The organism is Steroidobacter sp. (genome assembly GCF_036402275.1).
Lineage (GTDB): Bacteria > Pseudomonadota > Gammaproteobacteria > Steroidobacterales > Steroidobacteraceae > Steroidobacter.
On the sequence record NZ_DASWTF010000017.1, the window covers coordinates 1 to 114,098 of the forward strand.

102 protein-coding genes and 2 riboswitches are annotated in these 114,098 nt (G+C 62.5%); of the genes, 48 read left to right on the plus strand and 54 right to left on the minus strand.

Translation table 11 applies throughout. The features are described from left to right. From VGD45_RS08790 to VGD45_RS08800, 3 genes are all read right to left on the minus strand, one after another. Positions 1–1,033 (minus strand): adenosylhomocysteinase (locus tag VGD45_RS08790; protein ID WP_331154913.1); only part of this gene is annotated, 1,033 nt, incomplete at its 3' end. 14 nt (positions 1,034–1,047) lie between these two features. Further along, a riboswitch (S-adenosyl-L-homocysteine riboswitch) is annotated at positions 1,048–1,140 on the minus strand. A 105-nt stretch (positions 1,141–1,245) separates the two neighbouring features. Continuing rightward, positions 1,246–2,433 (minus strand): methionine adenosyltransferase, encoded by a 1,188-nt coding sequence (gene metK / locus VGD45_RS08795; protein ID WP_331154914.1) that lies wholly within the window; start codon positions 2,431–2,433, stop codon positions 1,246–1,248. Between the two features lie 31 nt (positions 2,434–2,464). Beyond that, complete coding sequence (locus VGD45_RS08800) at positions 2,465–3,379, minus strand: carbohydrate kinase family protein (RefSeq protein WP_349263242.1); 915 nt, start codon at positions 3,377–3,379, stop codon at positions 2,465–2,467. A gap of 252 nt (positions 3,380–3,631) precedes the next feature. Between VGD45_RS08800 and VGD45_RS08805 the strand changes: the two genes are divergently transcribed. The 3 genes from VGD45_RS08805 to folD are packed head-to-tail and all read left to right on the plus strand — an operon-like array spanning position 3,632 to position 7,158. Further along, the gene (locus VGD45_RS08805; RefSeq protein ID WP_331155102.1) at positions 3,632–4,651 is read left to right on the plus strand and encodes a diguanylate cyclase domain-containing protein; all 1,020 of its coding nucleotides are present in this window, start codon (positions 3,632–3,634) and stop codon (positions 4,649–4,651) included. A 50-nt stretch (positions 4,652–4,701) separates the two neighbouring features. Next, positions 4,702–6,234, plus strand: coding sequence for a malonyl-CoA synthase (locus VGD45_RS08810; RefSeq protein ID WP_331154916.1), 1,533 nt, complete (start codon positions 4,702–4,704; stop codon positions 6,232–6,234). Positions 6,235–6,264: 30 nt separating this feature from the next. After that, positions 6,265–7,158 (plus strand): bifunctional methylenetetrahydrofolate dehydrogenase/methenyltetrahydrofolate cyclohydrolase FolD, encoded by an 894-nt coding sequence (gene folD / locus VGD45_RS08815; RefSeq protein WP_331154917.1) that lies wholly within the window; start codon positions 6,265–6,267, stop codon positions 7,156–7,158. A 136-nt stretch (positions 7,159–7,294) separates the two neighbouring features. Here the strand turns inward: folD and VGD45_RS08820 are convergent, their stop codons facing one another. Next, entirely contained in the window at positions 7,295–7,852 is a 558-nt protein-coding gene (locus VGD45_RS08820) for a MarR family winged helix-turn-helix transcriptional regulator (RefSeq protein ID WP_331154918.1), read from the minus strand. A 380-nt stretch (positions 7,853–8,232) separates the two neighbouring features. On the opposite strand from VGD45_RS08820, the gene VGD45_RS08825 reads away from it, so the two are divergent. Next, positions 8,233–8,445 carry a hypothetical protein gene (locus tag VGD45_RS08825; RefSeq protein ID WP_331154919.1) on the plus strand — a complete coding sequence of 71 codons (213 nt, stop codon included), beginning with the start codon at positions 8,233–8,235 and terminating at the stop codon, positions 8,443–8,445. A gap of 18 nt (positions 8,446–8,463) precedes the next feature. Here VGD45_RS08825 and VGD45_RS08830 read toward each other — a convergent pair whose 3' ends face one another. Further along, positions 8,464–11,178, minus strand: coding sequence for a phosphoenolpyruvate carboxylase (locus VGD45_RS08830; protein WP_331154920.1), 2,715 nt, complete (start codon positions 11,176–11,178; stop codon positions 8,464–8,466). Between the two features lie 55 nt (positions 11,179–11,233). Then, complete coding sequence (locus VGD45_RS08835; protein ID WP_331154921.1) at positions 11,234–11,806, minus strand: hypothetical protein; 573 nt, start codon at positions 11,804–11,806, stop codon at positions 11,234–11,236. Positions 11,807–12,023: 217 nt separating this feature from the next. Between VGD45_RS08835 and VGD45_RS08840 the strand changes: the two genes are divergently transcribed. Further along, complete coding sequence (locus VGD45_RS08840) at positions 12,024–13,841, plus strand: monovalent cation:proton antiporter-2 (CPA2) family protein (RefSeq protein ID WP_331154922.1); 1,818 nt, start codon at positions 12,024–12,026, stop codon at positions 13,839–13,841. On the opposite strand, the gene VGD45_RS08845 is transcribed toward VGD45_RS08840, so the two are convergent. Continuing rightward, positions 13,826–14,155: a hypothetical protein gene (locus tag VGD45_RS08845; protein ID WP_331154923.1), complete on the minus strand. Its 330-nt coding sequence runs from the start codon at positions 14,153–14,155 to the stop codon at positions 13,826–13,828. The genes VGD45_RS08840 and VGD45_RS08845 overlap by 16 nt on opposite strands. Positions 14,156–14,341: 186 nt before the next feature. Further along, positions 14,342–14,827, minus strand: a complete 486-nt coding sequence (locus VGD45_RS08850) for a ClpX C4-type zinc finger protein (protein ID WP_331154924.1) — start codon at positions 14,825–14,827, stop codon at positions 14,342–14,344. Positions 14,828–15,051: 224 nt separating this feature from the next. Between VGD45_RS08850 and VGD45_RS08855 the strand changes: the two genes are divergently transcribed. After that, positions 15,052–15,561 (plus strand): GNAT family N-acetyltransferase, encoded by a 510-nt coding sequence (locus tag VGD45_RS08855; protein ID WP_331154925.1) that lies wholly within the window; start codon positions 15,052–15,054, stop codon positions 15,559–15,561. On the opposite strand, the gene VGD45_RS08860 is transcribed toward VGD45_RS08855, so the two are convergent. The 13 genes from VGD45_RS08860 to VGD45_RS08920 all read right to left on the minus strand — a co-directional run bounded on the left by VGD45_RS08860 (position 15,530) and on the right by VGD45_RS08920 (position 27,209). Then, positions 15,530–15,850, minus strand: coding sequence for a hypothetical protein (locus tag VGD45_RS08860; RefSeq protein WP_331154926.1), 321 nt, complete (start codon positions 15,848–15,850; stop codon positions 15,530–15,532). The two genes, VGD45_RS08855 and VGD45_RS08860, sit on opposite strands and share 32 nt — an antisense overlap. A gap of 4 nt (positions 15,851–15,854) precedes the next feature. Next, on the minus strand, positions 15,855–16,772 hold the full coding sequence (locus VGD45_RS08865; RefSeq protein WP_331154927.1) for an AgmX/PglI C-terminal domain-containing protein: 918 nt from the start codon (positions 16,770–16,772) through the stop codon (positions 15,855–15,857). A 15-nt stretch (positions 16,773–16,787) separates the two neighbouring features. Continuing rightward, the gene (locus tag VGD45_RS08870; protein ID WP_331154928.1) at positions 16,788–17,357 is read right to left on the minus strand and encodes an ExbD/TolR family protein; all 570 of its coding nucleotides are present in this window, start codon (positions 17,355–17,357) and stop codon (positions 16,788–16,790) included. Then, on the minus strand, positions 17,354–17,860 hold the full coding sequence (locus VGD45_RS08875) for a biopolymer transporter ExbD (protein WP_331154929.1): 507 nt from the start codon (positions 17,858–17,860) through the stop codon (positions 17,354–17,356). Before VGD45_RS08875 ends, VGD45_RS08870 begins: the two co-directional genes overlap by 4 nt. 46 nt (positions 17,861–17,906) lie before the next feature. After that, a complete protein-coding gene (locus VGD45_RS08880) occupies positions 17,907–18,614 on the minus strand; it encodes a MotA/TolQ/ExbB proton channel family protein (protein ID WP_331154930.1) in 708 nt (235 codons plus the stop codon). A 146-nt stretch (positions 18,615–18,760) separates the two neighbouring features. Continuing rightward, the gene (locus VGD45_RS08885) at positions 18,761–19,183 is read right to left on the minus strand and encodes a hypothetical protein (protein ID WP_331154931.1); all 423 of its coding nucleotides are present in this window, start codon (positions 19,181–19,183) and stop codon (positions 18,761–18,763) included. Between the two features lie 4 nt (positions 19,184–19,187). Beyond that, positions 19,188–19,826: a tetratricopeptide repeat protein gene (locus tag VGD45_RS08890; RefSeq protein ID WP_331154932.1), complete on the minus strand. Its 639-nt coding sequence runs from the start codon at positions 19,824–19,826 to the stop codon at positions 19,188–19,190. Positions 19,827–19,869: 43 nt separating this feature from the next. After that, complete coding sequence (locus tag VGD45_RS08895) at positions 19,870–22,722, minus strand: tetratricopeptide repeat protein (protein ID WP_331154933.1); 2,853 nt, start codon at positions 22,720–22,722, stop codon at positions 19,870–19,872. Beyond that, complete coding sequence (locus VGD45_RS08900) at positions 22,719–24,647, minus strand: tetratricopeptide repeat protein (protein ID WP_331154934.1); 1,929 nt, start codon at positions 24,645–24,647, stop codon at positions 22,719–22,721. The genes VGD45_RS08895 and VGD45_RS08900 overlap by 4 nt, the downstream gene beginning before the upstream one ends. 3 nt (positions 24,648–24,650) lie before the next feature. Beyond that, complete coding sequence (locus tag VGD45_RS08905) at positions 24,651–25,304, minus strand: hypothetical protein (RefSeq protein ID WP_331154935.1); 654 nt, start codon at positions 25,302–25,304, stop codon at positions 24,651–24,653. Between the two features lie 113 nt (positions 25,305–25,417). Beyond that, positions 25,418–25,960 carry a TlpA disulfide reductase family protein gene (locus VGD45_RS08910; protein ID WP_331154936.1) on the minus strand — a complete coding sequence of 181 codons (543 nt, stop codon included), beginning with the start codon at positions 25,958–25,960 and terminating at the stop codon, positions 25,418–25,420. A gap of 71 nt (positions 25,961–26,031) precedes the next feature. Then, a riboswitch (cyclic di-GMP riboswitch) is annotated at positions 26,032–26,116 on the minus strand. 274 nt (positions 26,117–26,390) lie between these two features. Next, positions 26,391–26,612: a hypothetical protein gene (locus VGD45_RS08915; RefSeq protein WP_331154937.1), complete on the minus strand. Its 222-nt coding sequence runs from the start codon at positions 26,610–26,612 to the stop codon at positions 26,391–26,393. 57 nt (positions 26,613–26,669) lie between these two features. Beyond that, positions 26,670–27,209, minus strand: coding sequence for a hypothetical protein (locus tag VGD45_RS08920; protein ID WP_331154938.1), 540 nt, complete (start codon positions 27,207–27,209; stop codon positions 26,670–26,672). A 406-nt stretch (positions 27,210–27,615) separates the two neighbouring features. On the opposite strand from VGD45_RS08920, the gene VGD45_RS08925 reads away from it, so the two are divergent. The 6 genes from VGD45_RS08925 (at position 27,616) to VGD45_RS08950 (ending at position 34,635) form a co-directional block, all read left to right on the plus strand. Then, on the plus strand, positions 27,616–28,191 hold the full coding sequence (locus VGD45_RS08925; RefSeq protein ID WP_293865250.1) for an ECF-type sigma factor: 576 nt from the start codon (positions 27,616–27,618) through the stop codon (positions 28,189–28,191). Beyond that, positions 28,188–30,974 carry a serine/threonine-protein kinase gene (locus VGD45_RS08930; RefSeq protein ID WP_331154939.1) on the plus strand — a complete coding sequence of 929 codons (2,787 nt, stop codon included), beginning with the start codon at positions 28,188–28,190 and terminating at the stop codon, positions 30,972–30,974. The genes VGD45_RS08925 and VGD45_RS08930 overlap by 4 nt, the downstream gene beginning before the upstream one ends. Before the next feature lie 195 nt (positions 30,975–31,169). Beyond that, entirely contained in the window at positions 31,170–32,015 is an 846-nt protein-coding gene (locus tag VGD45_RS08935) for a lipid-binding SYLF domain-containing protein (RefSeq protein WP_331154940.1), read from the plus strand. Between the two features lie 187 nt (positions 32,016–32,202). Then, positions 32,203–32,679, plus strand: coding sequence for a type II secretion system major pseudopilin GspG (gspG, locus tag VGD45_RS08940; RefSeq protein WP_331154941.1), 477 nt, complete (start codon positions 32,203–32,205; stop codon positions 32,677–32,679). A gap of 58 nt (positions 32,680–32,737) precedes the next feature. Further along, positions 32,738–33,079 (plus strand): thioredoxin family protein, encoded by a 342-nt coding sequence (locus tag VGD45_RS08945; protein ID WP_414717567.1) that lies wholly within the window; start codon positions 32,738–32,740, stop codon positions 33,077–33,079. A 107-nt stretch (positions 33,080–33,186) separates the two neighbouring features. Then, a complete protein-coding gene (locus VGD45_RS08950) occupies positions 33,187–34,635 on the plus strand; it encodes a DHA2 family efflux MFS transporter permease subunit (protein ID WP_331154943.1) in 1,449 nt (482 codons plus the stop codon). 7 nt (positions 34,636–34,642) lie between these two features. On the opposite strand, the gene VGD45_RS08955 is transcribed toward VGD45_RS08950, so the two are convergent. Together VGD45_RS08955 and VGD45_RS08960 are read right to left on the minus strand one after the other, a co-directional pair. Continuing rightward, positions 34,643–36,061 (minus strand): M20/M25/M40 family metallo-hydrolase, encoded by a 1,419-nt coding sequence (locus tag VGD45_RS08955; RefSeq protein WP_331154944.1) that lies wholly within the window; start codon positions 36,059–36,061, stop codon positions 34,643–34,645. Between the two features lie 106 nt (positions 36,062–36,167). Continuing rightward, positions 36,168–37,064, minus strand: a complete 897-nt coding sequence (locus VGD45_RS08960; RefSeq protein WP_331154945.1) for a LysR family transcriptional regulator — start codon at positions 37,062–37,064, stop codon at positions 36,168–36,170. A 147-nt stretch (positions 37,065–37,211) separates the two neighbouring features. Between VGD45_RS08960 and VGD45_RS08965 the strand changes: the two genes are divergently transcribed. Further along, on the plus strand, positions 37,212–38,375 hold the full coding sequence (locus tag VGD45_RS08965; RefSeq protein WP_331154946.1) for an MFS transporter: 1,164 nt from the start codon (positions 37,212–37,214) through the stop codon (positions 38,373–38,375). On the opposite strand, the gene VGD45_RS08970 is transcribed toward VGD45_RS08965, so the two are convergent. Together VGD45_RS08970 and VGD45_RS08975 are read right to left on the minus strand one after the other, a co-directional pair. Further along, on the minus strand, positions 38,376–39,236 hold the full coding sequence (locus tag VGD45_RS08970; RefSeq protein ID WP_331154947.1) for a DMT family transporter: 861 nt from the start codon (positions 39,234–39,236) through the stop codon (positions 38,376–38,378). Between the two features lie 31 nt (positions 39,237–39,267). Further along, complete coding sequence (locus tag VGD45_RS08975) at positions 39,268–40,221, minus strand: MBL fold metallo-hydrolase (RefSeq protein ID WP_331154948.1); 954 nt, start codon at positions 40,219–40,221, stop codon at positions 39,268–39,270. A gap of 126 nt (positions 40,222–40,347) precedes the next feature. Between VGD45_RS08975 and VGD45_RS08980 the strand changes: the two genes are divergently transcribed. Further along, positions 40,348–40,815, plus strand: coding sequence for a DUF1203 domain-containing protein (locus tag VGD45_RS08980; RefSeq protein WP_331154949.1), 468 nt, complete (start codon positions 40,348–40,350; stop codon positions 40,813–40,815). Between the two features lie 15 nt (positions 40,816–40,830). Here the strand turns inward: VGD45_RS08980 and VGD45_RS08985 are convergent, their stop codons facing one another. From VGD45_RS08985 to VGD45_RS09015, 7 genes are all read right to left on the minus strand, one after another. After that, a complete protein-coding gene (locus tag VGD45_RS08985) occupies positions 40,831–42,663 on the minus strand; it encodes an ABC transporter ATP-binding protein (RefSeq protein WP_331154950.1) in 1,833 nt (610 codons plus the stop codon). Positions 42,664–43,012: 349 nt separating this feature from the next. Continuing rightward, on the minus strand, positions 43,013–43,780 hold the full coding sequence (locus tag VGD45_RS08990; RefSeq protein ID WP_331154951.1) for an alpha/beta hydrolase: 768 nt from the start codon (positions 43,778–43,780) through the stop codon (positions 43,013–43,015). 3 nt (positions 43,781–43,783) lie between these two features. Next, positions 43,784–44,365, minus strand: coding sequence for an NnrU family protein (locus tag VGD45_RS08995; protein ID WP_331154952.1), 582 nt, complete (start codon positions 44,363–44,365; stop codon positions 43,784–43,786). Next, positions 44,362–46,053: a thiamine pyrophosphate-binding protein gene (locus VGD45_RS09000; RefSeq protein WP_331154953.1), complete on the minus strand. Its 1,692-nt coding sequence runs from the start codon at positions 46,051–46,053 to the stop codon at positions 44,362–44,364. Before VGD45_RS09000 ends, VGD45_RS08995 begins: the two co-directional genes overlap by 4 nt. A 26-nt stretch (positions 46,054–46,079) precedes the next feature. Continuing rightward, a complete protein-coding gene (locus VGD45_RS09005; RefSeq protein WP_331154954.1) occupies positions 46,080–46,871 on the minus strand; it encodes a Cof-type HAD-IIB family hydrolase in 792 nt (263 codons plus the stop codon). 84 nt (positions 46,872–46,955) lie between these two features. Continuing rightward, positions 46,956–47,972 (minus strand): DUF6454 family protein, encoded by a 1,017-nt coding sequence (locus VGD45_RS09010; protein ID WP_331154955.1) that lies wholly within the window; start codon positions 47,970–47,972, stop codon positions 46,956–46,958. A gap of 86 nt (positions 47,973–48,058) precedes the next feature. After that, positions 48,059–49,333: an Hsp70 family protein gene (locus VGD45_RS09015; RefSeq protein ID WP_331154956.1), complete on the minus strand. Its 1,275-nt coding sequence runs from the start codon at positions 49,331–49,333 to the stop codon at positions 48,059–48,061. Positions 49,334–49,441: 108 nt separating this feature from the next. Between VGD45_RS09015 and VGD45_RS09020 the strand changes: the two genes are divergently transcribed. Further along, entirely contained in the window at positions 49,442–50,047 is a 606-nt protein-coding gene (locus VGD45_RS09020) for a DUF2946 family protein (RefSeq protein ID WP_331154957.1), read from the plus strand. On the opposite strand, the gene VGD45_RS09025 is transcribed toward VGD45_RS09020, so the two are convergent. Beyond that, complete coding sequence (locus VGD45_RS09025) at positions 50,044–50,508, minus strand: GFA family protein (protein ID WP_331154958.1); 465 nt, start codon at positions 50,506–50,508, stop codon at positions 50,044–50,046. The two genes, VGD45_RS09020 and VGD45_RS09025, sit on opposite strands and share 4 nt — an antisense overlap. A 164-nt stretch (positions 50,509–50,672) precedes the next feature. Here VGD45_RS09025 and VGD45_RS09030 point away from each other — a divergent pair, with 164 nt between their 5' ends. Then, positions 50,673–52,358 (plus strand): tetratricopeptide repeat protein, encoded by a 1,686-nt coding sequence (locus tag VGD45_RS09030; RefSeq protein ID WP_331154959.1) that lies wholly within the window; start codon positions 50,673–50,675, stop codon positions 52,356–52,358. Between the two features lie 10 nt (positions 52,359–52,368). Further along, the gene (locus VGD45_RS09035) at positions 52,369–53,025 is read left to right on the plus strand and encodes a tetratricopeptide repeat protein (RefSeq protein WP_331154960.1); all 657 of its coding nucleotides are present in this window, start codon (positions 52,369–52,371) and stop codon (positions 53,023–53,025) included. A gap of 6 nt (positions 53,026–53,031) precedes the next feature. Here VGD45_RS09035 and VGD45_RS09040 read toward each other — a convergent pair whose 3' ends face one another. Continuing rightward, complete coding sequence (locus VGD45_RS09040; RefSeq protein WP_331154961.1) at positions 53,032–53,421, minus strand: VOC family protein; 390 nt, start codon at positions 53,419–53,421, stop codon at positions 53,032–53,034. 269 nt (positions 53,422–53,690) lie between these two features. Here VGD45_RS09040 and VGD45_RS09045 point away from each other — a divergent pair, with 269 nt between their 5' ends. After that, positions 53,691–57,218 (plus strand): LysM peptidoglycan-binding domain-containing protein, encoded by a 3,528-nt coding sequence (locus tag VGD45_RS09045; protein WP_331154962.1) that lies wholly within the window; start codon positions 53,691–53,693, stop codon positions 57,216–57,218. An 82-nt stretch (positions 57,219–57,300) separates the two neighbouring features. On the opposite strand, the gene VGD45_RS09050 is transcribed toward VGD45_RS09045, so the two are convergent. Further along, complete coding sequence (locus VGD45_RS09050) at positions 57,301–58,131, minus strand: AraC family transcriptional regulator (RefSeq protein WP_331154963.1); 831 nt, start codon at positions 58,129–58,131, stop codon at positions 57,301–57,303. A 104-nt stretch (positions 58,132–58,235) separates the two neighbouring features. On the opposite strand from VGD45_RS09050, the gene VGD45_RS09055 reads away from it, so the two are divergent. After that, the gene (locus tag VGD45_RS09055) at positions 58,236–58,664 is read left to right on the plus strand and encodes an organic hydroperoxide resistance protein (protein WP_331154964.1); all 429 of its coding nucleotides are present in this window, start codon (positions 58,236–58,238) and stop codon (positions 58,662–58,664) included. Between the two features lie 319 nt (positions 58,665–58,983). Here the strand turns inward: VGD45_RS09055 and VGD45_RS09060 are convergent, their stop codons facing one another. Together VGD45_RS09060 and VGD45_RS09065 are read right to left on the minus strand one after the other, a co-directional pair. Further along, positions 58,984–59,457 (minus strand): VOC family protein, encoded by a 474-nt coding sequence (locus VGD45_RS09060; RefSeq protein WP_331154965.1) that lies wholly within the window; start codon positions 59,455–59,457, stop codon positions 58,984–58,986. Positions 59,458–59,486: 29 nt separating this feature from the next. Next, the gene (locus VGD45_RS09065; RefSeq protein WP_331154966.1) at positions 59,487–60,344 is read right to left on the minus strand and encodes a helix-turn-helix transcriptional regulator; all 858 of its coding nucleotides are present in this window, start codon (positions 60,342–60,344) and stop codon (positions 59,487–59,489) included. A gap of 167 nt (positions 60,345–60,511) precedes the next feature. Here VGD45_RS09065 and VGD45_RS09070 point away from each other — a divergent pair, with 167 nt between their 5' ends. After that, positions 60,512–61,723, plus strand: a complete 1,212-nt coding sequence (locus tag VGD45_RS09070) for a multidrug effflux MFS transporter (protein ID WP_331154967.1) — start codon at positions 60,512–60,514, stop codon at positions 61,721–61,723. Between the two features lie 63 nt (positions 61,724–61,786). Further along, complete coding sequence (locus VGD45_RS09075) at positions 61,787–63,811, plus strand: alpha-amylase family glycosyl hydrolase (RefSeq protein ID WP_331154968.1); 2,025 nt, start codon at positions 61,787–61,789, stop codon at positions 63,809–63,811. A 542-nt stretch (positions 63,812–64,353) separates the two neighbouring features. Here VGD45_RS09075 and VGD45_RS09080 read toward each other — a convergent pair. Both VGD45_RS09080 and VGD45_RS09085 read right to left on the minus strand, forming a co-directional pair. Then, the gene (locus tag VGD45_RS09080) at positions 64,354–65,094 is read right to left on the minus strand and encodes a hypothetical protein (protein WP_331154969.1); all 741 of its coding nucleotides are present in this window, start codon (positions 65,092–65,094) and stop codon (positions 64,354–64,356) included. Positions 65,095–65,194: 100 nt separating this feature from the next. Then, positions 65,195–65,827, minus strand: coding sequence for a hypothetical protein (locus VGD45_RS09085; protein ID WP_331154970.1), 633 nt, complete (start codon positions 65,825–65,827; stop codon positions 65,195–65,197). Between the two features lie 144 nt (positions 65,828–65,971). Between VGD45_RS09085 and VGD45_RS09090 the strand changes: the two genes are divergently transcribed. The 6 genes from VGD45_RS09090 (at position 65,972) to VGD45_RS09115 (ending at position 71,819) form a co-directional block, all read left to right on the plus strand. Then, complete coding sequence (locus VGD45_RS09090) at positions 65,972–66,430, plus strand: putative toxin-antitoxin system toxin component, PIN family (protein ID WP_331154971.1); 459 nt, start codon at positions 65,972–65,974, stop codon at positions 66,428–66,430. Positions 66,431–66,465: 35 nt separating this feature from the next. After that, positions 66,466–67,464, plus strand: coding sequence for a hypothetical protein (locus tag VGD45_RS09095; RefSeq protein WP_331154972.1), 999 nt, complete (start codon positions 66,466–66,468; stop codon positions 67,462–67,464). An 86-nt stretch (positions 67,465–67,550) separates the two neighbouring features. Next, the gene (locus VGD45_RS09100) at positions 67,551–68,966 is read left to right on the plus strand and encodes a hypothetical protein (RefSeq protein ID WP_331154973.1); all 1,416 of its coding nucleotides are present in this window, start codon (positions 67,551–67,553) and stop codon (positions 68,964–68,966) included. 183 nt (positions 68,967–69,149) lie between these two features. Next, positions 69,150–70,577 carry a hypothetical protein gene (locus VGD45_RS09105; protein ID WP_331154974.1) on the plus strand — a complete coding sequence of 476 codons (1,428 nt, stop codon included), beginning with the start codon at positions 69,150–69,152 and terminating at the stop codon, positions 70,575–70,577. Beyond that, complete coding sequence (locus tag VGD45_RS09110; RefSeq protein ID WP_331154975.1) at positions 70,574–71,212, plus strand: hypothetical protein; 639 nt, start codon at positions 70,574–70,576, stop codon at positions 71,210–71,212. Before VGD45_RS09105 ends, VGD45_RS09110 begins: the two co-directional genes overlap by 4 nt. Positions 71,213–71,216: 4 nt before the next feature. Further along, positions 71,217–71,819: a cell wall hydrolase gene (locus VGD45_RS09115; protein WP_331154976.1), complete on the plus strand. Its 603-nt coding sequence runs from the start codon at positions 71,217–71,219 to the stop codon at positions 71,817–71,819. Positions 71,820–71,869: 50 nt separating this feature from the next. Here the strand turns inward: VGD45_RS09115 and VGD45_RS09120 are convergent, their stop codons facing one another. Further along, complete coding sequence (locus VGD45_RS09120; protein ID WP_331154977.1) at positions 71,870–72,415, minus strand: mechanosensitive ion channel family protein; 546 nt, start codon at positions 72,413–72,415, stop codon at positions 71,870–71,872. 162 nt (positions 72,416–72,577) lie between these two features. Here VGD45_RS09120 and VGD45_RS09125 point away from each other — a divergent pair, with 162 nt between their 5' ends. Both VGD45_RS09125 and VGD45_RS09130 read left to right on the plus strand, forming a co-directional pair. Next, entirely contained in the window at positions 72,578–73,387 is an 810-nt protein-coding gene (locus VGD45_RS09125; protein ID WP_331154978.1) for a type 1 glutamine amidotransferase domain-containing protein, read from the plus strand. 176 nt (positions 73,388–73,563) lie between these two features. After that, positions 73,564–75,582, plus strand: a complete 2,019-nt coding sequence (locus VGD45_RS09130; protein ID WP_331154979.1) for an LTA synthase family protein — start codon at positions 73,564–73,566, stop codon at positions 75,580–75,582. Positions 75,583–75,682: 100 nt separating this feature from the next. Here the strand turns inward: VGD45_RS09130 and VGD45_RS09135 are convergent, their stop codons facing one another. Then, positions 75,683–77,368, minus strand: a complete 1,686-nt coding sequence (locus tag VGD45_RS09135) for a protein kinase domain-containing protein (protein WP_331154980.1) — start codon at positions 77,366–77,368, stop codon at positions 75,683–75,685. Between the two features lie 130 nt (positions 77,369–77,498). Between VGD45_RS09135 and VGD45_RS09140 the strand changes: the two genes are divergently transcribed. The 3 genes from VGD45_RS09140 (at position 77,499) to VGD45_RS09150 (ending at position 80,014) form a co-directional block, all read left to right on the plus strand. Next, positions 77,499–78,713, plus strand: a complete 1,215-nt coding sequence (locus VGD45_RS09140) for a nitrate/nitrite transporter (protein ID WP_331154981.1) — start codon at positions 77,499–77,501, stop codon at positions 78,711–78,713. Between the two features lie 17 nt (positions 78,714–78,730). Next, positions 78,731–79,198: a hypothetical protein gene (locus VGD45_RS09145; protein ID WP_331154982.1), complete on the plus strand. Its 468-nt coding sequence runs from the start codon at positions 78,731–78,733 to the stop codon at positions 79,196–79,198. A gap of 243 nt (positions 79,199–79,441) precedes the next feature. Beyond that, positions 79,442–80,014 (plus strand): hypothetical protein, encoded by a 573-nt coding sequence (locus tag VGD45_RS09150; RefSeq protein ID WP_331154983.1) that lies wholly within the window; start codon positions 79,442–79,444, stop codon positions 80,012–80,014. A gap of 60 nt (positions 80,015–80,074) precedes the next feature. Here VGD45_RS09150 and VGD45_RS09155 read toward each other — a convergent pair whose 3' ends face one another. Then, positions 80,075–80,737, minus strand: a complete 663-nt coding sequence (locus tag VGD45_RS09155) for a peroxiredoxin (protein ID WP_331154984.1) — start codon at positions 80,735–80,737, stop codon at positions 80,075–80,077. A 158-nt stretch (positions 80,738–80,895) separates the two neighbouring features. On the opposite strand from VGD45_RS09155, the gene VGD45_RS09160 reads away from it, so the two are divergent. Further along, on the plus strand, positions 80,896–81,375 hold the full coding sequence (locus VGD45_RS09160) for a YbhB/YbcL family Raf kinase inhibitor-like protein (protein WP_331154985.1): 480 nt from the start codon (positions 80,896–80,898) through the stop codon (positions 81,373–81,375). Positions 81,376–81,440: 65 nt separating this feature from the next. Here the strand turns inward: VGD45_RS09160 and VGD45_RS09165 are convergent, their stop codons facing one another. Then, complete coding sequence (locus tag VGD45_RS09165) at positions 81,441–82,316, minus strand: TIGR02452 family protein (RefSeq protein ID WP_331154986.1); 876 nt, start codon at positions 82,314–82,316, stop codon at positions 81,441–81,443. A 48-nt stretch (positions 82,317–82,364) separates the two neighbouring features. Then, complete coding sequence (locus tag VGD45_RS09170; protein ID WP_331154987.1) at positions 82,365–83,009, minus strand: DUF1326 domain-containing protein; 645 nt, start codon at positions 83,007–83,009, stop codon at positions 82,365–82,367. Positions 83,010–83,228: 219 nt separating this feature from the next. Between VGD45_RS09170 and VGD45_RS09175 the strand changes: the two genes are divergently transcribed. The 3 genes from VGD45_RS09175 to VGD45_RS09185 all read left to right on the plus strand — a co-directional run bounded on the left by VGD45_RS09175 (position 83,229) and on the right by VGD45_RS09185 (position 85,466). Beyond that, positions 83,229–83,840, plus strand: coding sequence for a hypothetical protein (locus VGD45_RS09175; protein ID WP_331154988.1), 612 nt, complete (start codon positions 83,229–83,231; stop codon positions 83,838–83,840). A 118-nt stretch (positions 83,841–83,958) separates the two neighbouring features. After that, positions 83,959–85,182, plus strand: a complete 1,224-nt coding sequence (locus VGD45_RS09180; RefSeq protein ID WP_331154989.1) for a GNAT family N-acetyltransferase — start codon at positions 83,959–83,961, stop codon at positions 85,180–85,182. Positions 85,183–85,199: 17 nt separating this feature from the next. Beyond that, positions 85,200–85,466, plus strand: a complete 267-nt coding sequence (locus tag VGD45_RS09185; protein ID WP_331154990.1) for a hypothetical protein — start codon at positions 85,200–85,202, stop codon at positions 85,464–85,466. A gap of 87 nt (positions 85,467–85,553) precedes the next feature. On the opposite strand, the gene VGD45_RS09190 is transcribed toward VGD45_RS09185, so the two are convergent. After that, a complete protein-coding gene (locus VGD45_RS09190) occupies positions 85,554–86,276 on the minus strand; it encodes a helix-turn-helix transcriptional regulator (protein ID WP_331154991.1) in 723 nt (240 codons plus the stop codon). Between the two features lie 133 nt (positions 86,277–86,409). Here VGD45_RS09190 and VGD45_RS09195 point away from each other — a divergent pair, with 133 nt between their 5' ends. The 4 genes from VGD45_RS09195 (at position 86,410) to VGD45_RS09210 (ending at position 88,640) form a co-directional block, all read left to right on the plus strand. Beyond that, on the plus strand, positions 86,410–87,252 hold the full coding sequence (locus tag VGD45_RS09195; protein WP_331154992.1) for an NAD(P)-dependent oxidoreductase: 843 nt from the start codon (positions 86,410–86,412) through the stop codon (positions 87,250–87,252). A 118-nt stretch (positions 87,253–87,370) separates the two neighbouring features. Next, complete coding sequence (locus tag VGD45_RS09200; protein WP_331154993.1) at positions 87,371–87,892, plus strand: type VI secretion system amidase effector protein Tae4; 522 nt, start codon at positions 87,371–87,373, stop codon at positions 87,890–87,892. Beyond that, on the plus strand, positions 87,892–88,299 hold the full coding sequence (locus tag VGD45_RS09205) for a hypothetical protein (protein ID WP_349263243.1): 408 nt from the start codon (positions 87,892–87,894) through the stop codon (positions 88,297–88,299). Before VGD45_RS09200 ends, VGD45_RS09205 begins: the two co-directional genes overlap by 1 nt. Before the next feature lie 68 nt (positions 88,300–88,367). Then, the gene (locus VGD45_RS09210; protein WP_331154995.1) at positions 88,368–88,640 is read left to right on the plus strand and encodes a hypothetical protein; all 273 of its coding nucleotides are present in this window, start codon (positions 88,368–88,370) and stop codon (positions 88,638–88,640) included. A 71-nt stretch (positions 88,641–88,711) separates the two neighbouring features. Here VGD45_RS09210 and VGD45_RS09215 read toward each other — a convergent pair whose 3' ends face one another. Continuing rightward, a complete protein-coding gene (locus VGD45_RS09215) occupies positions 88,712–91,453 on the minus strand; it encodes a rhomboid family intramembrane serine protease (protein WP_331154996.1) in 2,742 nt (913 codons plus the stop codon). A 263-nt stretch (positions 91,454–91,716) separates the two neighbouring features. Here VGD45_RS09215 and VGD45_RS09220 point away from each other — a divergent pair, with 263 nt between their 5' ends. Then, positions 91,717–92,223: a hypothetical protein gene (locus VGD45_RS09220; RefSeq protein WP_331154997.1), complete on the plus strand. Its 507-nt coding sequence runs from the start codon at positions 91,717–91,719 to the stop codon at positions 92,221–92,223. A 166-nt stretch (positions 92,224–92,389) separates the two neighbouring features. Here the strand turns inward: VGD45_RS09220 and msrA are convergent, their stop codons facing one another. Further along, positions 92,390–93,025: a peptide-methionine (S)-S-oxide reductase MsrA gene (msrA, locus tag VGD45_RS09225; protein ID WP_331154998.1), complete on the minus strand. Its 636-nt coding sequence runs from the start codon at positions 93,023–93,025 to the stop codon at positions 92,390–92,392. Between the two features lie 105 nt (positions 93,026–93,130). Next, complete coding sequence (locus tag VGD45_RS09230; protein WP_331154999.1) at positions 93,131–93,649, minus strand: Rid family hydrolase; 519 nt, start codon at positions 93,647–93,649, stop codon at positions 93,131–93,133. Between the two features lie 199 nt (positions 93,650–93,848). Here VGD45_RS09230 and VGD45_RS09235 point away from each other — a divergent pair, with 199 nt between their 5' ends. Beyond that, complete coding sequence (locus VGD45_RS09235; RefSeq protein WP_331155000.1) at positions 93,849–94,889, plus strand: NADP-dependent oxidoreductase; 1,041 nt, start codon at positions 93,849–93,851, stop codon at positions 94,887–94,889. Between the two features lie 53 nt (positions 94,890–94,942). On the opposite strand, the gene VGD45_RS09240 is transcribed toward VGD45_RS09235, so the two are convergent. Beyond that, positions 94,943–95,890, minus strand: a complete 948-nt coding sequence (locus VGD45_RS09240) for an AraC family transcriptional regulator (RefSeq protein WP_331155001.1) — start codon at positions 95,888–95,890, stop codon at positions 94,943–94,945. 553 nt (positions 95,891–96,443) lie between these two features. Between VGD45_RS09240 and VGD45_RS09245 the strand changes: the two genes are divergently transcribed. Then, on the plus strand, positions 96,444–96,686 hold the full coding sequence (locus VGD45_RS09245; protein ID WP_331155002.1) for a hypothetical protein: 243 nt from the start codon (positions 96,444–96,446) through the stop codon (positions 96,684–96,686). A gap of 11 nt (positions 96,687–96,697) precedes the next feature. Here VGD45_RS09245 and VGD45_RS09250 read toward each other — a convergent pair whose 3' ends face one another. Then, positions 96,698–98,977, minus strand: a complete 2,280-nt coding sequence (locus VGD45_RS09250; RefSeq protein ID WP_331155003.1) for a patatin-like phospholipase family protein — start codon at positions 98,975–98,977, stop codon at positions 96,698–96,700. A 26-nt stretch (positions 98,978–99,003) separates the two neighbouring features. Between VGD45_RS09250 and VGD45_RS09255 the strand changes: the two genes are divergently transcribed. Together VGD45_RS09255 and VGD45_RS09260 are read left to right on the plus strand one after the other, a co-directional pair. Beyond that, positions 99,004–100,989, plus strand: a complete 1,986-nt coding sequence (locus tag VGD45_RS09255) for a pyrroloquinoline quinone-dependent dehydrogenase (protein ID WP_331155004.1) — start codon at positions 99,004–99,006, stop codon at positions 100,987–100,989. A gap of 28 nt (positions 100,990–101,017) precedes the next feature. Then, a complete protein-coding gene (locus VGD45_RS09260; protein WP_331155005.1) occupies positions 101,018–103,114 on the plus strand; it encodes a TonB-dependent receptor in 2,097 nt (698 codons plus the stop codon). Here VGD45_RS09260 and VGD45_RS09265 read toward each other — a convergent pair. The 4 genes from VGD45_RS09265 to VGD45_RS09280 form a co-directional block, all read right to left on the minus strand. Then, a complete protein-coding gene (locus tag VGD45_RS09265) occupies positions 103,099–103,695 on the minus strand; it encodes a Uma2 family endonuclease (protein WP_331155006.1) in 597 nt (198 codons plus the stop codon). The genes VGD45_RS09260 and VGD45_RS09265 overlap by 16 nt on opposite strands. A gap of 209 nt (positions 103,696–103,904) precedes the next feature. Continuing rightward, positions 103,905–105,476: a hypothetical protein gene (locus VGD45_RS09270; protein WP_331155007.1), complete on the minus strand. Its 1,572-nt coding sequence runs from the start codon at positions 105,474–105,476 to the stop codon at positions 103,905–103,907. An 11-nt stretch (positions 105,477–105,487) separates the two neighbouring features. Continuing rightward, complete coding sequence (locus VGD45_RS09275) at positions 105,488–108,061, minus strand: LamG domain-containing protein (RefSeq protein ID WP_331155008.1); 2,574 nt, start codon at positions 108,059–108,061, stop codon at positions 105,488–105,490. A gap of 15 nt (positions 108,062–108,076) precedes the next feature. Beyond that, positions 108,077–109,291 carry a hypothetical protein gene (locus VGD45_RS09280; protein WP_331155009.1) on the minus strand — a complete coding sequence of 405 codons (1,215 nt, stop codon included), beginning with the start codon at positions 109,289–109,291 and terminating at the stop codon, positions 108,077–108,079. A gap of 491 nt (positions 109,292–109,782) precedes the next feature. Between VGD45_RS09280 and VGD45_RS09285 the strand changes: the two genes are divergently transcribed. From VGD45_RS09285 to VGD45_RS09295, 3 genes are read left to right on the plus strand one after another with little or no spacing between them, the layout of a single operon-like run. Further along, positions 109,783–112,572 (plus strand): hypothetical protein, encoded by a 2,790-nt coding sequence (locus VGD45_RS09285; protein ID WP_331155010.1) that lies wholly within the window; start codon positions 109,783–109,785, stop codon positions 112,570–112,572. Continuing rightward, the gene (locus VGD45_RS09290) at positions 112,572–113,360 is read left to right on the plus strand and encodes an SH3 domain-containing protein (protein WP_331155011.1); all 789 of its coding nucleotides are present in this window, start codon (positions 112,572–112,574) and stop codon (positions 113,358–113,360) included. Before VGD45_RS09285 ends, VGD45_RS09290 begins: the two co-directional genes overlap by 1 nt. Further along, positions 113,327–114,034, plus strand: coding sequence for an outer membrane beta-barrel domain-containing protein (locus VGD45_RS09295; RefSeq protein ID WP_331155012.1), 708 nt, complete (start codon positions 113,327–113,329; stop codon positions 114,032–114,034). The genes VGD45_RS09290 and VGD45_RS09295 overlap by 34 nt, the downstream gene beginning before the upstream one ends. Positions 114,035–114,098 lie beyond the last annotated feature (64 nt).

Consider the following 114,098-nt stretch of genomic DNA (forward strand, 5'->3'; position numbering starts at 1 on the left):
CGAAGTGGCCGATGTTGCACACGATGGACTGGTCCTTCATGGCGGCCATGTGCTCGTAGCGGATCACGTCGCGGTTGCCGGTGGTCGTGACGAAGATGTCGGCCTTGTCGGCGGCGTACTCCATCGTGACCACGCGGTAGCCTTCCATGGCGGCCTGCAGGGCGTTGATCGGATCGATCTCGGTGACCCACACCTGCGCGGACAGCGCGCGCAGGGCCTGGGCCGAGCCCTTGCCCACGTCGCCGTAGCCGGCGACCACGGCGACCTTGCCGGCGATCATCACGTCGGTGGCGCGCTTGATGCCGTCGACCAGCGACTCGCGACAGCCGTACAGATTGTCGAACTTGCTCTTGGTGACCGAGTCGTTGACGTTGATGGCCGGGAACGCGAGCTTGCCTTCCTTCGCCATCTGATACAGACGCTTCACGCCGGTGGTGGTCTCCTCGGTCACGCCCTTCACCTGCTTCAGGCGTGTCGAATACCACTTCGGATCGACCTTGAGCTTGGCCTTGATGGAATTGAACAGGCAGGTCTCTTCTTCGCTGCCCGGGTTGTTCAGCACGCCGATATCGCTTTCGGCGCGCGTACCCAGATGCAACAGCAGCGTCGCGTCGCCGCCGTCGTCGAGGATCATGTTGGAGTAGCCACCGTCCGGCCACTCGAAAATGCGATGGGTGTAATCCCAATATTCGTCCAGCGTCTCGCCCTTGTACGCGAACACCGGCGTGCCCTTGGCGGCGATCGCGGCGGCGGCGTGATCCTGGGTCGAGAACACATTGCACGACGCCCAGCGGACCTGCGCGCCGAGCGCTTGCAGCGTCTCGATCAGCACGGCGGTCTGAATGGTCATGTGCAGGGAGCCGGTGATGCGGGCTCCTTTCAAGGGCTGCGACTTCGCGAACTCTTCACGAATCGCCATCAGACCGGGCATTTCGGTCTCGGCGATCAGGATTTCCTTGCGGCCCCAATCGGCCAGCTTCAGGTCGGCAACGTGAAAATCACCAGTGGATGCAGGCTTGGCGACTGCGCTCATATGTATCTCCGTCAAGTTGGAGGGCGCCGTTGCCTATGAGGCCGTGCGAATCGAGCCTGGCAGGTCCGAGGCAGAACGCCTGAGCTGCTGCAGCGCCCCTCGATTCGTGGGAGAGCCATTCTAACAGAAAGGCTAACAGAAACGCCGGGCTGGACGAATCCGTCCACCCGGCGTTCGGAACAAATAGAGTCTATTTGCTTACGACCGTTGCATCAGGCATTCGCGGCGCGCTTGATGCCCGCCTCCGACGCCAGCAACTCGGCCTTGTCGGTCTTTTCCCAGGAGAACTCCGGCTCGCTGCGGCCGAAATGGCCGTAGGCGGCGGTCTTCTGATAGATCGGACGCAGCAGGTCGAGCATTTGGATGATGCCTTTCGGACGCAGGTCGAAGTGCTTGGCGACCAGCTCTTCGAGCCGCTCGTCGGACACTTTGCCGGTGCCGAAGGTGGTCACCATGATGCTGGTGGGCTTGGCGACGCCGATGGCGTACGACACCTGCACCTGCGCCTTGGTGGCCAGACCCGAGGCCACGATGTTCTTGGCGACATAACGCGCGGCATAAGCCGCCGAGCGGTCGACCTTCGAAGGATCCTTGCCGGAGAACGCGCCACCGCCGTGCGGCGCCGAGCCGCCGTAGGTGTCGACGATGATCTTGCGTCCGGTGAGGCCAGCGTCGCCCTGCGGACCGCCGACCACGAACCGGCCGGTGGGATTGATCAGATAGTTCACCTTCTTGCCGATCATTTCCTTCGGCAGCACCGGCTTCACGATTTCTTCGATCACGGCCTCGGACAGCTGCTTGTGCTCGATGTCCGGATGATGCTGGGTGGACAGCACCACGGTGTCGATTTCCTTCGGCTTGCCGTCGATATAACGGATCGTGACTTGCGACTTCGCGTCCGGACGCAGCCAGGGCAGCTTGCCCTGCTTGCGCAACAGCGCCTGGCGCTCGACCAGACGATGCGACAGATAAATCGCCAGCGGCATGTGAGTCGGCGTTTCATCGCAGGCGTAACCGAACATCAGGCCCTGGTCGCCCGCGCCCTGATCCAGATCGATGCCGCGGCCTTCGTCGACGCCTTGCGCGATGTCCTGCGACTGCTTGCCGTATGCGACCAGCACCGAGCAACCCTTGTAGTCGATGCCGTAGTCGCTGTTGTCGTAACCGATGCGCTTGATGGTATCGCGCACCACGGTCTGGTAGTCGATCACGGCGTTGGAAGTGATCTCGCCGGCCAGCACCACCAGGCCGGTGGTGCACAGAGTCTCGGCGGCGACGCGCGAGTACTTGTCCTGCGCCAGGATAGCGTCCAGCACGGCGTCGGAGATCTGATCGGCGACTTTGTCCGGATGGCCTTCGGACACCGATTCGGACGTAAACAAAAAGCTGTTGCTGCTCATTAAAAAAGTCCTATAGCCCTGAAACTGAATGCTAACCCGCGACAGGTAACAATGGAGTACCGAAATTGTCCCGATAGCGACTGGCGAATTCGTCGCTGGTGAACCGATGGTTCTGGGTGCCGCGGGATTCGATTTTGATAGCCCCCAGCAGCGAGGCGATCCGGCCGGTGGTCTCCCAATCCCGACCATGCAGCAGTCCGTGCAGCAGCCCCGCCCGGTAAGCGTCGCCGCAGCCGGTGGGATCCACGACGGCCTTGGGTCTGGCCGCCGGAATGACGATTTTGCCCTCGCGCGTATGAATCTCCGAACCCTCGGCGCCGCGAGTCACTATCAGGGCCTGCACGTGCTTGAGTATTTGGGATTCATTCCAGCCGGTGCGCTGCTGGACCACCTGCCACTCGTAGTCGTTGAGCGCGAGATAAGTGGCCTGGGTGATGAAGGTTTTCAAGTGCTCGCCGTCGAACAGCGGCATTGCCTGACCCAGATCGAAAATAAAAGGAATGCCCGCGGCCGCGAACTGCGCGGCGTGACGGATCATGCCTTCGCGGCCGTCGGGGGCCACGATGCCGACCTTGATGCGCTGACTCCGTGCGGCCTGCGACACCTCGTTGACATGCGACTGTTGCATGGCGCCGGGATGGAACGCCCAGATCTGATTGTCGTCCAGGTCGGTGGTGACGAATCCTTGCGCCGTATGCTCGGACTCGATGACGCGCACGAAATCGGTGGGAATGCCGTTATCGCTCATCCACTGCAGGTATAAGCCGGCATCGCGGCCGACCGTGGCCATGAGGTATCCGGTGTCGCCCAGCAGCTTGAGGTTGTAGGCGATGTTGCCGCCGCAGCCGCCGTATTCGCGCCGCATCTGCGGCACCAGGAACGACACGTTCAGCATGTGGATCTTGTCCGGCAGGATGTGATTCCGGAACCGGTCCTCGAACACCATGATGGTGTCGAAGGCCACTGAGCCACAGATCAGGGCGTGCTGACTCAAAACGTCGTTCTCCTCGGGATCGTCGGAATGGGCGCGATTGTAGGCCAAGACGCCGGCCCGCGAGGCGAATTCCATCTCCGCGACCCGTTCGTCTTTTTGCGGCCCCCGGAGCTTGCCGTGGTGAACCTGTAGGACGGTTCAAGCGTTAACGGAGCTATCCAAGGCGGGGTCCCCCGCCCCCGAGGGGAGAACGGATTGATCAACGTGGAGCCTCGCAACCGCTTCCATCGCTCGGCATCCGCCGAAACGTCGCCAGCTGACGACGCTTCGGCCGAGCTGCTGGCCAATAATTTGACGCGCACCGAGCCTCATCCAGCGTCCATCCTCATCGTCGAGGACGAGGGCATCGTGGCGCAGGACCTCATGGAAGCGTTGACCCGCCTGGGGTATCGCATCAGTGGCGTGGCGAGCGAAGGCACGCAGGCCGTGGCCATGGCGACGCAACTGCAGCCGGAGCTGGTGGTCATGGACGTGAGCCTGCGCGGCGAAATCGACGGCATCCAGGCGGCGCGTATGATGCAGGAGCATTCCCACGTGCCGATCATCTTTCTCACGGGTCACCGCGACAGCGAAACGCTGCAGCGGGCGGTGTTGACCGGACCGCTGGGCTACTTGATCAAGCCGTTCCAGGAAGACGAGCTGCGCTGTGCGATCGAAGTCGCCATCCACAAACATCGGGCAGAGCTCGCGGTGCGCGAGCGCGAAGAGGCGCTGCGCCGGAACGCTGAGCTGCTCCAGAACCTGTCGCTGATCGACGAGCTCACCCAGCTGCGCAACCGGCGCGGCTTTTTCGAGCTGGCCCAGCAGGCGTTGAAAGTCGCTCAGCGCGAACACTACGCCATGGGCGTGTTCTTCATGGATCTGAACGGGTTGAAGCGCATCAACGACACGCTCGGCCATCAAGCCGGCGACCAGGCGCTGCGCGATACGGCCGAAGTCCTGCGCGACACATTCCGCAGCTCCGACATCCTGGCTCGAATCGGCGGCGACGAATTCGTCGCCATGGCCCACGTGCATTCGACTCAGGATCTGCACGCCTTGAGCGGCCGACTCCAGGAGCACCTGCAGGCGTTCAACCAGACCCATCGGCGGCCGTATCCGCTGAACATCAGCGTCGGCATGACGCTGGTCGATATTCCCACCGAAGAAGATCTCGAAGCGCTGCTGGCGCGCGCCGACGCCGCCATGTACGAAGAGAAGCGCGCCGCCGCCAGTCGCCGCTGACCCGCCCGAGCTATCATGAGGCCCTGATCCGCGCCTCATGAGACCCGCCGATGTCGAATGCCGCCGCCACCGACGATCCCGCACGGTGGCTCGAATCCGTTGCCGCTGAAGAACCCGGGCGTCCGCTGTTGGAAACCGCCGAACGCGGCGTGCTGAGTTACGGTCAAGCGCTGACGCTCTCGCGCCGGCTAGCTGCGTCGCTCGCGTCGTTACAGGTCGCACCCGGCGATCGGGTCGTGGCGCAGGTCGAGAAATCTCCGGAAGCGATCGCGTTGTATCTCGCCTGCCTGCACTTGGGCGCGATCTTCGTTCCTCTCAATACCGCCTATACCTTCGCCGAGCTCGAATACTTCCTCGGCGACGCCGCGCCGACGGTCGCGGTGGTGCGACCCGCCGATCGCGAGCAGGTCCGGCAGATCGCGGCCCGATGTAGCGTGAGGCACGTGGAAACATTGGACGAGCGCGGCGGCGGCTCGCTGCTCCAGATCGAAGCGTCATCCGCGCCGACGAACAAGCGAAGTCACGATCCTTCGGCGCTGGCGGCATTGCTCTATACGTCGGGAACCACCGGCCGCTCCAAAGGCGCCATGCTGACCCGGGCCAATCTCGCTTCCAACGCGCTGACCCTGGCCCGGGCCTGGCGGTTCACGTCCAAGGACGTGTTGTTACATGCCCTGCCCATCTTTCACGTGCACGGACTGTTCGTCGCCATCAACACCGTGCTGGCCTCGGGCAGCTCCATGCTGTTCCTGCCCAAGTTCGACGCCGACGAAGTCGTTCGATTGCTCCCGCGCGCCAGCGTGATGATGGGCGTGCCGACCTTCTATACAAGGCTGTTACAACATCCGGGGTTGAGCCGCGAGCGGCTCGGGAACATCCGCTTGTTTGTTTCGGGCTCGGCGCCGCTGCTGGCGGAGACCCATCGCGAATTCCAGGCGCGCACCGGGCACGCCATCCTGGAACGGTACGGCATGAGCGAGACGCTCATGAACACATCTAATCCTTACGAGGGCGATCGGATTCCTGGGTCGGTCGGGCCGGCGCTGCCCGGCGTGGAAGTTCGCATCGCCGATCCGGAAACGGGTACGCCGCTCTCCGAGCCGGACGTCATCGGCATGATCGAAGTCCGTGGACCGAACGTATTCTCCGGTTACTGGCGCATGCCGGAGAAAACCGCGGCCGAGTTTCGTCAGGACGGCTTCTTCATCACGGGCGACCTGGGCAAACGCGACGCTCGCGGCTATGTCTACATCGTCGGCCGCGGCAAGGATTTGATCATCACCGGCGGCTACAACGTCTATCCCATCGAAGTGGAGCTGGAAATCGACGCGCTGCCCGGCGTGGTGGAAAGCGCCGTCATCGGCGTCCCGCATCCGGATTTCGGCGAAGGCGTGACCGCCGTAGTGGTCGCGAAGCAAGGCGCCGCCCTGGACGAAACATCCATCCGCGGCGCGCTCGAACGACGCCTGGCCAGGTTCAAGCTGCCCAAGCGCATCGTGGTGGTCGACGAGTTGCCTCGTAACACCATGGGCAAGGTGCAAAAGAGCGCGCTCCGCGATCGCTATCGCGACCTTTACAGATAAGTCTTGTTTGCCAACTCGGGAGATCCGCCAATGACCGCCACCCTTATCGACGGCCGCGCCGTCGCCGAACGACTGCGCGAGCGCGTCGCCGCCCGCACGGCCGAGCTGGCCAGGCACGGCCTGACGCCTGGTCTCGCGGTGGTGCTGGTCGGCGAGGATCCGGCCAGCCAGGTGTACGTCGGCAGCAAGACCAAGCAGGCGGCCGCGGCCGGCTTGAGACATTTCGATCATCGCCTGCCGGCGACCGCCGGCACGGCCGAGCTGATTGCTCTGGTTGAAAAGTTGAATGCACAACCAGACGTGCACGGCATCCTGGTGCAGTTACCGTTGCCCGCCGGCGTGGACAGCGCAGCGGTGCTCGCGGCCATCGATCCCGCCAAAGACGTCGATGGCTTTCACGCCGTGAACGCAGGACGCCTCGCGCTCGGCCAGGACGCCACCGTGCCGTGCACGCCGCTGGGCTGCTTGATCCTGATTCGGGAAGTGACGCGCGAGCTGGCCGGCAAGCGCGCGGTCGTCGTCGGCCGCTCCAACATCGTCGGCAAGCCGATGGCTCAGCTGCTGTTACAAAACGATTGCACTGTAACGATTGCGCACTCGCGGACCCGCGATCTGCCGCAGCTGTGCCGGGAGGCCGAGATCCTGGTGGCCGCCATCGGTCGGCCCAAGGCCATCGCCGGCGACTGGGTCCGTCCTGGCGCGATCGTGATCGACGTCGGCATCAATCGGATCGTCGGCGCGGACGGCAAGAACAAACTGGTGGGCGACGTGGACTTCGACGCCGCGCTGGCGCACGCAGGAGCGATTACGCCGGTGCCGGGCGGCGTGGGGCCCATGACCATCGCCTGTCTGTTGATGAATACGGTGAACGCCGCGATTCGTTCGCGCGCTGGCGCGGTCGGCCCGCCGATCAGCTTGTCTTAATCGATCGCTAATAAAATGCGCAGCGGTTGGCTGCGCATTTACCGACGCGTCGGTAGCAAACGTTTACTCAGCGTCTGCTTTACTCTCACCAATATCGCTACTCTCCCCTCTGGGGAGAGTAGCGATTAACAACAAGCTACTCAGCGTCGGCTTCACTCTCGGCGTTGCCGATCGTTTCCGACAGCTTATCGATGATGGAATAGAGCGTGACGCGCTCCGACTGACTCAACGTCAGCAGCATGTCCGCCTGGCGCTTGCGGGCCACCGGCAGCACCGCTTTGTACAAAGAGGCGCCTTTGGGCGTGATGGAAACCATCACCGGCGCAGCCAGCGCTTCCGTGGAGCGCGAGCCACTGCCCTTGATCGTCTTGGTTTTGGTGAGGCCGCGCGTCGCCATGACCCGCAGGGTGCGGCTCACCTGCCCTTTGTCCATGCCACTGCGCGCCGTGACCTCGGAGAAGCGCATCGGCGCGAAGCGCGCCACCAGCGCCAGCAACCGCCACTCCGGCAAGCTCAAATCGAACGATTCGAGATAGGGCTTGGTGAGGTTGGTGCGCAGGGCGTTCGAGAGGCGCGTCAATCGAAACGTGAGGAAGTCCTCCACGTTCAAATGCGTGCCGCTGCTCGACACCGTCGACCAGGGAGAGATTGTCTTCGTCGACCGCTGACGCGGCTTCTTCTGCGGAGCTTTCACTTACGTGCCGATTCGGCCATGGCCGAAGAACTTAGGAGGACGCGGATTCTGCCGTAAGCAATCGCGCTTGAATAGAACATTGCATCGATCCTTGCGCGAAGCGCGCGTTATGCAAACAAACTTGCAACGCTGAACGAAGCAGAAATGTTTCTGCGCGAGAATTTGCCGTGTTTTCTTGATTTACCGCCGGCTCGCGCGGCGCCCGGGCCCTGACAAATTTTGTCCATTTGTTACATGCCACACGCCATTTGCCTGTTTGCCCGCTCCGAAACGCAAGTGACGTTTCGTGACCACGTATCCGACACTCGATCTCGCGAAAAAAACTGGTGCGGCCCCATGAACGGGCTGCTATGTTCCGCCGCGCTCCGTGGAGCGCCCGAATGCCACAATTAGAAGCCCAAGCCCGCGTTCTCGAAGAATGGTTCCGGTTGCCGGAATCGCGACGTTTGCACGCCACCGACGCCGTCGCGTTCGCGTTCAGGCTGCTGCAGGACCGGCCGGAAATGTTCGCGCGCCACCGCGGGCGCGCGCAGGTCGATCACGAACTGATCGTCGATTGGTTGTTGCCGTATCTGAACAGGCAAGCCAACTAGCCACCCCGCCGGCGCCCGTCAGGCGCCTTGCAGAGCCTGGCCGATGCCGCTCACCGTGGCCAGCAGGGCTGCCAGCAATTCGCGATCTTCGCGCCTGCCGGCGCGCCAGCGCCGTAGCAGATCCACTTGCACCAGATGCATGGGATCGATGTACGGGTTACGCAGCAGGATCGAGCGTTGCACGGTCGAGGCGCCGTCCAGCAGCTGCGGGCAACCGCGAATTTTCAAAACCTGCTGTTTGGTCAGCTCGTACTCGGCGCGCAGCGCCGGAATGAAGCGTCGATATCTTTCGTCCACCAGCTGTTCGTAAACGCGGGCGATCTCCAGATCGGCGCGCGCCAGCGACAGCTCGACGTCGTCGACAAGATTGGTGAAGAAGAACCAGTTCTCGTACATGTCGCGCAGGGCCGCCTCGCCCAGCGTGCGCTCCGCCAGCGCCAGCGCCGAGCCGGCGCCGAACCAGCCCGGCATCATGTAACGACACTGCGACCACGCATGCCACCAGGGAATGGAGCGTAGCGCGGCGATTCCGACGCGCTCGAGGCGGGACACCGGCCGGGAGCCGATCTGCATGCGCTCCACCACGTCGATGGGCGTGAGCTGGCAGAAGAACTCGTGAAATTCGGCATCGTCGAACACCAGCCCGCGATAGACGCGCGAGCTTTCGTTGGCCAGCAGGTCCATGGCCTCGCGCCAGCCCGGCTCGACACGCTCCGGCGGCATGACCCCCGCGCGTGACAGCGACAACGCGTTGAACGCCTGCTCGAACACTCGCAGCGCTATGGGACGCAGGCCGTATTTCTCGTTGATCAACTCGCCCTGCTCGGTGATGCGCAACCGGCCGCGACGCGCGCCGTCCGGGCCGCTTCTGACCAGCACTTCGGTGCGGCCGCCGCCCCGATCGATGCCTTCGGCCTGACCGTGAAAAAGTGTCAAGTCGATGCCGGCCGCGTCGGCGGCGGCAAACAACGATTCCTGCGCCTGGCGAATCAGCCAGCGCGAACGCACGATGCCGCTCTCTTTATTGCTGGCGGAGTAGCCGATCATCACGTACTGGTGATTGGCGCGCCCTTTGAGGTGACGTTTGTAAACCGGCTCCTCGAACAGCTGGCGCATCACCTCGCCGCAACGTTGCAGCGACTCGGCCGATTCGAACATGGGCGCTACATCGGTAGGCACGTCGCCCGTACGCCGGTCGGCGGTATCGGCCCAGCGGGCCAGCAGCAGCACCGAGAGCACGTCGTCGACGCCTTGCGTCTGGCTGACCACGTACGCGCCGATCGCCTCGTCGCCATAGCGGTGACGGTTGTGCGCCAACGCTTCCAGGACCCATAGGCTGCGCTTGCCGCTGGCATCCAGCACGTTGGTGGGACCCTCGTCGCGCTCCAACGCACCTCGCAGGCGGTCGGCACGCTCGGCGCTGTCGCGCTTCGACCAGTCGGGATCGTTGAAGCCCTGCCCGATGACGGCGCGATGCGCGGCCGCGTTCTGGCGAATATCCAGCGTCGCCAAATGAAAACCGAAGGTGCGCACCCGGCGGATCAGCCGGCGCACCTGGAACAGGCCCGCGTGCTCGCCCTTGTTGGCGCGCAGGCTGTCGGCGATCAGATTGATGTCGCCCAGGAACTCGTTGGCGTTTTCATAATGATTGGCGCGACCTTCGTAGGTCGCGCGCAAGCGCTCCTGCACTTGGGCGAGGAACACTCGATACGGCATGCGGTCGTGCCGGGCCGGCGACAGACTGCCGCCGGAACGCAACAATAGCGAATATTGCTCGATGCGAGCCGACAGCTCCGGAGTGATGCCGACGCGCGACGCGCTTTGTGACAGCGACTCCGCCAGGGATTTGCAGTCCAGGAAGTAGTTGTTGACGATGATCTGCTGATGTCGCGCGATGGTCTCGCGCAAGGTCTTGGCGTGCACGTCGGGGTTGCCGTCCATGTCGCCGCCCACCCAGGAGCCGAAGCGCAGGATTTCCGGCACTTCCCGATCCCGGGCTTCGGGACCGTACGCCTGCTCCAGCGCCATTTCGATCTCTTCGTAAAAGCTCGGCACGATCTTGTAGAGCACTTCGGCGATGAAGAACAGCACGTGCTCCCGCTCGTCGGCGACGGTGAGGCGCTCGCGCGAATTCTCGGCGGTCTGCCAGCCCGAAGTGATTTCGTTACGGATGCGGTCCCATAGCACGCGAGCTTCGTTGGCCGTGCGGGCGAGCCCCAGCCGTTTCAACAACAGCTGCGCGATCTTTTGCTGTTTGCGCAGGATGGTGCGACGGGTGGATTCCGTGGGATGCGCCGTGAACACCGGCTCGATCCACATATGGAGCATCTGGCGACGCACGTCGTCCAGCGACAGGCCTTGCTCCTTGAGCTTATTGACGGCCTCTATAACGCCGCCGGGCTGGATCTTGCCCTCGTTGAAATATTGGCGCCGGCGGCGGATGCGATGAACCTTCTCCGCCATGTTGACCATCTCGAACCAGGTCGAGAATGCCCGCACCAGATCGCGCGCCTGTCCTGGCGGCACATTACGGGTCTGCTCGGCCAGCTCGCGGGCGCACTCTTTGTCGCCTTCGCGGCGCGCGATGGCGTTCTGGCGGTCGGTCTCCACCGCTTCGAACAGGACGTCGCCGCCCTGCTCGCGAATCACTTCGCCGACCAGCGCGCCGAGCATGTGTACGTCTTCCCGCAGCTCGGCGTCTTTTTGCGGAAAGCTAATGTCGGAACGAGGCATGGGGTCGCGGAGTGTAGCAGAGTGCTCCGGACCCACCTCTCAGGAGCTGTCGATATCAGGCAACCCTGGCTGGAAATGTCTTTAACAGCGACTGTTTACAGCTCGAGCAAGCCGCGGGCTCAAGCCGGGGCAGCGTGCTGTCCGCCGGGATGGCCAGCGTTTGCTGGGCGTCCTCGATTTCCTCCCAGGCGCCCAGACGAACCTGGATTCGCCGGCACCACATGCAACTGCGCAGGCTGCGCGCGTCGCGTGGATAGCACGGGTCCAGCAGAGCCACCGCGGGCCGAGCCTCGCACCACACCGGCTCGCAAACGTGACGGATCGAGCCGTCGCTCAGCGGGGACAACTCGATATCGATCAGGCGCCGTTCGTCGGCGCGGTCCACTCGCATGGGAACGAACACGCTGCCGCCGATGGCGCGCACGCGGCTGTAGAGCAATTCCCACAGCTGGCGGACCACGCCGTCCGGGATGCGATTCCAGATCGGCCGCCCGATCACGCCGTTCAGGTCAGGCGCTTGGTCACGAGCAGGCGCGACGAAACGGCTCCAGGCCGGATTGACGAACACGATGCGGTCCAGCGCATCGATGATGTACACGGGTCGGGCGTCGGCGAAGTCGTTGACCATAAGCCGCCACGGCGCGGGAAACTGGGGTGAGGTGGACCGCCGCCGTGACGCCCACATCATCGGCGGCCCGTCAGACCCGGCCCATGAGGCTCGCCCTGAATGGCGCCGTAGCCCGAGCGCGCTATCCGGCTGATACGATCTCCACCTCACACTGCGTATGTGACGCAGCTAACGCAAAGTTGCTGCGCGTCGCAGCGCGCCCCTGACGAGACTTCTCATGACTTTGACTGGACAGATTGCGGTATTTCTCGGCGCCACGGTGCTGGCCGTGCCCTTGTTCCGCCGCTTGCGGCTGAGCTCCATCCTCGGCTACCTGGCCGCGGGCGTGGCCATCGGTCCGTACGGCCTGGCGGTGATCGACGACGCCGAGGGCGTGATGCACATCGCCGAATTCGGCGTGGTGCTGCTGCTGTTCGTCATCGGCCTGGAATTGCAGCCTTCGCGCCTGCGCGCCATGCGCCGTTCTATTTTCGGCTTGGGACTGGCGCAAGTCACCGTCACCACCGTCGTGTTCACCACCATCGCGCATCTGCTCGGGCTATCGATGAACGCGGCATTCGTCACTGGCTTTGCGCTGTCGCTGTCGTCCACGCCGCTGGTCCTGCAACTGCTCGCCGAACGTCACGAGCTGAACACTAAACACGGTCGCCCGGCGTTCGCCATTCTGTTGTTTCAGGACATCGCCGTGATGCCCATGCTGGCCATCCTGCCCCTGCTCGGCGCGACTGGCGCCACGCAATCGTTGGGCGCGACCGTGCTCGGTGCGGCTAAAGGACTCGGCATGCTGGCGTTGTTGGTCTTCGGCGGCCGATATGTGTTGCGCCCCGTGTTACGAATCGTGGCGGAAACGAAAGCCGCCGAAGCATTCACCGCCGCAGCTCTGCTGGTCGTCATAGGCACTGCATTGCTGATGAACGCGGTCGGTATGTCCATGGCGCTCGGCGCGTTCGTCGCCGGCCTGCTGCTCGCCGAGAGCGAATATCGTCACGAGCTGGAAGCCGACATCGAGCCGTTCAAAGGCCTGCTGCTGGGCTTGTTCTTCATGTCTGTCGGCATGACGAGCAACATCAGCCTGCTGCGCGAACACCCCGTGTTGATCGCAGCTCTGGTGCTCGGCCTGCATGTAATCAAGGCCGGATTGTTGTTCGCTATCGCGCGCGTGGCCAAGTTACAGGGGCGCCATGCATCGCCGTTGGCGGTATCGCTGGCACAGGGCGGTGAATTCGGCTTCGTGCTGTTCTCGATGGCGGTGAGCTACAGCGTGATGGAACAGAGCCTGGCGCAGCTGCTGGTGATCGTCGTGACCATTTCGATGGCGACCACGCCGTTGTTGATCAAGTTGCACGCCGCGTTCGTGGAGCCGCTGTTGAACAAGGGCGAAACGACTCGCGAGTTCGACGCCATAGACGATCAGAACAGCCGCGTGCTGATCGCGGGCTTCGGCCGCGTCGGCCAGATCATCGGCCGCGTGTTACGCATGCGGCGCATCCCCTTCACCGCGCTGGAGTCGAGCGTGGCGCAAGTGGACTTCGTGCGTCGTTTCGGCAACAAGGTGTACTACGGCGATCCCTCGCGGCTGGAGTTGCTCCAGGCGGCGGGCGCGTCCCGTGCGGAAATATTCGTGCTGGCCATGGACGACATCGATGCGTCGGTGCGCACGGCCGAGCTGATCAAGAAACATTTCCCGCACCTGAAGGTGCTCGCCCGCGCGCGCAACCGTCAACACGCCATCAAGCTGATGGATCTCGGCGTCCGTTATTTCGTTCGTGAGACGTATTACTCCAGCCTGGAGCTGGCGCAGAACACCCTGGAAGCGCTCGGCCTGACGCGCGCGGACGCCGAAGAGAGCATCCGTCGCTTCGATATCCACGACCGCAAGCTGCTGGAACAGCAACTACTCGCCGGCGACGACGAGCAGAAGCTGATTCAATCGGCGCATCAGGCGGCGCGCGAGCTGGAGAGTCTGTTCGAAGAGGACGTGCGGGGCAGCGAGCGGATACGCGAGACCGACCGGGAAAATCAGGCGACGGCTTGAATGGTGCGCACGTAGGCGGCGTGCATCAGCCCTTCGATCGCTTTCTCGGTGCGCGGCGCGAGCAGCAGCCGCAATGTGACATCGTTGGAAGGCCGGGACGGATCGTCGATCAGAATCTGTTCGATGAAGCGCGTGACGCGATGCTGGATTTCATTGATGAAACGCAGCTTGATCGCGTCGATGTTCTGCTGCCCGCCCGGCGCATAGAAATTACGCGCCTCCAGCGTGAGCTCGTACATGAAACGAGTCATGAACCGGGCCTGCTCGATGGACGACAGCTCCGAGAAATTTCGAATCTCCGATTCGATGTTCATATATCCTCCCGGACCATCTTCGCGGCCTTGCCGGCACGAGGCAAGGCGAGGCGTTGAGCGGCCCGCCGGCCCGGACGGGCGGTCGCGGCAACGGGTCTATGTCACATTCTAGCTGGCATGTTCGAGGTTATGACAAGGCTCGCGCCGCGACCTGACGGCCTGTCCAGCTCCGAGGAACACGATCGACTAATTGCCAACGACGTCGCCGTCGTCGAACTGAAAGTCGCAATAGAATTCTTCGACACAGCCGCGGCAAATGGTTGCTCGCGGCCCCTCGATCAGTCCGTCGACCTCGAACGGACGCTTGCCGCAGAAGGAACATTTGAGTCCGGCGGTCTCCGAGTCGTAGAACGCCAACGCTTCTTCGACGGTGACATTGGTGTCGATCCAACGATTGCCGACACCGGGATAGTTGCATTCCGCATCCTGCTTGGCGCGCTCGATCGACTCCGCGGTCGACGCGCCCATGGCGATCCACTCCTCGTCGCAATGGAAGATCAGCGGACCGGACGGCGAGCTCAGGCTGACCGCGATCGCCAGCCGCGGCGCCTGGTCGACGGCATTGTCCGCCAGCACTCGGGAACCCACTGGCAGATAAGGAATATCGTCGACAAAGGCGTAGGCCACCACGCGGGCGGCGTCGATGACGGGAGGAGGCGGACTGCGTTTCATGCTCTAAGTTAGCTGGATCGAACCGGCGGCGACGGAATTCGAGTTGCTGTAAGCACAACGCAATGAGCGGTAACACCGTTCCCGACACCGGCGGGCCGGTCCGCGGCGCAGGGAACAGACAACCCCGACGCAGCGTTGAAGCTGGATTGCCACGCGACTGTTCCGGCCTCGCGACTCGCGGGCTGTATCTTCCCTGGCGGGCGACCGCGATCTAACTTTGCGTCATGTCTACGATTTCTCTGAGCCGGGCGGACACCCCCGAGCTTGTCGCGACCGTGCGCGCGTTATTTCGGGAATACGCCGAGGCGATCGGAACGAACCTCGAGTATCAGGGCTTCACCGCCGAGCTCGCAGCGCTGCCCGCGCCTTACGTCCCGCCGCACGGCGCACTGCTCATTGCAAGTATCGATGGAGAGATTGCCGGCTGCGTTGGACTACGCCCGCTCGGCGACGGCATCGGCGAAATGAAACGTTTGTACGTTCGACCGGCCTTTCGTGGCGCGAGGCTGGGTCAGCGGTTGATCGAAGCAGTGATCGACGAGGCGCGACGGGCAGGTCATGACGAACTGCGCCTGGACACGTTAGCGAGCATGACTTCGGCGCAAGGGCTGTATCGGAAGCTCGGTTTTGTCGAGATCGCGCCTTACAACGAGAAGTATCTGCCAGGCACGCGCTTTTATGCTCTTGATTTGGGCAGCGGGCTCAGACGGGGTGCGTCAGCTCCCACGCCTTGAGAAAGGTCCACGCAGCCAGAAAGAAGCTGAGCGAGCCGAACAGGAACATTCCGCCGCGCACTTCGTGATATTCGGTCTCGGGCCGCAGCACCAGATCGCGCGCCCACGCAGCGCGGCTGACGCTGGCGCAGAGAATGCCCAACGTCAGCGCCGCACAGGCCAGCAGCACCAGGGACGCAGAAGACAAGGCGCCCGCTCGATCGCTCAGCGCGAGGCCGACGGCGTTCCAGCACAAGACAAGCGCGACCACGAATAGTGGCCGCAACTTGCCGAGCACAGTCATCAACATGCGATCAGGCCGGGAAGAAGTCCATCGGTTTGGTCACCGTGATGGTGCCCACGTCCTTGGCTTCGAAGCGGAACAGCTTGATACGCGCCACGAGCTTGCGCTCGAGCTCGGGATTGTTCAGATCGCTGGAAACGATCTCGCAGCGCTGGATCGAGCCGTCGGCCGCGATCGTCAGCTCGAACACGACCTTGCCCTGCAGAGTCGGAACGTCACGCAGCGCGCGCTGATAGATCGAATTGATGGCGCCCTGGTTACGGTCGAACACCAGCGCGATCTCTTCTTCGCTGCGCGAAGCCTTGCGGTTGCCGGCGCCACGCTGCACGTTGTTCTGAGCCTGCTGAGTGAGCACGGCCGACGTCACTTGCGTCGTGGTGTGGCCTTCGAGCGCGCCTTGACCGCCGCCATAGCCACGGCTCAGCGCGGCGGTGTTGATGCCGCCGCTGCTCGCGCCGACCTTGGAAGTCAGCAGTGAGCGTTCCGAACGCGTCGCCTCGCCCACCTTGCCGGTCAGATTCTTGGTCTGCGCCGCCTTATCGAGCACCGAGCTGTCACGCAGGTCGGCGAGCTGATCCATCACGTTCGCCATCGACTTCTCGGCACGCTCGCGCGCGCTCGGCTGCGGCTTCGGCTGGGGCTGCTCGACGGGTTTGACGGGCTCGGGTTTCTTATCCTCGACCTTCGGCGGCGGGGGCGGCGGAGGCGGCGGCGCCTTCTGCTCGATCACCAGCCTGACGATGCGATCGGGAATCGCGGGCGCCTTGGTTTGTGACTTTTCCGGCACCGGAATCAACGGAATCAGGATCGCGAAGATGGCGAACGCGATGAACGCGTTGCGCACCACGCGCCGGAAGCGCGCTTCGACTTCCTCGGTCGGCGACCAAGGCAGATCGTATAAACGATAGTAAGGGGCGAGTGTGGTCATGAGTGGCCGCGCTCCTTAGCTACCCACAGCGTTGCTGGGCGTCGCGTTGAACGCCGCGGTACGACCGCTCGCCGTCGGCGACACTGCCATGGCGCCTTCGCGCTCGACAACGGCCAGCGACACCTTGCCGTAGTCCGCATCGGTGCACGTGGCCATGATCTTGCGCAGTACGCTGTACGGAGTGCCCTTGTCGCCCATGATCGTGACTTCGCGATCCTTGATGTCCTGCTTGGCCGCGTCCACCAGCACCGTGTCGGCCTGGCTCTGCAACGCCTGCTTCAGCGGCTGAATCACCGCGTCCTTGGCGTTGATCACGTCGTCGACCTTGGCGATGAGCTTGCCGTCCACCAGCAGATCTTCCTTCGTGACCATCACCACCACGCTAGGCCGCGGCTTCTTGTCCGAGAGCGATTGCGGAATGGCGATCGCCTTGGTGTTGGGCAGGATGTCCACGTCGGAGTTGTGCACCAACAGGAACACCGTGAGGATCATCAGCATGTCGATGAACGGCACCAGCGTCATGTGGCCGGCGGCCTCGGCGCCGCCGTGCTGGCGCTTGCGGTGGCGTTTGATACGAGAAATCATGTCGGCGCGTCTCCCACGGACACATCCGGGAACAACTCGCCGAAGGTCCAGCTGTTTTCGCCCACGCTGAAGACACGCACCGTGTCCATCACCTGCACCAGCGTGTCATAAGCAATTTCCTGCTCCAGCAGGATGGTCGCGTCGGTCTTGTCGGGATACTTGGTCTTCACCAGCTTCAGATAATCCTGCAGTCCGGTGAGATCGTAGTTGCCGGCGGTCGACGGCACGGTCTTGAGCAGACCGGTGCCGCGGTCGGCGATCTCGATCTTGTCCTTGCGGATGATCACTTCCAGGTTCAAGCCTTCGGGCAGGTCCGGCACCGCACTGTCGGCGCCCGGCAGGTTGAGCTCCAGAATATTGGTCTTGGTGAACACCGCGGTGAAGATCAGGAAGAACACTAGGATGATCATCATGTCGATCATCGGCACGACATTGATCTCGTGCCGGCCGCGGTAGCGCGCATGATTGCGCATCACCCGCCGCTGTGCCTTGGACTGAGCCATCGTCTATCCCTTTAATGACCGCTGTGTAGCGCTAGCTGCCTAGCGCTCAGGCCATACCGTGAGCTGCGCGGCCGCGCGCCGGGGCGGGAGCGGCGAGATCGTCGCCCGCGCCTTCGACGTCCTGACGACGCTCGACGACAGAGTTCATGAACTTCACCGAGGCGATCTCCAGGCTGTCGATCATCTTGGTGGTCTTGGCTTCCAGGAACATGTGCGCCAACAGCAGCGTGATGGCGACGAACAGACCCGAAGCGGTGTTGTTCATGGCCACCGAGATGCTGGCGGCCAGCAGGCTCGCCTTCTCGGCCGGGTTGGCCTGCGCGATCGAGGCGAACGCCGCGATCAGGCCGATGACGGTGCCGAGCAGACCGGTGAGCATGCCGATGTTGGCCAGCGCCGAGAGATAGTGCGTGCGCTTTTCGGCGCGCGGAATGATTTCAAGCAGGCTCTCGTCCATCGCCTTCTCGACATCGTCGCGACGACGCGCGCTGGCGAGACGGGCGATGCCGTAGTTGAGCACGGTGGCGATCGAAGACTTGGACTTCGAGGTGATGGCCACCACCTGCTTGAAGTTACCGCTGTTGATCAGCGGCACGACCTGCGCCCACACGCGACGGTTCTGCGTGGTCTCGTTGGTCAGGTAGATGAAACGCTCGATGGTGATGGCGACGCCGATCACGAAGATCGCGGCCAGCGGATACAGGAAGAATCCTCCCTCGCGGAAGAAATTCACCATGAAGTGAACCAGTTCCATCGTCTAACTCCTATGCGGTGCGGGCAAAGCAAAAACAGATCGAAACAAAACCAAACAAGCGACGCCCACGGCCGTGGCCACGAGCAATTGTCTGAACGCCGTGTAAGGCCGGCTTTATCGCCTTACATAAATATGCGCGCTGCGACCTACTTCTCACTGCGCTGAGGTTGCGCCGGCGCCGCGTCGGCGCCGCCATTCATTTCAGCGTAGTAGGTCACTTCACGACGAAAAACGTCACGATCCACCGGAGCCAATGCTTCATCGAGGAGCGTATTGAACGGCTGCGCGGGCAACTCGCCGAGATCGGATTTTTTCCAGGGCACGATGTACAGCACCTTGGGCAACTCCCGATTGCCGGTCACGACCGTGGTGTCGAGATCCAGGCGATCGTTGCGCACGACGGCTTGCGGCCCAGCGGGCTTCGTGTCGCTAGCAGCCGGTTTCGGAGCGCTGGTGTCGACGGCGGGACCGGCGGCGGTCGCTTCTTTCGACAACGTACCCGGCTCTTCCGCCGCGTGCGCGGCTGTAGCGAGGATCAACATCAAAGGCAGGGTGAAGCGCATGCTCATTTGCTCATTCCGCAGACTGCTCGGTGGTCGCACCACTGGCTTGGGCACTTCGCGGCTCGGCGCCGATCCGTTTCTTCAGCTCGGTCACCCAGCCGGTGACCTTGGCGTCCGGTTCGCTCGCGAGCGACAGATAACGCTCGTAAGCTTCCAGCGCGCGCTGTGGCTCCTGCAGATACAAATCGCACAGCACGCCCAGATTCAAATACGCCAGCGCATAGTTCGGATCGACCTGCACGGCGCGCGTATAGGCTTCGTCGGCTTCCTTGAACCGACCCAGCTTGCGATACACGATGCCGAGCTGGTTGTACGCCGCCGCGTTGTTGCCATTGCGTGCGACGGCCTCGCGCAGCGCCTTTTCCGCTTCGTCCAGCTTGCCGGCCTTGGCGTGCAGGATGCCAAGGTTCAGCCACGGTCCGGAATACGATGGATACGCAGTCGCGAGCGCGCGAAAGCTCTGCTCGGCCTGGGCCAGGTCGCCGGAGCTCATCAGCGTGACCGCGCGCTCGAACTGCTGCACCGCTTCGGGCGGCAGCGCCGGCTCCACCGGCACGCCCGTTTGTTCCGCTCCCTCCTTGCCGCCCGCGTCCGACTCTGTCGGCGCGGAACCGCAACCGGACAGCAAAAGACCGAGCAGCGCGCTCATGATCAGAGCGCGAATGCTCGAATGGCGGCCGGGCTCGGCGTTATTAAGGCAACGTCGGCACATAATCTTCACTGATTTCGGTCTTGGCGTAGCGCGCCGGCACCAGCTTGGCCAGCACGTCGAAGCTGCGCTGGACCCAGGCGTCGTACACACCGTCGCCGGTGCGCTGCGCGTTGGTCTCGTGCAACTCGATGGCCTTTTCCTCGAACGGGAACGCCTGCTCTTCCAGCAGCACGTCGTATTGTTCCTTGGCGTCGGCGTCCAGATCCTTGGGTCGTTCCGACGCCATCAGATCCGCGCCCAGCTGACGATACAACTCGGCCATGCCGTAGGTCGCCTGCGTGGTGACTTCGGCCACGCCATAGTCGAGCGCCTGGCCGTAGACCGCCAGTGTTTTCTCCATGGCGGTGCGCTTGAGCTTGAGCGACTTGTTGAGCGGCGCCGTCAGCTTGACGGCAGCAAACATCGCGGCGGGCGCCTCGGCCGTTTCGATGGTCGCCTTGGCGGCCAGATATTTGCTTCGGTCGGTGCGTGCGGCGCCGGCGGATTTATCCGCGCGAATGATTTCGTCCAGCCACTGCGAACGGGTCTTCACGTCGTTCTGCGCCTTCGCCATGTCAGCAAGCTTCTGGCGCGCATCCATGGCCGGGTCGAGCGGCGACGGATATTGCGTCACATAGCTCGCGTACAGGCGCCCGGCGTTGGTCGGCGATGCGCCCTTCTCGTAGAGCTCAGCCGCTTGCCACAAGGCAGCGCGCCGCACTTCCACAGGCTCTTCAGCTCGCGCGGCCACTCGCTCCAACTCCGCAGCGCCCTGCGTGCCGCGACCGAGCTCGAGATAAGCCACCGCCAGCGAACGAGTCGCGTCCGGCACCAGCTCGTGATTCGGATAGTTGCGACGGAATGTTTCGAGCACCTGCGCCGCGCGATCCCATTCCTTGTTTTGTAACAGGATGCTGGCCGCGTCGTATTCCGCGTTCGAGCGCGCCTTCGAGTTTGGCGCCAGCGCAGCGACGCGCAGGAAGTCATCCACCGCGCCGGTCGCATCGCCGGCCGTGCGTTTGGCTTCGGCTTGTTTGTAAATCGAAGCCGCGATGCGCTCTTCGATGTTGGCGCGATCGGGATCGTTGGCCGGCAGGAAACCCTGCACCTTCACGTACGCCGACTCGGCCTCGACGAACCGGCCGCGATCGAACAGCGAATGCGCCAGCAGCGTGGTCGCCGTGCGCGCGAGCTTGCGCTCCACGGGCGGATTGCGTTCCAGGATCAGCGTCGACACTTCGATCACGCGATCGAAATCGCTCAGCGCGAACAGATCCTCGTCGGCTTTGGTCTGCACACGCGCCGACTCGGGATGCTCGGGGAAGCTGGTAGCGAACATCAGTGCGCTTTCGATGCCCTGCCGATGCCACAGCGCCTTCGACTCACCTTCCAGCGACGGCTCATGTTTCTGATACGCCACGAGCGCGGCATAGCCGGCCGCGGCCGACTTGGGGTGAGCTGGATAATCGTAAGCCGTGGTCTCGTACTCACGCGCGGCGTCCGCGAAGCGCCCGGACTCAAACAGCACTTCACCCAAGGTGAAACGCGTCGCCGGCGCCTCGGCGTCCTGCGGGAAGGAATCCAGCATGGCGCGATACCAACGCGCAGCAGCCGCGTAGTTCTCGGGCTTCTTGTCCTTCTGCGCCAGCGCGTAGTAATACTCGGCGAGGTCCTTTTGATTGGACTTCAACTGTGCGGCCACTTCGGGAGCATCGTTCACGGTGCGCTCGCGCCAGAACGCCGAGCCGAACGCGTAACGTTCGACGAATGCCTGCTTGCCGTCGATGACCAGCGTCGCGAAGCCGCCCTTCGAATACGCTTCGATGGTGCGCATCTGCAGGGACGGCGCATAACGATCGTCGGGCCGACGCTTGGCGAACGCCTCGAACGCGAGCGCCGCGTCCTGATAACGTTCCTTTTCGATATACAGATTGCCGAGCGCTTCATATAACTGATGCGCGTACGGCGGATCGCCTCGTTGCGCCAGCGCGGCGTCGAGCGATTCCGGCCCATCCATATCCGAGTAGGTGATGGAAATGGCGCGCAAGGCGTCATCGGTCAATTCGCGCTCCGGTCGGCTCAACGAGTCGCGCGCACGCAGACGGCCGTCCTGAACCAGGACGCGATCGAGCATGCGCAGGAACGCAGCAACGCTCTCGTCGCCGCGCGATTGTTTGAACAGCGACCAGCCAAGCTTGTACAAGCCCTGATCGAAGAAGCCGGTGTCCGCGCCTGGCGTGGTGACCGCGGTGTAGGCATTCTCGGCCTCGCGATAACGGCCGGCGCTGAACAGGATCTCGCCGCGCCGGAACTGAGATTCGATCAGCCATTGGCTGCGGGGATAAGTCGTCACCAACTGATCGAGCACGGCCAGCGCCTTCTCGGGCTGCCCTTTGACTCCGTAGGCGCGCGCGAGCTGGTACATGACCACGTCGTTGCGCTCGTAGTTGGGATAGCCCTTCAGCAGTCCTTCGTACAACTGCACGGCCTCGTCGACGCCCAGGCCGCCGAATGCGTTTTCGTCGACTCGCTCGCTTTCGTCGACTTCCACCTGCAGGTCGCCGAGCCGGCGCATCGCCTCGGCCTTCAACTTCTCGTTCTTCGATTCCAATTCGAGGAAGCGGCGATACTGCTCGATGGCCTGCTGCGCCTTCACGTCGCTCGGCGGATCGGGCTTGACCTTGACTTCTTTTTTCTCGAGGTCGCGAATGGTTCGCGCCGGCCGACTGTCGGTTTGCTCCGCCGTGAACGCCGGCATGGCTACCGCGCTCGACAACGTGAACGCGATCAGCATGCGCAGCTTGTGAGAACGCTTGTTGTGAGAAGTCTGGCCGACTGAAGCGCGATGTTTCATTGCGCGCCTCCCTTGTCGCCGCCGCTCTCGCTCTTGGTCTCGCTGGTCGCGGCCTTGTCGTAAATCGAGGCCAGCGCGAAGCGCGCCTGCAACGAGTACGAGGCCAGGCGCTGCTTCTGCGATTCGAGCTCCTTGATGGCGACTGCAGCCAGGTAGCGGTTCTGCGCTTGCGCCGTCGCTTCCAGTCGCGCGGTCAAACCGTCAATTCGCGGCGGCAACGTGGCAACGCGCCGCGCGAACTCTTCGGTGCGCGCCGGATAGTCTCCACGGGCGCGATCGACCAGCACCGAGCGGCGGCGCGCTTCTTTATAAGCAACATCCAATTCGCGCATTTCCTTGCGAGCGCGCCACAGGCGCGCCTTGTAGCTGGCATTGAAATCCCACATCAGCCGGCCGCGGATCAGGCGCGCCTTTTCGCGCATCTCCTGCACCATCGGATCGTTCTGATCCGATTTGGCCAGCACGGCTTCGATCTGCTGCACCTTGGCCCATTGTTCCTGCTCGCGCGCCGTCGCCAGCGCCGCCACGTCGTTGTCGCGATCGGCGGCTTCCAGTCGCGATTCCAATTCGTTCTTGTGCGCTTCCATGCTGTCGAGATCGACCGTGTCCAGCGTCTTCTGCAAACCGGGCACGCGCTGGTCGTATGCACGCCGTCGCGTGTCGACCATGTCCTCGAACGCCTGGACGCTGAGCGCCCAGGTGGCGAGATTGCGCTGCATGAGCTTCAGATCGCGATAGTTCTTCAGGCCTTCCTGGAACTCGTGCGTCGCCAGCAGGTGATACAGATAACGGGTTTCCGGCGCGTCCGGCAGGTTCTGCAGCTGCCAGTACCAGCCCACCTGGTCGGCCTTGTCGTTCTCGACGATGGCGTCGAGCAGCTTGCCGTCGCGAATCGCCTGGATGGATTGATCGATGCGTTGAGACTCGGCGGCGAACGCTTCGACCGCGGTCACGTACTGCTCGGCCGCCTGGCCGTTGGCCGCGAGCTGCGCGTATGCATACGGAATCGCCAGATACGATTCCTGCACGGCTGCATCGAGAATGTCGCGATCGCGCAGCTCCAGCCACGGCGCCAGCGCTTTGTTGAAACGTTTCTCCGCGGAATCGGCCCAGCCGACCGCGAGCAGCGCCTTGTTCGACTGCGGACCTTCGAGTCGCACTCGCTGCAGCACCTTCTTCGCGTCCTCGGGACGATTGGCCTTGAGCCACGCGAAGCCGAGCGCGAGATTGGCCTTGTCACGCAGCGCCGCCATTTCTTCGGTGGGCGCGGCGATCTGACCGACTTCGTTCAACAGCTCGGCGGCTTCTTCGACGCGTTCCTGGCGCACCAGCGCCACGCCGATGTTGAAGCGGGCGTACGACGACCAGGCATCGCCGCGATCGCCGACCGGCTGCCAACGCTCCAGTGCGCGGATCGCCTCGTCATAGCGATTCAGATACATCAGCACCTGGGCTTCGAGCAGATGGCGCTCGGGCTCCAGATCGCCGGGCAGCGCGCCGCGGATCGAGCTCAGAGCCGTCGCGGCGTCTTCCAGATAATTGCGCTGATACCAGACCTTGGCGAGATAGAACCAGGCGCGGTTGCGCACATCCATCGGCACGTTGTCGTTCAATAGCGCCTTGAAGATGCGGCCCGCTTCCTCGTGCTGGCCCAACGAAAGATACAGACCGCCCTTGAGCAGCTCGGCTTCGACGCCGTGATGACTGACGCGATTGAAATCCTGCGACGCGCCCAGGCGCGTCAACGCCTGGAAATAATCGTCCTGGTAGAAATAGAACAGCACGTCCCCCCAATGCAGGTCGCGCACCACTTGCGGGGTGCCGACTAGGGGACGCGGTTCGGGCGGCTGCTCCTTCGCCGTCGCGCCAGTGGCGCCGAGCGCTAGCAGGACGGCGGCCAGCAGCTTGTTACATCGGCCCGGCACGGGTTATTCCCATTCCTTGACGATGAACTCGGGCTGCGCTTTCACCGCGCGGTCGCTGATCTTCAGCTCGACGTATTTGGCGCCGACGCCTTTTTCGAGCTTCACGGTCGCGCCACGCCGATAGTCGCGCGCATTCGGCCCCTGGCCGGTGAACAGCGCGATCAGCTCGTGCTCGCCCGCTTTGAGATTGCCGATGAAGACGCGATGCACGCCGCCCTTGAGCAACGCCTGCGCCTCGCGCTCGGTGTACAGATAGTTGGCGACTTCCTTGTTATCGAGCTTCAAGGTCACCGAATCCAGCGCGAAAAACTCGCCCACGTCCATGGACACGAACACCGCCACCTGCGTGTTGGCGGGGAACAGCAGCTCTTCTTCCAGCACGAACAGCTCGCGATTCAGATCGAGCACTTCCTTTTTCAGCGCCTGCACTTCCTCGTCCAGGCTCTTGAAGCTGTCGTTCGTTGCGGGGCTCGGTGCCGACGGCGCGGCGCCCGGCTCGCTGAGCGGCGCGGTGGTCGCGGTGGTCGAGTTCGAATTGGCCAGGGTCGGCGGTGTGCGCTGCGCGGCCCCATCCTGGGCGCTCGCCTGCCCTGTCGCAAACAGCGCGACCAGGGGCAATAAAGTAGCGATCTTCTTGAACAGGCTCTGGCGCGGCATGGATGTGTCCGGGAATTCTTCCGTGGAAATACTCGAAAGTTTCGTCTACGACTCTACGAGTTCGATGTGCGTGGCGACGCGGATCCGTTGCAGACTTTGTTCGGCAGCGCGATTTACTCGTTCAGCAACTCACGCAGCTTTTCGGTATAGCGCGCTTCGTAGCCGAGCTTGTAGCCCTCGGACACGTAACGCACCACGCCTTCGCGATCGATCAGCACCGTCAGCGGCATGGTGCTCGCCTGGTAGGCGCGGCTCACGTCTTTGCGAGCATCGAACAGTACCGGGTAGCTGACGCGTAAGGTGGTGGCCATTTCGCGCGCCGCGTCGAGATTGTTTTGTTCGTCGATGTTGACACTGAACAGCACCAGGCCGGCCCGCCGGTACTTGCCGTAGATCTCATCCAGCAGCGGCATTTCCTGGCGGCAGGGGCCGCACCAGGTCGCCCAGAAATTGATGAGCACCACTTCGCCGGAATGCTCCGACAGGCGCATGTTCTCGCCTTCCCAGGAACGCAACGCGAAATCGGGCGCGGGCTGACCGACCAGCCCGGCAGCGGGTACGCACACGGCCGGGCCCAGCAGCAGCAGCGCCAGCAAGGCGAAGCGAGGCAACCGTGCGGCAGCCCGGAGCGGCAAAGCTTGTGAGGACTGTGACATCAAACTTGTTCGTCGCCGGACGCGCGGTGGCAGCCGATCGGCGCCTCCGCGTGAAGTTGAGGGAGGCCGGCGCTGGCAACCCCGCTGTCCTAGGAAAATTCCCTTAGACCGGTGGCTTTGCGTCCCCACCTTTCGGTGAGTTTGCCTTTGTTGAGGACCGGCCAGGCCAGCGCCTCTGACAACGCCAGCTAGGGTGCTATACGCAGCGCAAATATGTCAACGAACGAAGTGTGATGTCAGCGGCGCAAAACCGCGATGGGCCTGTGATTTACCGCACACTTCGACGGTCTGTCGGTAGGCGACGACAACGACGTTCGACGCCTGTATCCGTACAGAGACGACCGACAGCTCTCCAATGCCCCTCCCGCGGTCGATACGCGAGCGCGGCCGGAGGGAGGGATCCGGCCGCACCCGTTCACGCACCTATGATTTAGATAGGTGCTTTCTGAGCGGCGAAATCGCTCGACGCGGCGGTTGCCTTCCACATCGCGATCATGTCCGGCGTGACTTCCTGCGTCACCGGCTCGTGATCCGAAGGCAGGGTGATCCGCGCGGTGTCCTCGCTCGGCGCCTGGCCGTAAAAGAACGAGCCGGCGGCAGCGGCCGTGCCGAGGGTCAACAACAGAGCGCCAAGGACCATGTGCTTCTTCATGATGTCTATCTCAGTAAATAAATCAGTAATGGTTCAGAAATATTCGTGAGCCGGGGTTCAGGCGAGCACCGGACGCTTGGTGCCCGATTCACCATCGGTGAGCGCGAGCACAGGACGCTTGGTGCCGGATTCGCCATCGGCCAGCGGGAGCACGGGGCGCTTGGTGCCGGATTCACCGTCCGCCAGCGTGAGCACGGGGCGCTTGGTGCCGGATTCACCATCGGTCAGCGCGAGCACGGGGCGCTTGGTGCCGGATTCACCGTCCGTCATTGCGAGCACCGGGCGCTTGGTGCCGGATTCGCCGTCCGCCAGCGCGAGCACGGGGCGCTTGGTGCCGGATTCACCATCGGTCAGCGCGAGCACGGGGCGCTTGGTGCCCGATTCACCGTCCGCCAGCATCAGGACGGGGCGCTTGGTGCCCGACTCGCCATCCGCCAGTGCAAGGACCGGGCGCTTGGTGCCCGACTCACCGTCGGTCAGCGCAAGGACCGGACGTTTGGTGCCCGACTCGCCGTCGGCGAGCTGTACGGCGCCCGACTGAGAAGCAGCAAACAAAACAGACGCCACCGCCATCGAAATCGCAAATACGTTACGCATGACCACAAACCCTCCCAGGAAAAGTGCTAAAAGTTCGAACCGGCATTGGTTCGATCACTGACTTAAGCGACGTCCCAATGTGATTCCCGTCACAGCGCCCACTGGACAACTGCAAGAAAAAAGGAACAATCAGTGCATCGCTGACCGGTGGCTTCGGGGGACGCCCGAAATCAATCGGTTGGGCAGGATTCAGGGACGACCGTAGGGCGGTTTTGGCGGGCAGCTCGCGGTACAGCCAGGCGACCAGGTGAGAAACTGTCGCACTGGGACCGGTAAACTAGACCGGGCTTGAGGCCGCGAGCCGCATGCGATCGGCGAACCAGAGAATTTCACAAGGCCCCGAATCGGAGACCCGCAACTGAGCAACACAATCGCAGCGGCCATTCCACCGCCCGACCGGCAGGCAGTGACAAGGCTGTTGTCTGCGTGGCAGTCAGGGGACACGCGCGCCCTGGAACGACTGACGCCGCTCATATATGAGGAGCTGCGTAACCGTGCCCGCCGCTATATGAAACGCGAGCGGCCGGGCCACACCTTGCAGGCCACCGCCGTCGTTCACGAAGCATTCGTCAAGCTCGTCGAGATGAATGTGTCGTGGCAGGACCGCGCTCATTTCTTCGCCGTGGCCGCCCGCCAGATGCGACGTATCCTGGTGGACCACGCCAAGACGCGCTTTCGCGAAAAGCGCGGCGGCACGACCACGGGCTCGCTCGACGATTTCGACGTGCTCGATCTGGGCCCCGCCACCGCGGGCGACATCGACGTGCTGGAAATCGACGAGGCCTTGCAGCGCCTGTCGGGCAACAATCCGCGCCTGGCCGAAATGGTCGAGCTGCATTATTTCGGCGGGCTCACTTATCAGGAGCTGTCCGAAACCCTGAAGGTGTCCGAGGCCACCGTCGATCGGGAGATCCGGCTCGCCAAGGCCTGGATCCTGCGTCAGATCCGTCCGCAGCGAAATCGCGAACCCGAAGCCTCATGACCACGGGACAGCCACGGACCGGGCAGCCAGGGAAGATCGTCGACGAACGCTGGGAACGGCTGCAGGATTTGTTTTCCCGCGCGGTCGAATTACCGGAAAACCAACGCGAAGCTTTCATCACCGCCGAGACCGGCGGCGACAAGGACCTGCGCAACGAGCTGCTCGAGCTGCTGGCCTGTGACACCGGCATGTCCACCGGTCCGCTGACCCACGCGCTCGGCGCGGCCATCGACGCCACCACCCGCGATCGTCGCAAGGCGCACATCGGCAGAGTGGTCGGCAATTACAAACTGGTTTCGATTCTCGGCCACGGCGGCACCGGCACGGTGTATCTGGGCGAGCGCGCCGACCGCCAGTATTCGGCGCAGGTCGCGGTGAAGATCGTCGACAACGCGCCCATCCACGGCGACCTCGGCCTGCGCTTCCGCGCCGAGCGTCAGATTCTCGCCAGCCTGAATCACGCCAACATCGCGCGTCTGCTGGACGCGGGCGAGACCAGCGAAGGGCACCCGTTCCTGATCATGGAGTACGTCCATGGCGAACCGGTGGATCGCTACTGCGACCGGCAGCAACTGGACCTCACCGCGCGACTGAACCTGTTCCTGGAAATATGTAACGCCGTTCAGTACGCCCACCAGAACCTGGTCGTGCATCGTGACTTGAAGCCGGCCAACATCCTGGTCACCGCCGAAGGCTCGCCCAAGTTGCTGGATTTCGGCATCGCCAAGCTGCTCGATACCGGCGACGCCGCGGCCATGCTGGCGCTGACGCGCATGAACGACCGGCTGCTCACGCCGGAATATGCGAGCCCCGAGCAGATTCTCGGCCGGCAGGTCACCACCGCCAGCGACGTGTATGCGCTCGGCGTCGTTTTATATGAATTGCTCACCGGCCTGCGGCCATACACCGTGCCGTCCTCGGCCAGTCAGCTCGAGCTGGAACGATCCATTTGTATCAGCGATCCGCAGCGCCCGAGCACCGCGGTCCGCAAAGCCATCGAATCGGAGCCGGCCGACGGCGAGTCCACCATCGGCGCCATCGCTCTCGCGCGCGACCTGCAGCCGGATCGGCTGCACAAACGTTTGCTCGGCGATATCGACGCCATCGTCATGCGAGCGCTCCGCAAGGAGCCGCAGCACCGCTACGGCTCGGTCGAACAGCTCGCGGCCGACGTGCGCCGTTTTCTGTCGCGCGAGCCGGTGGTCGCCCGCCAGGGCAATTGGCTCTACTACTCGCAACGTTTCGTGCGCCGACACGCGTTCGGCGTTTCGGCGGGCGCGTTTTTCATGCTGGTCATCGTCGCGTTCGCGGTCGCGATGTCCGTTCAGAATCAACGCATCGCCGCCGAGCGCGACAAGGCCGCGAACGAAAGCAAATCGGCACAGGCCGTTTCCGAATTCATGATCAGCCTGTTCTCCGCGGCCGAGCCCTACAACTCGCAGGGCCGGGAGATCAGCGCCCGCGAGGTGCTCGAAAAGTCCGGCCGGAACGTGCGCGCCGACCGCGACATGAATCCCGAAGTGCGCGCGCGACTGCTGTCTTCGATCGGCCGCGCCTTCCGTCGCAGCGGCGATGCGGAGCGCTCGCTGAGTTATCTCGAAGACGCCGTGCACCTGCGCCGGCAGATGATCAATGGCGGCGGTTTGATGGCGGCCGACGACATGTCGGAGCTCGCAGTCACGCTGCGCACGCTGGGCGATTTCACCGGTTCAGAGAAAGTGCTGCGCGAAGCGATGGCGCTGTGCGAACGGCTCGGCGAACAGAAGACGCCGACCTACGCCACGCTGCTGATGAACCGCGGCCGTGTCGAATTCCAGAGCGGCAACGTGCTCGGCGCGCGTCGCTCGCTCGAACAAAGCCTGGCGCTCAATCGCCAGGTGCGCGGCCCCAACGACAACGAAGTCGCGGTGGTGTTGATGGAGCTGTCGCAAGTGTTCATGTGGATGGACGATACGGCGGCCGTGGAGCGCGTGACACGCGAGGCTGTCGACATCTTCCGTATGTCCACGCCGAATTTGCATCCCGATCGCGTGCTCGCCGAGACGCGCCTCGGCGAAGCGCTGCTGATGCAGAATCGCTACGACGAAGCCAGCGAGTTGTTCGAGAAGTCGCTGGAAAGCCAGAGCATCCTGTTCGGCGAGAACAGCAGACAGGTCGCCGAGGTGCTCGACTCGCTGCGGCAGATCCGCGCCGCACAGGGGCAAATGGCGGAAGCCGAGAAATTCGCGGCCGACGCGCTCGATTCGCTGGTCAATGCATTGGGCGCGGAACACAGCTATACGCCGTATTTTCGGACAGCGTACGCATCCGTGCTCATGAAGCGTGGCAAGTACACCGAGGCCGAAAGAGAGCTGCGGCACTCGCTCGCCACGCTGGAAAAGACCCGGCACGCCGATCACCAGTACGTGTGCTCGGCGGAACATCTGCTGGGCGAAGTGTTCCTCGAGACCAATCGGCTCAACGACGCAGAAGCGATGCTCACCGCCGCGATGAATCGCTGGAAGCGCACCGACGCGCCGGCCTGGCGTTCCGCGCGCGCGGCCAGCGCGCTCGGCGAAACGCTGTTCAAGCAAGGCCGCATGCGCGAGGCGGAGAGTTATCTCACGCGCGCATATACCGAGCTCGCGGCCGACGAAAGCGCCGACCGCGACGTGCGGATCAAGGCGCGCCAGCGCGTCGAGCAGTTCTACCTCGCGAGCGGGCAGCGCGAGAAACTCAACGAACTGATGCTCGCCACCAGCGGCCCCTCGCCCCAGGACAAGCCGCAAGCCCGCCCCAACTAATTCGGCAGCCTCGCTAGTAGCACCTCGGGTACAGGGATGTACCCCGCCGCCGCAGGCGGCGAGCGAGAGGCAAAAGTCACGCCTTTTGCCGTCTCGCTACGAGGGTCGTGGCAGGATGCCCGATCCCGAGTCTTGAACAATCCACTTCTGCTACAGTCTCATTGCTAAGACTCACTTGTAGGAGTGACGGCAACGATGCTCACACGACCCCACCTGTTCGCTTCCCGGCTCGCGGTGTTTTTGCTTTCCTGCGCCATGGGCGCCAGCGCCATGGCCGGCGAACGACAGGACGCGCGCCTGCTCACCTCGACTCAAGTGCTGAGCGAGCTGATGCGCATGCCCGAGCAAAATATTCCTACCTGGTTGCTGGAACGGGCTTACGCGGTCGCCGTGATTCCCACCGTGATCAAGGTGGGCTTGGGCATCGGCGGTCGCCGCGGCAAGGGCGTGCTGGTCGTGCGCAAGGACACCGGCCAGTGGAGCAATCCGATTTTCATCAACCTCACCGGCGGCAGCTTCGGCTTCCAGGTGGGCGTGCAGTCGGCCGACGTGGTGCTCGTTTTCACCTCAAAACAAAGCATCGAAGGCATCGTCGGCGGCAAGGTGACGCTGGGCGCAGACGCTTCGGTGGCGGCGGGCCCGATCGGGCGGCAGAGCTCGGCGGCCACCGACATCGGCCTGACCGCGCAGGTGTATTCGTATTCGCGCGCCAGCGGCCTGTTCGCGGGCGTGGCGTTGGATGGATCGGCCATCACCATCGACGGCAACTCGAACGAATCCTTCTATAAGAAGCCCGGCATCCTCGCGAGCGAGATCATTCGTTCCGATGCGCCCGCGGCGCCGGCCCCGGCCGATCAGTTCATCGCGGCCGTTCAGCACTCCGCCACGGGCGGCGTGCCTGCGACTGCCGCGCCGCCGGCCCAGACCGCCACACCGGCGGCCCAGCCGCCCAATTCCACGGCCAGCTCACCGCCCGCCAGCAGCGGCGTGCAGACGTATCCCATGGAAGACCCACAGCCGGGTCAGGAACCGCCGCAATAACTATTGCGAGTCCGCGCCGCGAGAACCCCGAACTCGCGGCCGCTTCCCGCATCTAAACCGCCTGAACCGACGGCGATCCCGCACGGCCCCTCGTTTGCGCCCCAGTATGCGAAGTGGGGCGGGCCGGATATGATCGCGCGCGGCCCGACACGGCAGTTGGCATGTCTTACAGCGCAACGAGATTGCAATGAAATCGACTCATTTTTCCCAAGCAGCGGCACGCATGAACCGGTCCGCGGCACGCGGTTTCACGCTGATCGAAATCATGGTGGTGGTGGTGATCCTCGGCATCCTCGCAGCGATCGTCGCTCCCAACGTCATGCGCCGGATCGACGACGCGCAGCTGACCAAGGTGGCCAGCGACATCCGCACCATCGAGACCGCGCTCAACCTCTACCGCATGGATAATTTCCGTTATCCCACCACCGAGCAGGGCCTCAAGGCGCTTTACGAGAAGCCGAACGATTCGAGCGTGCGCAACTGGAAACCGGGCGGCTATCTCGATCCGACCGCGCGCAAGGACCCCTGGGGCAACGACTATCGCTACGTCTACCCCGGCACGCACGGCAAGGAATTCGACCTGTTCACGTACGGCGCGGACAACCAGGAAGGCGGCGAAGGCCTCGACACCGACCTCGGCAACTGGGTGCAGGAAAAGCAGTAAAGCGATCCTGTCGGGATGCAAAACCCGACTTACAACGGCGAGGTCGGGCCTCTAGAATTTGGCGCTTATGAGCGCCTATACCGAGACCGCGCCGACGCGCGCTGAAGTCGACGCCTTCTCCGGCGTCACCGTCCTGCAGTTCGGCACCAACTGGTGCGGCTTTTGTATCGCGGCCGAGCCGCACATCGTGCAAGCGCTCGATGCGTTCCGCGCCGCCCATCCAGACCTGCGTCACTTCAAAGTCGAGGACGGCCCCGGCCGTCCGCTCGGCCGCTCCTTCAAAGTGAAACTCTGGCCCACCGTGATCTTCATGAAAGACGGCGTCGAGGTCGCGCGCGTGGTCCGGCCGAATTCCGCGCAAGCGGTCAGCGACGCCGCCAGGCAAGTCGATTCCCAATGAGCCCTCATGGCCTTCCTCCGCCTCGAAATAAAAAATAAAAACATATGTTCCCCCTCTGCCAACGGGAAAGGGGGCCAGGGAGTGAGGGTCTTTTTTAGGCGGAGCACGTGACCACCGCGTCCTCACCCGCAGTTCAGCGTTACCTGCCCTGGCTGGTCGGGCTGGTGCTGTTCATGGAACAGCTCGACTCGACCATCGTGAACACGGCCGTGCCGACCATGGCGCGCAGTCTCGATGTCACGCCGCTCAGCCTCAAAGCCATCGTCACCAGTTACATCCTGGCGCTCGCCGTGGGCATACCCGTCAGCGGCTGGCTCGCCGACCGCTTCGGCACTCGCAAGGTGTTCACGGCCGCGGTCGCCATCTTCACTGGCGCATCGATCATGTGCGGCCTGGCGCTGAACGCGCCGATGCTGGTCGTCGCACGCATCCTGCAGGGACTGGGCGCGGCGATGATGACGCCTGTCGGCCGCCTCGCCATCGTGCGAACGTTTCCGCGCTCGCAGCTGCTCAACAAGATGAACTTCGTGATCATTCCGGCGTTGATAGGCCCGCTGCTCGGTCCGACGGCGGGCGGTCTGATCGTGCATTGGTGGTCATGGCGCGAGATCTTTTTCGTCAACGTGCCGGTGGGACTCGCGGCACTGTGGATGATCCGCCATCACATGCCGGATTATCGCAGCGACTCGCCACGGCCACTGGATGTAGTCGGTTTGATCTTGTTCTGCTCGGGCGCGGCGCTGCTTTCGTGGCTGCTCGAAGTGTTCGGCGAGCATCGCCTTGAGGCGACTACCACGACACTCCTGTTGTTACTTTCGTTTGCGCTGCTGGGCGCATATGCGTGGCACGCGAATCGGAGCGAGTCGCCGCTGTTGAATCTGCGCTTATTCAAAGTGCGCACGTTCCGCGTTTCGGTGGCCGGCGGCCTCGTCACCCGTCTCGGGATCGGCGGCCTGCCCTTTCTGCTACCGCTGTTCTATCAGCTCGGACTCGGGCTGCCGGCATGGCAATCGGGCTTGCTCATGGCGCCCTCCGCCATCGCGGCCATGGTGGTGAAGGCGTGGGCGCCCCATGTGCTTCGCCGCTTCGGTTATCGGCGCGTGCTCACCATGAACACGGTCTTGATGGGCGCGGTCATCGGTTTGTTCGCGCTGGTGGACCGCGATACGCCCATGGCACTGATCGTACTGCTGAGCTTTCTGGTGGGCTCGGGCAATTCGATGCAGTTCTCCAGCATGAATTCGCTGGCCTTCGCCGACATCGACGATCGCAGCTCCAGCATGGCCAACACCATCGCCAGCTCCATGCAGCAGCTATCGATGAGCTTCGGGCTGGCCTGCGGTTCGCTGCTCACGGGCTGGTATCTGGGAAATCTGCCGCAGACCGATCAGGTCGCGGTCGTCAACGCCTTGCACGCGGCGTTGCTCACATTGGGAGCGGCGACCATCGTGTCGTCGCTCAGTTTTTGGGCGCTGCGCCCCGAAGACGGGCATGCGCTGATCGACAAGCCCGCTTCCGTCGGCACGCGCGAGCCCACGTCGAGCTCGCGCGCGTGACATCTGTTTACTGACGAGCCAGCGCCTTCAGCAAGCTGTCCCAATGCGCGAGCGCGCCGTCGATAGACGACACAGGCGCGCGCTCATCGAGGCCGTGCGCGAACTCGTCCGAATCCTTCATGAACAAACCCGAGACGCCGTAGCTCGGCACACCCAAGGCGCGGAAATGCATGCTGTCCGTGGCGCCGGCCGACATCGACGGCACGATGGACAAACCAGGGAAGCGCGCGTGCACCGCCTTGGTCACTGCATTCATCACATCCTTACGCAGCGGCGACGCATCGCTCGCGACCGAACCGGAGCCCGGCAGAGTCACGGCGACATTCGGATCCGCCACGACTTCGGTCAGCGTCTTCTGCACGTCCGCGAACGACACGCCCGGGAAGATCCGGCAGTTGATATTCGCGACCGCCTTCTGCGGTAAGGCATTCGGCGCGTGCCCGCCTTCGAGCATGGTGGCCACGCATGTCGTGCGCAGCTGGCCGACGTAGTTCGGGTCAGCCGACAATGTCGCGATGGCCTGCGCGTCTTCGGGGTTGGCCAGATATGCCTTGATCGCCGCCGCCGTCGGGCCGGACAGCTTCGGCAGGCTCTCTTTGAAGTAGGCCATCGTCAGCTCGTTGTGCATGGCTGGGAATTCATACGCAGCGATGCGATCGAGCGCGCGAGCCAGCTGATTGATGGCGTTCACTTTGCTCGGCCGGCTGGAATGTCCGCCCGGATTGGTGACGGTGAGCTTGTAATCCGCATAGCTCTTTTCGCCAGCCTGCAAGCCGTAAACGACGGGCTGACCTTCCTCGGACAGCAGACCGCCGCCCGCGTCGCCGTTCAACACCAGCTCGGCGTCCTTGAACTGAGCGGCCAGCTTGCGAGTGCTGGCCATCGACGTTTCCTCATCGCCCGAGAACGCGAGGATCACGTCGCGCCTGGGCTTCCAGCCTTCCCGCTTCAGCTTCGCGACCGTCGCGACGATCATGGAGAGCTCGAACTTGTTGTCCACCGAGCCGCGGCCGAACACATAGCCGTTCTCGATCACCGGCGTGAACGGATCCCGCTTCCAGTCCTCGCGCTTGGCTTCCACGACGTCCATGTGGCCGAGGACCATCAGGGGCTTTTTCTTGCTGTCGGTTCCGCGATAGCGAGCCACGAATGTCGCCGTATTCGCCACGGGTTCGATGGTGATATCGGACGCGGGGAAGCCGGCTTCCACCAGCACGCCCTTCAAATACTCGGCGTACGCCGGCACCTGACCCGCCCCGTCCACCGTCCGGAAGCTGATGGACTTCTGCAGAATGCCCAACGCCTGATCGTGCAGCTCCGGCTTCACCGCCGTCGAACTGGCCGCCACCGGACCCGCGGCCATACCCACGGCCGCGCAGCCAACCAGCACCGAGACATAATGTTTGATTTGCGAACGGGACTTCACTTCGAACCTCGCGCTATGTCGCCATGGCCATGGCTAAACGTCGATTGTCGCACGGGTCGCGGCTTCGGGCTTGTATACAGAGCGCTGGCGATAGCGCCGAAGGATGTCACGCGTCGAGCGACACACGCTCCACCAGGAAATCCAAGAACACACGTACGCGGGCGGCCAAACGGGTGTGGCCGATGTAGAGCGCGTGGACGTCTTCGCTGTCGGCTCTGATGTAATTCTGTAGCAGTGGCACGAGGCGGCCGGCGCGCACGTCGGCGCCGATCAAGAAGTCCGCCAGTCGCGCGACGCCAGCGCCGCCGAGGCACATGAGTCGCAGCGCCTCGCCGGAGTTGCCGAGGAAATTGCCGCCCACGTGATATTGCTTGACGCGGGTCCCGGTCCGAAAGGTCCAACCCTCCACCGAGCGCCGGTAGTTGAAGTTGAGACAATTGTGCTGCTCGAGATCCGATGGCGTCTGGGGCGTGCCATGACGCTGCAGATATTCGGGCGAGGCGGCCACGATCCAGCGGCTGCTGCCGAGCTTGCGAGCACGAAGCGACGAGTCACGCAAAGGGCCGTGTCGAATGGCCACGTCGGTGCGTTCGCCCACCAGATCGACGACGGCATCGCTGAGCGACAAGTCCACCGTGATCTTCGGATACCGCTGCAGGAACTCCGGCAGCACCGGCAACAGCTGATGAATGCCAAACGGCGTCGACGCGCTGACTCGCAGGCGGCCACGAGGCTCGCTCTTGTCGGCGGCGAACGAGCGCTCCAGCTCATCGAGATCCACCAGCAACTTCTGGGCCTGTACGCGGAACCTCTCGCCTTCCGGGGTCACCGAAAGCGAACGAGTAGTGCGCGTCAGCAGCCGTACGCCCAGACGGGCTTCGAGCCTGGCCACGCTCCGGCTGACCGCCGAGGGCGTTTGGCGCAGCGCCTTGGCCGCGGCGGCAAAGCTGCCACCCTCGACAGTGCGAAGAAAAGCCTCGATTTCGCCAGTTCTGTTGTCCATGGACGCGCCTGGTCGTAAGAGCTCGACGCGCAAGCGCGTGCGAGCGGGATTCGTTCATTCAATGCACGACGGTCGTGTGCGCGGACATTCTTATCAGCAATCGAGCGCGCCCGCATCATGACCTTCCCTCAACCTCCCGGGACTGTCATGCCTCTCGCTCTGTATGCGCTCGCGGTCGGCGCCTTCGGAATCGGCGTCACCGAATTCGTGATCATGGGATTGCTGCTGGAAGTCAGCGGCGACCTGAATGTTTCCATCTCCGCCGCCGGCATGTTGATCTCCGGCTATGCGCTCGGCGTCATGGCCGGCGCACCGGTGATGACGGTGGTCACAGCACGCTGGCCGCGCAAAGCCACTCTGCTCGCTCTGATGGCGATTTTCACCCTGGGCAATCTCGCCTGCGCCATCGCCCCCAGCTACTTTGGACTCCTGGCAGCGCGCGTCCTCACAGCGTTCGCGCACGGAACGTTCTTCGGCGTCGGCTCGGTAGTCGCGACACAATTGGTTGCGCCTCAACAGCGCGCGTCGGCGATCGCCATCATGTTCACGGGGTTGACCATCGCAACGGTGCTCGGCGTTCCGTTCGGGACCTGGCTGGGTCAGATGGCGGGATGGCGCGCCACGTTCTGGGCCGTGGTCGGCATCGGCGCCTTTGCGCTAGCAGTCATTACGTTGCTCGTGCCACGAGACGCGGGACAGATCGAAGAAGGGGACTGGCGGAGTGACGTTCGCGCTCTCGCCCGCGGGCCAGTGGCGCTGGCGCTGCTGACGACTGTATTCGGGTTTGGTGGGATGTTCGTCGTCTTCACTTACATTGCGCCACTGCTGACTCAGCTGACTCACTTCAGCGAGCGCGCCGTTTCATTGATCTTGCTGGTGTTCGGCGGCGGCCTGGTCGTGGGCAACATCGTCGGCGGCAAGCTCGCGGATCGTCATCTCGAAGCCACGCTCATCGGTTCGTTGCTCGCGCTCGCCGCGGTGCTGGTGTTGATGACATTCGCCGTCCACGACGGCGTCGCCATGACGGTTTTCGTCGCCCTGCTCGGCGCTGCTTCGTTTGCAACGGTGCCACCGCTGCAGATGTGGGTGCTGGAGAAATCCAACGGCGCCGGCCAAAGCCTCGCGTCCAGCTTCAACATCGGCGCATTCAATCTCGGCAACGCGCTTGGCGCGTGGCTCGGAGGCGTGGTGATCGATCATGGGCCGGGATTGACCGCGCTGCCCTGGGTAGCCGCTCTGCTGCCGCTGACTGCCGCCGCGCTCGCCTTCAAAGGGCTGCGAGCGTCGCGAGAGGTGGCGGCTGCCTGTTGATTACCCGGTGGCGGCCAAGGCCACGACACCGCTGACGATGAGCACGGCGCCGATCAATCGCATCGGCGTCACTGACTCCTTCAGCAAACGCGCGCCGAAGTACGTGCCGATCAATGTCGCCAGTTCGCGCATGGGAGCGACGTGCCCGATGGGCGCATGTTTCATCGCGTACAACACGAGGATGTAACCGAGCGGCCCGAGCACGGCGACGATGAGAATGGGCGTGCGATACGTTCTGGCCTCCGCCATCAAATTGGCTCGATCCCTGAGCGCCATGGGCGCTAGCAATCCCAGTCGGATCAGGTTGCCGGTGAAGTCGATCAGGAACGGCGAGAGCATCAGTGTCTTCACGGCCCAGCCATCGTTGATGGTGTAGCCGGCGATGAAAAATCCGGTGAGGATGCCAAGCGCGACGCCCGCACGAGGCGCTTTGTGCGGTTCGCTGGCAAGCCCCGACACCATCACGATGCCACTGACGATCAACAACACGCCGAGCACTGAGAAGGCGCTGGCGGGTTCCTTCAACAGGAATGTCGCGGCAAGGAACGACAGCAACGGTCCAGTGCCGCGCGCGAGCGGATAGACCAACGACAGGTCGGACACTCGATAACCGGCTTGCAGCGTGAGCGAATAGCCCATGTGCAGGATGCCGGTCATGAGTAACGCCAGCCAATGCGCCGTTTCGAACTGCGGGCGTTCGGAAATCAGCACCCACGCCACGGCCGGCGCATACAGAACGATCGAGCCCAGTGAGTACAGCCACACAAAGTGGCGTGAGCCCGCGGCTCGCTTGGCGGCCAGGTTCCATGTGGCGTGAGTCAGCGCCGCCAGCAGGACGGCCGCGATCGCGAGTGGGTGCATGAGTGGCGCGATTCTAACATCGCGCACCCGATCAATCGGGCGTGAGCGCCTTGATGATGGCGCTAATCGCTCGTTTGAGCATACCGACCGGACTGACGACGTAGCTGTCGGTCACGATTTCCTTCGGCTCGTCGCCCGCCTTTTGCAGCAGCCGGTCCAGTTGCACCAGATCTTCAGGGGTGAGCACCAGGCTGGCTTCATTCGGTTGAAACGGCGTGCCGGCCGGGAACTGCTCGCCGGTTCGCGATAGCTCGATGTGAGTTCCCATTACTGCGGTGACGGGATTGGTCCTGGAGAATTCGACCATCCGGCGCACGCTGGCTTTGAAGGTCGGCCAGTCCCACACGTACAACCTGCCCGGCAGGACACTGTCGCCCGTCAGCAGCCAACCCGTGCGCGAATCGAAGACCGCCAGAGCTTCGGTTTGATGCCCTGGCGCGGGCAGAACGGTCAGCACCCGGCCGCCCAGATCCACGGTGGCAGCACCTTGCGGCCATTTCGTAAAGCCGAAGAACTTACGCACCGCTTCGTTGTTCGGCTCGACCAGTGTCACGCCCGGCTTGCCGCGGAACTGCGCGTCGCCGGCGATGTGATCGCCGTGGCTGTGCGAGTGAGTGACCAGCATCTTCAGCTGTGGGTTGCCGCGTTCCTGGATGAGCTTGCGAATGGTCTCATACACGGGGAATACGGCCGCGTCTTCAGTGGCGCCGGTGTCCTGGACGAACACGGTGTGCTGACCGAACAGCACATACATGAACGGCGCTTCCCAGTTCACGCATTTGCTTTGCCTCAACACGTAAGTGTCCGCATCGAAGCGGAACACCTCCAGCGGCGGGTCGCGATTGGTCTCGCAATCCTCGGCGCCGTGAATCCAGACTTTGTCCCGCAGTTCGGCGAGATCGCCCGCCTGACTGGTCGCGCTCAACGCACCGCCAAGCCAGGCAGCCAGGCCGACAACCAACACCTGCCTGATGCAAATCGACATAGGCCCTCCTAGCTCTGGGAACCGACGGCATCGACGGGCGGATCATAATGTATGGGGACAAGAATCGGAGTGTGTGGCGCCTGCGCCGGCGGCATCCTGAGCTCACTCGACGCCAGGTAGCCCGCCATGCACTTCCAGATCTCCGGCCTTCCCTTGAACTCCTTTGCACCGCTGTTCGCACTCTCGGACGAGGAGTTGGCGCATCACGATGCGGTCCGAGCGATCGCCGACCGTAGTCCCGGCTTTCCCTGCCGTGTCAGCCTGCAGGATGCTGAAGTTGGCGAGCGGCTCATCCTGCTCAACTACGAGCACCTCGCCGTCGCCTCTCCCTATCGCTCACGCCATGCCATCTATGTGCGCGAGTCCGCCACCGAAGCGCAACTTGGCAGCGACGAAGTCCCGGCGCAGCTACGTACTCGCTTGTTATCTGTTCGCGCCTTCGATGGTCGCGGCATGATGAAAGGAGCCGAGGTCACTCCAGGCACGGCGCTCGAACGCGTCATCGAGCTGCTGTTCTCCACTCCTGACGTGACTTATCTGCACATTCACAACGCCAAACCCGGCTGCTACGCCGCGCGCGTGGATCGAGTGTGATGGAACGAGGCGGGATTAACCCGCCTCGCCGCCTGCGGCCAGATCGTGAGGAAAGCGAGCGACGTTGGGCGCGCCGACGATGCCGCCGGATTGGCGTTCGAACAAACGTCGGTAGTGGCCGTGCGACCGGCGGACCAGCATTTCGTGACTGCCCTCCTCGACGATGCGGCCGCGCTCGAACACCAGGATGCGATCCATCGCACGCACCGTCGACAGACGATGCGCGATGACGATGGACGTGCGGCCCGACATCAGGCGATCCATCGCTTCCTGGATCAGCGCTTCCGATTCGGAGTCGAGGCTCGAGGTCGCCTCGTCCAGAATCAGAATCGGCGCGTTCGCAAGGAACGCCCGCGCCAGCGCCACGCGCTGACGCTCGCCACCGGATAGCTTCACGCCACGCTCGCCCACCAGCGTTTGATAACCACGCGGCAAGCGCACGATGAAATCGTGAGCATTCGCCAACTGAGCAGCGCGCTCGATTTCCGCCATCGTCGCATCGGGCCGCGCATACGAGATGTTCTCGGCCAGGCTGCGATGAAACAGAATCGGCTCCTGCTGCACGATCGCGATCTGCGAACGCAGCGACTCCTGCGTGGCCTGTGCGACGTTCTGGCCGTCGATCAGGATCCGGCCCTCGGTCACGTCGTACAGCCGTTGAATCAGCTTCACGAACGTGGTCTTGCCCGAGCCCGAATGCCCAACCAGGCCGATGCGCTCACCCGGCGCGATACGCACGTTCAAGTCGCGATACAGCGGCGTCTGCTGACCGGCGTAACAAAACGTCACGTGATCGAAACGCACTTCGCCCGATTCGATGCGCAACGGCCGCGCGCCCGGCGAGTCCGCCACGCCCATGGGCTCCGAATGCAGCTGGACCATTTCTTCCATGTCGTTCACGGAGCGTTGCAGGTGATGCACGTGCTGCCCGATGTCACGCAAGTAGCCGTGCACGACGAAGTAAGTCGTGAGTACATAGGTAATCTCACCGGGTGTCGCGCGACCCTGCCACCACAGCCACAAGGCCGTTCCAGTCACCGCCGAGCGCACCAGCCAGAGCAATGCCAGCTGCCCCGTGCCGCTCCAGGTATGAAACATCCAGGTACGCTCGGTGCGTCGTGACCATTTGTCCACGACACGACCCAGCCGCGCATCTTCACGCACTTCAGCACCGAAAGATTTCACGACCGCATTGGCGCCGAGCGCGTCCGCGAGCACACCGCCCATGCGCGTATCTTGAGCGTTGGACAGGCGTGAAGCCGGCGCGATGATGCGCGTCGCCAGCATCACCGTCATCGCGACGTAGGCAATCGAGCCCAGCGCCATGACCAAGCCCATGATCGGCCAGCGCTGCCCGAGCAGCAGCACCGTTCCCACCAACACCACCAGCGAAGGCAGCAGCGCGAGCAGCAGCACGTCGTTGATCATGTCGAGCGCCCACATGCCGCGCGTGATCTTGCGCACGGTGGAGCCGGCAAAACTGTTGTTGTGCCAGTCGGTCGAGAAACGTTGCACGCGATGAAACGCACCCTGCGCCACTTTGCGCATGATGCTCAAAGTGAACGGCACGATGCCCCACCAGGCGAGATGGCGCAGCACCACCATCGTCAGCCCGAGCCCCACCATGACGAGAAAAGAATGGAACGCGACATCGGCCGCGGCCCGACCTTGAGCAAGCGCGTCGACCAGCCGCCCTGCGTACACCGGAACGACGACTTCCGTGAGCGTCGCCAACATCATCGCGACGGCCACGGTGATCGCCAGGCCCTTGTGAGCAGCCCAGTGCCGGAAGGTGAAAAACAGAACATTACGGAGGACCTGCGAGCCCTCGGCGCGAGATTTGACCATGATGAGCGAGCGCGTTACCGCGCTATCCTTGCGAAGACGACTGACCTGAGGATGCGGCGGCCAACTTCAAGCTGGAGCCGCGGGACTGCCTGACCGAGGTCCGGGATTACCGGGTACGCACGGGTGGGAGGTGCATGCTGGATGGTTTCATCGGCGCCCTCCTTCTTCGCTAAGGTCAATGACGGGACGATTATTGAATCATTGTTGGCTGCTTTGGGCAAGCCCGAGTACGCCAGCCAGCAACTCTTGCTCTCTCTGAAAGAAAAAAATAAAAAATAATGTCCCCCTCCCGTACACGGGAGGGGGCAGGGGGTGGGTCTTCCGGCCGGAGAAAAACCGCGTAAACGACTCAGCGCTTCAGCGCCCTTTGCAACGATTGCACATATAACGGCGTCGCTCCGAGGTCGTTATGACCGACGCCCGGAATCAATTCCAGCGACGCGACCCCGGGCCGGAACCGCGCATACAAATCCTCACTGCTCGCACGCGGAATGATCTCATCGTGCTCGGCCACCACCAACGTGGTCGGCACGGTAATCTCGGGCGCATAACGCCAGGATTCATATTTATCCTGCAGCAGCCACTTCACTGGAAACATCGGAAACTGCCGCGCGCCCAACTCGACAATGCTCGAATACGGCGTGATGAGCACCAGCCCCGACGCAGGACGCTGACTGGCGAGCCGGATCGCGACACCCGATCCCAGACTGCGCCCCATGACCACGACATCGGAATGTCGGGCATGAACGTGATCGAACAACGCCAGCGCATCCTGCTGGATGACTGATTCACCAGGGCTGCCCGAACTGCCGCCAAAGCCACGGTAGTTCATCAAGTACAGCGCGTAGTCAGGGAACGCGGCGGAGAACGACGGCATGTTGTGTGTAACGTCCTCCCCATTGCCGCCGAAGTACACGATGGCATTCGGCCCGTCGAACTCGCGCACACTGACGACCAGATCGGCTCCGTCCACCTTCAACGGCAGCGTCGCCGACGTCTCGCCCCGCGGACGCGGTTGCGGGAAGTAAAGCAGCGAACGCTGCAAGAAGAACAACGCGACGCACAGGCCGACGTAGACAAGCGCGACAAACAGGACCGCGTTGAGCAATGGTTTCACAACTTACATCGGCGGAAACGGCGACACTCCAATCCACCGCACGTGCAGCCACATGGCAAAGATCACATACAACGCGAGGCCGCCGACCACGGCGATCACGTCGTTGTATTTCATCGGCGGCGGACCTGGCACCGGTCGAACCACGGCGCGGCGCTTCACCGAAATCCGATCCGCGACAGCCCAGATTAGAAAGCCGCCGAACAGCAGCAAGTCCGCGAGCATGCCGTTCGCGAGCAGGTGCGCGAAGGCCCAAGCCTTGATCGCTGCGAGCATCGGATGCTTCACGGCCGCTTTGATGCGGCCGGGCAAGTAAGCGGCGAGCAGCAAAGGAAACACCGGCAGCATCACCAGCGCAGCCAAGTGTCGAGTCCACGCAGGCGGCGCATACACCAGGATCGGATCCTGACGCGCGACGCCGTAGCCCCACACGAGCAGTACGAAACCAATGATGGACAGCACCGAGTAAATGCCTTTGTAGGCGCCCTCGCCCATCCTCGCTACGGTGCGGCTTCGAAACGTCGGCGAGAAAATCTCCACCGAGTGCACGCCAAGGAAGATCACCAAACCAAGAATGAGATAGATCATCGCGCCCCCTGCTGACCCGCGTTACGAATCGACTGCAGCGTCGCATTCGGCGTGATGGCTTCGGGATCGATGCGGATTTCGATCAGTGCGGGCTTGCCCGCGGCCATGGCCCGCTCCAGCGCCGGCGCGAACTGCTCTGTCGTCTCCACCAGCTCGCCATGCGCACCGAACGCCGTCGCGTACGCGGCGAAGTCGGGATTTACCAGGGAAGTGCCATGCACGCGTGCGGGATACTCACGTTCCTGGTGCATGCGGATGGTGCCGTACATATTGTTATTGACCACGATGATGATCACGTTGAGCTGATACTGAACGGCAGTCGCCAGCTCCTGGCCCGTCATCAGGAAACAACCGTCACCGGCGAACGCAACGACGGTGCGCTTCGGGTAGAGCGCCTTGGCCGAGATTCCGGCCGGCACGCCATAACCCATGGCGCCCGACGTCGGCGCGAGCTGCGTGCGAAAGCCGCGATACCGATGGAATCGATGCGCCCACGTCGTGTAGTTGCCCGCGCCGTTGGTGACGATAACGTCCGGCGGCATCACACGATCCAGATGCTGGATCACGTCCCACATCTGCACCTTGCCTGGAATCTCTTTCCGGCCCTGCCAGGCGCGATAATCTTCGTTCGCAGCGACGGCCTGAGCGTTCAAGTCGGCCCGCGTCAGCTTGGGCAGCGCCGCCAGCGCGTTGGACATCGCCGGCATGGTGGCATTGATCATGAGATCCGCGTGATAGAAACGTCCCAGCTCTTCCGCCTCGGGATAGATATGCACGAGCCGTTGCGCCGGCACGGGACCGGCGATCAGGCCGTAACCGCTGGTGGTGATCTCGCCGAGCCGCGCGCCCAGCACGATCAACAAATCGGAAGCTTTGATGCGCTCGGCCAGCTTGGGATTGATGCCGATGCCGACGTCGCCCGCATAGTTCGGATGTGCGTTGTCGAGCAAGTCCTGCGAGCGGAACTCACATCCAACCGGAATCTGCTGCGTCTCGGCGAAGCGTCGCAGTCGATCGCAAGCTGCTTCGTTCCAGCCGCTGCCACCTGCCAACAAGAAGGGCCGCTGCGCTTCGCTGAGCATTTGCGACAGCTTGCTCATCGATTCTGGCGAAGGCGCGGACTCGACGCGTTGCCACGGACGAGCATCGGCAACTGCAGCCGTGCCGGTCAGCACGTCTTCAGGCAACGCGAGCACCACCGGCCCCATGCGCCCGCTGGTCGCCACTTGATAAGCGCGCGCGATGAATTCGGGAATGCGATCGGTGCGATCGATCTGCGCCACCCATTTCGACATGGGACCGAACATGCGACGGTAATCGATCTCCTGAAACGCCTCGCGCTCCATGAAGTCGGTGCCCACCTGACCGATCAACAGGATCATCGGCGTGGAATCCTGGAACGCAGTGTGTACACCGATCGACGCATTGGTCGCCCCGGGTCCGCGCGTCACCAGACAGATGCCAGGCTTGCCGGTGAGCTTGCCGTACGCCTCTGCCATGTTGGCCGCGCCGTTCTCGTGGCGGCAGGTGATCAACCGGATCCGATCGCGGACTGCATACAATGCGTCCAGCACCGGCAGGTAGCTTTCGCCGGGAACGCAAAAAGCAAGCTCGGCTCCGTGCGTCAGCAGTTGATCGACGATGAGTTGTCCGCCGGTGCGGGGGGCGGGAGCCGATTGTTCAGTCATGCCGCCTATTTTAGCGCGGCTGCTTTTTACCTGCTCGCGATGGCGATTTTCAGTGCTTCGGCCAGACCGGCCTGTTCCACATGCCCCACCGTGCGACCGGCCGCTTCGATGACTTCCGGATCGGCGTTACCCATCGCGATCGGGTGACCGACGACACGCAGCGCCGAGATGTCGTTGCCAGAGTCGCCGATGTACATCACGTCTCGCATATCGATGCGATATGCAGCAGCGATTTCGCGCATCGCGCTGCCCTTGCTCACACCTTTGCGGGTCAAGCCTACGAATCGAACATTGGGCATCAGCGGTGACGTGGAGTGCGCCATTTCGAGTTCGGGCGGTGCGACGATGCGATCCGCATCTTCAGGCGAGAGCAACCACTGCGCACGCACCAGTGGCGGCGACAATGTTTCGAACGGCCGTGGCTTGAACTGCAAGCCCAGCAGTTCGGCGTGCTGACTGGCCCAAGGCGCTTCGCTTTCGACGACGTAGTCATCGTCGCCGTACAGCTCCAACACCTGTTCGGTCTCTCGAGCGTGAGAGACCAAGCCGCGCACGGAGCCTTCCGGCAATGGCGTCGAACGTGACTCGTGCGTCGCGAGATTCACGATGCTCGCGCCGTTTTGAAAGATGTGCCAGCCGTCGTCATCCAGCCGGCGTGCATATTCCGCCGCCAGACCGAACGCCGGGCGTCCCGAACACAATGCAAGATGGATCCCCGCGGCTCGCGCCTGCTCGGCGGCTTGCCACACCACCGCCGGCACTTCGCCCGAGCGGCCCACCAAGGTTCCATCGACATCGATGCCAATCAACGCAATCAACGGTGTCTTCCAAATGCGAGAACAGGTCGCGCCATACTAGCGCGACCCGTTCGCGGACGGGCAACAACCCCCGTCAGATTTGGCTCACTCTCTGTTGATCCAGGGAGTTGCGTCGTAAATCAGCAGCTCGGCCTGGTTGTCGCTCTCGGTCATGAAATATCCGCGCATCGAGCCATTGCCCATGTCGTTGGTGCGGGGCTCGAGCCAGAACGCATTGTGAGTAAGCGACAGCGTGCCCGTCGCACCGGTGCCTTCGTCGATGAAGAGGTTCACCGGCACCTGATGCTCCATGCGATTACGACGCAGGTCGACCAGATCGAGACCGCCGAACGCGACGTTGCCGCGCGGGCTCGCGTAACTCGCGACACCGCCGCACAGCATGTATTCCACGCCTTGGTAGTGGCAGTCCTGATAGTCGATGTAGAACTGCGGATTCGGCACCCAGTCGGAGGAACGGACCTTGCCCCGCTTCGACAACTCCCACGTGTAGAAACGTCGCGATCCCCAGCTCACACCGCGCAGCGTGTCGTCGTGCACGTTGTGAACGATGCCGCCGATGTGATCGTCTTCGGTGAACACCAGTTCCGCCTGCAAAGTCTTGGGATCGACGCGATAGACGTTGCTCTTGCTGTTGGGGCGATACTCTGCGACTGGCACCCACAGATGTCTGCCATCGAAGTCGATACCGCCAGGGTGATACTTACTGCCGTCGGTGAGCTCGACCTTGCCGAGCAACTGTCCCGCTGCGTCGAACTTGAACAGCCAGCCGCGACCGGCGCCCGTCGAACGATCGATGGTGAAGTCATACAACGAATCGGTCGACGCACCATTGCGCACGGTGCTCTCCAGCACTTCAACCGCCGAAACGAAGAACGTATCGCCGATCTTCACCAGCCCCTGCGTATGAAAGGTCTGGAAATTCACGGTCACCGACTGCACCGGGGTCCAGATGGTGTTCTTGCCCATCACACGGAACAGCGCCGTGGTCTTGTTGTCACGACCTTTGGACCAGCCGCGCTCGTGTTCAGTATCTCCAGCCACGGACGTAGCCATGTAGCCAGTCAGCGCGAGACCGAGCGCAACAATGGGAGCAAATTTCACGGTGCCTCCTTCCCAGGCGATACGACGAGGAAGGCCCGTTATACAGAGCCAGTTTTACCGTTTTCTTGCGTGATCAAAATGAATGATCAACGCGGCACGCCCATCAACGCCAGACCCTGAGCGACCGACGAAAACTCATCGCCGCCGACCAGCTTGTCCGCGCCGAACTTCTTCGCGAACAGCTGGCGCACGGCTGGCACGAGCGCGGTGCCGCCGGTCATGAATACTCGCGTGAGACTGGAGGGAGCGACGCCGGCGGTTCGCACTGCTTCATCCGCGACGGCCTCGATGCGCGACAGATCGTCAGCGATCCATTGCTCGAACTCAGAGCGCGTCACGGTGCGATCGATCTCGATCGGCCCGGCTTTGAAGTTGAGCTTCGCCGCATCCTGAGCAGTCAACGTCTGTTTCACTCGCGACACCGCTTGAAACAACGTGAAGCCTTCTTCGTTGCGAATGACGTGCACCAGTCCCTCGAACGCCTCCTGGTCCACAGCCGTGCGCAAGATGTCGGTGATGTGCCGCAGTGTCTGCCGGTTGTTCATCATCGACAGCTGATGCCAGCTGGAGAAGTTGGCATAGATCCACAGCGGAATCGGCAACTTCTTGCTTTCGGGCTGAAACTGCGAGCCCATGCCCAGGGCCGGGCACACCGCGTTGTAGACGATTTGATAATCGAAGCGATCGCCTGCGATGCCAATACCCGTCTGCGCCAGCGGCGTGAGCTTCGGTTGCGCGCCATCCGCGTCGACTTCGACGATGGAGAAGTCGCTGGTGCCGCCGCCCAAGTCGGCGACGAGAACCAGATGCCGGCCCTTGGCTCGGCTGGCGAAAGCATAAGCCGCCGCCTCCGGCTCGAGACCGATTCGATCCGCTTCGCGGCCGACGCCAGCAAACGCGGCCTTCAATCGTGTTTGCGCAAGCTCGTCATCGGGCGACGCGCCCGCGAACTCGATGGGCCTGCCGATGACCAGCGGCGCATCTCGCAGCAACTCGCGCGCACCGGTCGCATCGTACAGATGCTGAAGCAGTGTCCCGATCAACGACTCCAACGTGTAGGTGTGATTGAACACCTTGGTGTCGACGAACGCGCGACTGCCGAGAAACGACTTCATCGACTGCACCAGCCGCGCCGGCCCGGTGCGAGAGATATAGTCCGAGATCGCGTCCGCACCGGCGCTGCTGATCGGGCGCTCGCGAGGATTGGGCTCGGCAGGTCGGAAACAAAGGATCGAAGGCAACGCCGCGCTCTCGCCGAGGCGCGATGTGACTTTCATGACGGCGGAGCCGCCGTTCGCGCCCACCATGGCAATGACGGTATTGCTGGTGCCGAAGTCGACACCAATGGAGATAGGCTGCATGGGAGGTGGCCCGTGAAAAGGGCCGGCCATTGTAGCATGGCGTCCCAGCCGTTGTGATCGCTGGCCGAGGCCGGCACACTGCCGACGACTGTGGATGAGGCCGCCGCGATGGACGATTGGGTGCTGAATGCATTGAAGCGCTGGCCTAACGTGCCGGCGCTGTTCGACTGGCTGGGCCTGGACCGGCGCGGCCGCTGGCTCGTGCGGGGCGAAACCATCAGCCATCCACGCATCGTCGAGGTCATCAATCGCAACTACGGAGCGGACGAGCACGGTCGCTGGTACTTCCAGAACGGCCCACAGCGCGGATACATGCAACTGGAATCGACGCCGTTCATCCTGATCGTCGCCGAAGACAGCGAGCACCTGACGACTCACACCGGTCTCGCCGTCGAGCAAACTCGCTCTGCTTATATAGACGAAGAAGGCGCACTGGTGCTCGTGACCGAGCACGGCCCGGGCGAAATCGCTGGCGCGGATCTCCAGTGGGCGCTCGACCGCATGTCGATCGATGGCAACCCGGTCGATGATGACTCGCTCGCGTCGGCCCTGCAGTTGCCGTCGCACGCAGCGACGAAAATCACAATGTCGATTGGATCAACCCAGCTACCGCTGCATCGGCTGGATTTCGCAGAAGCGCCCGCGAAGTTGGGCTTCGAACGCAACCCAACTCCGCGCGAGGGTGAGAAGGTATCGACGCGAGCGATGGACTAACGCGGCCGCGCGCCCTCTTTTGCGTACTCTTCGATCAGGCGCCCATAGTCCTCGACCGGCGGGAAAGTGTCATAACTGTGCTTCGCCCCAGTAACGACTGACGGCAACCGCGCCTGCGCGTACGTCTCGATGAACGGAACAACCCACGATGCATCGTCCAGCATCGTCGGCCGCACATTGACGAACTGATCCATGCCTTCCGGACGAGTGAACATCCAGCTCTTGCAGTGCGCGCAGAAATAATGGCGCGTGGCCCCGTGCTGCCCACCGATGACCGGCTCGCCCTGCGTGACAGCGAAGCCGGGCGTTGGAATCGCCGCACTGAGCGAATACGCGCTGGCGCTCATTCGCTGACAGCCTTTGCAATGACAAGCCATGGTCAGCAGCGGCGGCGCGCTGATCCTGATTCGCACTTGTCCGCAGCGACAAGCGCCATCCCAAGGAAGTTTCCAGTCGGTCATGTTCTCAGATCCGTGGTGGTCGGCGGCAATGTAAGCTACCTCGTGCAGAAAAGCAGCGCACCGACGGAGGTTTTCACGGATTTTTCACGCGGGGACTCACCCGCCTCTCACGACGAACAGGCACTGTCGTGGGTCTGAAGCACACATCTATGGGGAAATAAGCCATGACGAGAATCTATCTGGCCCTCGCCGGCGCGATCGCTTTGGCGAGCGCCGCTGCAAACGCTCAAACCCCGGTTCATAAACACTATCAGGAGCACGAAACCTTCGACTCCCGTTCACCGTCCGGAGCCATTGCGCCGCGATTGCAAAATGTGGGGAAACACACTTTCCCGGTGACCACCAAATCCGAGCAGGCGCAACGCTTCATCAGCCAGGGATTGAACCTCACCTACGGCTTCAATCACGCCGAAGCCGGACGCGCCTTCGCCGAGGCGGCGCGGCTGGACCCCAATGCGGCCATGGCCTACTGGGGACAAGCGCTGGTGCTCGGACCGAACATCAACGCACCGATGGCGCCGGAAGAGGAACCCAAGGCGCTCACCCATCTTCGCAAGGCTCAATCGTTGAAAGATAAGGTGTCGCAACGTGAGCGCGACTACATCGACGCCCTCGCTCTGCGCTTCACCGGCAAACCCGAAGACCGCGCCGCGGCCGATCAAGCCTATGCCGGCGCGATGCGCGTCCTGCACGAAACCTATCCGGACGATCTGGACGCCGCGACGCTGTATGCCGAAGCGGTGATGGATTTGCGTCCGTGGAACTATTGGACGCGCGACGGCCGTCCGTATGAGCAAACTCACGACATCATCGACGCGCTCGATGGCGTGCTCGCGAAGAATCCCGAGCATCCCGGCGCGCTGCATTACTGGATCCATCTGTGGGAAGCGAGTAACACGCCGGAGAAAGCCGAAGCCGCGGCTGACCGACTGTTGCCGCTCGCGCCGGCGGCCGGCCATCTGGTGCACATGCCGGGACACATCTTTCAGCGAGTCGGTCGCTATGGCGACGCCATGAAGGCCAACCAGATGGCGATCCTGGCCGACGAGGATTACATCACGCAGTGCCGAGCGCAGGGTCTGTATCCGCTGGGCTATTACCCGCACAACGTGCACTTCCTGTGGTTCGCGGCGAGCATGGCAGGCCAGAGCAAGATCGCCATCGATGCCGCCAACAAGACCGCGCAGGCGGTTCCGCCGGCAGCGCTCAAGGAACTGCCCATCCTGCAAACGTTCACGCTCACCCCGGACTATGCCTTGGTGAGGTTCGGCAAGTGGGATGAAATCCTCGCGCTGCCTGCGCCTCGCGTGGACAGCATGTTCACTCGCGGTGTTCGTCACTACGCACGCGGCATGGCGTTCATTCGCAAGAAGGACTTCGAGTCGGCGAAAAAAGAAATCGCCGGGGTGCGCCAGATCGCCAACGATCCGAAGCTGATCGAGACTCCGTCGTCGATGTCGCTGAATCTGGCCGACTCGGTGTTGCGGGTCGCGGTCGAAGTTCTGGACGGCGAGCTGGCAGCCGCGCAAGGCAATTACGACACAGCCATCGCGCATCTGGATCGCGCCGTGCGTTACCACGACAACTTGATCTACACCGAGCCCGATGATTGGCATGCGCCGGTGCGCCACGCGCTCGGCGCGGTGCTGCTCGACGCCGGCCGTCCCGCCGAGGCGGAAGCGGTCTACTGGGAAGATCTGCGGCGCAATCCCAAGAATGGCTGGGCGCTGTTCGGTTTGAACAAGGCGCTGCAAGCCCAGAACAAAGTCGAGCAGGCCAAGCTGGTCGAGGCTGACTTCAAAAAGGCCTGGGCGGATGCCGACGTTACGCTGACAGCATCGCGCTTCTGACGATGCCATCATGAGTGGCATGCGAATCTTCAAACCACTCGCGGCGCTGCTGTGGATCACCTCCGCGGCAGCGCCGGTTTACGCCGATGGCCCGGGCGCTTATCGCCCGCCGCCACGCGCCGCTCTACCGCCGACGCTTTCGGAGCAAAGCGCCATCGATGCCTACACGCTGGGCTATGCGGCGATTCAACGCGCCGATCATTCGCGAGCGCTGGCCGAAGCCTCGTCGGCTGCCGCCGAGAAAGCGGACGCCGAGCGCGCGGCACGCGACTTCTATAAGGAGTCGCTAGGCCACTTCGAAGAAGCCATCCGTCTCGACGGCTCCATGCACGAGGCGTACACGTATCTCGGCTACGCGAATCGCAGGCTGGGCAATCACGCCAAGGCGCTCGCTGCCTATGAGCAGGCATTGCGCATCTTTCCCGATTATCCGCACGCCATCGAATATCAAGGACAGGCGTTCCTGGGCATGAAGCGGCTCGACGAAGCGCGCTTCAACTATCTGCGCTTGTATGCGCTCAACAAAGGCCAGGCCGCGAAGCTGTTGGGAGCAATGCGCGAGTGGGTCGATGCGAACCGGAACGACGCCGAGTCGAACGGCTTCGCCGAGTGGGTCGCGCGTCGTTCCGAGCTCACGCGCGGCGACGTCCCCTCCTCCGGCTGGTGAGTCACGTCACACCGTGATTTCGATGCGATTGCCGTCGGGATCGAGCACGACGCTCTCGTAATAACCGTCGCCGGTGCGCCGCGGGCCATCCAGCACCGGATAACCATCGTTCTTCAAACGCTGCGTGAGCGCATCGACGCGCTCTTCCGAACCCACCGACATGGCGAAATGGGTCAGCCCCATGCGCTGCGCACCCGGCTCGAGCACGACCGGCGAGAGGGTGGTCGTCTTCATGAACTCCAACCGCGCGCCGTCGCTGAAGCTCAGGAAAACGGATTCAAATCCTTTGGTGGGATTGCGATAGCCGCTGCCCGCGACAGCGTCGAAATATCTGACGTAAAAATCTCTGACACGCGTCAGGTCGTCAGTCCAGAGAGCGAGATGTTCGATGCGCATGGTGAACGCGATTCTAACGGCAAACTGGAAAATTTTCCGTCACTTGCGCGCCAGTGTCAGGAACGCTTACAAGGCACGCGATCACTTTGTGAAGCCAGTCTATTTTCGCGTGCGAATGTGTGTGATGCGATGGATCTACACAGACGCGGCGCTCATTGAGCAGCGGCAGGCGCAAAGAGCGAAAAAACCGTTGTCGATGTGTAAAGCAAACGGACACATCGGCAGCGACTGCAGTCGGGTTTCATAACAAATTTTGAACGGGATTGAATATGGCACCGCGCATCGGCAGCTTCACACATTCATTATTGAGCCTTTCAGTCCTGGCGCTGTTGAGTGCGTGCGGCGGACCGCCGACCACGCAGAATGCGCTGCCGAGCGGCAACTCCGGCCCGCCGACGGGCACCAATCCAGGCAACCCGTCGAATCCGAATCCGGGCACGAGCAATCCCGGCACGACCAATCCCGGTACGCCTGCGCCCGAGACGCCGGCCCTCATCGGTGAAACGGCAACGGCCACCGCCAACCCCGCCGTGCTGACCACGTCGCGCACCACGGTGTACAACTTGAATTCTCCGGCGCTTGGCAGCGGCGGCTGGCAGCCCACTGCCTTGCTCGAGACGAACCCTGAGTCCGTGAGCAGCCCGCGCGTCGTGTTCGATCGCGCCGGTAACGGCTTCGCCGTGTGGACACAGGCCGCCGACATGATCGCGCGCCGATACAACGCTGCTTCCGCTTCTTGGGGCGCTCCCGTCGCACTCGATAACAGCGTCCAGCCTGCGAAGCAGGCGCGTATCGCAGTCGATCGCGCCAGCGGCAACGCCATCGCGGTCTGGACTCAGAGCGACGGCACGAACGACTCGCTGCACGCGAGCCGCTTCAACACGCTCACCAATACCTGGAGCGCCCCCGAACTGCTCGAAACCGCCGCCGGCGCGGTCGATATCTTCGAGGAGAACTCCACCGTCGCCATCAACGGCAGTCACGCCGCGGTGACGTGGCTGCAGAACGACGGCGCGAGTTTGAGTATTTACTTGTCGCGACTGGTTAACGGCAGCTGGACCGCGCCCGTGCTGGTGGAGAACAGCAACGAAGCCGCGCAACAACCCAAGGTCGCCATCGACCCCAACGGCAATGTGACGGTGGCCTGGCGTCAGCGCGATCCAGTCTCCGGCGCTCGCCGCATCAACACCCGGCGCTGGGACAACTCGACTCAAGCGTTCGGTCCGGTGATGCCGATGAATGCGGGCGGCGATCGCAACCCGCGTCTGGAGTTCGATGCCGATGGCAATGGCTTCCTGATCTGGCGCGGCGGTGGCGTGTTCACGCGCCACTTCGATGTCGCGACCGGTCAGTGGGGTTCGGAAATCGATCTGCGACATCCTGGCGCCACCTCGGATGGCGCCGATATCTCGGTCGACGAGGACGGCAATGCCATGGCCGTCTGGGTCGAGATCGACGCCGGCAACACTTATATCTATTCACGACGCTACAACGCCGCAGCCGCTTCGTGGGCCGATGCGGAACTGCTCGAAACCACGACGGGCGTGGGCGCGCCGGTGGTCAGCATGAGCGGCGACGATGCCGTGGTGTCCTGGCTTCGTCGCAACGCGGACAATCGCGAGGATGTTTACTCGATCAAGCAGACGGATGGCGTGTGGGGCACGGTCCGCCTGCTCGAAACTCGCAGCGCTTCTGGCGGAGAGCTGACTTCCACCATCAACGCCGGCGGTAATGCGGCGGTGCTGTGGACTCAGACCGACGACTCGAGTCTCTCGGTCTACGAAGCGCGTCATCTCAGCGCGAACCTGGTGGTCTCGGCGGGCGATACGTGGCAGTCCCTTGCGAACACTCTGTATGGAGTGAATGCGCCTGAAGCCGGTCTGGCGCTGCAAGCCGCCATGGGCGGCGGCGCTCTCAGCGAAGGCATGATTCTGAGCGGCTTCCCGGCCACGCTGACCGTGACGGTTTCCGTCCCGGCGTTCTATACCGTGCTCGCCACGGACACCTGGGCTCACGTCGCGAACACTGTTTATGGCGTGACCGACGCTGCAGCCATCGCAACGCTGCGAGCAGCACTCGGCAACCCGACGCTGTCCGCGGGTCTGCAGCTCGTCGTGCCGAGCTCATTCCCGTACATCACTTCCGCCAATTTCAGCGCGCCGCTGGACTGGAGCCGGGTCAACACGACGGCAACCGAGTACTACTCGCTCGACTCCAGTCTGCTCACTGTGCCGTTGAACGACTGGTCGGCGCCGCAGGCGCTCGAATCGAGTGACGACGCTGCGAGCGGCCCTCGCGTCGCGTTCGACGCTGCCGGCAACGGCATCGCCGTGTGGGCGCTCGGAGACGATGTCGTCGCGCGTCGCTATACCCCCGCCTCGGGCTGGGGCGCGCCGACTGTGCTCGACACGAACACCAACGCTGCTCTTCTGCCGCGCCTGGCAATCGATCGCACGACTGGCGACGCCGTCGTGTCGTGGATCCAGAGTGACGGCGCCGCCGACTCGATGTATGTCAGCAGCTTCGATGCCAGCAGCAACACCTGGACCGCGGCACTGCTGCTCGAGAACGACAACGATCCCCTCAACACCATCTGGAGCCCGGCGGTGTCGATCCGCGGCGAGCATGCCGTCGCTGTGTGGTTGCAGTACGAGGGCACGACTGACCATGTGTATGAGTCGCGTCTGGTCGCTGGCACGTGGACGGCGCCGGTCCGTATCGATACTGGCACCGAGATCTGCATGCAGATCGAGGCCGCCATCGATGCGAACGGCAACGCGACGGCTTCGTGGCGACAGCTGGATCCGTCCACCGGCTTCCATATCAACACTCGCCGCTGGGACAACACGGCATTGGCGTACGGTCCGGTGATGCGGATGAACGCCGCCGGCGACCGTCAAGGCAAGCTGGGTATGGATGCGGAAGGCAATGCCGTCCTGTTGTGGCGTGGCCATGGCGTGCAGGTGCGCCACTACGATGTCACGACGGGTCAGTGGAGTGCGCAGCAGGATCTGGCCACTCAGCCCCAGGCGAGCACCGCCGAATTGTCGGTCGCTCCTTCGGGCGATGCGCTGGCTGCCTGGCCGGAAAGTGTCGGTGGCGTGAGCACGATCTACGCGAGCTACTACGATGCCGCCGCCGGCACGTGGAGCGCAGCGACGGCGATCGCGAACAACATGACCGCCGTCAAGATCAGCGTCTCGCTGGTCGGCGACAGCGGCGTGGTCGGCTGGGTGAGCAGCGATGGCGGAGGCAACGGCCAGGACGCGTATGCGGTCCGCTTGCAGGATGGCGTGTGGGGTGCGGCGACGCTGCTCGAAACCATGCCCAATCCCGCATCGGAAATCAGCGCGGCCATTGCTGCCGGTAACAATGCCACGGTGGTTTGGGCGCAAGTCGACGATGCCGCGCCGTCCATCTTCAAGGCCGATTCGAACAGCACGCCGTACTACGTCGTACCTGCCGGCGCCACCTGGCGGTCGCTAGCCGCCACCCTGTACGGAGTAGACTCTGACGACGCGGCCGAGGCGCTGGCAACAGCCATGGGGAATCCGACGCTGACGACCGGCATGCACCTGGAGGCGCCACCGGCGACGCTGGTGCTGACACCGGACGTGCCGACTTATTACATCGTCCAGAGCGGCGACACGTGGCAGAGCATCACGCTCGCATTGTATGGAACGAATCGCACCGAAGCGTCCACGGCGCTGTGGAATTACGTAGGCCGTCCGACGCTGACGGTCGGTCAATCCCTGGCGATCCCAAGCCAACTGGATTACACGATAATAGAAGAATAAGAAACGTAACGAGGGCGAACCGAAACTACGCCCCGCCGCAAGGCGGGGCGATTTTTTTGGTTATCCCGGACTCGAATATGTATCAATTGCCCGCTTGCGCCTGTTTCCACTCGCGGGGCGTCAAGCCGCTTTGTACTTTGAATGCGCGCGACAGCGCAGCCTCGCTGCCGTAGCCCACTTCCACGGCAATCATCTTGAGAGACCGTCCCTGCCGCAGCGCCTGCTGCGCCAGACTCACGCGCCAGTTCTGAAGGTATGCACCCGGCGTGAGGCCCACGGTTTCGCGAAACGCGTTGGCGAACACGCTGCGGGACATGCTCGCGGTTTCCGCGAGCTCATCCAGCGACCATTCGTGCGCGGGTTTCTCGTGCATGGCCACCAGCGCGTGCCGCAACTTGGGGTGGGACATGCCCGCGAGCATGCCGCTGCGAATCTGCCCGCTTTCCATCAAATGACGCAGCACCTGGATCAGCACGACCTCGAACAGGCGATTGACCAGGGCCCGTCGCCCGCAGCGCTGGTTGAATGCCTCGTCGAACAGCAGCGACAGCACGCCTTCCGCACCTTCGATTTCGGCCAGGGGCACGCAGATGACCGGCGGCAACGCGGCGGCGACCGGGTTCGCCACGCCGCCGTCGAAATGTAGATTCGCGCAGGCCAGGTCGGCGCCGCGCGTCGCATCGGTGATGAACCGATGCTTCAACGGCCGCGGATACAGCAGCAAGCTCGGGTTCGTGACGTGCAACGGGTCTTCCCCGTCGTGGTTTACCTCGACGGGCCCGGTCTTGATGAGGTGCAGCTGTCCCGCGTCCGGAATGGACGGCACTTCGTTGAGCCCGCACAGGGCTCCCGAATGGAACATGCGGGCGTGCACCGCGAAGTGCGTCAGCAAGGACTCCAGACGATCGGGCATTCCGAGATTCCTGATCAAGTTTTCCAGATTTTAAGTGAGCTCGAGTCCGGCCGGCACGCGTAAAGTGCTCCTCACCCAATGACGCACACCAAGGAGCACGTCAAATGTCGATCGAAAAAGTCCTGTATACCGCGCAAGCTACAGCCACCGGCGGCCGTGAGGGCCGCGCCGCGTCCTCGGACGGCGTACTCAATGTCCAGCTTTCCACGCCCCGCGAGCTCGGTGGCGGCGGCGGTCCGGGCACCAATCCGGAGCAGCTGTTCGCCGCCGGTTATTCGGCCTGCTTCCTGGGCGCGTTGAAATTCGTGGCCGGTAAAGAAAAGGTCGCCCTGCCGGCGGACACCACCGTGACCGGCCGCGTAGGCATCGGCCCCGTCCCGACCGGCTTCGCCATCGAGGCCGAGCTGAAGATCAAAGCGCCGGGCCTGCCGCGTGACAAGGTGCAGGCGCTGGTCGACAAGGCGCACATCGTGTGCCCGTACTCGAACGCCACCCGGGGCAATATCGATGTGAAGTTGCTGATCGAGGAATAACTCGGCTCGGTCATTCGAGCGCGAGACCCACCCCCTGGCCCCTCCCGTGAACGGGAGGGGGAGCTTATTTTAATTTTCTCGGAAAGACGCCACTCGGCGGCAAGGCGGGGGAACTTATTCTTTTTATTTATTTGGTTTTCTCGGAAGGGCGCCGCTTGATCACAACAAGCTGGTCGTCGAGGAATAAATGCGGCTCAGTACGGCACGCTTCCGCGAAGACACTTCTTTTTGGAAAAATAAAAATAAAAAAATGAGTTCCCCCTCCCGTTCACGGGAGGGGGTCAGGGGGTGGGTCTTACGCTCGAATACCGGGTGGTGGCTAATCTTCCTTGAACATCGCCGTGTAACGACGCTGCATTTCCTCGGGCGTCACATCTTCGATATGACCGCCGAGCAGCCATTCGTGACCGAACGGATCGCGAACCGTGCCGGAACGTTCGCCGTAGAATTGATTCGTCAGAGGCCGCACGACCGTCGCGCCCGCCGCGACCGCCTGCTCGAACAACCGGTCGACGTCACTGACGTGAATGTGAATCGACACACTGGTCCCACCGATGGAGCGCGGCCCACGAATGCCGTACTCCGGATACTCATCCGACAACATGATGGTCACCGCCCCGATCTTGATCTCCGCGTGCCCGACGCGGCCGCTCGGCTCCACCAACCGGAACAACTCCTTCGCGCCGAACGCACGCGCGTAGAATTCGATGGCCGCCGCCGTGTCATGCAGACGCAGATACGCATACACGTCGTGAATGGTCAGCTCGGCGTCATTGCTCGTTTGCTTGCTCATCGCCGGATCTCCTCGCACTGGAGTTAGTGTCACACCCGGCGGGACGCGAGTCTTGAAAGTTTTTTACCCAAGTTTGTTACCCGGGGTGAGCCAACGACATGGTGGTGTTCGTTACCCACGGCGCTCGGCCGGTAGCTCGACGGCGCCACGCCCGCCAACTCGCGAAACTCTCGCGAGAAGTGAGCTTGATCCGAATATCCCGCGGCCAACGCGACGTCCGCGAGCTTGGCATCCGCTGCAATCATGCGCTTCAACGCGCTCGAAAACCGGCGAATGCGGTAATAACGCTTCGGCGTCAATCCCACCGCCGTATGAAACAGCTCGATGAAATGACGCGGGCTATAGCCGCTGTGCTTCTGGATCTCGTCGACGCGACTCAGCTGGCCGGGGCGCAACGCATACGCCACCGCCGGATGAATCAGCAGCGGCCGGTGGATCCTGGCGATCAGCTCGGCTTCCAGCGTGCGGCAGATTTCGTGGGGATCGCGAATCGACGCCAACCGTTCGTGCAGATCGAGTCCCCGATAGCCCCACAGCTCTTCGATGGAAATATGACGATCGCGCAATTCCTGTAACGACGCGCCGAGGATGGCCGCCGCCATTCCCGGCCGGAACGAAGCACCTACGACGACACCCGCCGGCTTCGGCCCTGCCATGTAATAGCGTGACTGCGGCCCGTGAATTATCCCCCGCGTCCATGCATGCCATTCGACTCTGCTGCCGGCCTCGGCCCACTGAATTGGCGAGTCATGCAACGTAATCACCAGCTGAGCCTGGCCGGAGGGCAGCATGTGCTCGCAATCGGGCGCATGCGCCGTGCGACGACTGAGCCAGATGCAGTCGATGGCGACGTCCAGCGGCGGACCGGGACAGTATCGAATCGTCATGTCCGCTCCTTCGGCTGGAGAGTTGACGAGTCTGCCGTTATACTCCAACCATACTCAGAAGTGACTGCTCCGTCCTGGGGCCGTAGTCCTCATCCCGTTCCTAATAGGAATTGCAATCTTGCTCCGGCCGATAGCGGCGGGGAGCCCTGTTTCCATCGATTTTGATCATGCAAAGACATCCTACGTTCTTGATTGTCGTGCTCGGCTTTTTGAATGCGCTGACCCCGTTCACCATCGACCTGTATCTGCCGGCGTTCCCGCAGATCGCGGCCGATCTGGACGTCGCGGTGTCGCGCATGTCGCTCAGCGTGTCCGTGTATTTCATCGGCTTCGCGCTCGGCCAGGTTATCTACGGCCCGCTGCTGGACCGGTTCGGACGACAACGTCCGATCTACGTCGGCCTGGCCATTTACATCCTGGCGACGTTGGGCTGCATGACGACCACCTCGTTCGAAGGCATGCTGGTGTTTCGATTCATTTCCGCGCTCGGGGGCAGTGCAGCTTCGGTCGGCGCGGTGGCGTTGGTTCGAGATCACGTCCCTGCAGATCGCGCGGCACGGGCATTCGCGATGCTGATGCTCGTCCTCAGCGTGTCGCCGCTGCTCGCGCCGAGCATCGGCAGTTTGATTGCCACGGCCGCAAGCTGGCGCGCGATCTTCGCGGCGTTGGCTGCACTCGCCATCGTCGATCTCGCGTTGGTGGTTTTCGCCATTCCTCGCACGTACTCGCCGGATCCTTCCGTTAGTTTGCGGCTCGGGCCCATTCTGCGAACGTTTCGTGACGCCCTGGCCCAGCCGCAATTCAGAACGTACACGCTGGCTGGTTCGCTCTCGTTCGCTGGATTGTTTGTATTCGTTTCGGGCTCGCCCGCCGTGTTCATGGACGGCTTCGGCGTCGGGCCGGGCGGATTCGGCGCCATCTTCGCGATCCTCGCCGGCGGCATGATCCTGGGCGGACAGCTCAATCATCTGCTGTTGAGATATTTCGACAGCGAAGTCGTTTTCCGTCGCGCGCTGTCTGTGCAGGTCGTGAGCGGGGCGGCTTTCCTGTTCCTGTCGCTGACCGTCGAGTTGGGGAAATGGGAAACGGTGGCGTTGCTGCTCGCGTTCCTACACTGCGCCGGCATCACTTACCCGAATGCAGCGGCGCTCGCGCTCAAACCCTTCACCAAGAACATCGGCAGCGCCTCGTCTCTGCTCGGGTTCCTGCAATTGGGCCTCGGCGCGGTCGCGGCCGCACTGGTCGGTGTACTGGATTTGACGGGGCCGTTGCCCATGGCCTTTGTCATGGCGACCTGCTCCGCCGCGGGTTGGGTCATTCTGACAATGTCAGCTCGCCGCTTGAATGAGGCGAGTGCTGGGGAACAGCCGTCGGGTTAATGCTCGCCGGCCTCGGGTTTCCGAGGATACAAGCCGGCAGGCGCGGTCGCTATTCTGCCGGCCATGCAGATGCGCCCCATTCGCTATTTGTTTGTGGCGCTCTGCGCATCCATCGGCGTGGCTGCATCTCATGCAGCCAATGCCCCAATCGAACTGGATACATCGGGCGGCGACGCCTGGATCTTCGATAAATTCATCGCGGGGTGGTTCGACTCGTCGGCATGCGATGAAGTCTTTATACAAGGGCCGGCGGGAACTGTCCGCGCCGCCGTCGATGACGATCGTTTCTCCGCTCGCACTCCGCTGCTCAGTGGCGCTAATGAAATCAGCGCTCGGTGTACTCGGAATGGGCGAGAGGTCGCACGGTCTGTAACACAGCGTTGGCTGACCCGGATTGAAGATCGTCCGCGAGCGTGGATACGCAGCCGAGTCGCCGACACGACTATCCTGCTCGACGGTGGCGGCAGTCAGATGGCGGAGGCGTCGGCTGTCCCGATCGCTCGGTTCGAATGGCGGGCCCGGAGAGGGAATGCGGCGCCGTTGGTTCTCACATCACAATCTTTGCTCGACACGACGCCGGCCACGACCCGCGCCATCGAGATTCGCGCACCGGATGTCGACGGCGAATACTACGTCACCCTTCGCGTCACCGACGCACTTGGGCGGGATGATGAGAGCACGACAGTCTTCGAAGTCGTGGATGGGGTTCCTCGGGAGGTCGATCTCGAGCGGCACCATCCGAAGTGGATCGAAGGCAGCGTGCTCTACGGTGTGGCGCCATTTGCATTTGGTACGAACGGCTACGATGACATTCGTAAACGCCTGCCTGAGATTGCCGCGCTGGGTGTTACAGCGATCTGGCTCTCGCCCATCACTGGCGCGCCTTCGGAAGACTTCGGCTATGCCGTCACGGATCATTTCCAGTCGCGCGATGAGTTCGGCACGACGCTGCAGCTGAAGGCGCTGATCGAAGCTGCTCACACGCGGGGATTGCGCGTGCTGATGGACTTTATTCCCAATCATCTCGCAGCGGCGCATCGCTACTACGTGGACGCTGAGCGCAACGGGTCGCGGTCGCCCTACTTCAGCTGGTTCGAACGCGATGCGCAGGGCGAGCCTACTCATTACTTCGATTGGCCGCACTTGAAGAACCTCGAATACGACAATCCCGAAGTCCAGCGCTACATGCTCGAAGCCTTCTCTTATTGGGTTCGCGAGCTCGGCATCGATGGCTTCCGAGTCGATGTCAGCTGGGGCGTCCGCGAGCGCGCCCCGGAATTCTGGCCTCGCTGGCGCGAAGAGTTGAAGCGTATCGATCCCGACCTGCTACTGATCGCCGAGGCTTCGGCGCGCGACGGCTACTACTTCAATCATGGGTTCGACGTCGCGTACGACTGGACCGAGAAACTCGGCGAATGGGCCTGGCAGGACGCCTTCGCAGGCAAGCTACCGAATCTCGACAAACTGCGCGCCTCGCTGCTCGCGAGCACTCGCAACTTACCCGAGCCGGGAATCGTCCTGCGCTTCTTGAACAACAACGATACCGGCCCCCGTTTCATCACCCGCCACGGTGTCGATCGAACTCGCGTCGCCGCGACACTCCTTCTCACCTTGCCCGGCTTACCGCTCGTCTACAACGGCGACGAAGTCGGCGCGGAGTTTCTGCCCTATGATGAGGAGCCGATCTCGTGGGATGACCGGCATGGGCTGACTTCTTTCTACAAGCGCCTGATCGCGCTACGCAAAGAGGTAGCCGCACTCAGCTCGCCCAATATAGAACTGCTTTCCACGAGTCACGACGACGCCGTCCTAGCGTACGTTCGAACAGCCCGCCCCAACGGCGCTTCTGATTCTGTCGCTCGAAACGTGCTCGTCCTTCTGAATTTCAGCGACCGCACCATCGACCTTCGCCTGCCTTCCGTGCCCGTCGTCTCCTCCATCCTCGGCAACGGAACGCCCCACGACCTCCTAACTGGCGAGCAAATCCCCACAGGCGCAAACCACTCATTGCGCCTATCGCCCTTCGCCGCACGCATCCTCACAGCCGCGCCGCTCGCCCCTCTGGGACAAACAAAAATTGATAAGTAGCTCTCCCCGAAAACAGCATAGTAGTAATGCGCTAGGCTCTTTCCGCCCGGCAAGGGACAGATAAAAAAACTACTGCCGTTGGGAGAGGGAGAATATGGTTTTCATTTTTGTTTTCCCTGCGAGGCGGAAGAGATCGCAAACGATGGCACGCGCCGGTGTTCTTCAGCTGAAGTGCCGGCTGCCGATGTGCCGTTTCAAGTTACCCCGGTCCTGGCTCTGCGCGGTCGGGGTGGGTGGGCGGACATTTGGCGGACGCCGCCGCGCGACGGTTTGCAGCTCGGCGGCTGGTGAGGTCGGAAGGCTGAGCTGACACCCGTGACGCCGAGCTCTCCGTCGCGCAAGGCTCGCCATTTCTTTCGGCCTGTCTTCAGATCGAAAGAAATGAAGCGCGGCCGCCCCATGTCCGCCCACCCACCCCGACCGCGCAGAGACAGGACCCCCGGCCGAGTGCCACTCCAACTTCTTCCGCCTCGAGGGAAAAAGTAGATCTTCAAAAAAAATGATCCCCCTCTCCCAAGGGGGTGAGGGTCTTCTTTAGCTAATCACTGTGCGAACACGTCGAAATGACGACACTCGCCCTTGGTCGCATGCAAAGCGACATCCATCGACAGAAACGGCTGCGACGCATTCGTCAGCCCCAGCACATTACCTTCGGGGGAAATAATCCACGCCTGTCCCCCGAAATCCCCAGAACGATTCGACGACAGCGCATAAGCGTGCGCATGCTGGGCGAGCGCCCGGGCCCGTTCCAAACAATCGCCGAAGTCCACCCGGTCGCCCGCTCTGGGAATCCCCAGCACATCGACAGTCTCCGCTTCGTAACCTCGGGGCGCCCACATCTCACCGCCAATCAGCATGGCGATCCGCAAGCCTCGCACTTCGATGGGGACGAACTCCGCCGTGGCGCTATCGAACCACGATCCCTCACGAGCGCCGTCGGCATCGGGCAGGAACGATTTTGCATGCAGTGAGAGGACGCCCAAAGGCTCCTCCCAGATGAAACCTTCGTCGTAGCGTTCGTTGCCGAAGTCGACCGGCCGCGACGCGAGCACGACTGCCGGGCTCAATTCTCGCAGCCGGTGCTCCCACTCATCGTGGGCATGTACCGCAGCTGCCCAGACGCTGCGATCGAAGCGGTTCGAATGTGCAAACCAGGGACTGAATGGCATGTCCGGCAACACGACCAATCCACTGTTTGCCGCGTGCACGTGTTCGACCAGATCGTCCCAGGCCGTAGCGAAGGCCTTGCGCTCGTCCGGCAACTCACAGACGGTGATTTTCATGGCAGCCTCCCACCTGTCACGCCCGATCTCCGAAGGACGGGCGGCCCCTCGGGATTGTTCCCGAAGCCACAAACGTGGGGCGATTGCGTACGCTCGACGGTCAGCGACGCAGGCCAGAGATCGCGGCGGTCAGGTTGCGCCGGGCCGGCGCCTCGAGGCGGGCATGAAACGGTGGGGTGTTGTAGATCTGTGGGCGGGCCAGAAACGACTCCAAAATCTCTGCCCGCTTGCGACGAAACAATATCGAAGGCACCCAGAAATATTCCTGCCGGACGTTCTTTTCGAACTCCGCGTAAGTCACCTCGTCCGCGCCCAGGATCGAGAGATCGACGTCGACGAGCAACTGCGAATCCGGCGTCGTCGCCGGTGCTTCGTGACGGGTTGCCATGATGAGCGCGCGAACGCGCTCGACTCGCGCGGGCTCCACGCCATGTCGATTGAGTAGCTCGCACGCCCAGTCGGCACTGCGCTCTTCGTTGTTCGATGCGCGGGTTTCATAAACGGCATCGTGAAACCACAGTGCCAGCTCCACCTCCGCAGGCTCGCCCGCCAGCTCCCTGGCCGAATCGAACTCCCGCAGACAATGTTCGAGGTGCTTGACGGTGTGGTAGTGCCGATGTTTCTGCGTGTAAGCGGCGATCAGCGCCTCGAAGGTCGCCGCTTCCCCTTCAATGCCGAATTCGCGCAGCAACTCAGCCCACCTGCCCTGGTTCAGAAGAGTCGCCTTGCCCATGTCTCTCACCTGCTCGATGGCCGCCCCGGACTACTTACCCTTATAGACGCGGCTATCTTACTAAATGAGCCCTGCAATCAAGCATAGTGCTGTGCAACCTCATTCTTCGGTATGCTGCCGCAGCCCCATCGATGGTCGCGCCGCTTGCAACTGGTCCTCGACACTAACGTCATCCTCGATTGGCTGGTGTTCCACGACGCCAGCGTCGCTGGCTTGCAGGCCGCGTTGGATGCCAGACAGATCGAGCTCATCACGCATCAGCCGGCGCTCGACGAGCTTCGACGCGTGCTGACCTACGCCCGGTTCCGGCTGGCGGCGAATCAGCAGCAGGAAATATTGGAGCGCTACGCCTCGCAAGCCCGCCTCGCAACGTTGCCCGAAGGCTTCAACCTCGACAATCTAGGAATACCGGCCGGATTCCCGCGCTGCCGGGACTGCGACGATCAACACTTTCTCGCGCTCACCTATCACGAACGCGCCGACGCGTTGGTCAGTAAAGATCGTGCGGTTCTGAAACTTCGCAAGCACGCTCGGAAATTCGGCGTCACAATACTGGACGCGAGACAGCTGAAGAGCAGACTCACGGAGATGGTCTCGACATGAAGTTCCTGGCCGGCATGTTCGGAAAGAAGGCATCTATGACAGCGGTCCGCCAAGCCGAGCCGGCGCCGCTGGAGGTTCGCAGCCTGGAAATAGGGCAACCCTTTGCGCTCGCGGAGCATCTCTATCTTTATGAGGGCTTGCCGATCCTCGACTGGCAAGCGGCCCTGGACTGGTCCGCGCAGGCGCCCGACTCGGCAGTTGCCGCGGCGCTGAAGGAATGTAAGCGCGCCTGGCTGCTCCACCTGCGCGACGCGCTGGGCGATGGATATGAGTTACACGAATCCGCGCACGCAGCCGTGCTCTCGAAGGGCGAAGAACGTTCCGCCGCCGTCATGCTCGATTTCATCGAGCGCACGCGGCGGCGGATCACCGTGACGATCGAGGGGCTGGCGACTTTCCGCGACGACGATCGCGAGATCCTGATCGTCTTCGATGACAGCGAAACCTACTATCGATATGTCTCTCACGCCTACCCCGAGGACGGTGAGTTCGCCTTCAGCAGCGGTATGTATCTGCATTCCGGCTGCCCGCATTTCGTCACCGTGAAGGAGGAGGAGCATCTCACCGTCGAGCGCGTCATCACTCATGAGATGACGCATGCGAGCGTGTCTCACCTGCCCATCCCGCTATGGTTGAACGAAGGGTTGGCGGTGAATGCCGAAAACCGTCTCATGGGTACGATTCCGAAGCTGTTCGACCCGGCGGAAATGAGGCAAAAGCATCTCGCCTTCTGGACCCGCGACACCATCCAGGAATTCTGGTCTGGCCGCTCCTTCGGCCGCCCCGACGACGGCTGCATGCTCTCGTACGATCTGGCACAGATACTGGTAGAAATCCTCGCCGGTCACTGGCCGCAATTTCGCGCCTTCGCGTCCGCGGCTCACTACGAAGATGCCGGCGCGTCCGCCGCAAGCGAGCACATGGGGCTCGACCTCGGCGAATCGATCGCCTCGATCTTCGAACAGTCGAGTGCCGATGGCTGGCGTCCCGATCCGGAACACTGGCGCGGAGAAACCGCGCATACGCCAGAGTAATAGCTCACAGTTTCATGAAGTGGGAGCGGGTCACTACGCCGCGTTAAGTATCATTCCTGAACATCGGTAAGGGAATGGACGCTTAGATGACGGCTCCGGTGTGGAAACGCATTCTCAAATGGATCGCAGGGCTTTTCAGTAGCGCGCTGGCGCTGGCGATCGTCGCTTACCTCACATTGGTGGCGATCAACTGGCGGGACGAGCCGCCTTCGGAAGCCGCGGAACGTCTGACGGCGGCGTACCGCGACAGACCGCCCATTCCCGATGCCGACAATGCCTATGTATACACAATGGGGCTTGTCGTTGGACCTGACGGCGATCCGCGCGAGGCCGGCATTCGTCGCATCGAGTGGATGCGCACATTGTCCGGAAACTTGAGCGCTCCAGCGAGTAACGATCCCGTGCCCGCCTACGACGGTTACCTGTCGTCTCGTTCGCCCGCGATCAAGAAAATCTCAGAGGCATGCTGGCGACCCACCCCAGAATGCGCCGGCGAGCTGGACAGAGGCGAAGACACACTGCGCGCGTGGGTCGCTTCGGAGCAATGGCTGCTGGACCGGTATCTCACTGTGCTGCGCCATCCCGGCTGGCTCGAATCCGTGCCGTTCGATGCGCGAGCGCCCCTCGTCGTAAGCAGCCCATTGTTCGAGGGCCAAAAGCTGTTACTGGTCCGAGCCTATCTGCTGGCGAGCGAGAATGACGCTGCCGGCGTCAGAGAGTTGCTCGGCAACGATGCGCGGTTCTGGCGACGAGTCCTTGCCTCCTCCGACGTCCTCATTACGAAGATGATCGCGACGGCAGCACTGACCCGCACATTCGAAACGGGCAACCTCGTCCTGCGACGCCTGCCTGCGCAATCGCAGCTCAACGCGATACCAACAGAGTGGACGGAGGCATTCAGCCGCACCGAGCGCTCGATGCTTCGATGCTTGACCGGCGAGTGGCTGTTCAGTCAGCAAATGCTCAAGCAGGCTATCGCCTCGGAACCTCCGTTTGGCGATTTCGCTGACGCACACGAACAAACCTTCGTGAACAGGATGCTGTCGGAAGCCCTAGGGTTGCTGTTTCTGCCGCAGGATCTGAGTAATCGACAGGCCGATACGATCATCAGAGCCGCGGGGGCGCTCGACGTACCCTTCGAACAACTCTCCGCCGGCCTGGAGAGAGCACACGCGATCTTCAAGGATCCCACCGCCGACCGAAGCACCCTTGCGATGCTGTACAACCCCTTCGGCAGCTTTCTGCTCGAGTTGACTACTCCCGCCTATGCCTCCTATCCCGTCCGAGTCACGGATCTGGAAGGAACCCGGCGCGCCGCCGTGCTGACGACTCTGCTTCGCGCCCAGAAAATAAACGAGCAGAACATGGCGGCGGAGCTCGAGGCCAGTGAGCTTCGCGGGCCGTACAACGCCGCGCCGTTCATTTGGAACGCAAAGGAACGGGCCGTCGAGTTCATCGGACGGGTCGAGGGGGAACGCGGCAGGCATACCTTCCCATACTGAAGTCGTTAGTGAATATGAACGACGCGGGGGCGCCGGCCCCGGCCGTCGGCTGAGAACTGCGTCAAGGTTCGCCCGGCCGGTTCGTTCAGCTCACATCCAATCTTCCCTTCCGGGTCGAATTCAGACTCTGCGGCGTTCATTCAGCTTAGCCGCGGCGGACAGGCCCATGACAAGGGGAAAGTTATGTCCATGATTCTCGGGATCACGCCCTGGCCCATTGTTTCCGGGTTGATTTGTTTTGTGCTCGCGGTGTTCGTGCTGTTCCTTGCTCGCCACACCGCGCATCAGGCGATTCGCACGGCCACCAGCGCGATCGCACGCGGGTTGCGCCTGGGCTCGCATTCGGTGACGCATCTCGAAACCCGGCTCGCAGCGCGGAATCGTGACGTTCTGCTGGCCGCGGGCCGGGAAGCGAAGGAACGCATCATCGAACGTGAGTTCGAACGGGTCAGCGAAAGCGTTCGCAAGGACCTGACGAACTATCCGACGCTGCATCGTGCCCTGAGCGAATCGATCCGGCGCATCGAGGAAGATCACCAGAACGCCGTCGATGTCCCGCCCGAAGCGCCAGGATGGGTGCGTGCCGTGGACGCAGTTTCGCAGATGGAGGCTCGCAACGGCGCGGCCAACATCCTTGCCGACATTCACAAATCCTTGGTCAAGGCGCACAAGGAAGCGATGGATACCTATCGCGAAGCCAGCGCGGAGCGGCACGGTCTCCTGCGTAAGATGATGCCGGAGTGGCGCGTCATCAAAGAGACGCTCGACCGGGTGCTCGCTTCGGTCGAAAGCCTGCTGACGCGATCGGTCGCCATCGACCGGCACATGCAGGAGTATCAAGACATCGTGCGGGGTCACGACCGCGCCGTGTCGACACTCTCCTCGTCGTCAGTGGTGCAGTTCTTCGTCTCGGGCCTGGTATTGCTGATTGCAATCGGCGGCGCGGCGATCAACTTCTCGCTAATCGCACGCCCCATGTCGGAGATGGTCGGCGGCACCAGCTACATCGGCTCGTTTCGTACTGCCGACATCGCTGCCCTGGTCATCATCATGGTCGAGATCTCCATGGGTCTGTTCCTGATGGAATCGCTGCGGATCACCCGCTTGTTTCCTGTCATCGCCGCGCTTCCCGACAAAATGCGCGTACGGATGATCTATATCACCTTCACCCTGCTCACCCTGCTCGCAAGCGTGGAAGCCGGCTTGGCGTATATGCGCGAAGTGTTGCTGCAAGACGAGCTCGCGACTGGCGCGCTGCTGCGTGGAGAAGACGGCGGTGGATTGAAGAACGAGTTCCTCTGGATCACCACGGCCGCGCAGATGGGCATGGGTTTCATCCTGCCGTTCGCGCTGACTTTCGTGGCGATTCCGTTCGAAACGTTCGTGCACTCCTCTCGCACGGTGCTGGGCATCTGCGGCATCGGCTTGCTACGCGCGTTCGCACTCTTGCTCCGGGTGTTCAGCAACGGCTTCCATCACATCGGTAAGTTGCTCGAACGCATCTACGATCTGCCTCTGTTCATTCCGCTGTGGCTCGAAACACGTGCGGCCAATGCGGCCAAAGCCGAGCGCCAGCTCGAGGTCGGCACGGTGCAGGAGGCTCAGACATGAGAGCGCTCATCCTGGCACTAGCGGTCCTCACGCTCGGCGGCTGCACGCCGACCGCGCCTCGCAACACCGGCGTGTATCTGCTGCTCGACACTTCGGGAACGTACAGCGAAGAGCTGAAGAAGGCCCAGAGCATCATTCTGTACACGCTGTCGAAACTGCAGCCGACCGATTCGTTCGCGGTCGCACGCATCGACACCGGCAGCTTCAGCGAGAAAGACATCATCGCCAAAGCCACGTTCGACGATCGTCCCAGCACGGCCAACACCCAGAAGCGGGCCTTCGCCGACCGGATCAAGTCGTTCGTCGACACCTCGCAGGCGGCGACCCACACCGACATCACCGGTGGCGTATTGCAGGCCATCGAGTTCCTCAATGAAAAGAACTCCGGCCGTAAGGCCATCCTGATCTTCTCGGATCTGCAGGAAGACCTGGACAAAGGTTATATCCGGGACAAAGTGCCGCTGAACCTGGAGGGTTTCGAGGTGGTGGCGCTGAACGTGACCAAGCTGCGCTCGGATAACTACGACCCTCGCGAGTACCTGGCGCGTGTGGATGCCTGGCGCGAGCGAGTCGAGAAGAGTGGCGGCCGCTGGCGCATGATCAACGATCTGGAGCGCCTCGACGGATTGTTGTGAGCTGATGTTCCGATCTCTGTTCTACGAAGTGCGCGCCTGGGTCGTGCTCAGGCGCCGCCGACTGGCGTTGTCCTGGGCCCTCAGAGACAAGAGTGACCCGGCGTTCTTCGCGATTCTCGGCCTGCCTTTTATCGTGGTCGGGAGCATCGTCTACTTCGCGTACACCGCGCGATCGACGATCGATGGCTCGCAGATCGACGCCGCTCGCGCGCGTGCCCGCGACATACGATGTCTCGCCGAGAACATCTATTTCGAGGCTCGCGGCGAGTCACTCAGGGGCCAGTACGCAGTCGCTGAAGTCACCATGAATCGGTTGGCCTCGCCTCACTTCCCCGATACGGTCTGCGACGTAGTCCACGACACACGTTGGGATTCCGCACGCAAACGTCTCGTCGCGCATTTCTCGTGGACGCCCTTCAAACTTCGCCTGGAGTCAGGCAGCCCGCAGTGGAAGCAGGCCATGGATGTGGCGACCATCGTCTACGATGGCCGCCACACGCCAATCGTCCCTGGCGCACTGTTCTATCACGCGACTTACGTCAAACCTTACTGGGCCAGCAGCAAGCGCGAAGTCGCCAGGATCGGCAATCACATATTTTATCGGTAAGGGAAGTCAGCGATCCCTCGAGCCTCGATCGATCGGAGCTGAGTGACCCGCTACTTGCGGAAGCGCCGCACGGCCCGCTGGAAGAACAAGCTATTCGGAATCTGCAGCGTGTTGGCGGGCTGACCTTCCGCGCTGTCTTCTTCCAGCGTGGTGTAGATCAGATTGATGTCGACCACCCGGCCCTTCAGGCCGGGCTTCTCGCCGTTTTCGAGCACTTCGATGTGCTCGTACAATCGGAACGGGCGCGTGGTGAAGATCAGCACCGAACAAAAAATGTTCGACAGCACGCTCCACACAGCAAAGAAGGCCACGGCTGCGACCGCGGCGAACCCGGTGAACGCGGTCCACAGCACCGCCGCGGATACACCGAGCCGCTCCAGCACCAGCAGGATCGCGGCGGCATATATCAAAAAGCCGGAGATTCGGCGCACCACCGCCAGCACATCCGGCGGCAGATTGTGCTCTCCCAAGCGGCTAATCAGCCGCCGCGCCAGCCGCTGCAAGAGCCATGCAGCCAACCCGATCAGCAATACCTGTGTCGCGGGGACGATCAGATCCAGCCATTCCCGGCTCCAGGCCGGCCAAAACTCTCTCATCAGTCGACGATACCTTGATTACTACTACACCCGGCGTCCTGCGATCGCAGCGCTGCGGATGATATCAGACCGCCCGCCTAAACCTTCGGCGCCCCTCTCGCATCCAACGTCCTAGCCTTATCCAACTCGGCCGGCCACGGCCATTGACGCAAGGAGCATCGGATGAGAATGATCGCATCGGTTCTGATGGCGTTCGCACTCCTGCTGAGCACCGCGACGCGCGCCAGTGAAGACAAGAAGAAGGTGCTTATGATCCTTTCGAACGGCGCCGCCATGGGCGACACCATGGCGAGAAATAACTTGTGGGAGTACGCCGAACCTCACCACGTGTTCGTCATGCACGGCTACACCGTCGACTTCGTGTCGCCCAAAGGAGGCAAGGTACCGTTTTCGCTGGATGCGGATGAGACGGATCCGCCCGGCATGGTGAGTTACACGATCAAGTACGAGGGCTTCCGAGAGAAGTCGGATCGCACCTCGACCCCGGAGCAAATCGACGCCGATGAGTACGTCGCGGTGTTCATCGGCGGGGGCGCCGGGTCTCTGTTCGACGCCTCGAAAGATCAACGGATACTGTCCATCGTTGCGAGCATCTACGAGCGAGGCGGCATCGTCGGCGCCTGCGGGCACGGGCCCGGCAGTCTCGGCGATGTGAAGCTCGCCAATGGCGACTATCTGGTCAAGGGCAAGCGAATGACCGGCTTTCCCAACTCCAGCGAACAGAACAGCAAGTGGACCCGGGGCGGCACGCTGCTGCCTTTTCGCGTCGAAGATCGTCTGCGAGCCCGTGGCGCGTTGTTTCTTACCAAGGCCGATCTGGCCGACAAGCACGAGCCGGTCATCGATCGACGGATCGTGACCACGATGTTCCTACCTTCCTCCGCCATCGTTGCCCAGGAGATGGTCAATCTGCTGGAGCAGAGACACGCGTCGGCGGGAGACGACACCTCGGCGACTCAGGGATTGCATTAGTCGCGACCCTATCGAACGACAGGCCCGGATGGGCTTTTCCCTGATTTGTGACACGAAGCATCAATTGCTGATCGGGAGGAGGTATCGTTAACAACTGAAGCGACGCCAGATCGCTGACCAATTTCTTGTGAACACATTTTGCGCGTGGCCAACGCGTCAGGGCGGAAACAAGAACAATGACAACCCTCGTCCAGCCGCGGGTCGCGCTAGCTATTTCCACGTTGCGTTCCATGCGGTGGCCGATCGCCCGCCTCGGTCCTTATTCATGCGTGCTCGGCTTCCTACTCGTCGGCGCGGCGTCACTGAGCTTGTCGCGAGCCGTTCTGATCGGATGGCAGTGGCAACGCGTCGACGTTACCGATTCGCTGCTCAGCATGCTGCTGCAGGGATTGCGCAGCGACCTCATCACACTGGGCCTGTTCGCCGCGCCCATGGTCGTGCTGCTGCCGTTGTTCCTGGCCGCGCGGCGACTTGCCTGGTGGTCGCGCCTGTCCAGCGTCTGGCTGAGCTTCAGTCTGATCGCGATCCTGTTGTTGGAATTCGCCACCCCCCAGTTCCTGTACGAATACGACAGTCGGCCGAACCGACTGTTCATCGAGTATCTGGTCTACCCTCGCGAGGTCTTCGCAATGTTGTGGACCGGCTATCGCGGCTCGCTCGCGTTAGTGGCGGTGGGCCTGGGAGCGGCGAGCTGGCTGATCGTTCGTCACTTCAACAAATATCGACACTGCACGAACCCCTGGCGCGCTCGCGCCGTGATGCTGGCGTGGCCTGCGGTCGTAGTGGTGTTGTTCGTGATGATTCGCTCGAGCTTCGAGCACCGTCCGGCCAACCTCGCCACCTTCGCCTTCTGCGACGACGCCATGGTCAACAGCCTGGTGACCAATTCAGCCTACTCGGTGCTGTCCGCCGTGTACGGCATGAAGAACGAGGGGCAAAGCGAAATCTACGGCGACATGCCGGCGCCGGAAATGATTGCGCGTGTACGCGGCGGCATGGGCGCGGGCCCGGAGAGCTTTACTTCCGACCGGTTCCCGACGCTGCACAAACAAACCGCCAGCGTGCGACGCGAGCGTCCGCTGAACCTGGTCATCGTGGTCGAAGAGAGCCTGGGCGCGGGCTTCGTGGAACAGCTCGGTGGCGTGCCGATCACTCCGAATCTTAGTGGCCTGGCGGACCAGGGCATCTGGTTCGAGCAACTCTATGCTACGGGCACTCGCTCGGTGCGCGGCCTCGAAGCCATCGTGGCTGGTTTTCCGCCTACGCCGGCGCTCAGCGTGGTCAAGTTGAACAAGTCACAACGCGATTTCGCGACCCTGGCGTCGGTGCTTCGCCGCGCCGGCTATCGCAGTGAGTTCGTCTATGGCGGCGAATCTCACTTCGACAACATGCGGGGCTTTTTCCTCGGCAACGGCTTTCACGATGTCGTCGATCGTGACGATATCCGTGCTCCAAAGTTCGTCGGCAGCTGGGGCGCGTCGGACGAAGACTTGTTCGACAAAGCGCACGAACGCCTGCGCGCCTTGCACGAGGCACAGCAACCGTTCTTCGCGTTGATCTTCTCTTCCTCCAACCACACGCCGTTCGAGTTTCCGGACGGTCGCATCGAGCTGCACGAGCAGCCGAAACAGACTGTGCACAACGCGGTGAAGTACGCCGACCATGCGCTCGGCGGCTTCCTGAAACAGGCGCGCGCCAGCGAATATTGGGCCGACACGCTGGTCATGGTCGTAGCGGACCACGACACGCGCGTTTATGGCGACGAGCTGGTGCCGGTGAACAAGTTCCACATTCCGGGAGTGATCCTCGGCGCCGACACGCAGCCTCATCGCATCGCTTCTACCGTCAGCCAGATCGATCTCGCACCGACGCTGTTGTCGCTGATGGGCGTCGATAGCGAACATCCCTTCCCGGGCCGCGACCTGACCCGAACGCTTCCCGAGTTCGGCAACCAATCGCCGTTGCCAGCGCCACGCGCCATGATGCAGTTTGACCAGAACTTCGCCTGGCTCCAGAACAATCAGGTCACCGTGTTGCTGCCCGACGGCGACGTTCGCTATTTCACCTACGATCGCCGCGCCAAGTCGCTGGAGCCAGCGCTGAGTCACGACCCGGAGATGGCCCGGACCGCGCTGGCCAACGTGTTGATGCCTTCGTGGCTCTATCGCGATCAGTTGTATCGGATGCCCAAGTAGCGCGTGTCGAGATATGCCGCGCGTGGAGCGCGACACATCTCGCCGTACGGCCCGCTACGAAATTGGGCACGACCCTGCGCAAGCGCTCGTGTTCATCTGGTTACGCCAACGCGATCAGCAGCGCGATGAGCAAGATCAAGCTGACCGTCTGCCAGAAGCGCACTGGATTGCGCTCGTAGAGCGACGGGCTGGCGATCGACTGAGGCACTGCGCGCATCGAGCCGTGTTCGAGCTCGAAGGCAAATTCGACTGCGTCGGCATATCTGTCACGGCGGTCGACGGCGAAGGCGCGAGCGAGGCAGTGGTCGAGCCAGGCTGGAAGCTCGGGCCGATGTTTGCTGAGGGGCGTGGGCCGCCCGAACTTCGGTTGCGAGAATGCCTCGACCTCTCCGTACGGGTAAGCGCCGCCAGAGAACATACGATAGATGGTGACGCCGAGCGCGAAGATGTCCGAGCTCTCCTCTGCGTGCGCACCCGCGAACAGCTCGGGCGCCATGTAACTGCGAGTTCCCGGCGATTCGAACGATTCGGGTTCTTCGAACTGGCGAAGTCTCGCGACGCCCAGATCGATGAGCTTCAGGCCGCCGTTCGATTCGAGGATCACGTTCTCCGGCTTCACGTCGCGATGAACGATGCCGGCGCGATGCAAAGAAGCCAGCGCCTTGGTGAGCTTGATCGAAACGTCGAGGCCCGTCGACAACGGAACGTGAGGACGGCGCAGCAGACGCCGCTCCAACGTTTCCCCTTCATAGAACGGCAGCACGCCATACAAACAAGTGCGACGCTCGTCCGCGGGATCGAGCACCTCGGTGACGAACGGGCTTCTGACGTGACTGGCAATCCACAGCTCGCGCAACAGCGCTGATCGCAGCACCTCATCCAGGCCCGGCCGAGGCTTGGGGAATTTCATGATGACTTTGCGATGCCCGCGTCGATCCGTGGCGCGAAACACTCGCATGTAAGGTCCATCGGCCAACATATCGCCGAGCTCGTAATCGTCGATGACGTCGCCAGTGCTCGGAGCGTTCCTCAAAGGCCACGTTGCGTTCGCAATCTCGAGATCCGCGAACTGCGTTTCGGGCAACGCGAGGACATCGAGCACCACCGCTGTCGCGTTATCTGCTCCGGAATAACTCGCCGCATGCTCGACGAGTTGTACCGCTGTTTCCTGGGGCGCCGCTCGTCTCGCAAGCGTGGCCTGAATTTCCGCCCGCGAGATTCGGCCATGCACTCCATCGCTACAGATGAGATAACGGTCATGTACGTGCACTGTCTCGATCGCATGATCGGCGCACAACCTGTCTTCCACTCCCACTGCACGCGTCAGCACGCCCGTGGTTCCAGGCGCACCCAGCGTATGGTCGGTGGTGAGCAACGCAAGCTCGTTGTTGCGTAATCGATAGATGCGAGAGTCTCCAAGATGGAGCAAATGAGCCGAGCGACCGCACAGAACCAGTGCACTCAGCGTGCAGGCCATGCCGTTGAGATTGGGATCCGACCGGCCCATGGAATAGATCCAACGATTCACCGCATCCGCCGCTCGTGCACTGATGCGGGGCACGCCCACCGTGATGGGCTGCCCGATGCACCCTTCGATGAAACCGCGAACGGCGAGCTCAGCGGCGGTTCGCCCTCCTTTGGCGCCTCCCATTCCATCCGCGAGCGCCGCGACGACGCCTATCACGGGCTGCCGCGACTGCACCGATACGTAACAAGCCGAGAAGTCCTCGTTCTGCGGCCGTCCGCCTTGGTGCGTGTGACTGCCGATTCCGACGTGAAGGCCCACATCTGGTGCAGCTTTTCGCTCCGGCCGCACCACGGGCGGCGTCCCGCTTGAGTGCGCCTCAAGGCCCGAGACTTGCACTGTCGGTGCGGCTTCTCTCTCCGACGATGTTCGATTGTGTTCAGGGGGCATTTTGATCAGCCGCGATTTCTTCAAGGCAGGGCATTTTCCCACGCTGCTGGCCGCGTTCTTCTACTTTGACATGAGCTTCATGGTCTGGGTGCTTCTTGGCGCGCTGGCCGTGCAAATGTCCGCTGAAATCGGCCTGAACGCCGCCCAGAAAGGCTTCATGGTTGCGCTGCCCGTGCTCGCTGGCGCCCTGCTCCGCGTCGTATTCGGCGTTCTCGTGGATCGATTGCGCCCCCGGCGCGCCGGCTTGATCGGACAGATCATCGTGATCGGCGGGCTGAGTCTCGCCTGGCTCGTAGGCGTCGACAGTTATGCGGGCACGCTGGGCGTCGGTTTGATTCTAGGCGTCGCTGGCGCATCGTTCGCCGTGGCCTTGCCGCTCGCGTCTCGCTGGTATCCGCCACAGTACCAAGGGGTCGCCTTGGGAATCGCGGGCGCGGGAAATTCCGGCACCGTGTTCGCATCGCTGTTCGCACCCGGGCTGGCCGCGGCTCTCGGCTATAACAATGTGCTCGGACTCGCTGTCATTCCTCTCGCGGTAGCCTTCACTGTTTATTTCTTTTGCGCCAAAGACAGCCCGACCACTCCTCCGCCGAAGAAATGGTCGGAGTACCTCGCCACGCTCCGCATGAGCGACGCGTGGTGGTTCATGTTCTTCTATGCCGTCACCTTCGGCGGCTTCGTGGGCCTCGCCTCCTCGCTGGCGATCTATTTCAACTCTGAATACGGGCTCGACGCAGTGAGGGCAGGATTTTTCACGGCCGGCTGCGTCTTCGTCGGCTCGCTCGTTCGTCCCATCGGCGGCGCGCTCGCGGATCGAATCGGCGGCATCAAAACGCTCACGATCATGTATGCCGTCGCGGCCACTATGCTGATCATCGTCAGCTTCCGACCGCAGAGCGTTTACACCGCGCTGGCGCTATTCATCACCGGCATGCTCGCGTTCGGCATGGGCAACGGCTCGGTGTTCCAATTGGTGCCACAGCGATTCCGCCATGAGATCGGCATCATGACCGGCCTCGTCGGCATGACCGGCGGCGTCGGCGGCTTCTTCCTCGCCTCCAGCCTCGGACTTTCCAAACAGCTCACCGGCAGCTACCAGGCCGGCTTGCTCGCCTTTGCCTCGCTCGCCATACTCGCGCTCGTCGGCCTCACCAGCATCAAACATCGCTGGCGCACGACCTGGGGCGCGGTGGGAGTTGCCGCCGCGAGGATTTAGCTCTCTGCAGGACGCTCATGCGGCGGAAAAAATCGAAACGGGCCGTCACCCGGCGGCCCACGCTGAAAACCCGCAAGCCGATTGACGAACTCACCGCCGCCGACCTGGCCGCGTTCCCGATCTGGGAATTCGCTTCCGATGAGGAGGACGACGAAGATCAGGATGAGACGTGGGTGCGTCCCGTGGATGCACAGGTGGTACGCAAGGGGCAGTGGTCACTCTCCGTAGCCGCCGAATTTCGCACACGCGCCGGCACGACGATTCCCGGCCTCATCGGAGTCACGACCGCCGAAGGCCTCGACATCAGCGATGCCGTCTTGCTCCCAGACGGCAAATACATTTTTGTCGACGCGAGCACCGCGAAGACTCGCCGAGAAACCGCCAAGGCGTTGGGGATGTCAGCCCGGGAGGTCTTCCCTCTGGAATACACGCTACGCGTGCGTATCGGCAGAGAGAAAGAGCTCCGCACGGGGGGCATCGAATAACACTCGCGGCCTATTTCTTCGCTAGCACCTTGAGCGAGTCTTCCGCGATCATACGCACGGTAGAATAGCCGTCCTCTGATTATTCCTGGCGAACTCCCGGAACCTGGCGCCGCCCAGCGCGGGCAATCTGTTTAACGTAATCTTCAAGCGCCGCTTTCTTGAACGCCTTTTCGCAGGACAGGCAAAGTGCGACTTGTGATCTAATCACATTACGTGACTGCCCGGTTGCACAGGGAGTAAACGGTGCGCGTTCTATTGCTAGCCTTGGTACTACTGAACACGGTTGCGATCGCGACCGAAGAACGGCTGCACGACCGTATCGTCTACGAAGATGCGGCAAGCGGCTTTCGCTTCCCGCAGATGATCGCGGCGTACGAGCTCGTCGACATGGACGACCTTGGCCCTCAGCTCGGCACCGCCATTCACTACTCCGAAGCGGAAGATTCCAAGGCGAGCGTTTACGTTTACAACAAAGGCTTCGGGAACCTCGCCAACGGCACGGGCGACATGCGCTTGCGCCACGAGATCAGCAGCATCGACGACGCCCTCGCGGAGTTGGTCCGTCGCGGCGAGTACGCGTCGGTCGAGCGCGTCGACCTAGGGCCAGCCATGAGCAAAGCGTGGTTGCAGGTGAGTCACGACATCCAATTGCCCGGCGGCAAGAAATTGAAGTCTTACTCTTTCATGCGCGTGCAGAATGGCTACTTCGTGAAACTGCGCATCAGCGGCCCGCCGGAAAGCGGCCAGGCGCGGCTGCCTGCGTTTTTGTTGGGGGCGTCGCGGGCGATTGGATTGTTGGGTGTAGCGGCGAAGTAGCCCTTCCGATCCGTGGCGGGCACTTGCCGGGCTCCGGGCGAGCCCGGCAAGCGTGACGGCTCAGTGGCGCGGTTGATGCACCACTCTCATGTACGGCGTGACCGACTTCCATCCTTCCGGGAAACGCTCGCGTGCTTCGTTGTCCGACACAGCGGGCACGATGATCACGTCCTCTCCTTGTTTCCAGTTCACCGGTGTCGCGACCTTGAACTCCGCTGTGAGCTGACACGAGTCGAGAAGGCGCAGCAGCTCATCGAAATTGCGGCCCGTGCTCATGGGATAGACGACCATCGCCTTGATCAACTTATCGGGCCCGATGAGATACACCGTGCGCACCGTCTGGTTGTTCATCGCCGTGCGGCCTTCGCTCGTGATGCCAGCATCGGCGGGCAGCATGTCATAGAGTTTTGCCACCGCGAGATCGCTGTCTCCGATCAACGGATAGCTGACGTTGCCGCCGGTGGCGGCGCTGATGTCTTTCAGCCAGCGCACATGGTCGGTGACTGGATCGACCGAAAGGCCGACGATTTTGCAGTTGCGTTTCGCGAACTCCGGCTCGAGCTTCGCGAGATAACCGAGCTCCGTGGTGCAAACCGGCGTGAAGTCCTTTGGATGCGAGAACAGCAGGCACCAGGAGTCGCCGATGAAGTCGTGAAATTGAATACGGCCTTGCGTGGATTCCGCCGCAAAGTCGGGTGCGCGATCGCCAATTCGAAGTGACATGATGGCTCCCCTTTCAAATTGCGTTATGAGGCGTTCCCCGCCGTGACTCTGCTCTCATAGCCTCGCGGATCGCAAGAGCGTACTCTGCGCAGATCGCCGCCTTACAAGGCGCGGTGCTTGAATGACCGACCTGGAAGGTAAGCATGTTGGAGCTTCTCATGGCACTGGCTATTACCTCGCCCGCATTCACGAACAACGGGCCCATCGACGCACGCTACACCTGCGAAGGCGCGGACACCTCGCCCGAACTGCAGTGGACGGGCGCACCGCCCAACACCAAAAGTTTCGCCCTCATCGTCGACGACCCCGACGCTCCCGATCCGAAAGCGCCGAAGATGACCTGGGTGCATTGGGTGGTCTACAACATTCCCGCAGACGTGGACGGGTTCCCGGAGGGTTCGGGCAAACAAGGCTCGCCACGCGGCGCGAAGGACGGCGCCAACGACTGGAAGCGCGCCGGCTACGGCGGCCCCTGCCCGCCGATCGGAACCCATCGATATTTTTTCAAACTCTACGCGCTCGACACGCTGCTACCCGACCTCGGCCGCCCAACCAAGGCGCAGCTACTGGACGCGATGAAGGGGCACGTAATTGCGGAGGCGCAGCTCATTGGGACGTATAAAAAGAAGAATCCGTGATGGACTTGTGAAAGGCTCTGTCAGCCTGCTTCGACTCCCAAACGTAATGATATTCCGGCGTGCGCTCATCGCCTTCCTGCTGCTTGTGCCCGCTCCGCAGCGCCCTTGAATACGTTGACCAGAGCCTGCTCCGAACTCGGATCCAGGATCGAGAACACGACACGTGAGAAACGGTTCGCCCATCTGTCGCTGCCCAGGAGCGTCATGAACACATCCGCCACCGTGTCGGGATCGTTTCGAAACACTCCGCATCCCCAAGCTCCTAGCACGACATGCCGGTAGCCTTGCGAGGCGGCGAGCGCGAGGACGTACTCGGCGCGGTTTGCGAACACCTCTGGGATCCGATCCAGAAGCTCCGGCGCAGTATCCTTCAATGCGCCAGCGTTCGGCGCGGCCGCTGTTATGAAGGTCGCGAGTTGAATGTCGCTCAGCAGATTGCCCGCGTCGTCCCGAAAGACGGGGCAGCCTGGCGACAAGATCATCGAGTCTGAATACAGCGGCGTTGAATCCTGCCTGTGCTGCTCATAAAAGTCCCACGCGTTTATCAGGGACGCGTGTAGCGCCGAGCTTCTCGCCAGCGATTCTTCCTGCGCCTGACTGCCGCTCAGAAAGCCCCCGCCAGGGTTCTTGGCGGACGCGAAGTTCAGCGCCGCAACCGGCGCGGAATGATCGCGTAACAACCGGGCCACACCCGCGAGGGTGGTTTCGTTCTCTACTTCGATAGCGACTGATTCAGACAACCCCGGCTGACTAAGGACCTCGTCCCGTATTCTCGCCAGGTCATGTGGCCGAAAGAGTTGCGTAGCGCCTACGCAGCTCCGCGTTTCCTCGGCAATGGAGACGGTCCTCCCGTCGCCGAGCTGGTAGCAACCCTTCTCCAGGATCGCCAGAGTTTCTTTCGCCAAGGCGACACGAGCGTTTCGATTCATGGAAACAATCATACGCCGTCGCGGCAGAGGCGACTCGATTGCCTTCGGCTTCTTAGCGGCTCAGCGAGAGTGGACCACGCCCTTGCCCGACTGGCGCAGACGCGTGAAGTGACAATATGTGTCCTTCAGGTCGAGGGCCACCGAGTCCGTCGTCTTCGTGGTGCCACTAGCGACTTCCGCGAGCTCGAACTCGATTCCATTCGGCAAGTCGATGCGGACGCGATGCTCGTCGCCGGTCGCAGGGCTGCGAATCGGACGGGCCGTGGACTCGAGCACGTCGGAGATCACGATGCGCGCCGTTCTGCGCTCCATATCCAGGTCGAGCTCGAACTGTTTGAAAAGCGGCGGATGGACGGTGCTCGACATGGTCCGATAAACCCACCAGTGGGTCGCCGCCTCGTCGGTCTCGCCACCGTACAGGATGGTCGCAAGAGCGTTTCGTTGTTCTTCGTTCGCCCGCTCGGCGATGACGGCCTGACATTCGCCGTGGCCCTTGTAGATCGGTCCGGGCCACGCGTAGAGCAGCGCTCCCTCGAGACCATCGAGCGTCACGTGTCCAAAGTGGCCGCTATCGATGCGAACGGCCGCGAAACCGCGGCAGTCTCCATAGGTGGGTTGGGGCGACTCGAACTGACACGGGCACGCGTAGTCGCAGTTGCAATTGCTGAACTCGATGCCTTCGATATACCAGTCGACCTGTGCCATGGCGCCCCTCCCCTCGGAAGTACTTCCCGGCCCACGGCATTGTTGGTCCACGATTCCCGCGATTGCAAGCACATGCCTCACCGCGACGCAGCGAGCAGTTCTCGCAAGCATACGCGGGGATATGTCAAAGCCAGAACGCGTGCGGCGAGCAGTTGTAGCGTGACGTTCACATGAGTCGTGCAACCTGCTTGTTTCTTTACAGGATTCCCGGATCGCTCGATGAGAGCTCTTGCACACATGGTGGCGGCCATGTTGGCGTTATCGGGGCAAGCCTTCGCGGACTGCCCGTACGCAGTGGTCGAGATCGAAGTGGCGCCCAACGTGATCGTGGACGACGCCGGTGCGCATATCCTTCGCTGGAAAGGACAGTCCTTTATCTACGATCCGATTTCGGTGCTGGATCTGGATGTGCAGGTGGTCATGGAGCAGCAAGCGTTCACGGCGGCATACACCATAAGGAACGATTCGCAACGGATCGGGCAGAGCACGCGCATGTACATCTATTTCGAGAATCCCCTGCTGGATCAGTCAACGGATGAGGGATTCGTGTCCGCCGGTCTGCTCGGCGGGACGGGGCCGGCGGGCGAGCTCGGCAGGCTGCCGTCAGAGTGCCAGCTGTACAAGAACGGCAACTTTCCCAGCAAGAGCTTCGGCGACTTCACCTCCCGGCATAGCCTCAAGCCACGCTCGACGGAGAATGCAAACGTGCGAGGCACGTTGAAGATTCGCGGCAACGCGGCGGCGCTGACCGAAATCGCACGCCAGTTGGCTTCGAACCCTCCGAAACTCAAGATGTTGATCTGGGCCGAGGAAGCTCGCGCGCGAAACTGATTACGTAAAGCCGCCCGTTCCGCCGGAGACTGGATCCGCGTCACGTTCTGGTCCGCCGTGTTCCAGCACACTCGTGTTGCATACAGAATGCGGCCGGGGGCGTGCAGCGGGATCCAGAATGAAGCATCTCAAGGGAACCATCGCCACGATGTTGGACGAGCGCAAGCGGCTGCGTAGCCGCACGCCGTTGCAACTGGCGATCGCGGATCGTTTCTCTCAGTTGAATGTGGATCAATGGCGGGCCGTCACTGCCGGCCAAAGCCTGTTCTATTCCGCCGAGTATCAGCGGGCGTTCGAGCAGTTCCGGCCCGCGAATCTCGAGGCCCGCTATGCGCTGATCTGCGACGGCGACGCGCCGCTCGCGGCTGTGTGCATGCAGATCGCGCGAGTAGATCTGACGCAGGTGGGAAACGGGAAACAGGCGGCCTTGCAGAAGTTCGGCAGCAAGGTGAGTCAGCGCGTTCTCGTCTGCGGCAACCTGCTGGTGTATGGACTGCACGGCGTGTGTTTCGCGCCGGGCGCCGACCGAGAGCTGGTTTGGCGCGCCGTCACCGAGGTGCTGTATCGGGTGCGGCGGGCAGAAAAACTGGCGGGTCATACGGACATGGTCCTCATCAAGGACCTGGACGATGCGGCCGCTGCGGAGAGTCGCGTGCTCGCGGGGTTGAGCTATGGCAGCGTGCCCACCGAGCCGAATATGGTGCTGACGCTGGATCCGGCGTGGCGAACACACGACGACTATTTGAACAGCCTCACTTCCAAATATCGCGGCGACATCAAGAACCGCGTGTTCAAGAAGTTCAACGAGTCCGGCGCGACCGTCGAGTTGCTCACCGATATCGCCTCGCATGCGGAAACGTTGCAACGGTTGTATCTGGACGTCCAGAGCAATGCGACGCTTCGGCCGTTCACGTTGCCGAGCGCCTATTGGCCTGGGCTGGCGAGCCTGGGCGCGGAAAACGTCGTGGTTCATGTGGCGCGACAGAGCGATCGGATCCTCGGCTTCATCGTGAGCTTGAAGGATGGCGACACCGCCTTTGCGTATCACATCGGGTTCGACCGCGAAGCGGCGAACGCCGGCGTGCCGATTTATTTGCGGTTGCTGCATGCATCGCTGGGCCAGGCGATCGCATTCGGTTGCCGGCGGGTCTCATTCGGTCGCACGGCGCTCGAGCCCAAAGCCCGGCTCGGCTGTGCGCCCGAGCCGCTGTACGTCTGGGCGAGACATCGTCACCCCTTCCTCAATCAGCTTCTGCAACCGCTACTGCGATTCATCGAGAACGAGGAACCCCCGGAGTTCACGCCGTTCAAGTCGGCCAAAAGTGAATCCGGCGCGAAGTAACTGACAATCCCGCAAGCATGGACAACGATTTCTTTACCTGGGACGACTTCGTCAAAAACTTCGGCCGCGAGATGCGCATCGCTGGCGAGGTCTACGACGGCATGGTCAAGAACGGCCTCCAGGATGGCAGCCTGCTGCAGTTCGATTTCGTTTTCATCTCGGACAAGAAAGCGAAGCTCGAACGCTTGAGAGCACGCTTCGGACACGGACCGGAACAAGGCCATGGCCTACTTCAATCGCGGCAATTCGAAGCTGCAGCTATCGGACCAGACGGGCGCGTGTGAAGACTGGAAGAAGGCGCGCGATCTGGGCGATGAAGATGCGAACGCGCGCCTTCACGAATATTGCCGTTGAAGACCAAAGGCATCGCGTCAGCTCTGCCTGCGCACTTCGGCAAGAAACTCACGCGGCGTGGCTCCGGCAATGGAGCGGAAATCTGCTATCAGGTGTGCCTGGTCATAGTATCCGGCGCTCACCGCGATATCGGACCAGCATGAGTCCCTACCGTCTTTTGCCGCTGTGAGAGCACGCTCGAATCGCATCAGCTTGGCAAACGTCTTGGGACTCAGACCGACCACTTCACTAAAGACCCGGCGCAGGTGCCGCTCGCTAACGCCCAGTTCCTCGGCAACCGAGGCCACACTGCGACTTTCCAGACGTCGGGCTGCACTTTGCGCCAGCCGGGTGTTCGTATCGAAACAGGTTCCGGGTCCAATCCGCTCGGCGATGGCCGCCTTCAGTGTGACAACCGCGGAGCCTGCATCGCTTGCGGCGGCAAGTTTTTCTTCCAGGCGTTGCGTGGCGGCGGTGTCCCACAAGTCCCTAAGCGCGACGATGCGGCCCGCGAATTCCGAGACCGGTGCGCCGAGAACTGCGTGATGCGCACCCAACGGTAAACGTGCAAGCACTGTGCGCTGTCCACCACGGATCCACTTGCGGTGAACCTTGTGCCGCGGGCCAACCGCATGGATATCAAATCCACCAAGGACGTGTGGGCCCAATCGGGCCACCAGATGCACGGCCGCGCTAGGAACCGCGACGCGCGCCGAATCCGACTTGCACTCGTCCACAAAGATGTCGGGCACCGCATTCATTAAAGGCGCGCCGGCTCGATGAGGAATTTGGACGCTCTGAAGCATGCGGAGATTGTCGGCAGGCACACGCGCCGAGGCAAGTGTGTCCGGTTCTTACAATCCCGTCGAGTGTAGGGCGCTTTACACTGGCCCTATGAAAATCCTCATCACCGGTGCGACCGGAAAAGTGGGAAGCAGGCTCGCCCAGCGCCTTGCGGCGCAGGGTCATCACGTTAGAGCCCTCGTTCGCGATGCTTCGCGCGCCGGCGCGATGTTAGGCAAGTGGATGGAGTTCGCGGAGGGTGACCTCCTGAATCCCGACTCCGTTGTCCCCGCCGTCCAGGGCACTGCCGCGGTCGTGCACTGTGCTGCATTTTTCCGGGGCGCGACGCCGGAACAGGCGTATGCCGTCAACGAGCGTGGCACACATCATCTCGCAAGCGTCGCGCGCCTGGCGAATGTTCGGCGTTTTGTTTTCCTGAGCACTGGGCTGACATACGGGCCCAATGAGGGCCGCCTCTGTAACGAGGACGACATTTGCAATCCAGTCGACGCATATCCCCTCAGCAAGCTCGCCGCAGAGAAAATGCTTCTCACGATGGAGGATTTCGATGTGCGCATCCTGCGCTTGCCATTCGTTTACGGGGACGGCGATCCGCACATCGAGGAAGTCATCCCATTCATGCGTGGGTTCCCTCCTCGCCAACGTATGTCCATTGGCCACCATGTCGACGTAGCCCAGGCAGTTTCGCGGTTGCTCGACGCGGCGTCGCCATCTCATCGCATTTACAACGTGGTCGATGACGAAGCGCCCGAACTCGCCGAGTTGTTTGCCGCGGTCGGTCAGCCGCCACCGGACGGCACAAACGCTGAGCGAGCCGCAGCGTTCAGCGCACTACTCGATGGGCGTCGGATCCGAGAGGATCTCGGGTTCAAACCGACGTTCCCAAGGTTGAAGGACGCAATCGAGGCAAATGCCCTGGACCGCATGGCATGAACGTTCTCGCGGTGGCGTTTCCATGTAACGAGCTTGCAATGTGGAAGTTGCGCTCGAGCACGAGTCGCAGCAAACTCTCGGGCTCGATGGAAGCACCAGAACGCAAAGGAGCCACGTTATGGTCAAGCCCGGCTTTCAGAAATTATGGTCCGCATTTCCGGACCACACCAACTATCAAAGCCTGAAAGATCTCTACACGGCGCTCGGCGGCGCGGCCCAGAAGAACATCGACGTGCCGGGTTTCGGACCTAATGGAAACACGTGCGCGAGCCGCCTGAGCGTGGCGTTCAACAAGGCCGGAGCGCCGATCGATATGGCGGTCGCAAATCGCGTCGGCGCCAAGACATTGGGCACGGCGGATGGCTCTCGCATCATCTATCGGGTAAGCGACTTCCGCAAATATCTGTTGGAGGTCTTGGGCAAGCCGACCCCCGACAAGGCCAGCCCATACGACGACGCGTTTCGGGGTCGCAAAGGGATCATTGCCTTCACCGTGAATTGGCAAGGCGCGACCGGACACATCGCGCTATGGAATGGAGTCACCTACCGTGAGCCCGCTTACGACAACTATTCGACCTACGTGAACCCGACAAACCCTAACGTCAAAACGTCGGGCGGCGAGTTCTGGGAGTTAGCGTGATGCGTTTTTCCATGCTTCTTCCGGCATTGGTAGTAGCTGCGGGTTGCACGACCGGAACAGATACAGGCGGTTCGCCGCGGCCGGAAGTAGTACGCGATGTCGAAGGCTACGCGATCGCAAGCTGCCTGGTGAATCAATCCGAGCCATATCTCAAGGACCAGGGCGACGCCTGGGCATCTGTCATCGTACAGCGCATGAAAGGGGATCTCGAAGTTTTCGCCAACATCGCCGAGCGGGTAAAACTCGAAACCGCGAAGGGCGACATGGCAGTGGTCCGCACCGAAGCCGAACCTGGCACGGACAAAGCACTGCCCGTGCTCTATTGCAGCGAAATCATCGATAAGCCCCCCGTACGCGCGGCGATTGAAAAGGCGGTTGCAGCTCTCAATTCGTCGTATGCGCAGTGACAGGTCGTGAGACGCAGAGGTCGGAGCCTGTTCCATCAATGAGCCGACCGCCGCCGGAGGGCTTGGTGATGAGAGCAAAGACTTTTACGTTGAACGAGACAAGCTTCAGTGTTGTTTTGCAATCTTTGTGTGACCGCGAAGAAAAGCTCCTCACCATCGTTCGCTCAGGCGACGAGGACAGCGATGAGGTCGTGTTTGCCAGCAATGACATCGTATATCTCCGGGGCCTGATCGAATGGTTCAAGGAAGAAGCAAGCGGCATATTCAGCTCAGCTGCAACCTCGATCCGCGGCTCCGTTAGTAACGACGCGGCAAATGAAAAGTCTCCAGGGAAGATCTGATACTCAAAGCGCCGGTTGCAGCTTCCGAGTGTATCGCGCGATTCCCGTTCAAATCCGGCCTGAAGTAATCTTCAGTCGCTCAGCTGCGCGATCTTGGGTCCGGAGCTCACGCGCTCGTTGCACATTTCGATGGAGTATTTTCCTGTCCACGCTTCCGGGAGCACGCGACCCTCAAGCTCAGACATCAGGGCGTGATAAACCTCGGCATCCCTTGCGCGACACGCCATCCCGGCATACAAGTTCCGTAGCCAGTCGCTGTGCGGATAGCGGATCAGCATGTCTTGGTAGCCTTCTTTCACCTTCGGCCACTTCGCGATCGTTTCAAGGAACAGATCGACTTCGTCGCCTTCGAGCGCGGCGAACGTGGTGTACAGTCTCGCGTACATCTCGCGCCGCCTCTCGGCGGGCAGTCTGGCTTGAACATACTCGACGTAATCGTCGATCTCGACGTATGAGCCGCCCCACTTCGGCAAGAGCGTTCGAAGCATCGCTCGATGCGGCGGGTAGTATTCCGGGAAGTCTTGCAGACTGAGCTCGACCAGCCGCTGCAGATCCTCGCGGGCTTTGGATTGGTCGACGCCCAGCGAAATTGCCAGTGGATAGTACGCCGGGCTCCGTTGTGACTTGTCGGCCGCATCCCGCAAGGCGCCATCGGCCATTTCGATTCGCTGCGCGTACTCGGCCCATGCTTGCGGCGACACCTCCTTTGCATAGCCGTGTCCGCGGGCCTGCCACGCCCAACGCTGGAAAAACAGCGCTTCGATCAGATCCGGTCCGTCCGAGAGCGGAAACTCCCGTCGCCATTTCGCGAGCACCGTTAGGATTGGTCCGGGCGCGCTGGCTCGCTCCAGGAGCGAGCCTAGTCCGGCAATGGCCCCCTCCACTCGGCTGCTGCCGTCCTCGAAGTTCACCAGCTCGCCGTCTTTTGGATGCAGCATTGCTTCGAGCGATGCGAAATCTTCGGTCTCGAAAGCGCGCTGGGCGTCGCAGCCGGCGGCGTGCCGAGCCGCAATCCCGTCGGTTGTCTTGCCCTTGATCGGACCGACATCATCGCTTACGCATTTCCACGTGAATCGCGCAGGAAGGTTGCGGAGCAACCTGACGAAGCGACTCTGCGACAACGCATGCGAAGGATCGTTGACCGCTCGAAGCTCGTGCCTGTTCAATCTCGCCCCCGCCTGATCCGCGGACTGTATGTAGTACATCGCTTCGCGAAAGCTCCCGGCGTCGTCGGTCTTTAGAGCGCTCAGCATTGCCGATGCCCACTCATACCGCCGGCGCGCGAACTCCGTCACGTCGGCCGCGAAGTCCTTGGCTGCGATGTCTTGCGGCTCGGGCTCCGCCTTCAAGCGTTCGTAAGCGTCGCGCCAGAAAACGAACACTTCGGGTTCGAATCGCAAAGCCAACTGGCTCGAACTCATCGAGCCCGAAGTCGCCGCGGCCTGCAGTTCAGCCTGTTTCTGGAGGGCCTTCGCTTGACCTTCGAGAAACCAAAGATGCGTCGCCCAGTACTGTGCCGGCGCGGGGCGATTGGCGTCCATGACGCGCATCTGCCAGACGCCGCTCCCGATCGCGAGCAGGACATAACCCGTTGCCACAACGATTCGCAAAGGCTTTAGCGCGATACGTTCGCCGTCTTGCACGGGACGAGCGAGCAGAAATCCGAGAACGAGGCCGGTCAAGAGGCCACCGACGTGGGCAGCGTTGTCGATCCCTCCGCTCATGAACCCGCTGACGAGATTGAAAAGAATGAAGACCGCCGTCGCGAGCCCGTGTCTCCAGACGATGCCGCGAGGAATGTGGGTGCGACTGCGCAGGAAAAACGCGAGACAGGCCCCGACGGCGCCGAAGACAGCACCCGATGCGCCAACGCTGATGACAAATGGATGCCATGCAATGCTGCTGAGACTGGCGATGCACCCCGCGCTCGCATAGATCACAGCGAACAGCGCGTTGCCGTATAGACGCTCGGTCAACCGGCCGATGCCCCACAGAACCCACATGTTCAGCAGCAGATGAATGAAACCGGCGTGCAGGAACAGCGCCGATATCAATCGCCAGCCCTGACCAGCCGTAGTGAGCGAGGTCGTGTTTGCGCCCCACCGGGTCAGCAGTTCCAGGTTTGCGTTCCAGAATCCCGATCCGGAAAACAACAATGCGGCGAACGTTATGACATTCAGCAGGATCAGGATGCCCGTGACCGCAGCATGCGGCGTCATCCGGCTCAGCTCACGATTGAACTCACGCCATTCGGCGGCTGATGCACTCAGCGGAGACACGCTCGTGGCGGGCAGTTTGTCGAAGATGGCCTGCCTTGCCGCTGCATCTTCGAGCAAGCATCGGATGCGTCGTCGCCGACCGTCCTGAAATTGCGCATCGAAGCTCACCGAACATTCGTCCATTTCCACCTGGCTGACATCGGCCATGCTCACGCGAAGCTCGGTCTCCAGCGCAACGCCCATCCAGTTCTTCTGCCATCCGGCGATCGCCAGATCCGCGCCTTCGAATCGAATCACGCCGCTGCCGTATAGAGTCGAGCGGGAAAACACGCCCTGTACCCAACCGACGAGGCCATCGCGAGGGGTAAAGCGGACGGCGAACTCCTGCAGGTCACGGAATCTAATGGTGTCGGGACCGGCAGCCTCGCGTTTCGACAATTCGGCCAGGAGGTTACGCAGATTCTGCGGATGCGACCGACCGTCGATCGTGTGCCGCAGATCTTGCAGCTGTTCGGTCGAGTACTTCGAAAAGTCGATCTGGCCGTCTTTGGGCGAAACGGGAACGTCGCCGGGGCCGGTGTTGATTGGCTGCATGTTGGCGCCCAAAGTACTCACTCGCGAGCAAGATTCAACCTAAAGTTGAGTCAGGAGGCGAGCAAGTGCGAGGGCCGATTCTTCGACGGCTGATATCAGCAGCGTTCAGACCTTGAACTGTATTTTTACAATAATCTCGCGCGAACGTTAGCCGGCTTGATCGCTGGGTTCTGCAGATACCGCAACCTAGCCCACATCTCCCGATCGGGCTGGAGAGCGGCCTTGGTGCTAAAGTGGACCGACGTTGAAATCAAGGACGACCTATGGACGGCACGGAACTTTGGTTCGGTACCCTCAACGGAATCTCGGTCGTTTACGATCCCAGTCTTCAAGTCGCCGGGTCACGCTGGGTACTGCTGTTCGCAGTTCCTCATCAACGAGTCATTCCATATCAAAAGGCGCACGCCCGTAGCGTCTCAAAGCCGCTGCATGACACGCAGCGCCAGCTTGCCGCGGCGGAAGCGTATCAAGCATGGCGTGCGACCACTTCAGCAGCGAAAATCACCGAGGCGATGGAGGACATCCGCCGCAAGGATGCGTTCCTCGCGCAGAAGCTCGAGGGCGTCAGAGTATTGCATCGGCGAAGCCTGGAAAGACAGATGCTGCCTTACCGTGGCGTCACAGAGCCCGACGGCAGGGGATTCATACGAAACGCTTCATGCCGGGGATGTCACCGCGCCATCGGCAGTGACATCCACCTGCTCTGCAATTCCTGCGGATGGATCGTATGTTCCAACTGTGGGACCTGCGGCTGCCAGCGTCACCCTTGATGGAAGGCAGCGCCGAGAGGCCACGCCTTGGGTCGAGTCATACACCAACATCATCTACGAGCATGAGTCGCCACGGCCCTCCCCTCAGTCGACTTTCCGTAGACGACCAACCGTCACCACCATCTCGACGAGTGATCGTCTCGACCGTCGCAACCGTGTTGACCGATCAAATATCCAACGTGACTCCGCAGCCGCCGATGCCACAATAGCCTTGAGGATTCTTCGCCAGATACTGCTGGTGATAATCCTCCGCGTAATAAAACTCCGGCGCGTCCAGGATCTCGGTCGTGATCTTGCCGTACCCCGCCTTGGTCAATCTCTCCTGATACGCGGCGAGACTCTTCTCCGCCGACGCTCTCTGCTCGGCGTCATAGACATACACACCGGACCGATACTGAGTGCCGACGTCGTTGCCCTGGCGCATGCCCTGCGTCGGGTCGTGTGATTCCCAGAATGTTTTCAACAAGGTCTCGAAGCTGACCTTGGCCGGGTCGTACACGACGCGAACGACTTCGTTGTGGCCGGTGTAGCCGGAGCAGACTTCTTCGTAAGTAGGGTTGGGCGTCGAGCCGGCGGCGTAGCCGACGGAGGTGCTGTAGACGCCGGGGACTTGCCAGAACTTGCGTTCGGCGCCCCAGAAGCAGCCCAGGCCGAACAGGGCGAGCTTCAAGCCGGCCGGGAACGGCGGGACGATGCGGTTGCCGTTGACGAAGTGCTTTTCGGGGACGGCCAGTGGCGTGGCGCGGCCGGGGAGGATGTCGGCGGCGTCGGGCATCACGGCTTTTTTGCGGAACGAGTACATAAGTACCTCGGCGAATGGCTGGTCGCTATGGTGCATGGGAATCCGGGAGCCGTATAGATGCGGTCAGGGAGCGCCAAAACAAGCCATTCGCCTCGGTATCCGGCGTCACTTTGGCAGGCGCGCGATCATCTGCACTTCGACCACGCCCCGCCGCGCGAGCAGCCCGCTGGTGCCCACAGCCGTCCACGCCGGATAGGGGGCCTTGACGTAGTCGCGCGCGACTTCGTAGAACGTATCCCAGTGCTCGTCGCGCGTGCCCGTGAAGCCCGGGGTCTCCCAGGCATGAAAGCTGTTGACCATCACGACGTCGGCGAAGCTTGCGCCCGAAGCCTCCAGGCTGGCCTTCAACCGTTCGAAGCCACGGCGGACCTGCAGTTTGAACGCGGCAACGTCAGTGCCTTCGTTGTCGCGAGGACCGATAACGACGCCGGACAGGTACAGCATGTTGTCGACACGACGGACGGCCGCGTATCGATATTCGTCGTAACCGACTTTCTCGGCTTCGGAGGCAAGAATGACCGCACCGTTGGAGGCGGGAATCACCACAGGCCACTTGGACCCGGCGTCCGCGGCAAATGCCGCGCAGGTCACGAACACAGTCATTGCGAGGGCGGCTCGGAACATGAGAACTCTCCTGTGAATATGAACGAAGCAAACATTCGTGCAGAGGACCGGCATGCTATGTCATCCATTGCCGCACCCATTGCAGCGTTCGTCGCGCCGGAGGCACGGCTCGTCTCACCTGGTGGCGTAAATTGACCACAACCGCACTCTCAGCTGCGTGTCTCGAAACGCCATTCGCTCATAGGAAACAAACATCATCATGCAACTGACCTTTGTGCTTAGTCTGTTCCTCTTATTGTTTGCTCCATTCGCCTCAGCCGAATCGACTCCCGCGCAGATGCGCGCGCTGCTGATGACAGGCTACGGAGCGCCGGAGGTGCTGCGACTCGATCAGGTGCCGGTGCCGACACCCGCGAACGGAGAAGTGCGAATCCGCATCCATGCCGCCAGCGTCAATCCCGTCGATTGGAAAATTCGTTCGGGAAGGCTGCAAAAGACTTCGCCCGTCACGCTGCCATACATTCCGGGCCGCGATGTCGCGGGAACGATCGACGCAGTCGGCCTGGGCGTCACGCACTGGAAAGTGGGCGATCCTGTCATCGCCGTTGTCGATGGCGGCGGGCTCGCGGAGTATGTCGTCGCGCCGGCAGAGAACGTCGCGCCGAAGCCGGCGAAGTTGAGCTTTGAGAAAGCAGCGGGCATTCCAACGGCGTCGCTGGCCGCGTGGCGCACGCTGATCGTCAACGCCGATATCAAACAAGGTCAGCGCGTGCTGATCCATGGCGGCGCCGGCGGCGTGGGGAGCACTGCAGTCCAGCTCGCAAACTGGCGTGGCGCGCATGTCATCGCCACCGCCTCGGAGCGCAATCACGAATATCTAAGAGAGATCGGCGCCGATGAAGCGATCGACTACCGCACCACTCGTTTCGAGGATGTCGTCAAGAACGTGGACGTGGTGCTCGACACGGTGGGCGGAGATACATTGCAACGCTCGCCTTCCGTGTTGCGCGAAGGCGGAACGCTCCTGACCATCGTGGGCAGGCCGCCCGCCGAGGCATGCAGTCAGCGAAAGCTCCGTTGCCCAAGCCCGAGCACCGCCACGCGCGAGCAACCCGGCGAAGAACTAACCAAGCTCGGCCAGCTCTTCGACAACGGCACGCTGAAAATGAATGTAGACGCCGAGTTCCCGCTGGAGGGAGCGGTGGAGGCGTTGGAGTTGAGCGAGCGCGGCCGGGCGCGCGGCAAGATCATCGTGCGCGTGCTCGACGAGCACGCGAGCAATACATCGGCACGGCGCTAACAAAGAAAAAAGCTCCAGCAGGACACCCTGCTGGAGCTTTCACACACTCTGGCTCACGCAGCGGCCGCTCCCACGCCGCCCATGAAGGTCAGCGAGTCGGCGGCACGACGGCACTCACGCGGAGTGACGCCATGGAAGCGGCGTAACGCACGGAACAGCGTCGAGCGGGAGTCGAAGCCGACCACCTTCACGATGTCTTCCACCGCCATCTCACTTCCGCGCAACAGCCGACCGGCGACAGTCGTACGCTTACGCTGCAAATACTCGTGTGGCGTCACTTCGTGGATATGTTTGAACAACCGCAGGAAGTGATGCCGCGACAAGAACGCGGCGCGAGCCATGTCACCCAGCATCAACGGCTTGTCGAAGTTGGAGTGAATGAAATCCGTCGCCAGCGACACCCGGCGCAGGATCTCGCGACGCGTGGCTGCGCGACGCACGGGCACGCCGCGCGCCCGCTGCAACACATCTCGGTGCCGGGCCAGCATGCGCTCCAACAAGAACGCAAACTGCTCCTCGAACCACAGCGGATCGTTCAAGCCCATCTCGCAATGACGGCGAATGAACAGCAGCACCGGCGTGACGCCCCGGTCGTGGGTCTGCAGGTGAGGAATGAACGGCAACGCCGCCGAGACCTGCGCCTCGCCCTCGTCCAGCAAACGGTCGTCGGCCGTAATGAGCGCGTTGAGCACTTCTTCCGGCATGCCCCGGCGGAACAGCACCGTCAATACGTTGACGGGCTCCGAGCCGCGAATTCGTACCGTCGCCGCACCGGAGGGAATCGGTAACCAGGTGTCGTCATCGACCGCGATGCGCCGGTTATCCAGCGTGACTTCCTGACGCCCGCCCCACGCGCTCAACAGCGCAAAGCGCTCACCGTCCAGCGAGTAATCGGCCACCTGCGTGTGCAGGCTCACTACGGTATTTTCGGTGCTGGGCTGTCGCGCCAACGCCGCACTGAGATCACCACTCACCATCTCATGGGTTCGACGGAGAATCATCCCGTTACCCCTCCCCGTTGCTTAGCAGTCAACACCGGCCACAAAACCGGCTTCACCGGGATCGCGATCTGGCCCGCGCGGCGCCCCTCGCGATCCCGCCCTAAAACGTGACACATCCTGGAAATCGGTTGAGTTGTTACCATTTCCGCGCCATTTGGCGTCGTCTACAAGCGGTTTACGATGATCTGATTGCGGCATGCGGCGAAAGGTTGCAGTCGGCCACTCACTTCAGTCAGGCGTCGAGTGAATTACGCAATGAATGAGACAGGCCGCGCACGCTCCTATGCCAACTGCGCAAGCAGGATTGATGCGATCACCGGGCAAAAAGTTGCAGCGACGCCACGATCGAATTCGAATCGGGGCGCCGAGCAGCGAATTGGGGTGGCTCCGCGCTAAAGACGAGCCGAGTGCCCTCGGAAAGACACCACGACGCAAAAAGAATTCGGCGGGGGACGGTCGTGATAGATGCGGCTAGGCGGGACCGGCGTCACCCGGGTAAAATCGCGCCCCGTTTAGAATTTGTCCAGACTCGTAGAACCTGTCCAGATTGCCCATGCCCATCGCTCACGAACACAACCTTGCGCGCCCCATGCCGCGCGACTGCCAGTTCGGCATTCGCGTGAAGCTGCGCTCCACCGATCCGTTCAAGAACCTCGTCGGAGGCGATTGGACGCGCGAACACTGGTACGCCACGCGTGAAGAGCGCGATCGCATGCTCAAGGAAATGAGCGGCCGCTACGTCTACTTCCGCCCGGGCGATCGGCCGACGCTGGAATTCGAGAAAGTCGACCGCTAAGCGTCGGCTTTCTAGAAGGTCCTGCCCAGGAACAGATAGAAGGCTCTGTCCCCTTTCTGATCGTAGCCCGCCGCCAGGTAGACGGGGCCGAGCGGCGAGTCCACGCCCAGGAACAAGCTGGCGTTCTTACGCAGATCGCCGAAGCTGGCGTCGGAGCTGTCGAGCCAGGTATTGCCCGCTTCCAACGACATGCCTGCATAGGCTGGAAAGTCGAGCACACCCTCGCCACCGCGGCCGATGCGGCGCTGATAGATGAGCCGGCCGATGCCATAGTGCGGCCCGGCCAGGTAACCCGCCGGCAGACCCGACAGACGCAGGAACCCGCCGAGCGAGTAAAAATTCTCCGGTCGCGCGAACTCGGCGTCCGCCGTCGTGCCGCCCTCCAGCCAGAAGATCAGCGTGTGGCGATCGAACGAGCGCGCCACCAGCCACGAGGTTTCGAACGCGTTGAGATTTTCCTCCGAGCCGATGTTGGTCCGCTCGCCGCGCCACTGAAACTCGAACTGCTGACCGTGGCGTGGGAAGAAAATGCTGTCGAGCTTGTCGTAAGAGAAGCGCGCGAAATATCCGCCGCGATCGAACTCAGCGACCGGCAGCGTGGGATCGCCGATCAACACTCGCGCCCGACCGGTGCCACGGCGCATGCCGAGCCGGACCTCACCCCAATTTGAAATCTCGCGCCCGACGTCCAGGCCGCCCTGCAAGGTGCGCACACGATATTCCGCGAGCAAATCGCGCTCCTGCAGCTGGAACACGCTGCGCTCTTCGAAATCGAAACTGGGCGCGATGAAATAACGGCTGGCCAGCGACAGCGGCTGATAGAACTCGGTGAACAACTTGGGGGTGTCGCCGATCTGCAGATCGGTGAGCCATTCGGCGCCGAGGCCGTTCAGCTCGGTCGACAGCAAACGAACCGCCGCGTTGTAGCGGCTCGTGCCCTCGAAGTTGTCTTCGAGATTCAAACCGAAGCGCACGTAACTGGGTCCCCAGCTCTTGCGTCGCAGGTCGAGCTCGAGCCCGGCGCGGCCGTCCTCTTCGATCAAGTTGTAATCGATGGACTCGAAGCGATCCAACGCGTACAGCGAGGATAACTGGTTGCGCACGCGATCGGCGTCCATGGCCTGGCCGACCAGATTGCTCATGGTCGCCTTCACCAGCGGGTCATATTCCATCGAGCGAGGATCGGCGCGCACGAATTCGATGGTGGGCAAGCTGCTGTCACGAGGATTGCGCGTGGCCAGGTATCGCAAATAAGCATCGGGACTGAGCGCCAGTCGCCGCAGCGATGTTTCCGCCTCTCGCGCGCCCGCCTCGCCTGCGCGCAAGGCTTGCGGCACGCGAGAGAACTCAGCCGAAGCGAAGCGGCCCAGCGGCGGCTCGATGACAATGTCGTTGGGACCGAGCAGCGCGCGTTGTTGGCGTGTGCGGCCCCGAATCAGAATCGCGAACGCCTGGTTGGTGATCTCGATGGGCGACTTGAGGTCTTCGCTGGCGTACAGCGGGAAACTCACATCGACCACGATCAGCACGTCGACTTTCATCGCGCGCGCAATTTCTACGGGCAAGTTCTCCACGAGCCCGCCGTCCACCAGCAGCCGGCCGTCGCGCTCGACCGGCGCGAACACGCCAGGTGCGGACATGCTGGCGCGCATCGCCGTGACCAGGTCGCCGGAATCCATGACCACTGCTTCGCCGGTCTCGAGATCCGTCGCCACAGCGCGAAATGGAATAGGCAGACGATCGAAATGCTGAATGGCGGCCACGGGCAGCGAGGCGCCCCGCAACACCTGCTCGAGTTTCTGACCCTGAACCAGACCGCGAGGTAGCGCGAATCCCTTGTCAGTCACTCCCAGCGCGTAACGCACCAGGAACTCCCGATCGTCCTGTTTGCGCCGGAAACCCAGTTCCTCGCGCGGCGGACGATCGCGAAACGCGTCCTCCCAGTTCACCGAGCGCAGTAACTTTTCGATGTCGGCGACCGGCATGCCGGTGGCGTACATGCCGCCGACCACCGCGCCCATGCTGGTGCCGGCGATCGCGTCGATGGGAATGCGCATTTCGTCGAGCACTTTGAGCACCCCGACATGCGCGGCTCCACGAGCGCCGCCCCCGCTCAAGACGAGGCCGACACGCGGTCGCGCCTGCTCCGTCGTGTCGGCCAGCGATGCTGATATCGACGACGCGCCGAGGACCAGCGCGATGAACATCGCGATCAACGACGCAGGGAAGCGCCGCGCGCGGCATGCGAGGTGGGCCTTCATCCAGAAATTATAGGCTAGAGCTTGTGACATCGAACCTTCGCCGATAGGCTTTTTGCATGTCATGGACCGGTCGCCTGTTTTCCAAGCCGTTCTGGCTTGCACTGGCCATGCTGGCCGTCGGCCCGGCGCACGCCGCGCCTCCGCACCGACGGCTCAACGACGCTGACGCTCAGTGGCAGTACTACGGCGGCGATTCCGGCGGCACTCGACACAGCGCGTCCCGGGAAATCACGCGGGAAAACGTCGATCAGCTGGAGATTGCCTGGACCTATCGCACCGGCGAGCTCGGCGTAGGTTTCATCCGCGCCGACAAGCTGTCGTTCGAAGCGACGCCCATTCTCGTGGGAGACACGCTGTATCTAAGCACGCCGACCGACATCGTGATCGCGCTCGACGCCGCCACCGGCAAGTTCCGCTGGCGCCACGACCCGAAAATCCCGCGCCATCTGCACTATTCGGAAGCCACCTCGCGCGGCGTATCGTGGTGGACGGATGAGTCAGCCGAACCCAATGCCCGTTGCTCACAACGCATTTTCATCGGCACCCTGGATGCGCGATTGATCGCATTGGACGCACGCAATGGCGGGCGGTGCGCCGACTTCGGCATCAAGGGCAGCGTCGATCTGGCGGCTGCGGCCCGGCCGACTGAACGCGGTCAATATTTAGTGACATCGCCGCCGGCGGTGTATCGCGACCTCATCATCGTCGGCTCGGCTATCGGCGACAATCGCGCCGTTGAGCTGGAGCGAGGCATCGTCCGCGCATTCGATGCCCGTACTGGCGCGCAGCGCTGGTCGTGGGATCCCATTCCAACCACGAGCGCCGAAGCTGCGACACGCGGCTGGTCGGAAGATGGCGCTCGCAAGACCGGCGCCGCAAACGCCTGGTCCATTTTCTCGGTCGATACCGGACGCGGTCTGATTTTCGTTCCGACGGGCAGCGCGAGCCCTGACTTTTTCGGCGGCGAACGCCCGGGGCTGAACAACTACGCCAATTCGCTCGTCGCCTTGCGCGCCGACACCGGCGAACTGGTCTGGCATCGTCAGCTCGTTCATCACGATTTGTGGGATTACGACGTCGCCGCGCAGCCCATGCTGATCGATATCGAACGCGAGGGCAAAGCCATTCCCGCGGTCGTGCAGGCTACCAAGACCGGCATGTTGTTCGTGTTCGATCGCGAGACCGGCGAGCCTGTGTTCGAGATCGTCGAGCGTCCGGTCCCGGTGTCGAATGTTCCAGGCGAAGTCGTGTCGCCGACCCAGCCGTTTCCGGCCACGCCAGCGCTGGTTTCGCACGCCGCCATTACGCCGCAGGATGCCTGGGGTCTGACAGTGATCGATCGAGCGCGCTGTCGCGAGCTCATCGGCAAATATCGATCCGAAGGTTTGTTCACTCCGCCCAGTCTGCAAGGAACCATTCTCTCGCCGAGTTTCGTCGGCGGCGTGAACTGGGGCAGCCTCGCCTACGATCCGGAGCGTCAGCTCATTCTGGCCCCGGTGAATCACGTACCCATGGTCGTGACCTTGGTCCCGCGCAACGAATTCGAACCGATGCGCGACTCGGGGAGTTACCTGGATTCCGAGTTCGCCCATCAGACCGGCACACCCTACGGCATGCGCCGTGAAATGTTGGCCTCGCCGCTCGGCCTGCCCTGCACGGCTCCCCCCTGGGGATCGCTGGCCGCAGTGGATTTGCGGCGCAATGCCATCCGATGGCAGGTCGTGCTCGGCTCGACGCGCGATCGTACGCCGTGGTTCGTGCCGTCGAGGACCATCGGCATGCCGAATATGGGGGGGCCAATCGTAACGGCGGGCGGACTGGTCTTTATCGGCGCGGCCACGGACAATTACCTGCGCGCTTTCGATATCGAGACCGGTCGCGAGCTTTGGAAACGTCGATTACCGGCGGGCGGCCAGGCGACACCCATGACCTACGAGGCCGCCGGGCGCCAGTTTGTAGTGATTGCGGCCGGGGGACATGGCGGGCTGAAAACCAAGCAGGGCGACTACGTCATCGCCTTTGCACTGCCGCCGGCGCACTGACGACGCTTCAACGAACAGGTTTTGCATCATGCGTGGATTGCGCTTCGGTTCGACTGCCCTGCTGGGTTGCACGGCGCTGGGTCTGGCCAACGTTCAGGCTGCGGAACGGGCCGAGGGCAAACGAGTGGAAGAAGTCGTGGTCACGGGCACCCGCCTGCCCGAACAGCTGCGCGACTTCGCCGGCAGCATCTCGCTGGTGAAAGGCGAGGATGTCACGGTCGTCGGCTCGACTCATCACAACGAAATCATGAACCGCGCGCCGGGCGCGATGATCCAGCGCAATAGCGGCCAGGAAAGTCTGACGGCGATTCGCTCGCCCGTGCTGAGCGGTCCGGGCTCGTGCGGCGTGTTTCTGTTTCTCGAGAACAGCGTGCCGATCCGCCCCACCGGCTTTTGCAATGTGAACGAGCTGTTCGAGGTCAACAGCGAGCAGGCGGGATCCATCGAAGTGCTCCGTGGACCGGCCGGTGTGATCTATGGATCGGGCGCGATGCATGGCGCGATCAACGTCATCACGACACCGCCTGGCGATCTGCCGGCGCGCAGCCTGGCGCTCGAAGGCGGACCTGACGAGTACTATCGCGGCAAGCTCGGCTTGAGTCACAAGGGCGATGCGACCGATATCGGCGGCGTCGTGGTTGCGACTCACGACGGCGGCTGGCGCGACAGCTCGGGCATCGAAGAGCAGAAGCTGAATGTCGGGCTCACACATCGTCGTGGCGATGCGCAGCTCGGCTTGAATCTCGCCGCGACCAATCTTCAGCAGGAAACCGCCGGCTTCATCCAGGGCTTCGACGCGTATCGCGACCAAGCCATCGCCGAATCCAATCCCAATCCGGAAGCCTATCGGGATGCCTATGCAGTGCGGCTCACGGGCAGCTATGAGCAACCGTTGAGCGATCGCATGCACCTGTCCGTGCGTCCTTATGCCCGCTACTCGCGCATGGATTTCATACAACACTTCCTCATCGGCAAGCCGTTCGAAGAAAACGGTCAGGAGTCGATGGGCGTGCTGACCGCGCTCGATATCACTGCGTTCAACGATACACGCCTGCTGACCGGCATCGATGTCGAGCTCGCACAAGGATTCCTGAAAGAAACACAGCCCGGTCCGGCCACCGATGGTGCGCCGGCCGCCAACGCCATCCGGCCCGCAGGCAAGCACTATGACTACCAAGTGGACAGCCGTGTCGCCGCCGTCTATGGCCAGATCGAGCAGCCGTTCGCCGAGCGCTGGAAAGCGATCGGCGGCGTGCGCTACGAGTACGTCGACTATGACTACGACAACCGAATGATCAGCGGCAACACGGCCGACAACGGCATCCCCTGCGGCGCCGCCGGCTGTTTGTTCAATCGTCCCGCGGATCGCAGCGACGACTTCAGCAATGTGACTTCCAAGCTGGGCCTGAGCTACGAAGTGACCGAGGATCACACCTTATATCTGACCGGCACTCGCGGCTACCGCGCGCCGGACACCAGCGAGCTGTATCGATTGCAGCGGCAGCAATCCTTGGCCGATCTGGATTCGGAGCGTCTCGACAGCATCGAGCTCGGCGCGCGCGGCGTGTTCGGCCCGTTGAGCTACTCGCTCGCCGGCTTCCAGATGGAAAAGGACAATGTGATCTTTCGGGATGCAAACGCGTTCAACGTGAGCGACGGGCGCACCGAGCACGAAGGCGTGGAATATGAGCTGTCGTGGCTGCCCATCGAAACGCTGTCACTGGCGCTCGCCGGCACCTATGCCAAACACACCTACGACTTCAATCGCGCCGTGGAGCAGGGGGAGACCATCGTCGCCGGCCGCGACGTGGACACCGCGCCCCGTCACATCAACACAGCGCGCCTGAACTGGGCGTTCTTGTCATCGGCCGCCGCGGAGCTGGAGTGGGTGTCTGTCGGCAGTTATTTTGTGGATGCGTCGAACGCCAACAAATATGGCGGCCACGATTTGTTGAACCTGCGCGTGAGCTGGCGCGCCACTGAGAACTGGCGCGCCATCGCTCGCCTGAACAACGTCACCGATCGCGCCTATGCCGACCGCGCGGACTTCGCGTTCGGCAACTACCGTTATTTCCCCGGCCGCGGCCGCACGTTGTTCGTCGAAGTGCGTTACGAGACGAAGTGATTTCCGAGGCGGAAAAGCGGCGCCAGGTCGACGCATACATCTAACGACGGCAGAGCTAGCGTTTCCGGCGCCCGCGTGGACGTCTGTTCCACGAACGCCCCGCCGTGCGGCGCGCGGTAGCAGTTGATCTCGGTAACGCAGAGATCCACCAGCCACGCCTCCTGCACGCCGTATGAAGCATACAGGGGCATTTTAATTTCCCGATCATATAGCCAGCTACTGTCGCTCACCTCGATGAGCAACAGAACGTCGCGCGCGGTTGGATGAGCGTCCCAGTAAAGACCGCGACGCGGCCGTAACACCATGAGATCCGGCTGAGGCTCCGTGTGACGACTCAGGCGCAGTGGGTATTGTTCGACCACCAACGCACGATCGCCGACAGCCTTCGCCAACTGTCGATGCAACCACGCCACGGTGACCGAGTGTGGACATCCTATCGGCGGCATATCGCGGATCTCTCCTTCGATCAGCTCCGTTCGCGCATCCGGCGCGAGCAGGCCGACTTCGGCCATGCGGTAATACTGCTCGACCGAAAACCGGTGCGGGCTGTGCACGCTGTCGCTGATTGCGTTGGTAGCCATGTTGGAGAGACCTTAGCCGCGTCGCTATGGCGCGAACGCGCGGATATTTCGGCGATTCACCCGGAAATGCAACAACTATTCAGCGTGGAATAGTGTAAGAGGCGATATTCGCTCCGCGGGATTTCCGCGCACCGCTCTCCGCGCGTTGCACGCGGAAATAAAAGGGCCCGGCGGCTAGCCGGGCCCGGAGTCGTTCGCGCGAAATAAAATCAGACGGGGCCGGTGACGATGGGATTGAAAGCCACCAGGCCATCCAGCGCCGCCCCCGTGCCCAGTGCGCTGTTGAACAGTCCGTTGAACAGGTTCGTGTCACCGTGCAAGGCCATGTAGTTCAGGATCACGGTCTGCACCAGCAAGTTGACGTTGTTCGCGGCCGGGCTGCTGCTCGTGACCACGTCGCCGTTGGCGTTGTAGTAGCCGATCTGCTGATGGCGGGCCGCCGCCGTAGTGCCGTCTCCCAACAACGTGGGACGGCCCTGTGGGCTGTACACGAGGAAGAACGACGCGGCGGTCTGCTGATTGTCACCGGTCCACTCGCCTTTGCCGCGGCCACCCGCCGAATCGTCGACGCGACCGTTGGACGACAGCGAGCCGTCGCTGAATACATAGATCATCACCGGCTTGCCCACTTGCGCGGCGTATTCGAGACAGGCGCCGATGCAGCGGCCCGCGCGCAGGTCACGATTCTCGCCAGTGGCGCGTTCGCCAGTGTGATAGTCGAAGCCGCCCATGCTGATGGTGCCGGCGCCGGCGTTGCCGTCGATCACCAGCTTCATCACCGACGCCGTCTTCTGGAATTCGCCATCGCCGCCGAAGTTGGCGCCGAACAGGGCGGTGACGCGCGGATCGAGCGACGGGTTCAGCGCGGCCGGATCGCTGAATGTTTCCACCGTGTCGGCGGTCTTGAGATAGGCGCAGCGGAAACGCCGCTCCACGTCCGTATCGTCAGCGAGGCCGGTCGAAACATTCGGCAACGCCAGCTTGCGGTCGGTGATGCGATACATCGTTTCCAGCGTACGCACCGTGTCGCTCGGGCTGAGGATGCGCGCGACTTCGCCAGTGTCGACCAGGCCGGTCACGTCGCTGACGCGATCGATCTTGGTCGGCCGGTTGGCCGGATCCATCATGATGGCCGGCGCCATGGAATTACCGCCGGAGTCGGAGTTCTGCGAGCCGATCAAGGTCAGCAACTCGCCTTTGACGCCGTACTTGGCGAGGCCGTACATCGGATTGTGAGGATTGTTGCCGGTGTCGTTTTCCGAGCGCGCGGCGATGACACAACCGTTCACATTGGCGCGCGTGGTCGCCGTGGTTTTTTCCTGCATGCCGCGCAGGAACGCGCTGTCGGAATGAAACGCCAGGCCGAACTCGGTGTTGATGAAGTTGGTCGTGGAGTTGTTCGGCAGCATGTTGCCCGGCAGGCCCTGCTTGGAATAACCCTGGGTGCTCAGGAAGTCGAGCTGGCCGCCCTCCTTGCCCACCAGCACGTTCGAGCCGGCGATGTTCGCGCCGCCCGCGAGGTCGAAACAAATGAACGGGATCTTGCCCGCGCCGCCGGTGATGCCGCAGACGCCGCTGGCAATCGTTTCCAGATCCGGCGTCAGCGCCGAGGCCCGGCGCGGCATCATGCTCAACGCAGCCGGTGCGATCACCGTCGCCGCGCCGGTCGTGAAGCCCTGCGCGAGGAAATCGCGACGAGTCACCGGCTTCTTGTGCGATCCGTGCCGCAAAGGCTCGTTCAGGCCGAGAGCACGTTTACGTTGTGATTTGATGATGAACATGCGAGTAGCCTCTACTGAACCAGAGTCGCGGCGCTGCCGAGCGTGGCGCCGCAAGCGGCCTTGATCACGTCGCGCGTGCGGTTGCCGCCGCAGGTCTGGCCGCCGAGCGCCGGCGTGCACAGGGTCTTGATCAGGTTGCCCACGTCGGTCGTCAGGCCAGCCACGTCGGGCTGGGTCTGCACGTTGCCGACCATCTTGTCGTGCAGGATGTTGACCACGGCCGTGCCATTCGCCACCAGATCGACATCAGCCGTGGTGGTGACAGGCGTCGTGTTCGGGGTCGCGAGCTGACCGGCGAAGTCGACACCGCCGAAGAACTGGCCGCGGAGCGTCGTGTCATCGACCAGCACGCTGCAGTACTGCAGGGCCAGCTGCGCGACCGAGGTCTGGTGCGAAGACAGATAGCCGTTGATGTCATGCACGGCCGGCAGCGACTGACGCACGCTAGCGTACGTCGCCTTCACCTTCTCGTTGTTCGGCGACACGCCGGTGATGGCCGTCATGGTCGCGTTGATGGCGTCGAACAGCTTCACGCCGATATCGGACGCGTTGTCACCGAACACCGGCGCAGGGGGCACGCCCGGAGTGAACGCCGCGCACGGATGGAGCTCCGTGCCGAGCTGATCGAAGCACAGGAAGAATTCGTCGAACTCCGGTCCCTGCTCCACCGGAATGATCGTGCCCACCGAGGACAGCAACTGGCCGGTCGCCGGCGAGTACAGATCGTTGGTGATCGCCGTGTCCAGCAAGCGGTACGCCTGACCGACCACCGCTTCCGCGCCGTTCACGCCGATGCGCATGCCCTTCAGCGGGATGTTGCCCGGCATCGCCTGCGCATCCAGGCTGAAGTACTTCGGACGGTGGAACAGATAGCTGGCGCTGTCGTACTGCTCGGCCTCGAACACGATGTACGACCGCGGCACATCGATGATGTGCGAGATGCCGAACAGCAGGAAGAACTTCTGACCGACGCCGGCCTGGAAATTCTGCTGCACCTGAGCCAGGTTCAGCGCGCGATTGTGAATCGCGACCAGGCGGACCACGCCCTGCCACTTACCTACCGTGCCGCCCACTTCGCTACCGAGCACGAAGGCGAAGCTGTTGTCCCACGAGTCGAGCGTGCCGCCGCCCGCGCCGTCCACGTCGCCGGTGAACTCACCGTTGACGTAGATACGACGGCCGTTGATCGGATCGAACGTCATCACGACGTGCTGCAAGGCCGCCTGCAGACGCTCGGCATCGTCGTCGGTCGACAGCATGGTCTCGCCGTTGGCGTCGGTCGCGCTGCTGCGAGCGAAGAACTCGTAGTTGTACAGCTGCTGGCCCAGGGTGAAGTTGCGAGTCATGGCGCTGCCGGAATAGCTCACGATGCGCGCATCTTCCTGAGTCACGTTGCCCGGCACGACCCACGCCTCGATGGAATATTCGCCGGTGGCCGTGATGAGCTGATGGAACTTGCGGCTGGTCGTGGTCGATGCCTGCGCCCTGCCGCCGCGGATGTTGATGCCGTAGCCGCCCACCCAGCTCACGTCGCCGAACAAGGTCAGATCGGCCGCCGGCGCCACGCCGCTGGTGTCGGCCGCGATCAGGCCCTGACCGGCCTTGAACTCGTACAGCGCGATCAAGTTGTTTTCGTAACGGTTGCCGCCGCTGGCGAGCGTGCCGTTATAGAGCGTGACCGCCTTGCTGACGACCTGCTCCGCCGGGATGTCGATCGGATCGATATCATCGGCCATCGCCTGGATCAACGCCTGCAACTCGGTCGCGTCGGCTTCGCAATCGTTGAAGCAGTTGTGCTTCTCGTTGCGCAGACGGACCACGAAGCGCGACGCCGCCGGATCGTCCAGATTCATTTTCGGAATCGAGGCGATGTACGCCTGCTTGAACGCGTCCGAAGTCGGCTCCACCCTGGCGGTGTTTTCGGGCAGACCGCCGGCCGCGAAGTACGGCGACTGCGCGGTGGCCGAGTTCGCCTGATGGCAACCCGAGCACCACAGGTCGAGCTTCTTATAGATGTCCTCGAACAGGGCCGCTTCGGGTTCGTTCGGGCCCGGGAAGCGACGGCGCGACCCCGGATCGACCGGCGCCGGCTCCTGCAGCTGGATCTGACGACCGCCGGAGTCGGCGGCGCCGACCCAGTTGGTGATCCAGCGGGTCATGATGGATTCGCACGCGGCCAGGTCGTTGCCCTTCCAGCAGTTGTGACCGCTGGCCACCTTGGTGACCAGGCGCGACTGCGAGGGATTCTGTTGATTGACGACGGTGTTGGCCTGTTGGAACGCCATGTTCACGTCGTCGGTGCGCAGGAACGTCGGCGCCTGACCGCCGGCGTTGTGGCAGCTGTCGCAGCCCGCTTCCTTGAGCGCCGGTTCCCAGAAACCGGTACGGAACGCCTGAACTTCCGGCGTCGCCGGCAGCGGACCGCCGTAGTTGCCGCCGGAAGTCGGCGGTGGCGGAACAGGATTGGCTTCGGTGTCGGCGCCGCTGCCGCCGCAACCGGCGAGTGACAGGCCGAGCACCGCGATGGCGGCAAAGCGGACCACGCTGAGATTCGCTAACGCGAGCATCTGGTTCTTGATCTTCATGTTCCTAACCAGGGCTTAGTTGCCGTTACCCGCACAGTGGGCAGCGGTCCGCGCGAAGACGCGCTTGAGATCGCCGTTGCTCTTGAACTGCAGCGTAGCGCTGTCCACGAGCGTCTGATCCGTCGCGGCCGGCGAGCGGAAACAAACGGTGCGGAACACCTTCTCGACCTGGCACTGTGCGAATGCCGTGCTGTTCGCCAGCTCGCGGCCCATCGACTTGGCGCCGTTACCGCTGCCTGTCAGCGTGCCATCCCAGCCGAGGAAAGTGTTCTGGCCCGGCAGGCGCATGCGGTTCTCCCACGCGTCGTCCGGCGTGACGAAGCCCGGCTTGAAGTTGTCCGAATTGATCAGGTACTTCGGCTGCACCTGGCCCGGCGTGTACACCAGCCGGCCGGCAGTCTCGTCGAAGTCGTAGTACGCGAACGCCTGCGCCATGGAGTCCATGACCGAGTGGCAGCCGACGCAGTTGTTGTTGAAGACGCTGCTGTCGCCGCCGGGGCTGCGCGTCACGTCCTGGCGAATGCGATCGGTCGGGCGCGTGGTGTCGTGAATCTGCTCGAGGTCGCGGCACAGATGATTGAGCAGCGTGAAACGAAACATCGCGCGGTTGGTGCCGTCGATGAAGAACGCTTCCGAGGCGGCGCGCGAAGTGATGACGCCGGCCGTGGCCTCCGGCGGCAGGCCGTTCAGCGAAGACTGCGTCGTCGGCGACAGCACCTGTCGCAGATCGGCATTGTTACTTTCCAGCGCCTCGTAATGCGCATTGCTGGTGGGCGAATACGCCGGGACGCCCGAGCCGCTGCCGACATACAGCACGTCCTGCCAGAGGATTTCGCGGAAGTCTTCGTCATCGCGCACCATTCCGATCACGGTCGCGGTGTAATCGTTCAGCGGCGCGAAGATGGTCTGGTCGCGATTGGTCCAGGGCGAAGCGAAGTTCTTCAGCGTCACGCTGTAGAAATCTTTCGAGCGCGTGCTGGACGGATCCATGATGAACATGGCCGTCGCTTCGAGGTTGTTGCCGTTGCTGCCGAGCTGCGCTTCCAGCTCGTTCAGCAAGCCGGTCGAGGGCGGCGTGCCGGTGAGGCGGTCGTACATGCGACGCGCCTGCGCACGCTGAACGGGATCGGCCAGCGCCTGTTGTCCGGACGCCAAGGTCGCCAGTGCCACCCCCAACGCGGCTGCTTGCGCGAGCGGCGAGGTTCCTTTGCTTCGTTTCATGTTGCTCATGCAGCTCATCCAGGGCCAGGGATCTACTCTCGGCAGCGCCCACAATTACTGAAATCGGATCGCTGAGGGACCGTCCGCCATACGCATACAAAGTCGGCGGTCCTCTTACAGTCGCCGGCGGACTATACGTTCGGGTTTTCAGTCGGTTAACTGTCTCAAGCGCCACACGTCGCGTGCAGGAGACAGTGTCTGGCGCTTCGCGCGCGCGTGTAGTCTCGCCGCCACGATGCGCAGTCCGTCGGCCCTGTTTACATGGGCGCCATTGATATCGACTCGATCACAGCGGGAATGTGAGGCGCTTCACGCAATGCGGCGAAGCCCTGCCACTGCGTCAGCAGAATCAGGGAATATCGCGCTCGCTTGTGACTCGCTTAACGGATCGCGAAATATGTCGCGTCGAAGATGGCGCCCCGCCGCGCCCCTCCGATATCGATGTGCCCATGGCAAATGTTTTTTGTTGATCCTTGCGACCAATCCGGAGTAACGCTTCAATGAGTCATCAGGCGCAGCAATACGCGTCGAATCGAGCCCCCGTGCGCAAAGGCGCGGCGGTGCTCCTCATGAGCGCCATTGCGGCTTTACTGAGCGGCTGCGACAGCGGTGGCGGCGGCACCGACGTGACCATCGGCAGCGGCCAGAACTCCGATCCCGTGACACTGGATTTTCCGGTGTTCTACGTGAAGCGCCCGGTTCCCGATCCTGAAGACGACGAGCTTGCGAATGCCGATGCGCGCGAGCTGTTGCGCTTCGAAATCGGCGCCGATCTGTACATGCGCGATCGCGCCTCCACCTCCGCGCCGGAAGTGAACCTCACGGCCGAGCAGACCCAGGGCCTCGGCGACATCCGCGACGTCGACGTGAACTATGACGGCAGCAAGGTGCTGTTCTCGATGCGGGCCCGGTTCATCGAAGACGCCGACGAGGACGATCAACCGACCTGGAACATCTGGGAATACGACGTCGCGAGCAAAGCGCTCCGACGCATCATCGAATCCGATATCGTGGAGGAAGAAGGCCACGACATCATGCCGCACTACCTGCCGGACGGCCGGATCGTGTTCAGCTCGACCCGCCAGCAGCAGTCGGGCGCCATTCTGCTCGACGAAAACAAACCGCAGTTCGCCGCACAGGACGAGAACAACAACGAGCCGGCGTTCGTGCTGCACGTGATGGACGAGGACGGCACCAACATCCACCAGATCTCGTTCAACCAGAGCCACGACCTGGATCCGGCGGTGCTGGCCAACGGCCGGATCGTGTTCACGCGCTGGGAGCATCACATCGACGACAACCAGTTCGATCTGTACTCCGTCAATCCGGACGGCACGGATCTGCAACTGCTATACGGCGCGAACAGCCACCTCACCGGCTCGCCCCTGCCGCCGCCGGCCACCACGCTCAGTCCCATTCAGTTCCTGAGCCCGCGCCCCATGCAGGACGGACGCACGTTATCGCTGATCCGTCCTTTCCAGGGCACGGGCGAAGGCGGCGATCTGATCCTGATCGACACGAACACTTACGTCGACAACACGCGCGCCGCGGCCGCCGCCAATATCGGAATGACCGGCCCGGCCCAGACGCGCGCACTGCCGACCGACGTCCGAACCATCTCCGGCCCCTCGCCCGGCGGTCGCTATCGCTCGGCGCAGCCCTTATTCGACGGCTCCGGTCGTCTGTTGGTGAGCTGGTCGCAATGCCGCCTGATCGAAGATAACCGCATCGTTCCCTGCACCAGCGACCGCCTGCAGAATCCCGCCGCGGTCGAAGCGCCGCCGCTATATGGCATCTATGTGTACGACACCCGCGAAAACACTCAACGTCCCATCGTCGTACCGCAGGAAGGTTTCATTTACACCGAAGTCGTCTCCGGCTCGCAGCGCGACCTGCCCACGGTGATTCCGGATCGGGTGCCCGGCGTCGATTTCCTAGCTGAATTGCAGACGGAAGCCGTGGGCGTGCTGAGCATTCGCAGTGTGTACGACATCGACGGCGTGGACACCGCGCCCGGCGGCATCGCCACGGTCAGCAATCCTGCCAACCCTGGCTATGCCACGCGGCCCGCGCGCTTCCTGCGAGTTGAAAAAGCCGTGTCCATTCCAGACAACGACACGCGCGACTTCAGCGCCACGGCGTTCGGCCCGAATCGCTCGTTCGGCATGCGTGAGATCCTGGGTTACGCGCCGGTCGAACCGGACGGCTCGGTGAAAGTGAAGATTCCGGCGAACGTCGCTTTCTCCATCAGCGTGCTCGATGCAAACGGCCGCCGCCTTGGCGGAGCGCTCGGCGGTCGTCACACCAACTGGCTGCAACTGCAGCCGGGCGAGCAGCTGACGTGCAACGGCTGTCACAACGGCGGAGCCACGCCGTCATTCGCGCACGGTCGCAAGGGCATGACGGACTCTGTGTACGCCGGCGCCACCATCTCCGGCACCGCGTTCCCGAACACCAATCCAGCCATATTCGCCGACGAGCGTGAAACCATGGCGGATGCTCGCAGCCGTGTGATGTGCGGCGGCGCCTGCTCGCTGAGCGTGGATCTGGCGTTCAGAGATTACTGGCTGACCACCGCGCCGACCACCAACGAAGTGGACGCCTGCTACGCCGCTGGTCAGAACAATGTGCTGACCGATCCGGCCGATTTGTCGGCGCGCTTCACCTGCGCCAACTCGTTGCCGACCGGCTCGGCGCTGCCGGTGCTGCCTGCGTGCCGCACCAACATCAACAGCCTGTGCCGCATCACCATTCATTATGAGCAGCACATTCATCCGCTGTGGGGCGTGAACCGCTTCGTCGACGCCAATATGGACGGCGTTCCGGACGTGGACGCCGGCGGCGTGGTCATCAACAACAAGTGCAACAGCTGTCATGCGCCGGTGAACGCGGCCGGCATGGCGGCGGTGCCCGCCGGCGATCTGAACCTGACCGACGGCCCGTCCGAGGCTCAGCCGCTGCAGTTCAATTCGTATCGCCAGTTGCTGTTCACCCGTCAGGCCCAGCAGCTGAACGCCGACATGACCGCGCTCGAACCCATCTGCGAACGCACCGAGGTCGATCCGGTGACCATGGTGGAAACCTGCGTGGAATTCCGTCAGGTGCCGCCCCTCATGAACGTCAACGGCGGCGCCAACGCGTCGCCGCGGTTCTTCAACAAGATGCAAAGCACCGATGGCACAGTCGACCATAGCGACTTTATGTCACCAAGTGAGTTACGCTTGCTGTCCGAATGGTTGGACATCGGCGCGCAGTACTTTAACGACCCGTTCACCGCCCCGGAGAATTGATGTCTCGGTCGCTCACGCCGCTTACATGTCTATGGATTCTGTTGCTGTTCGCGGCGGGGGCCCACGCGGAAGACCAGAGCAAGGACCAGTCCGACGACCGGTTCTCCGAAGACGCGCACAAGATCCTGATCGCCGATCCGTTCATCGAGCTGCATACGGGCCCGGGCCGCGGCTATCCGGTGTTTCATGTGGTGGAGCGCGGCCGTGAAGTGGAGCTGGTGAAGCGCCGCACCGACTGGTTTCAGCTGCGCACCGATCAGGGCATCGAAGGCTGGGCGCCGCGCGAGCAGATGATCGCGACGCTCGAGCCCACCGGCGAGCCGCTCGACCTGCAGGAGCCGGCCCGCGAGAACTATATGAGCCGACGCTGGCAGGGCGGCATCTCCGGCGGCGACTTCGACGGTGCGAGCGAGGTGTCGGCGTTCGGCGGTTACGCGTTCAGCGATAACCTGTCCATCGAGCTGACCCTGACTCATATCCTCGGCGAATTCTCGAATGGCTATAGCGCCACCCTGGGCCTGGTGCACGTGTTCGCGCCCGAATGGCGGCTGTCGCCCTACTTCACCCTGGGCACCGGCCTCATCTACACCGACCCCAAGTCGAATCTGGTGGAGTCCATCGATCGCGACGACCAGGTCGGTTATGTCGGCGGCGGTCTGCAGTTTTATCTGACGCGTCGTTTCATGTTGCGGTTCGCGGAATATCGCCACAACATCATTTTCACGAGCCGCAACGATAACGAGGAAGTGGACGAATGGAAGTATGTCGGTTTCGCGTTCTTTTTCTGAGCCTGCTCGCGGTCACCGTGCTGCCTGGCTGCTCCATGCTGGGCGGCCGTGGCGACGATCGGCCTGAGCCAGTCGCGCCCGCCGCGAACGCCGAGCCTGTCACGGGAGAGCCGGATCAGCGGCCCATCATCGAACCGCAGGTCGAGCGTCGAGAGATCAGACGCTCGCGCATCGATACGGAAGATTTCGAGCTCGGCGCCTATGTCGGCGTGCTGAGCATCGAGGACTTCGAGAGCAACGTCGTCTACGGCGCGCGCCTCGCTTATCACCTCACCGAAGATTTCTTCCTGGAAGGCACGGTCGGGCAGTCGCGCGCCGGCCGCACCAGCTACGAGAATCTCTCCGGCTCGGCCGATCTGCTGGATGACGACGATCGCGACTACACCTATTACGCGCTGTCCATGGGTTGGAACGCGCTGCCCGGTGAAATATTCGTCGGTAAGAATCGCGCATATAACAGCGCGTTTTATCTGGTGGCCGGCATCGGCAGCACCACGTTCGCGGGCGACGATCGTTTCACCGTGAATGGCGGCTTCGGTTATCGCGTGCTGCCGTCGGACTGGATGGCGGTGCACTTCGACGTACGCGACCACATCTACGACATCGACCTGTTGGGCGAAAAGAAGATCGTCAATAATCTAGAAGCGCATCTCGGTTTGTCGATTTTCTTCTGAGCGACGATACCAAGCCGGGCAAAAGTCACGCCTTTTGCCGGCGTGTCGAAAGGGCCTCGGCCGC

Excerpts from the sequence above, each read along its gene's own strand:
- metK (WP_331154914.1), bottom strand. The coding sequence starts at position 2,433 with ATGAGCAGCAACAGCTTTTTGTTTACGTCCGAATCGGTGTCCGAAGGC.
- VGD45_RS08800 (WP_349263242.1), bottom strand. The coding sequence starts at position 3,379 with ATGGTGTTCGAGGACCGGTTCCGGAATCACATCCTGCCGGACAAGATC.
- VGD45_RS08810 (WP_331154916.1), top strand. The coding sequence starts at position 4,702 with ATGTCGAATGCCGCCGCCACCGACGATCCCGCACGGTGGCTCGAATCC.
- folD (WP_331154917.1), top strand. The coding sequence starts at position 6,265 with ATGACCGCCACCCTTATCGACGGCCGCGCCGTCGCCGAACGACTGCGC.
- VGD45_RS08825 (WP_331154919.1), top strand. The coding sequence starts at position 8,233 with ATGCCACAATTAGAAGCCCAAGCCCGCGTTCTCGAAGAATGGTTCCGG.
- VGD45_RS08830 (WP_331154920.1), bottom strand. The coding sequence starts at position 11,178 with ATGCCTCGTTCCGACATTAGCTTTCCGCAAAAAGACGCCGAGCTGCGG.
- VGD45_RS08835 (WP_331154921.1), bottom strand. The coding sequence starts at position 11,806 with ATGGTCAACGACTTCGCCGACGCCCGACCCGTGTACATCATCGATGCG.
- VGD45_RS08840 (WP_331154922.1), top strand. The coding sequence starts at position 12,024 with ATGACTTTGACTGGACAGATTGCGGTATTTCTCGGCGCCACGGTGCTG.
- VGD45_RS08845 (WP_331154923.1), bottom strand. The coding sequence starts at position 14,155 with ATGAACATCGAATCGGAGATTCGAAATTTCTCGGAGCTGTCGTCCATC.
- VGD45_RS08850 (WP_331154924.1), bottom strand. The coding sequence starts at position 14,827 with ATGAAACGCAGTCCGCCTCCTCCCGTCATCGACGCCGCCCGCGTGGTG.
- VGD45_RS08855 (WP_331154925.1), top strand. The coding sequence starts at position 15,052 with ATGTCTACGATTTCTCTGAGCCGGGCGGACACCCCCGAGCTTGTCGCG.
- VGD45_RS08860 (WP_331154926.1), bottom strand. The coding sequence starts at position 15,850 with ATGTTGATGACTGTGCTCGGCAAGTTGCGGCCACTATTCGTGGTCGCG.
- VGD45_RS08865 (WP_331154927.1), bottom strand. The coding sequence starts at position 16,772 with ATGACCACACTCGCCCCTTACTATCGTTTATACGATCTGCCTTGGTCG.
- VGD45_RS08870 (WP_331154928.1), bottom strand. The coding sequence starts at position 17,357 with ATGATTTCTCGTATCAAACGCCACCGCAAGCGCCAGCACGGCGGCGCC.
- VGD45_RS08875 (WP_331154929.1), bottom strand. The coding sequence starts at position 17,860 with ATGGCTCAGTCCAAGGCACAGCGGCGGGTGATGCGCAATCATGCGCGC.
- VGD45_RS08880 (WP_331154930.1), bottom strand. The coding sequence starts at position 18,614 with ATGGAACTGGTTCACTTCATGGTGAATTTCTTCCGCGAGGGAGGATTC.
- VGD45_RS08885 (WP_331154931.1), bottom strand. The coding sequence starts at position 19,183 with ATGAGCATGCGCTTCACCCTGCCTTTGATGTTGATCCTCGCTACAGCC.
- VGD45_RS08890 (WP_331154932.1), bottom strand. The coding sequence starts at position 19,826 with ATGAGCGCGCTGCTCGGTCTTTTGCTGTCCGGTTGCGGTTCCGCGCCG.
- VGD45_RS08895 (WP_331154933.1), bottom strand. The coding sequence starts at position 22,722 with ATGAAACATCGCGCTTCAGTCGGCCAGACTTCTCACAACAAGCGTTCT.
- VGD45_RS08905 (WP_331154935.1), bottom strand. The coding sequence starts at position 25,304 with ATGCCGCGCCAGAGCCTGTTCAAGAAGATCGCTACTTTATTGCCCCTG.
- VGD45_RS08910 (WP_331154936.1), bottom strand. The coding sequence starts at position 25,960 with ATGTCACAGTCCTCACAAGCTTTGCCGCTCCGGGCTGCCGCACGGTTG.
- VGD45_RS08915 (WP_331154937.1), bottom strand. The coding sequence starts at position 26,612 with ATGAAGAAGCACATGGTCCTTGGCGCTCTGTTGTTGACCCTCGGCACG.
- VGD45_RS08920 (WP_331154938.1), bottom strand. The coding sequence starts at position 27,209 with ATGCGTAACGTATTTGCGATTTCGATGGCGGTGGCGTCTGTTTTGTTT.
- VGD45_RS08930 (WP_331154939.1), top strand. The coding sequence starts at position 28,188 with ATGACCACGGGACAGCCACGGACCGGGCAGCCAGGGAAGATCGTCGAC.
- VGD45_RS08935 (WP_331154940.1), top strand. The coding sequence starts at position 31,170 with ATGCTCACACGACCCCACCTGTTCGCTTCCCGGCTCGCGGTGTTTTTG.
- gspG (WP_331154941.1), top strand. The coding sequence starts at position 32,203 with ATGAAATCGACTCATTTTTCCCAAGCAGCGGCACGCATGAACCGGTCC.
- VGD45_RS08960 (WP_331154945.1), bottom strand. The coding sequence starts at position 37,064 with ATGGACAACAGAACTGGCGAAATCGAGGCTTTTCTTCGCACTGTCGAG.
- VGD45_RS08965 (WP_331154946.1), top strand. The coding sequence starts at position 37,212 with ATGCCTCTCGCTCTGTATGCGCTCGCGGTCGGCGCCTTCGGAATCGGC.
- VGD45_RS08970 (WP_331154947.1), bottom strand. The coding sequence starts at position 39,236 with ATGCACCCACTCGCGATCGCGGCCGTCCTGCTGGCGGCGCTGACTCAC.
- VGD45_RS08975 (WP_331154948.1), bottom strand. The coding sequence starts at position 40,221 with ATGTCGATTTGCATCAGGCAGGTGTTGGTTGTCGGCCTGGCTGCCTGG.
- VGD45_RS08980 (WP_331154949.1), top strand. The coding sequence starts at position 40,348 with ATGCACTTCCAGATCTCCGGCCTTCCCTTGAACTCCTTTGCACCGCTG.
- VGD45_RS08985 (WP_331154950.1), bottom strand. The coding sequence starts at position 42,663 with ATGGTCAAATCTCGCGCCGAGGGCTCGCAGGTCCTCCGTAATGTTCTG.
- VGD45_RS08995 (WP_331154952.1), bottom strand. The coding sequence starts at position 44,365 with ATGATCTATCTCATTCTTGGTTTGGTGATCTTCCTTGGCGTGCACTCG.
- VGD45_RS09000 (WP_331154953.1), bottom strand. The coding sequence starts at position 46,053 with ATGACTGAACAATCGGCTCCCGCCCCCCGCACCGGCGGACAACTCATC.
- VGD45_RS09015 (WP_331154956.1), bottom strand. The coding sequence starts at position 49,333 with ATGCAGCCTATCTCCATTGGTGTCGACTTCGGCACCAGCAATACCGTC.
- VGD45_RS09020 (WP_331154957.1), top strand. The coding sequence starts at position 49,442 with ATGGACGATTGGGTGCTGAATGCATTGAAGCGCTGGCCTAACGTGCCG.
- VGD45_RS09025 (WP_331154958.1), bottom strand. The coding sequence starts at position 50,508 with ATGACCGACTGGAAACTTCCTTGGGATGGCGCTTGTCGCTGCGGACAA.
- VGD45_RS09030 (WP_331154959.1), top strand. The coding sequence starts at position 50,673 with ATGACGAGAATCTATCTGGCCCTCGCCGGCGCGATCGCTTTGGCGAGC.
- VGD45_RS09035 (WP_331154960.1), top strand. The coding sequence starts at position 52,369 with ATGAGTGGCATGCGAATCTTCAAACCACTCGCGGCGCTGCTGTGGATC.
- VGD45_RS09040 (WP_331154961.1), bottom strand. The coding sequence starts at position 53,421 with ATGCGCATCGAACATCTCGCTCTCTGGACTGACGACCTGACGCGTGTC.
- VGD45_RS09045 (WP_331154962.1), top strand. The coding sequence starts at position 53,691 with ATGGCACCGCGCATCGGCAGCTTCACACATTCATTATTGAGCCTTTCA.
- VGD45_RS09050 (WP_331154963.1), bottom strand. The coding sequence starts at position 58,131 with ATGCCCGATCGTCTGGAGTCCTTGCTGACGCACTTCGCGGTGCACGCC.
- VGD45_RS09055 (WP_331154964.1), top strand. The coding sequence starts at position 58,236 with ATGTCGATCGAAAAAGTCCTGTATACCGCGCAAGCTACAGCCACCGGC.
- VGD45_RS09060 (WP_331154965.1), bottom strand. The coding sequence starts at position 59,457 with ATGAGCAAGCAAACGAGCAATGACGCCGAGCTGACCATTCACGACGTG.
- VGD45_RS09065 (WP_331154966.1), bottom strand. The coding sequence starts at position 60,344 with ATGACGATTCGATACTGTCCCGGTCCGCCGCTGGACGTCGCCATCGAC.
- VGD45_RS09070 (WP_331154967.1), top strand. The coding sequence starts at position 60,512 with ATGCAAAGACATCCTACGTTCTTGATTGTCGTGCTCGGCTTTTTGAAT.
- VGD45_RS09075 (WP_331154968.1), top strand. The coding sequence starts at position 61,787 with ATGCAGATGCGCCCCATTCGCTATTTGTTTGTGGCGCTCTGCGCATCC.
- VGD45_RS09080 (WP_331154969.1), bottom strand. The coding sequence starts at position 65,094 with ATGAAAATCACCGTCTGTGAGTTGCCGGACGAGCGCAAGGCCTTCGCT.
- VGD45_RS09085 (WP_331154970.1), bottom strand. The coding sequence starts at position 65,827 with ATGGGCAAGGCGACTCTTCTGAACCAGGGCAGGTGGGCTGAGTTGCTG.
- VGD45_RS09095 (WP_331154972.1), top strand. The coding sequence starts at position 66,466 with ATGACAGCGGTCCGCCAAGCCGAGCCGGCGCCGCTGGAGGTTCGCAGC.
- VGD45_RS09100 (WP_331154973.1), top strand. The coding sequence starts at position 67,551 with ATGACGGCTCCGGTGTGGAAACGCATTCTCAAATGGATCGCAGGGCTT.
- VGD45_RS09105 (WP_331154974.1), top strand. The coding sequence starts at position 69,150 with ATGTCCATGATTCTCGGGATCACGCCCTGGCCCATTGTTTCCGGGTTG.
- VGD45_RS09110 (WP_331154975.1), top strand. The coding sequence starts at position 70,574 with ATGAGAGCGCTCATCCTGGCACTAGCGGTCCTCACGCTCGGCGGCTGC.
- VGD45_RS09115 (WP_331154976.1), top strand. The coding sequence starts at position 71,217 with ATGTTCCGATCTCTGTTCTACGAAGTGCGCGCCTGGGTCGTGCTCAGG.
- VGD45_RS09120 (WP_331154977.1), bottom strand. The coding sequence starts at position 72,415 with ATGAGAGAGTTTTGGCCGGCCTGGAGCCGGGAATGGCTGGATCTGATC.
- VGD45_RS09125 (WP_331154978.1), top strand. The coding sequence starts at position 72,578 with ATGAGAATGATCGCATCGGTTCTGATGGCGTTCGCACTCCTGCTGAGC.
- VGD45_RS09130 (WP_331154979.1), top strand. The coding sequence starts at position 73,564 with ATGACAACCCTCGTCCAGCCGCGGGTCGCGCTAGCTATTTCCACGTTG.
- VGD45_RS09145 (WP_331154982.1), top strand. The coding sequence starts at position 78,731 with ATGCGGCGGAAAAAATCGAAACGGGCCGTCACCCGGCGGCCCACGCTG.
- VGD45_RS09155 (WP_331154984.1), bottom strand. The coding sequence starts at position 80,737 with ATGTCACTTCGAATTGGCGATCGCGCACCCGACTTTGCGGCGGAATCC.
- VGD45_RS09160 (WP_331154985.1), top strand. The coding sequence starts at position 80,896 with ATGGCACTGGCTATTACCTCGCCCGCATTCACGAACAACGGGCCCATC.
- VGD45_RS09165 (WP_331154986.1), bottom strand. The coding sequence starts at position 82,316 with ATGATTGTTTCCATGAATCGAAACGCTCGTGTCGCCTTGGCGAAAGAA.
- VGD45_RS09170 (WP_331154987.1), bottom strand. The coding sequence starts at position 83,009 with ATGGCACAGGTCGACTGGTATATCGAAGGCATCGAGTTCAGCAATTGC.
- VGD45_RS09175 (WP_331154988.1), top strand. The coding sequence starts at position 83,229 with ATGAGAGCTCTTGCACACATGGTGGCGGCCATGTTGGCGTTATCGGGG.
- VGD45_RS09180 (WP_331154989.1), top strand. The coding sequence starts at position 83,959 with ATGAAGCATCTCAAGGGAACCATCGCCACGATGTTGGACGAGCGCAAG.
- VGD45_RS09185 (WP_331154990.1), top strand. The coding sequence starts at position 85,200 with ATGGACAACGATTTCTTTACCTGGGACGACTTCGTCAAAAACTTCGGC.
- VGD45_RS09190 (WP_331154991.1), bottom strand. The coding sequence starts at position 86,276 with ATGAATGCGGTGCCCGACATCTTTGTGGACGAGTGCAAGTCGGATTCG.
- VGD45_RS09195 (WP_331154992.1), top strand. The coding sequence starts at position 86,410 with ATGAAAATCCTCATCACCGGTGCGACCGGAAAAGTGGGAAGCAGGCTC.
- VGD45_RS09200 (WP_331154993.1), top strand. The coding sequence starts at position 87,371 with ATGGTCAAGCCCGGCTTTCAGAAATTATGGTCCGCATTTCCGGACCAC.
- VGD45_RS09205 (WP_349263243.1), top strand. The coding sequence starts at position 87,892 with ATGCGTTTTTCCATGCTTCTTCCGGCATTGGTAGTAGCTGCGGGTTGC.
- VGD45_RS09210 (WP_331154995.1), top strand. The coding sequence starts at position 88,368 with ATGAGAGCAAAGACTTTTACGTTGAACGAGACAAGCTTCAGTGTTGTT.
- VGD45_RS09215 (WP_331154996.1), bottom strand. The coding sequence starts at position 91,453 with ATGCAGCCAATCAACACCGGCCCCGGCGACGTTCCCGTTTCGCCCAAA.
- VGD45_RS09220 (WP_331154997.1), top strand. The coding sequence starts at position 91,717 with ATGGACGGCACGGAACTTTGGTTCGGTACCCTCAACGGAATCTCGGTC.
- msrA (WP_331154998.1), bottom strand. The coding sequence starts at position 93,025 with ATGTACTCGTTCCGCAAAAAAGCCGTGATGCCCGACGCCGCCGACATC.
- VGD45_RS09230 (WP_331154999.1), bottom strand. The coding sequence starts at position 93,649 with ATGTTCCGAGCCGCCCTCGCAATGACTGTGTTCGTGACCTGCGCGGCA.
- VGD45_RS09235 (WP_331155000.1), top strand. The coding sequence starts at position 93,849 with ATGCAACTGACCTTTGTGCTTAGTCTGTTCCTCTTATTGTTTGCTCCA.
- VGD45_RS09240 (WP_331155001.1), bottom strand. The coding sequence starts at position 95,890 with ATGATTCTCCGTCGAACCCATGAGATGGTGAGTGGTGATCTCAGTGCG.
- VGD45_RS09245 (WP_331155002.1), top strand. The coding sequence starts at position 96,444 with ATGCCCATCGCTCACGAACACAACCTTGCGCGCCCCATGCCGCGCGAC.
- VGD45_RS09250 (WP_331155003.1), bottom strand. The coding sequence starts at position 98,977 with ATGTCACAAGCTCTAGCCTATAATTTCTGGATGAAGGCCCACCTCGCA.
- VGD45_RS09255 (WP_331155004.1), top strand. The coding sequence starts at position 99,004 with ATGTCATGGACCGGTCGCCTGTTTTCCAAGCCGTTCTGGCTTGCACTG.
- VGD45_RS09260 (WP_331155005.1), top strand. The coding sequence starts at position 101,018 with ATGCGTGGATTGCGCTTCGGTTCGACTGCCCTGCTGGGTTGCACGGCG.
- VGD45_RS09265 (WP_331155006.1), bottom strand. The coding sequence starts at position 103,695 with ATGGCTACCAACGCAATCAGCGACAGCGTGCACAGCCCGCACCGGTTT.
- VGD45_RS09270 (WP_331155007.1), bottom strand. The coding sequence starts at position 105,476 with ATGTTCATCATCAAATCACAACGTAAACGTGCTCTCGGCCTGAACGAG.
- VGD45_RS09275 (WP_331155008.1), bottom strand. The coding sequence starts at position 108,061 with ATGAAGATCAAGAACCAGATGCTCGCGTTAGCGAATCTCAGCGTGGTC.
- VGD45_RS09280 (WP_331155009.1), bottom strand. The coding sequence starts at position 109,291 with ATGAGCAACATGAAACGAAGCAAAGGAACCTCGCCGCTCGCGCAAGCA.
- VGD45_RS09285 (WP_331155010.1), top strand. The coding sequence starts at position 109,783 with ATGAGTCATCAGGCGCAGCAATACGCGTCGAATCGAGCCCCCGTGCGC.
- VGD45_RS09290 (WP_331155011.1), top strand. The coding sequence starts at position 112,572 with ATGTCTCGGTCGCTCACGCCGCTTACATGTCTATGGATTCTGTTGCTG.
- VGD45_RS09295 (WP_331155012.1), top strand. The coding sequence starts at position 113,327 with ATGGAAGTATGTCGGTTTCGCGTTCTTTTTCTGAGCCTGCTCGCGGTC.